This is a genomic window from Dictyobacter formicarum, from assembly GCF_016587435.1.
This window is the reverse complement of the sequence record NZ_BNJJ01000009.1, coordinates 115,344-230,686: the sequence shown is the minus strand read 5'-3', so window position 1 is coordinate 230,686 and position 115,343 is coordinate 115,344. Positions and strand designations below refer to the sequence as shown.

The following is a 115,343-nucleotide window of genomic DNA, read 5'->3' as shown; positions in this document are numbered from 1 at the left end:
TCATTCATCGGCTCTGACAGAGAGGAAGGAAAGCCATTCATGCCTGTTCTTGTGTTGAATTCCTCATTACAACCTCTCTCGGTTATTCCGGAGCGCCGTCTCATCGTATTACTGTCAAAACATAAAGTGACATTCGTAGATGAGAATGTTCGTGAATTGATCGAAGAGAGCATTCAACTGCGTCGCCTCGAGCTAGAGCGCCCTGTTATTGTACAGTTACTGGCAAATGTGCGTGTGCCGCGGGTAGTCCTGCAGCCCACACGTACCAATATCCTGTTGCGCGATGATGAAACCTGCCAGTACTGTGGCAAACGAAGTCGCGACCTGACGCTCGACCATATTATTCCACGCTCCCGTGGTGGGCAGAGCACGTGGGAGAACCTGGTTGCTTGCTGCAAACATTGCAACGGCAAAAAAGGGAATCGTCTCTTAAAGGAGGCCAATATGCATCTTCTGCGGCAGCCGCGTGCGTTGACGCAAGAGTATGCTGGCTTCTTCTTGCTGCGCTATCCAAAGTTGCGCGAAGCGTACGAGCAATTCTTGCTTAGTGCAATGGGCGTCCCAATGCAAAAAGTACATAGTAGTCATGGTTTAAGTGCGTAGCACTTAAGCGTCACTGTTATTATTCTTCTTAATTCATTCGTCGAGGGGAAAAATCGGAGGCAAGCTCCGAACCGATGGGTGTCATCATCTGTTGTGTGTTTCGATGGTCCACGCGATGGAACCTTCAAGAACCATGATTCCAATAGGTTCGGGCCTTGCGCCCGATTTCTTCCCTCGGCAAACGATCTCCTTCCCTATGGAGAGAATGTTCGGCCCAGGAGACATAACCACAAGGGGCATCGCCCCAAAAAACCTCTACCAGTAAGGCGTGGGCCCCTCACGCCGAACGAGATTGTAAGCTAAAGGCTGCCGTTAGTGGAGGAGTCGGCTCCGCTGCCGCCGGTTATTGTGCCACTGACCTGACCACTATTGCTTACTTGTAGCTTCAGTTGTACCTGGAGCTGGCTACTGTTATCAGTTGTGCTAGTCAGGGCAGCGGTCATATTCCACTGGTCAGAGGCATCAAATTGCGTCAAGGAGCCTGTATAGAGAGGCTGCCCGGCATTATTTAACAGAACGACAGACGAAGAGGTAATCGACAGCGTGTTATCATTAGCCACTTGTCCTCGCAACCACACCTGTACGTTGCCGGCAGGCCCATTAGAGATGGCCATATTCAAACGTATAGAGACGTCTCCATTAAAGCGAGAGCTACTCTGCGTCATCTGTCCCTGAAGGTTGCCGGTAAAGGACTGCGGGAAGACGGTCTGCGTCGCGGCCGTTGTTGTACTGCTCTGAGTGGCAGCTGAGGCCGCCCAGCCCGGCTGCAGGGGTCCCAGCACAGCCCAGAAGGTGCCAGCGGCAACCAGAATCACTGTTGCCAGGGCCAGAACGGGATGTGAGCGGCTCTGAGGTGCTCCGGTAGGGCGTACCAGGCGAGTCAGCAACAAGCCACCAATTAGCAACACGCTAAAGGCATAAATAGCACTACCCCACCAGGTCCGGGTATCGGTGCCTGAGGCAATCCCATGTACAACGACAGCGGCATAAAGTAACAATGTCAGGACATGCAAACGTCTCCACCAGACATAGCCGATAAGAGGGCGTAGCAGGGTGCTTAAACCGATGGCCAGGCCGATATAGAGTCCAACAATCCCCAGCGCCATCCAGACGGGACGGTAATGGCTGGCCAGGGGAATCAACATCTCGTTCCACCCGAACTTGGTAAATGGATCGAGCCAGACGGCCAGCACATGTACACCGGTAAAGATGAGCGCCAGCAACGTGACAAAGTTGTGCAATTCGTTATTGATCAGGCGTAGCCAACGATTGGACTGCAGGTGTGAAGACAGAGCCAGGCCCAGCGCCACCGCTAGCGTTAATAGAAAAAACGCGGTAAAGCCACCCGCACGCGCAACATTCCAGGTAACCGTCTCCCATATACTTAACATTGCTGCACCTCACTCTTATTCACTTCCTGCGGCCAGGGACCAACGGTTAGCACAGAGCCATCTTGCATAATCAAGAGGGCCGCCAGGCCATGCTGACGTAGAAATGCGCTACCCTGCTTAATTCCCAGCAGAAAAGCCACCTTAGCGGCGACCTCTGCCTGCTTACATTGGGCTGCTGCAACAGTCACCGACCAGAGTTGCGTCCTGGCGGGCAAGCCAGTGCCCGGATCCAGCAAATGGTGTCGCAACTCAGTCCCCTGGCGCCAATGGCGACGACCTATACCAGAGGTAGCCAGGGCACCATGATGGAAAGGCACCACCCAGGTACGCGTTTTGCCCTGGATCTCAATAGGCCACTGCTGCAGTCCGGGAGGCATACCCGACACGGCCAAGTCGCCGCCTGCATTCACCAGGGCGGTCTCGATTTTCTCGCTCCTCAGGGCTTCCAGGGCGGCATCTACCGCCATACCCTTGGCGATACCACCAAACTCTACCCTGGTGCCAGCAGGCATATGCACCAGGCGCAAAGATGGCTGCAGTTGAATGGCACGCCAGCGTCCACCTGGCTCAATCGCAGCTGTCGACGCAGCTGACTGTGGGGGTACCTCCTCAAAGGTACGATCATAACCTAGCTGCATGAGCTGGTTGAGCAAGGTAGGATCATAGATGCCATTGGTGGAACGGGCCGCCTCCAGCGCGCTGCTCAGCACCGTAAAAAGCAATTTACTTACCAGAACCGGCTTGCCCGCTAACCGATTCAGTTGTGATAACTCGCTGTCTGGCAAAAAACGACTCAGCGTCTGCTCCCAATGCTCAAACAGAGTACGAATAATTTCTGCTCCCAGCGTAAATTGAGCCTCTGGCAAGAGAAAAGAAACCTGCGTGCCCATCGCATGAAACTGTGAGCGCCTCATGCCCGATGGCAAAACATAATCAGGCTCAGGAAGCATGTGAACCGGAAATGGCAGGTTGTTGTGTCGAATTATCGTTTCCAAAGCCATAACCTCCTTGACCTTGATTATTATTGTTATTAAAGAAGCCACCATTATCGGATGGCGTGGTAATATTGGTATTGTTACTATTGCTAGCGGGGGTCTGCTGCTTGGTATTCGCACTCACAGCATTGGTCACTACCAGTCCGCTCAGGACACCAAAGGCCACCAGCGAGCCAGCCACCAATCCGCGTTTCCATTTTCGTATCAGCGCCAGCGCCTCAGCCTTTGGCATACGCGGGGATCGTCCGGGCATCTTCTCAGAAGGAGCAGTCCTCGCAGGTGGCGGTAATGCCTGTGGCGGATTCTGCTGATATAAGGTATTATATTCGGTAGCAGGTACAGCATCTACGTATGGTCCGTACTGCTCATACGGCTGATAAGGCAGAGCAGACTGTCCCTCAAGCGTATTTTCATCAAAGAATGACATATTTTTATCTCCAGGCATTAAAACCACTAGAACCACTCACTTCTTCGTCGATAGTAATAACTATAAAGTGATATTCTGAAATAGCCATGAAATATTTTTAAGAAGGTTGTAAAGTTTTTCTGAAGATTGTGAAGGAGATAGATGATGTTTATTGCAACCAATCGCCTGGAACTACCAGTCGAACAACAGGCGAAAATGATCGAGGCGTTCCGTCGATCGGCACCTGCCTTACGGCAATTTGAAGGATTTCAAAGCTTTGAAATCCTGGTGAGCGAGGATCAGAGCCATATGCTGGCTATTTCACATTGGGCAAATAGAGCCGCCTACGAAGCTTATATCAATAGTGACACCTTCCGTAAGCACCATGGCGGGGCCAGCAGCGAGCAGATGCAGCCCCATGCCAACATAACCTACTACACCGGCGAGGTGCTAAGCTAACAATAGAGAGAGAATTTCAAAACTGATCGTCAAAAGTGTTGACAAAAGCGCAAAGACATTGTAATATAGCAAGTGTCAAGAACACCTGTATGTGCAGGTGAGCTGGTGACTGTAGAGAAGAGGGCACACCCGTTCCCATCCCGAACACGGAAGTTAAGCTCTTCATCCCCGATGATACTGCGTGGGCAACTGCGTGGGAAAATAGGAAGTCGCCGTCTCACCCGCCCACACGGGTGTTTTTTGTTATGGTATGATATCATATTATGATAAAGAACAGGGATGGATAGGTAGAGATGGCCAAAAAAACACAACATCACAAGAAAAACTATTCCTCTCAAGCACCAACCGAATCGTTACGGGTGCTTAAATTACTCAATCAACTTCAATTTGATCTGGTTGAGGGACAGTTTGATAGAGCCCTCGAAATCAGTGAAATGTTAATTAACTATCTCCCCAAAACATCACCCCATCTTCCAGAGGTCCTTCTAAATCGGGGCACCGCCATGATGGCGCTGGAAGAGTACGAACGAGCATATGAAACGCTCAGTCAGGCAGCCAGACTGGCACCTAAAGATGGTTTCCTGGTTCTTATGTACGCTCGATCCTGCATGTATGCAATGCAATCGGGCGAGGCCTTAGTAGCGCTTGAACAAGCAATTAAGGCAGATGAAAGTTTACTGCAAAACAAGGCGGTAAAGGACACTACAAAGCTGATCAGGAGAGGCGCGGAAGATAGTTTGAGAAGAAGAGGAAAAGGTTTTACTCTTGAACAACTTATTGCGCAAGAAAAACTTGAATATGCCGGTTTACGATTGATGGATGAGCAGAAATGGGAAGAGGCGGAAGCAGTATTCCGCCAGGTAATAGCCATCAGCGATTGCCTTCCACAACCACATAATAATCTGGCTTCCTGCTTGATTATACAAAAAAGATTTGTAGAGGCAGAAAAAGAGTTGGTCACCTCATTAAAAATGGAGCCACGCAATCCGGTGGCAGTCCACAATATGCCTTTGGTGAGAGATGCAATCAAGACTGGCAAGATACCTGAATTAGGTGGAGGCTATCACCCACTTAAAACAAAATTACCAAAATCATTTAATCCTTGAGATAAGTAATAGATCTCCTCAACAAAATTCAGCATGTGAACAAAAAAAGACCTTACTCAGCATGAGTAAAGCCTATCTGTGTGCATTGGTCGCACAGTACAACTGGAAATAGTATTCCCTCAATTTTGCCGAGCGCACTGCCATCCAAAGCGTGAAGCAGAGGGCTCGCATTCTTGAGCCACGATGAAGATACAATGGATGAAACAAGCCGTACGATCATTAGGGCGACTTCGCTCCGCCTGTTACCAGGTGTCCACGTGTCGTCTATCCACCAGGTCGTCTTCCTGGGATCTTGATCACACGCATGTGATGGGAGAACTCGTCTTGGGTGCGGCTTCGCGCTTAGATGCTTTCAGCGCTTATCCCTTCTCGACATAGCTATCCAGCTCTGGCCCGGGCAGGCCAACTGGCACACCAGCGGTCGAGCCATCTCGGTCCTCTCGTACTGGAGATGACGCCCCTCAATTCTCCTTCGCCCACGACGGATAGAGACCGAACTGTCTCGCGACGTTCTGAACCCAGCTCGCGTGCCGCTTTCATGGGCGAACAGCCCAACCCTTGGGACCTACTCCAGCCCCAGGATGCGACGAGCCGACATCGAGGTGCCAAACCTTGCCGTCGATGTGAACTCTTGGGCAAGATAAGCCTGTTATCCCCGGGGTAGCTTTTATCCGTTGAGCCACACTCCTTCCACTCGGGAATGTGGGATCACTAAGCCCGACTTTCGTCCCTGCTCGACCTGTCCGTCTTGCAGTCAAGCTCCCTTGTGCCTTTACACTCTCATGGGTGATGTCCATCCACCCTGAGGGAACCTTTGGGCGCCTCCGTTACTCTTTGGGAGGCGACCGCCCCAGTCAAACTACCCGCCTGATCCTGTCCACGTCCCGGCTCACGGTGACGTGTGAGAAACAAAACACACCGAGAGTGGTATTTCACTGCTGTCTCCCCTACCCCCACAAGGATAGGTTCTCCGACTCCCACCTATGCTACGCACGCTCTGCCTCGTTTCCGGGTCAAGGTGTAGTAAAGCTCCACGGGGTCTTTTTGTCCTGTCGTGGGTAACCCGTATCTTCACGGGTACTTCAATTTCGCCGAGTCCTCTGTCGAGACAGTGCTCAACTCGTTACTCCTTTCGTGCGGGTCGGAACTTACCCGACAAGGAATTTCGCTACCTTAGGACCGTTATAGTTACGGCCGCCGTTCACCGGGGCTTAGATTCGCGGCTACGTGCACCGCTCCTCGTAACCTTCCGGCACTGGGCAGGAGTCAGCCCCTATACTTCCGCTTGCGCGTTCGCAGAGACCTGTGTTTTTGGTAAACAGTCGGTTGAGCCAATTTCTTGCAACCCCCTCACCCCCAGGTAAACCTGAAAGCTACTAGGGCACCCCTTCTTCCGAAGGTACGGGGTCAATTTGCCGAGTTCCTTAACAGAGGGTCGCTCGATCACCTGGGGAGTGTTCCCCCTGCCTACCTGTGTCGGTGTGCGGTACGGGCGGAGACAACTCTGGCGAGAGGCTTTTCTTGGCGGCCTAGGGGCCGATGACTTCCGCGGACTTGTCGTCCGCTCGCTGCACGTGTCATGCACAGGAAACCGGGATTTGCCTCGGCTTCGCACTTCAGCGCACAGACCCATCCTGTCCAATCGATGGGCTCACCTTCCTTACCGCGTCCCCCCATTGCTCGTAACGAGCATCTCCGGTGCAGGAATCTCTGACCTGCTTTCCATCGCCTACGACGATGACGTCCTCGGCTTAGGACCCGACTCACCCTGGGACGATTGACGGTGCCCAGGAACCCTCAGGCATTCGGTGTGTCTGGTTATCACAGACATGACGCTACTCATTCCGGCATTCTCACTTCTGTTCGCTCCACCAGTCCTCACGGTCTGGCTTCTCTGCCCAACAGAACGCTCCCCTACCAATCCACCTTGCGATGGATTCCATGGCTTCGGTACCATACTTGAGCCTCGATACGTTGTCGGTGCCACGACACTCGACCAGTGAGCTATTACGCACTCTTTAAATGGTGGCTGCTTCTAAGCCAACATCCTGGCTGTTTGGGCGTTGTGACCCCCTTTGACACTAAGCATGGATTTGGAGACCTTAGCCGATGGTCTGGGCTGTTTCCCTTTTGACGACGAAGCTTAGCCCCCGCCGTCTCACTTGCATGCATGCTGTCCTGGCATTCGCAGTTTGCTTGGGTTTGGTAACCTGCACGAGGCCCCTAGCCCATTCAGAGCTCTACCTCCAGGATAGTACAACATACAGCTGTACCTCAATACATTTCGGGGAGAACCAGCTATCTCCGTGTTCGATTGGAATTTCTCCCCTATCCACAAGTCATCCCCCAGTTTTGCAACACTGGTGGGTGCGAGCCTCGACGGACTGTCACATCCGCTTCACTCTGCTCATGGATAGCTCACACGGTTTCGGGTCGCATCGCCGCAACATCCGCCCTCTTCAGACTCGGTTGCCCTGGGGCTCCCCAGCTTTAGCGCTGGTTAACCAGGCTACGACGATGCACTCGCCGGATCATTCTACAAAAGGCACGCCATCAGCCCTTAGTAGCTCGTGCTACAGTGGCCTCTGACTGCTGGTGAGTACGTGGTTTCAGGGTCTCTTTCATCCCCCTCTCGGGGTGCTTTTCACCTTTCCCTCACGGTACTTGTTCGCTATCGGTCGCTAAAGATGTGTAGCCTTGGAGGGTGGTCCCCCCAGCTTCCCACAAGATTGCACGTGTCTCGTGGTACTCAGGATCCTGACCCACACCAATAAACCGTCCTCTACGAGACTCTCACTCGCTCTGGTCACGCTTTCCAACGTGTTCAAGTAGTTCATCGGTGTTTGCTGTCAGTCCTACAACCCCAATCGTCCCGAAGGATGATTGGTTTGGGCTCTTCCCGGTTCGCTCGCCACTACTACGGGAATCTCGGTTGATTTCTGTTCGTCGAGTTACTGAGATGTTTCAGTTCACCCACTGCCCCCCGTCACTGCCTATGTGTTCAGCAGGCGGTCTCCAGACATCACTCTGGAGGAGTTGCCTCATTCGGATTCTCGGGGTTCATCGCTTGTATGCAGCTCCCCCCGAACGTTTCGCCGGTCTCCGCGTCCTTCTTCGGTCTTTAGCGCCAAGGCATCCACCTCGTACTCTGTGTAGCTTGTTCTCTTCGTTCAGATCTACATCATGTCTCTGAATGCTTTGACTTGTTCTAAATCGAACAAATCGATCCTCTGCTTCAACTCTGGCTGGCATATCAATCGCTCAGCAAAATTGAAGGAATACTATCTTCAGTTGTTCAGGTGCACTGTTGTGGCTGCCGCCACACGCGTCGCCGCCTGCGGCGGCTCGCAGAAGAGGGAGAGAAGATCGTGGGGGCCACCCCCACACCCCCGGCAGGGGGACAACCGTCCCCTTGCACCCCCTGGTGCGCCATACGTGTTGCGGGTACTGTACCCCAACAGCTCAAGAGTGGAAACCAGCTTCGCTTCTGGCAACACAGCGACCGTGTCCTGTTCGACCTGGAAGTGGAACAACCTCGTGTGTTTATGGCTTCCATAAACGGTTGTTCAAGCTCCCTAGAAAGGAGGTGATCCAGCCGCACCTTCCGGTACGGCTACCTTGTTACGACTTCACCCCAATCACTGACCCCACCCTCGACGCTTGCCTCCCCGAAGGGTTAGCCCAGCGGCTTCAGGTGTTGCCAACTTTCGTGGTGTGACGGGCGGTGTGTACAAGACCCGGGAACGTATTCACCGTAGTGTGCTGACCTACGGTTACTAGCAACTCCAACTTCATGGAGGCGGGTTGCAGCCTCCAATCTGAACTGAGGCCAGGTTTGACGAGATTAGCTCCCCCTCGCGGGTTGGCCACTCTTTGTCCTGACCATTGTAGCGTGTGTGTCGCCCAAGGCGTAAGGGCCGTGCTGACTTGACGTCATCCCCGCCTTCCTCCATTTTGAAATGGCAGTTTCGTTAGAGAAGTTCAACTAACGACAGGGGTTGCGCTCGTTGCGGGACTTAACCCAACATCTCACGACACGAGCTGACGACAGCCATGCAGCACCTGTGAACCCGCTCCGAAGAGACAGCCCGTTACGGCTGGTGCAGGTCCATGTCAAGCCTTGGTAAGGTTCTTCGCGTTGCATCGAATTAAACCACACGCTCCGCTGCTTGTGCGGGTCCCCGTCAATTCCTTTGAGTTTTAATCTTGCGACCGTACTCCCCAGGCGGACCACTTACTGTGTTAACTACGACACTGAAGGGGTCGATACCCCCAACGTCTAGTGGTCATCGTTTACGGCTAGGACTACCAGGGTATCTAATCCTGTTCGCTCCCCTAGCTTTCGCACCTGAGCGTCAGGTGCTTCCCAGGACACTGCCTTCGCCATTGGTGTTCCTCCGGATATCTACGCATTTCACCACTCCACCCGGAATTCCGTGTCCCTCTGAAGCCCTCAAGTCAAACAGTTTCCATCGTCCTTCGTCAGTTGAGCCGACGACTGTCACCACAGACTTATCTGACCGCCTGCGTGCGCTTTACGCCCAGTAACTCCGGACAACGCTCGCCTCCTACGTATTACCGCGGCTGCTGGCACGTAGTTAGCCGAGGCTGATTCCTCTGGTACCGTCCGTTCTCGTCCCAGAGAAAAGCAGTTTACAACCCGAAGGCCGTCATCCTGCACGCGGCGTTGCTCGTTCAGGGTTGCCCCCATTGACGAAAATTCCTCACTGCTGCCCCCCGTAGGAGTCTGGGCCGTTCTCAATCCCAGTGTGGCTGATCGTCCTCTCAGACCAGCTATCGATCGTCGCCTTGGTAGGCCATTACCCCACCAACCAACTAATCGAGCGCAGGCTCATCTCCGGGCGCCGTTTCCGGCTTTGCTCTTCGTGTGGAAGAGCCTATGCGGTATTGTCGGCGATTTCTCGCCGGTATTCCTCACCCAGAGGCAGATAACCCACGTGTTGCTCACCCGTCCGCCACTCCCTTATTGCTAAGGGCGTTCGACTTGCATGTGTTAGGCACGCCGCCAGCGTTTATCCTGAGCCAGGATCAAACTCGCCATCCAATTGTATAGATGAATCGTCACTCAACAAGCGACGCTCAATTGCATGTGCGTTGCGATCATGGCCAAGTTACATTAACATTGGCTTGTTTCGCAGATTATATGGTCACCATCGCAGGAGAACTGCGCTGGGACCGAATTGACAGGAACTGGTTACTTGTATTGTTTGTTCCAGTTGCTGTTCTGCTTTCCACTCTTCAGTTGTCAAGGTACCTGGCTGATAAAACCGTTGTTTCACCAGTGGACAAGCGTTTGTTCTTTTTTCGTTCGCTTGTCTCGTGTGCTGTAGTATCGCATATCCATTGTGCTTTGTCAAGCGGTTTTCCGACCACTTTTTGCTCAGCTCCGAAAATTCGTTTTTCTCGTCTGTATGCCTGGCAAGCCAGCGTAAACGCCTCAAAAAGGGCAGACGTTCCCACTGATACAACAATTGTTGAGACAGTGATTGAGATATATGCTATCTCGGAGGAGCCACCTTATCGTGGCACAATCGGAGCGAAAGGGACAGGAGCACTCACTCTAATAAAGATGCGGGTGATTGTCTTGTTTCGACAGCTCAACGATTATGCCATAGCTCCATTCGCTTTGTCAAGCACTTTTCATACTTATTTTAACTCGACCACAAAATTCGTATACCATTTTCTCCATAAAAAAAACAACGCTCCGGATCAATCCTTCTTTTATGGGAAAGTAAAGGATAAATTTGTTTGTCAAACACTTGACTGAGAAACAAAAAAGAGGCTTTGAACATTTGAAAAATAGAACAGAATATTAACATTTGAGCGTATCTCAGGTATACTTGCTCATGAAAAATAAGGAAATATGCATGCTTGATATCGATGATGTTGCCAGAGACTTGCCGAAAAAGGACAGATTTAGATGCCTGAGCCAGATTTGTTGGTGACCAAGTTCACCATTCCACCCGTTCGTCCTATACTGCTGCACCGCATGCACCTGTTCACCGTCCTTGATCAGAATCGCTTGTTTCCTTTGATGTTGCTCTCGGCGCCCGCGGGCTTTGGCAAAACGACGCTGCTCTCGGCCTGGGCCAGCCAGAATAGCGGCCAGGTCGCCTGGCTCACGCTTGGTGAACAGGATAACGACCCGACGCGATTCTGGGCTTATGTAATTGCTGCGTTCAGGCACAGTGGATCTCTCATTGGAGAGGCAACCCTGGCAATGCTCTACTCGCCACAGCCTTCCCTGCTAACTGGCGCTTTAACTGCCCTTATCAACGAACTGGCAACATTGGCACAGGACACCACTCTGATCCTCGATGATTATCATCTGATTCGAGAGCATGCGATTCATGAGTCGTTGCAGTTCTTGCTTGAGAATCTTCCTCCCCACCTGCATCTACTGCTGGCCAGTCGCAGCGACCCCCAGTTGCCCCTGCCACGTCTGCGGGCGCGAGGTCAGGTAGTCGAGATCCGTGAGGCTGATCTACGCTTGAGCGACGAAGAGGCAACGCAGTTTATGATCCAGGTCATGGGCCTGGCACTCTCGGAGGAGCAGGTTGGTCAATTGAAAACGCGCACAGAAGGATGGATCGCCGGTCTCCAACTGGCGGCCCTCTCTCTACGCAGGCACAGTGATGTCTCAAACTTCCTCCAAACATTTACCGGCAGCCACCGCTTTATTCTGGATTATGTACAGGAGGAGATTCTGGCAACTTTGCCAGAGTCACAACAACGCTTTCTGCTGTATACGTCGGTGCTTGACCAGATGAATGCGGAGGTGTGCCAGGTTCTGACCGGAGATCCAGCCAGTCAGCAGATGCTGGAGTCGTTGGAGCGAGCCAACCTTTTTCTGATTCCTCTCGACGAGGAGCGGCGCTGGTATCGATTCCAGACGCTCTTCCGCGAGGTGCTGCAAGCCCGCTTGCAGATAACGGAGCCCGAGCAAATAGGACGCCTGCATCGGGAGGCGGCGCTCTGGTATCAGCGCCAGGAATGGCCTCACGAAGCCATCCCTCACGCGCTGGCAACACAGGACTTCTTGTTCGTAGCGGAATTGCTAGAGGATTGCATCGAGCGCTTGTATCTACAAGGAGAGCTAAAAACGCTGCTAACCTGGATCAAGCTGCTTCCGCGAGAGGTTTTGCGCATGCATCCTCGCCTTACCACTAGCTACATCCTGGCCTTCAATATGCTGTTCCCTTTCTCTCATCAGCAGCAAGAAGAAAAGGCGTATCTTCAACAACTCCAGAAGGACGTTGAGCTGTTGTTGCAAAGCGAAGATCAGGCAGTCTTTCCTTCCATCGAGCGGGACCGCTTACACGATCGCATCATGGTTCTCAAGGCATGGAACCTGGTAGCCGGGGCTCTCTCTGATGGTGATGCCGCGCAATTGAACAGCGTCGCGGAGCTACTGCAACGCTTGCCTCTGGATGACGACATCATGTGGCAGCAGCATAGGTTGGCACCGTTCGCCATAGCCTGGCGCATGGCGGGAGATTTCCCTCGCATGGTGGCTACCATTCAGAAAATCAGGAGGATGGACTGGCTAACGCAGAACCGCTATCTAGAGGTCCAGTACCTCTGGGGCCTGATCGCCGCGCTGATTGCCCTTGGGCAGTTGAGGCAGGCTAATGAATACTGCCAGGAGCTCCAACAGTTAGTCACCAGCCTGAGAGTTCCGGCTCCGCTGGCGGCGTATCCCGATCTCTTCCAGGCTCAGTTTGCCTATGCATGGAACCAGCTTGATATCGCCAAAGCTGCTGCGCAAAAAGCGATCGATAGGACGGCTGCTTTACAATATATGGATATTCTCATGGGCGCTTATGAGGTACTCGCGCGTTGCTATATAGCTCAGGGAGATTTGACTGGAGCTAAACAAACCATACGCAAGATGGAGCAAGTTAACCAATCTGCTGGTATCCCACTTTTTCGTCCGTGGATTGAAAGTCTCTGGGCCCAACTCTGGCTGGCCCAGGGCCATCTGGGGTGGGTGGTAGACTGGGCAGAGCACACCACCTATCATCAGGAGGCTCTCTCTTACAGTCGCGAAAGCGCCTACCTGGCGCTGGCGCGCGTCTATCTGGCGCAGCAACAGTATCCATTGGCCCTGCAGTGGCTTGCCTCGCTGCTGCACGGCGCCGAACAGGTTGCGCGAGAAGGAAGCGTGATCGCCATCCTGGCGCTGCAGGTAGCCACGTTGCAGTCCGCGGATGATACACCAGCAGCGCTTCACGTTCTCCATAGGCTACTCACCTTAACGCAACCCGAAGGATGCATACGCGTCTTCCTCGATGCTGGAACACCAATGAGACAGGCACTCCAGGCATTACTCACAGCTTCAGACGTCCAGCCAAATGGCTCTCTCGTTCCCCCAGCGCTTGCCGCTCATGCCCACAGCGTGCTCACGGCCTTTGCAAGCGATCAACAGCAGCAAAAGACGCCAGTCACCACCCCTTCAATATCCAAAACGTCATCAATCCCTGCTTCCCGAACTGCGCAACAGCTCCCCGAGCCACTCACCGCACGTGAGATGGAGGTCCTGCATCTACTTGCCGAAGGAGCATCCAACCAGGAGATCGCTCGACAGCTGGTGATCTCGCTCGCCACTGCCAAGAAACACGTCGCCAGTATTCGCAGCAAATTAGATGCTGAGAATAGGACACAGGCCATCGCACATGCACGTGCACTCTCGTTACTCTAGCTCACGCTAGCTCATCTCTCGCCCACTATGTCTGAGATGGTATCCTTTTTGCTACCATCTCTTCTTATCGCGCTCTCCTCTCGAAAGTATCCTCATGGTATCCCTTTGGTGACTGTGCTCAGGCTGTCCGAAGTGTAACATTCTTCATAACAGATACAGATGACATAAAACAAAAAAATACCATGAGGAGCAATAATGAATACATCATCTCATCATCTTGATAACGCTGAAGTTACGCCGGTGCTGATTGTGGGAGGTGGCCTGGTCGGCCTGTCTACATCTCTCTTCCTTTCCAGGCACGGTATTTCCTCGCTGCTGGTTGAGCGCCATCCAGGCACTGCCATTCATCCGCGCGCCATTGGCTTCACGCCGCCCACAATGGAGATGTTCCGTTTTGCCGGGATCGAGGAAGCCATACAGGAGATCGAACCTCCTATCCCTGAGGGTAACAATGTCCCATTGTTGGAAAGCCTGGTGGGCCAGGAGTTTGATTGCCTACAGGAAGATATCGACTCCTTGTTCAACGACCCTAGCAGTCCTGCGCGTGGTAGTGCCATTGCGCAGGATATGCTGGAACCTGTGCTGCGGGCGCAGGCAGAGCGGCTCGGTGGAGATCTGCGCTTTGGGACCGAGCTGGTAGCATTCAAACAAGACGTGGAGGGCATCACCGCCACCATTCGTGAGCACAAAAGCCAGAACACATGTATGGTTCGCGCTCGATTTCTAGTGGTGGCTGATGGCAGTCAGAGCGAGACCCGCAAGCAACTTGGTATTGGTCAACATGGAATAGGAAGCATGGGAACGTTCATCAGCATGATCTTTGAGGCTGACCTGATGGAGCTGTTCCGTAAGCGGCACGCCATCATGTGCTTCCTTAGTAACGACACCATCACAGTTGGGTCGTTCGTCCCGTATCCAGGCTCTTCGTTGCGACCAGATCTCTTTCGACTGGATGTGGGCTATGATGCTGACGAAGAGACGCTTGCTGACTATACAGAGGAGCGCTGTATCCAATTGATCCGAGCAGCAGCAGGCATACCTGATCTGCCGGTGCGGATCAAAACCACGCTCAGTTGGGAAATGAACGCGCTGGTGGCCGATCGCTTCCAGCAGGAACGAGCCTTCCTGGTTGGGGATGCCGCGCGCACACAGCCTCCCAGCGGTGGCCTGGGAGGCAATACCGGCATCGCCGAGGCGTACAACCTGGCCTGGAAGCTGGCCGCGGTCCTGCGTGGAGAGGCGGGGGAGGCTCTGCTCACCACATACGACATAGAGCGGCGCCCGGTAGCTGACTATACATCCGAGCAAGTGGCATTACTTTCTCAGCAGCGCCAGAACGAAGGCTCAGATGGGATCACCGTAGATATCAGGGTAATCAATCGGGGCTATCGCTACCGCGTGGGGGCATTTGTGCATGAAACAGGTGATGAGCAGCTTCCCCTTGCCCAGTATCCGCATCTATGGCAGGGACAACCAGGCACCCACGCTGCCCATCTCATGCTCAAACACAGAGGCAAACCTGTTTCCACGCTGGACCTGATCGCTTCCCATTTTGTCCTGTTCGCTGGTCCAAATGGACAGCACTGGAAAGAAGCGGCTCAAAACGCTAAAGACGTCCTGCATATTCCCCTGGACAGCTATCAGATCGGCACCGAGGCAGGGGATCTTATCGATACTGAGAACTGGTTCTGTGATGCGTATGGCATCACGCCGACTGGCGCGGTGCTCGTTCGCCCCGATGGCTTCATCGGCTGGAGGAGCAAGGGCGCAGAGGAGAGCAAGCAAGAAGCTCAGCGGGCCTTAATCGGGGCCCTCTCCAGCCTCCTTTTTCGCTAAACAAAAACATTAATGAACTAGATAAAAGAAATAAAGGAACATAAAAATGGCAACTTTCGAATATAGCGACACTTTTGACTATCCACAGACTTCCGTTTTTGCGCTTCTCACCAATCTGGAAGCCCGGCCCGACTGGATAAAAGGCATCCTTGAGGTTCGTGTCAGCCCTCCTGGGCCAGCTCATCCAGGAACCAGCTACTTCGAAGCGGGCAAGTTCTCCGGATTCAAGAGCGAGAAAACAATGAGCGTCACCGAGTTTGAACCAGATCATCTGCTGACCATAGCCACCGCAGACTCTGCCAGTAGTCCGTTCCGCGAGAGCTACCGGATCGAGCCGCTCTCCGCAGGAACCTGCCGCGTCCACTTCACGGTTGAGGTAGAAAACGTTCCCAAAGTGGCGGAGTTCTTCATGAGGCAAGAAATGAAGAAAACACAGCCACAGAACGCCGAACGCCTCAAATCCTTGCTGGCAAGCCGGACACAACAGACCAGCTGATCATCCGCTAATCAGCAATGGCGACTGGGGGAATAGTTTCATTCTCTGGTCGCCAAAATGCATGACACAAAACACACTATACTTGAACGAAGATTCAGAGAGAAACGTATGGAAACGATGTCTTCATCAATTTCAACACCGTCACCAGTGCAAGAAAGCAGTCGTCGCCTGCATGGACCTGCACTGGTGCTCATTATGGTGGCCCTGCTACTCACAGCTTTTCTGGAAGCACTGGATAACCTGATCGTGACTCCCGCCATGCCACGCATTGCCAGCAGCCTGCATGGCTTCGGCAGCTATACCTGGGTTGTGGCCGCCTACTTGCTGGCGGCAACGGCTGTGGTGCCACTAGCGGGAAAACTCTCGGATCAGTTTGGTCGCAAAGGTTTCCTGCTCAGCGGGATCGTCATATTCCTGCTGGGGTCTGGACTGGCCGGTGTTTCTCAGACGATGGATCAGCTCATTTTCTTTCGCGCCATCCAGGGACTTGGCAGCGGCATTGGCATCGGGCTGGTGATTACGGTCGTTGGGGATCTTTTTCCACCAGAGCAGCGGGCCAGCAAGCAGGGACTGCTTGGGATCGTCTTTGGCATCTCCCAGTTGTGTGGTCCAACGCTGGGCGGCTGGATCACTGATCATGGTCCGCTGCTCGCTGGCTTCGTCAGCGATGATACACGCTGGCGCTGGCTATTCTACCTCAATCTGCCTGTCGGCCTGCTCGCCCTGCTTATGCTGTGGATCTACCTGCCCACCCATTCGTCCACACAACCGAGGGAGCAGGCAAATGGGCGTTTCGCTCTCAATAGCATCGACTGGCTCGGAGGGTTACTGCTCGTGGGGGCAACCTGTAGCCTGTTACTCGGCTTGAGTCTTGGAAGTACACAGATCACAGCCTGGACATCGCTGCCTGTGGTGGCGCTGCTGATCGCCTCGCTGATCCTCGCAGTACTCTTTCTGTTAGTCGAGCGCAAGGCTGCTGAACCCATTATTCCACTCGCTCTGTTCAGACAGCAGGTCTTTGCAGCTGATGCATTGTTGACGCTCATCCAGAGCATGATCCTCATCGGTGCCTTCATTCCGCTCTCATTGTTTTTGCAAGGCGTGCTGACTCTTTCGCCAACCGGCGCTGGCGCCCTGATCACCGCGCTCTCGGTCAGTCTATCGCTGGGAGCCGCTATCGCGGGAGGGATCATTGCGGCACGCAAACGCTACCAGATGACGGCAATTATAGCCGCTGGCATAATGACGCTTGGGATCTTCTTGCTCATGCTCATGACGCAGCAGAGCAGCATCCTTATCATCGGCCTCGATCTGGTACTGATCGGACTGGGTACGGGCTCCTTCTTCACTATCCAGATGATTGCCGCCCAAAATTCCATCCCACAAACACAGCTCGGAGTGGGAACCAGCGTAATCCGCTACCTGGGCCAGCTTGGCCTGACGTTGGGTGCGGCCCTGATGGGGATCGTCGTGAACGGAGCCCTGGCCGGAAATAGCAGTGCTGGCCTTCCAGCTACCATCAACGCCCAACTTGGGCTCGCCAGCGTGCTCCAAAACGGATTCCTGATGGTACTGGTGCTCAGTATAATGGTACTCTTTACCACTTTCTTCCTGAAGGACACCCCTGTCACGCACCAGGCCTGACATAAAAACGTGTCTGATTTCCATCATGGCTGCCTTCTTATGGCATGAGCTTAAACCTTATGGAAGCTCAAAACATAAGAGAGTGTCTGAAAAAGCCATGCGATTCGCTCCTGCGTTCCCCAGGCCCAGGGGCATTTTGCTTCCCAGGTACTAAACTTGAATAAAAACCTGGAAATAGGGGTTGACAAAGGCTTTTAGCTGTAGTATTATTCTTCAAGTCAAGAACACCTGTATGTGCAGGTGAGCTGGTGACTGTAGAGAAGAGGGCACACCCGTTCCCATCCCGAACACGGAAGTTAAGCTCTTCATCCCCGATGATACTGCGTGGGCAACTGCGTGGGAAAATAGGAAGTCGCCATCTCACCTGCCCACATAGGTGTTTTTTTGTTGCTGCGTGATGAGGCTTAAAGCGTTCGCAAGGGACGCACCTACAGCAGCTCAAAAGAGCACCGGATGTGCCAGCCAGCTGGCTATATCTGGTCTTCCCTGAATCTCTAGCAGGCGATAAAAGTAGCGATAGACAGGCCGCACCGCCGTCAGCTCCGGCAATGCCAGAACACTGCGATATCCACGCGCCAGCGCCTTAGCCTCTCGGCGAGAAAGTATATATTCCAGAGCAATAAAGTCTAAAGCGCGTGGTCCGAGCGCATATGCCTCTGTATCAACCAGCGACTCCACATAACCATCATTGACCAGGAATTGAGTAGGGTCCATATCAATCATAATTAACGACGACTCAGCAGGTACGGGCAGTTGGAGGGCGCTGGCAGAAATAGATTTCAGCGTCTCTTTGATGGAGAAGTCATCCGCATGATATTGTTCTACCAGCATCCTCATAGTCTGTACCAGGTGCTGATGAAATATAGGGAGCGGCCCCTGCTGGCGTCCTGTCGGATGGCCATAATAGGGGAAGCGCAAGGTGTGGATGTGCGCCAACTGCTGTCCCAATCTTTCCAGGGCAACCTCTAGCAATGTTCCGAAGTGCTTCAATGGTGAGCCAGCCATACACTCTACCATCACATAAGCCCTGCCATCTAGTATACCTTTAGAGATAATCTGAGGAATAGAGAGAGAGCTAAGAGGATTGAGCATGGCATTGATATGTTCAAGGTCAAAGATGTTGGTAGGATCGATACCAAACAAAGCAGAACAACCAGCCCAGAAAGGTCCGCTGAGCTTTTCTGGCCGCAGAACGCGCAGTACGCACGTTGTATCACGGGTGGTGATACGCCAGACGTCATTCATATGCCCTGAATAACCAGGATCCAGCCGTGTCTGTTCTATAATGGGACACTCAAAGAGAGATTGAAAATCCATATCGCTCTCCTTTTCGCACCACTAAATAAAAAGAGGAGGCACGTTCATCATCCTTCTGGTGATAGGAAGCAAAGCTCCTCCTTGCGGGCGTCCGCATACGCGGCCGCAGATTTTTATATACCGAGTTGCATGCAGTGCGCTCAGCGCACTGCATGCAACTCGGTATATAAAAAATTTTGAGCGCCGCAGGTGCGCAGCGTCAGGGGCCGCAGGCGCGAACCACATGATTTTCAGGTGCCTTTTAAGTAATATATATAATCGGGAAAAACAAAAAAGACCTTACTTCTGCCAAGTAAGATCTCTCTGGTTCTGCACAACTGCATACGATCTATCCTCAATTTTGCCGAGCCAGCAGTCAGCCGAGCTGAAGCCGAGGGCACTCACGCGCTCCACGATGAAGATACAATGGTGAAACAAGCCGTACGATCATTAGGGCGACTTCGCTCCGCCTGTTACCAGGTGTCCACGTGTCGTCTATCCACCAGGTCGTCTTCCTGGGATCTTGATTCTCCGCAGAGAATGGGAGAACTCGTCTTGGGTGCGGCTTCGCGCTTAGATGCTTTCAGCGCTTATCCCTTCTCGACATAGCTATCCAGCTCTGGCCCGGGCAGGCCAACTGGCACACCAGCGGTCGAGCCATCTCGGTCCTCTCGTACTGGAGATGACGCCCCTCAATTCTCCTGCGCCCACGACGGATAGAGACCGAACTGTCTCGCGACGTTCTGAACCCAGCTCGCGTGCCGCTTTCATGGGCGAACAGCCCAACCCTTGGGACCTACTCCAGCCCCAGGATGCGACGAGCCGACATCGAGGTGCCAAACCTTGCCGTCGATGTGAACTCTTGGGCAAGATAAGCCTGTTATCCCCGGGGTAGCTTTTATCCGTTGAGCCACACTCCTTCCACTCGGGAATGTGGGATCACTAAGCCCGACTTTCGTCCCTGCTCGACCTGTCCGTCTTGCAGTCAAGCTCCCTTGTGCCTTTACACTCTCATGGGTGATGTCCATCCACCCTGAGGGAACCTTTGGGCGCCTCCGTTACTCTTTGGGAGGCGACCGCCCCAGTCAAACTACCCGCCTGATCCTGTCCACGTCCCGGCTCACGGTGACGTGTGAGAAACAAAACACACCGAGAGTGGTATTTCACTGCTGTCTCCCCTACCCCCACAAGGATAGGTTCTCCGACTCCCACCTATGCTACGCACGCTCTGCCTCGTTTCCGGGTCAAGGTGTAGTAAAGCTCCACGGGGTCTTTTTGTCCTGTCGTGGGTAACCCGTATCTTCACGGGTACTTCAATTTCGCCGAGTCCTCTGTCGAGACAGTGCTCAACTCGTTACTCCTTTCGTGCGGGTCGGAACTTACCCGACAAGGAATTTCGCTACCTTAGGACCGTTATAGTTACGGCCGCCGTTCACCGGGGCTTAGATTCGCGGCTACGCACACCGCTCCTCGTAACCTTCCGGCACTGGGCAGGAGTCAGCCCCTATACTTCCGCTTGCGCGTTCGCAGAGACCTGTGTTTTTGGTAAACAGTCGGTTGAGCCAATTTCTTGCAACCCCCTCACCCCCAGGTAAACCTGAAAGCTACTAGGGCACCCCTTCTTCCGAAGGTACGGGGTCAATTTGCCGAGTTCCTTAACAGAGGGTCGCTCGATCACCTGGGGAGTGTTCCCCCTGCCTACCTGTGTCGGTGTGCGGTACGGGCGGAGACAACTCTGGCGAGAGGCTTTTCTTGGCGGCCTAGGGGCCGATGACTTCCGCGGACTTGTCGTCCGCTCGCTGCACGTGTCATGCACAGGAAACCGGGATTTGCCTCGGCTTCGCACTTCAGCGCACAGACCCATCCTGTCCAATCGATGGGCTCACCTTCCTTACCGCGTCCCCCCATTGCTCGTAACGAGCATCTCCGGTGCAGGAATCTCTGACCTGCTTTCCATCGCCTACGACGATGACGTCCTCGGCTTAGGACCCGACTCACCCTGGGACGATTGACGGTGCCCAGGAACCCTCAGGCATTCGGTGTGTCTGGTTATCACAGACATGACGCTACTCATTCCGGCATTCTCACTTCTGTTCGCTCCACCAGTCCTCACGGTCTGGCTTCTCTGCCCAACAGAACGCTCCCCTACCAATCTCTCGTGACGAGAGATTCCATGGCTTCGGTACCATACTTGAGCCTCGATACGTTGTCGGTGCCACGACACTCGACCAGTGAGCTATTACGCACTCTTTAAATGGTGGCTGCTTCTAAGCCAACATCCTGGCTGTTTGGGCGTTGTGACCCCCTTTAACACTAAGCATGGATTTGGAGACCTTAGCCGATGGTCTGGGCTGTTTCCCTTTTGACGACGAAGCTTAGCCCCCGCCGTCTCACTTGCATGCATGCTGTCCTGGCATTCGCAGTTTGCTTGGGTTTGGTAACCTGCACGAGGCCCCTAGCCCATCCAGAGCTCTACCTCCAGGATAGTACAACATACAGCTGTACCTCAATACATTTCGGGGAGAACCAGCTATCTCCGTGTTCGATTGGAATTTCTCCCCTATCCACAAGTCATCCCCCAGTTTTGCAACACTGGTGGGTGCGAGCCTCGACGGACTGTCACATCCGCTTCACTCTGCTCATGGATAGCTCACACGGTTTCGGGTCGCATCGCCGCAACATCCGCCCTCTTCAGACTCGGTTGCCCTGGGGCTCCCCAGCTTTAGCGCTGGTTAACCAGGCTACGACGATGCACTCGCCGGATCATTCTACAAAAGGCACGCCATCAGCCCTTAGTAGCTCGTGCTACAGTGGCCTCTGACTGCTGGTGAGTACGTGGTTTCAGGGTCTCTTTCATCCCCCTCTCGGGGTGCTTTTCACCTTTCCCTCACGGTACTTGTTCGCTATCGGTCGCTAAAGATGTGTAGCCTTGGAGGGTGGTCCCCCCAGCTTCCCACAAGATTGCACGTGTCTCGTGGTACTCAGGATCCCGACCCAGTCCCCTCGCTCGTCCTCTACGAGACTCTCACTCGCTCTGGTCACGCTTTCCAACGTGTTCAAGTAAGCCAGGGTCCTTTGTTGTCGGTCCTACAACCCCACTGGTTCCGAAGAACCACTGGTTTGGGCTCCTCCCGGTTCGCTCGCCACTACTACGGGAATCTCGGTTGATTTCTGTTCGTCGAGTTACTGAGATGTTTCAGTTCACCCACTGCCCCCCGTCACTGCCTATGTGTTCAGCAGGCGGTCTCCAGACATCACTCTGGAGGAGTTGCCTCATTCGGATTCTCGGGGTTCATCGCTTGTATGCAGCTCCCCCCGAACGTTTCGCCGGTCTCCGCGTCCTTCTTCGGTCTTTAGCGCCAAGGCATCCACCTCGTACTCTGTGTAGCTTGTTCTCTTCGTTTCTTCATCATGTATGTGAATGCTTGTTCGTGTCGTTGGTTGGATGACTCCAACCAGACGACCCTCTGCTTCAACTCTGGCTGACCTTCTTGGCTCAGCAAAATTGAAGATAGATCGTATTCAATTGTTCAGGGTGCACTGTTGGCCATCATGCTCCCATGAGAGCAGAAGCTGTACCCCAACAGCTCAAGAGTGGAAACCAGCTTCGCTTCTGGCAACACAGCGACCGTGTCCTGTTCGACCTGGAAGTGGAACAACCTCGTGTGTTTATGGCTTCCATAAACGGTTGTTCAAGCTCCCTAGAAAGGAGGTGATCCAGCCGCACCTTCCGGTACGGCTACCTTGTTACGACTTCACCCCAATCACTGACCCCACCCTCGACGCTTGCCTCCCCGAAGGGTTAGCCCAGCGGCTTCAGGTGTTGCCAACTTTCGTGGTGTGACGGGCGGTGTGTACAAGACCCGGGAACGTATTCACCGTAGTGTGCTGACCTACGGTTACTAGCAACTCCAACTTCATGGAGGCGGGTTGCAGCCTCCAATCTGAACTGAGGCCAGGTTTGACGAGATTAGCTCCCCCTCGCGGGTTGGCCACTCTTTGTCCTGACCATTGTAGCGTGTGTGTCGCCCAAGGCGTAAGGGCCGTGCTGACTTGACGTCATCCCCGCCTTCCTCCATTTTGAAATGGCAGTTTCGTTAGAGAAGTTCAACTAACGACAGGGGTTGCGCTCGTTGCGGGACTTAACCCAACATCTCACGACACGAGCTGACGACAGCCATGCAGCACCTGTGAACCCGCTCCGAAGAGACAGCCCGTTACGGCTGGTGCAGGTCCATGTCAAGCCTTGGTAAGGTTCTTCGCGTTGCATCGAATTAAACCACACGCTCCGCTGCTTGTGCGGGTCCCCGTCAATTCCTTTGAGTTTTAATCTTGCGACCGTACTCCCCAGGCGGACCACTTACTGTGTTAACTACGACACTGAAGGGGTCGATACCCCCAACGTCTAGTGGTCATCGTTTACGGCTAGGACTACCAGGGTATCTAATCCTGTTCGCTCCCCTAGCTTTCGCACCTGAGCGTCAGGTGCTTCCCAGGACACTGCCTTCGCCATTGGTGTTCCTCCGGATATCTACGCATTTCACCACTCCACCCGGAATTCCGTGTCCCTCTGAAGCCCTCAAGTCAAACAGTTTCCATCGTCCTTCGTCAGTTGAGCCGACGACTGTCACCACAGACTTATCTGACCGCCTGCGTGCGCTTTACGCCCAGTAACTCCGGACAACGCTCGCCTCCTACGTATTACCGCGGCTGCTGGCACGTAGTTAGCCGAGGCTGATTCCTCTGGTACCGTCCGTTCTCGTCCCAGAGAAAAGCAGTTTACAACCCGAAGGCCGTCATCCTGCACGCGGCGTTGCTCGTTCAGGGTTGCCCCCATTGACGAAAATTCCTCACTGCTGCCCCCCGTAGGAGTCTGGGCCGTTCTCAATCCCAGTGTGGCTGATCGTCCTCTCAGACCAGCTATCGATCGTCGCCTTGGTAGGCCATTACCCCACCAACCAACTAATCGAGCGCAGGCTCATCTCCCGGCGCCGTTTCCGGCTTTGCTCTTCGTGTGGAAGAGCGTATGCGGTATTGTCGGCGATTTCTCGCCGGTATTCCTCACCCGGAGGCAGATAACCCACGTGTTACTCACCCGTCCGCCACTCCCTTATTGCTAAGGGCGTTCGACTTGCATGTGTTAGGCACGCCGCCAGCGTTTATCCTGAGCCAGGATCAAACTCGCCATCCAATTGTAGTATAGACACATCACGCTCAACGAGCGAATGTCAATTGCATGTGAAGTTGCGATCATGGCCAAGTTACATTAACATTGGCTTGTTTCGCAGATTATGATGGATGCTCAATGGTGGAACCATCAAGCGTCCGAATTGACAGGAACTGGTGCATTGTATTGTTGTTCCAGTTGCTGTTCTGCTTTCCACTCTTCAGTTGTCAAGGTACGCAATCGACGAAACCAGTGTTTCGTCATCAGACAAGCGTTTGTTCTTTTTTCGTTCGCTTGTCTCGTGTGCTGTAGTATCGCATATCCATTGTGCTTTGTCAAGCGGTTTTCCGACCACTTTTTGCTCGGCTCCGAAAATTCGTTGTTTCTCCCGGTCGCCGTGGCAACCACTGGTCGAAAAGGCCTGAAACGTCCGCGGACGCAGATCTGCGTTGGGCCGTTCATGGGGGAAACATCTGATCCCAGAGGAGCTACCTTACCGTAGCACAACTGATGCAAACGGACAGGAGCACCCACGCTCGCTGAGGCGGGTGATTGTCGCTTTTTTGACAGCTCGATGATTATGCCATAACTACCACGACCTGTCAAGCCTTTTTGACCTAAAATAATAAAATGTTTAAAAATTCCTGGTGAACCAGGAAATCGACATCAATTTGAATGATAAAGGTACAGTCAAAAGGCTCGCTGGCCGATTTGAGCCAGCGAGCCTTTTGACTGTACTATATGTCTGACTATCTATAAGCTGATGTTAGCGTTGTGGATATGCCTGAGGTTGGCGTCTACTAACAACGTAATTTGCCAGTGACATCAGCAGGTTGAAATTAGGCACCTCGGATGCTTTCTACGAGAATAGCTACGTTCAATTAATAACCTGGATATACAGGAGGAATAGGTGGTTGCTGCTGGCGTGCACGCTCAACCAGGGCCAGGAAGATATGCATATTAGGCATACGCGCAACCCGTACAGTAGACCAGTTCAGCATTTGACCCGATTTTCTTATGCTGATGATGCCACGGTTAACTTGCACATCTTTTAGTTCTTGCCAGGGCAACCAGTGCTGTGGGGATTTGGCCAAACCCTGTCTGCTAACCTGCAATGTACCAAAAGTTAGCGCTTGACCGGCATCGAAGGCCGCGATCGCCATTGGCAATTGCACACGTGTCAGTTCATAATCAATGGCGTTGCCGATTTCTTCGGCATCCGCAAACATGTCAGTAAAGACAGCTTTGCGACCATCGTTATACTGCACTCTATATTTATGCCTTGTTCCTGTACGGACGCCGTAATAGTACGTATTTACAACCTGGATGAAAAATGCCGTAATCCGATCCCAGCGAAAAGCATCGACCTTGCTTCCACGCACATAAAGCAGGCCATACGCACAGATGCCAACTCGCCAGGAGCGAAAAAGAACGGGCTGCAGGCCATAAAAAATAGCCATGCCTGAAAACACAAGTGCGATCAATAGAAAAATACTCGAGCCGATTGCGCTATCTCCACCATCTGAGGCCATCCCAACGCCAGTGAGGCCCAAAACAAGAGCAACAATTGCAAATACAATGATGTATTTTATCTGCGTTTTACCCATGCGAACTTTGTATTCAACCTGGACGTTTCCAAGCTGATGAGCGTTAGCGTGCTGGATAGTTTCGGGAGAAATCTCTTGATGACGCAATACTTGCATCGGTTGTGCCATAGTTGTCACACCTCCATTAATGCTTTCCAATAATATAATTCCTGAATAGCTAGGATAAAACGGCAATGGCGCTCTAAATAGCTTTCAGCGATAAAAATATATCTGCGTCTCCACTAATTGTAGAAATCTATAACTCAAATTAAATTTTATGTATTATAACAATCCCCTTATTGAAAAACAAGGTAAAATTACCATTACACAAAAAGGCGCGATACTCAGAGAAAGTATCGCGCCTTTTTATATAGAGGTTATCGGGTATTACTATAGATTCACTACTATCTGGCACCCTCCAGACTTATTCGATTAGTAAAGTGACGACTATTGGGACAGCCCAAAGACTGTAGCAGGATTGCTGGTTGGTGTTGCGTTGGTAGGAACTTTAATGGTGACCGGCTGGTCAAACTTGCTCAAATCAACAACTGTTTTCACGGAACTTTTGGCAGCTGAAGGAGCATCTTTTGAGACCGCGCTGGTGTCTGCCAGAATATCCAGTTTTAACTGTGTGCGATGCACATAGAACTTACTTTCGTCGATCCAGACGTCAACAACCGCATTAAACTGTTTGGCTGACTTTAAGATGGTGTCAATGTTTTGTTGGCCCAACGCGCCCTTCAATTGAGGATTCTGAGTGAGCACCTGTTGGAGAGCCGCCTTATCTAAGGAAGCGGTCAGGTGACGCAGGCTCGGTCCAGCCTGGGTGTCAGCTCCATGATCGGTCAGTTTGACGTTTTGTACAAGGCCCAGCAGGCTATTCTGGTCGACAGTTACGCCAGAGAACATGTTGCTGTTCGAACCTACAAGCTGCTGCTTATCCATCACATACCATTTTCCAAGGTTATTCTCAATATATACTTTGTTGCCGCTTACAACCTCAGCCAGTTTACTGGTCTGCTGGGCAGAATTGACAGTCAGAGCAAGTTGCTGCTGGTCAGGACCCTGCTGGTCGCCGGAACCAGTCATCGAAACGTTCAGATTGGTGGCTGAAGGAGTTTTGCCATTAGTACTGGATTTGGCTTCAACGGCCTGGACGCTGGTATCAGATTTTACCTCGATATGCGATGATTTCAATTTTTTCATGGCGTCCGCACTCTTCTGCAATACTTGCTGAGGAGTGAGGTCGCTGGGCTTATTGGTGCTTCCAGTTCCTGTGGTTGTCTGACTACATGCGCTAATCAATAAAGTAAAGGCAACCATACAGAGAAACATGAAAGAAAAGGTCTTTCCAGCTTTCATGATTAAGCTCCCTTTTGTATATTTTTAGATAAATTTCAAAATTAGATTCGAGTCCTACTATTGAATACGCGTCTCCACTATAGTAAAGTTTCTAAAAAATGTAACTCTGTCAAAAACTCAGGAAAAACTAATATTAACTGTCCACTACAGCCTTTGCGTGATAACATAATGAGAAATAATCACTGCTATTTTTGTATACTTCAAATTGCCCAAATACACATTAAAGGACACCTGCTGTGATGGAAAAAAAACTTTTTTACAAGAAGATAGACCATACGACAGAGCTAAAATCGATTGCAGAAAGCGATGCCCAGGAGATCTTTCGCTTGATTAATACTAATCGCCCATATTTGCGGCAATGGCTACCATGGATCGACTACACACAGTCTGTAGCCGATGAGCTGGCTTATATTCGTACTGTCATGGGCCAGTATCAAGAGAACCAGAGTGTAGCATGCGCTATCTGGTATAAAGGCAATATTACTGGTACTATTAGCTATCATCCCGTGGATTGGCCCAATCGCAAGGTTGAAATTGGCTATTGGCTTGGCGAGCAGTTCCAGGGCAATGGTCTGATGACAAAGGCCTGCGGCGCTTTTATCGATTATGCATTTAATGATTTGAAACTCAATAAGGTAGAGATTCGTTGTGCTACTGGTAACGCTCGCAGCCGCGCTATACCTCAACGTCTTGGTTTCACTCATGAGGGCATCAGTCGCCAGGCTGAATGGCTCTATGATCATTATGTGGATCTGCATCTTTATGGTTTGTTAGCCAGCGAGTGGAGAAAAAACAGATAGTACAGCACCAGGCAGCCTGAAGGCGGTCAAATATTATCGCCATCAGCGCTTGAATGTAATCAGATCAGCAGTTATAACACTGAGATGCTTGAGAGGTCCGTCTTTAGCTCAGACAACCACATTTAAAGTATCAAATTGATTGCCTGGCTATGCAACCCTGTTACACTCAAAACGTATTTTTGCTGTAGAGAGATAGTGTGCCACAAAACCAATGCGATCTCTACATATAGGGATGGAATACAAATATATGCATCAGACAAATGTTTCGTTGACCAATAGTCGTCCCATATACTATCTGCTGCTGGTAGTGGGGATGCTCTGTGCTCTTTGCGCTGGTAGTCAACATGCATACGCAGACAGTATGCCGGGCGGAACAGTCTCCGATCCGGCTGTCCGGGCGGTGGATATTGTGCAGCCAGCCGTTGTGCGCATCATTACAGCCGTCCCTGGGCAACTCTCGGTTCATTTTCCACCTTCAAAAGATGTGACTTTTCCTCAACAGAGTAATGGTACCTATGAGATAGATTTGTCGGGCTCGGGTACATTTATAACCTCGCAAGGTGATATCCTGACCGCCGACCATGTTGTCAGTCCTCCTAAAAATCAAGAAATGAACTCGGCTCTATATACGCGAGCCGCCCAGGATATCGCTAATTATATAAATACCAATCAGAAAGGTTCAACCCAGGTTACCAGCGATCAAGTTGTCCAGCAATTGAGCAGCGGACAATTAAAGTCTACGCCAACTTTTCAGTCTCCGAGTATTTCTGTGTTTTTGAGTACGGCTTATACGGGTCTAACTAATGCGACCGATTTTAAAAGCCTACCTTCTGGTGTTGGTGTAAATGTAGATAAAATTGAGAAGGAGAGTCCATCCGATCAACAGGATACGGCAATTATCCATGTGCCGATTACCGATACTCTGAGCGTTCCACTGGGAGATTCAACCAATGTGCATCCACAGGATAAGCTGACGATCATTGGTTTTCCAGGCAATGCCGATGTCAGTAAGGCACCAGATAGCTTGTTGACATCTTCGCTGAACCAGATCTATGTCAGTTCGCTAAAGACCAGTAATAGTGGGGCTCCGTTGATTCAAGTTGGTGGCAACGTAGAGCAAGGAGATAGTGGTGGGCCTGCACTGGATAACAATGGCAATATTGTTGGCATTGTTAGCTTTGGCACGCTTAATACCAGCGGCGGCCAGAATGGAACCAGCTTTCTACAGGCTAGCAGCAGCGCCCAGAGTATGATCAAAGCGCTTAATCTGGACACAAAAGCTGGCAAGCAACAAACACAATGGAGCCAGGCCTTCAATACCTACGCTACCAACAACGCTGGACATTGGGGCCAGTCCCAGCAGGAATTTGCTAACCTGCAAAAGAACTATCCAGTCTTTAAAGCTATTCAGTCGTTTCAAAATTATGCGCAGCAGCAGGCTAAAAATGAACATGTAGTCCCTACCAGGAAGCCAACGAGTACACCGATCCAGCCAACATCTAAGAAGACACCCGTGGCCTGGCAGGCAATCGCTCTGACGATTGGTGCTGTTCTCGTGCTGCTATTGCTAGTGGGAGTCCTCTTTATGGCGGCGCTGCGTCAACGTCCAAAGTCAAAACCGAAAAAGGGTTCTGCTGCGTCCGAACAACAGGCACTGGCGGCGGCCGCTCCTGCTGCCGATAAAGGTCAGCCAGATCCAGCCAGCGGTACGACGCCGGCTCCCCCGGTAACCCCTTCCACCAGCGGGTCGCCAACTTCGCAGTCAGGCCAGGGTTCGCTGCCTGTCGGGCAAAATACCTTATCGCTTAAAGCATGGCCCTGTGGTCATATGAATCGTCCAAATGCGCGCTTCTGTAGTATTTGTGGCGAGCCCGCGCCCGATGACATGTAGCAGCGTTTAAATCCAAAAAGATAAAAGAAGAAGCAGGCCTGGTAGACATTCCTACTGGACCTGCATTTTCTTTATTTATTCTCTGCAAGGGCTGATTGCTATGCCAGCTTAACCAGCTGCTTACCCAGGTTCTCGCCCTTCAGCATCCCAATGAAAGCCTTGGGAGCATTATCCAGACCTTCTGCCACGGTTTCGCGGTATTTCAATTTGCCACTGGCAACCAGTTGTCCTAGTTCCTGGAATGCCTGCGGGAAAAGGTCAGCATGCTCACCAACGATAAAACCTTGTAGCTTTACGCGATTGATCAGAAAGGCGCCAAAGTTGCGCACTGGATGCGGGTTGGTCTCGTTATACTGAGAAACCAAACCACACAATGGAATGCGTGCATGGGCATTCAGTCTATCAAGTACGGCCTCCAGAATTTCGCCGCCAACGTTCTCGAAATACACATCAATACCATTCGGTGTCGCAGCCGTCAGATCCTCAACCAGATGTCCGGCTTTATAATCAACGCAGGCATCAAAACCTAGCTCGTTGACTACATAGTCACATTTTGTTTTGCCACCAGCAATGCCGACCACATAACAACCATGGGCCTTAGCTAGCTGACCAACCACACTGCCTACCGCACCTGAAGCCGCCGACACTACTACTGTTTCACCAGCTTTTGGCTGACCAATGCTTATCAGACCTACCCAGGCGGTCAGTCCTGGCATACCCAGCACACCCAGATAGGCTGAGGCGGGAATCTGCTCGGTGACGTTAATTTTACCCAAACCTTTGCTATCAGAAATGCCATACGTCTGCCAGCCAAAGTAACCCAGCACCATATCATCAACCTGAAAATCAGGATTTTTCGACTCGACTACAACTCCCACGGTTCCGCCAACCATTACCTCATTGAGATTCGTGCTCGCTGCGTAAGATTTACCTTCATTCATGCGTCCGCGCATATAAGGATCGAGCGACAGGTATAAATTCTTTACCAGCACCTCACCATCCTTTAAGGCAGGCACATCTGTCTCCACAATACTAAAATCGCTCTCCTGTACCCACCCATGGGGACGGTTAGCGAGTAAAACTTGCTTATTCTTAATTGCCATTCTAAGTAATTTCCTTTCCAGGTTCACTATTGTTAGCGACATATGGGTACATACTATTAATACGTTTCTTATTTCATGTCTGTACTCGCAGTTGGAACAAAGCCTCTTATTTATCTGGCGCAGTTCTCTGCCTACAGTCTTAAAGACGCCAAAAAGCCTGCTCCCAGATATAGCTGCGTGCAACGTTTCACGTGAAACATAAAGCGTTATATTCCAGACAGAAGAGCACCCTGGTGGAGAACCGATTTCTCCACCAGGGTGCTCTTCTAGTAAAAGGTTTATGCTCTGGTGCGCAATATCATGGACTGAAAATGCCAGTACTGGCCCTGCATTGGAATGGCTTTAAAAGATACCAGGTCAAAATATGGAGCGGTCGCCTGGCGCATAAAATCGTCGGTATGATGAGAGAAGAAACGTGGAGGTTGATGCTGGTCATCCTTATGTATGCCTTCTTCCTCAAAGCCACCATAGACTCCCAGGAAAAAAAGCCCACCAGGACGTAGCAGGTCGCGCAACTTTTGCAGGACCGCTGGCAGTTCTGCGGTTGGAACATGGAGCAAACAATTCAGAGCATAGATAGCATCAAAAGGCTTCTCTGGAAAATTCAGCCCCAGGAAGTCCATCACGTGGGCATCCAGATCTTTCTCGTGACAAAGGTCAACCATATCTGGGGAAAGATCTGTGCAGACGACCTGCAGACCCTGCTCTTGAAAAAAGAGGCTGTCAACACCAGTACCTGCCCCAATTTCTAACAATGTGTTCTTACCTTCTTGATGTAGAAGATCAAGGAAGTGCTGGCGCTCTGTGACTTTCCATGGTTCTTTCACCATTTGATTGCGCTGTTCTGCCTTCTCGCGATTGTATGACTGGCGCAGGGTTTCAATGACTTGCTGGTAAGTATCCATAACTGTGACGCTCAACTTTCTCTTTTACCTAGTGCTGTGTTCCTTAAATCCTGTAACAAAAGAGACAGCGACGATGTCGAGGCGACTTGGGTGGCCGCCCCCAGACCCAGGGCTTGGCACGAGCATTCAGTTGTGCCGTAGCCACGCTCCTGGCCTGGTCGATCTCGGTCGGATTGGCAAAACTCTGTCCAGCCAGCGCATCACGGCGAAAGAGCCTCCACCAGCCCTCTTGCAGATTGAGCCAGCAAGCTCTTTTGGGAATGAAGATCTGGTGGATGCGGGGATGTTCTGCGAGCCAAGCATTGGTTTCGGCGCTCAGGTGACTGGTCAGGTTATCCGTGATCACGAACAGATCTCCTTTCGGATTGTCAACCTCGATATCGTTCAGCAGAGCAATGTAGCCTTTGGAATTGCGCGAAGCGGCACACCGGGTCAGTTCCTTGCCATCGCGCACGCGTAAGGCTCCATAGATCCAGGTCTTCTCAAGCCCTCGACTGTACTCCAGAGGTGCTTTTATCCGGTGCCCATCCGCTGACCATCCTGGCGCTGGGGGAAAGCTCCGGGGCAGAACGGGCCCTAATTCATCGGTACAGATGGTCGTCGAGCCGTCGGGGGGCGCCATGTAGTGGCTGACGACTGCTATCCTTTTGGGACAAAGTTTTTGTCATCACTGCTCCCCCAACTATGGGTACGGCGCCAGCGTACCCCTTCACGCCGGCAAATACGGCGGATCTGGCTGCGTTTGACCTGGATTCCTGCCTCTTTGGCTGCTTGCGCCAGGGCATCCAGACTCCACTGAGCCGCCCCCTGCTCATCGCGCACGTCTAGGCTGCCATCAGAAAGTCGCTCCAATTTACCAGGTGGGGTAGACCGAGCCAGGGCAAGGATCCGACTGTCGTCTTCCGTCGTCAAGCGGCGGGGGCGGCCAGCTTTGGGGCGATCCCCCAACCCTTCAATTCCTTCTGCATCGAAGCGGTGCAGTCTCCGGCGAACGGTCTGTGGGCTACAGTCCAACTCCTTGGCGATTGTCTCTACCCGCGCACTATCCCAACTGCGGGCCACGATCTTCGCATGAAAAATCCAGTCGGCTGGACCATGCCGACTCGCGGCCATTTTGCGGACCCATCGCTCTTCCTTCTCATCATGAGCCGCTCGCGCTCGCAAGATTTTTGCCATCTCTTTGTTCCTTTCCTTGATCGCCCCCTTTCTGATTCTATCACGACTTGAGGAACAGAGCACTAGCGGTACTTTGTTGACAAGGGTCAGGAAGAGTTGTAGAGAGCGATAGCCTGACCCTGTTCAAGTTGACGAAGAAGGCTCTGGAGAGCAGGAGGAGGGGGCAGTGACGACCAGCCGTTCCAGTAACGCCGCAACATGATCCAGGGTTCCAACCATGCCCGTACCGCTCGCAGTGCCATAGGCCAGGACACCTGCGGCCTCATGCTTGTGCGCTTGCTGATTTTTTTTCCCCATTTGCCCTCGCTCTGGAGGAACATCCCTCTCAGAGGAGAGATCCGGCTCCGCTGGCGTGAGCAGCTGGTCTGCCGGGCTGGGAACGCAGGGGTGGCTGGCGTGATACCAGCAGAACGAGAAGGCACAGCACACCAGTTGCCAATGTCGTTGGATGGCTTGATCGCTGCGCACCTGGTACTGAGACCAGCCGAGGGCGTGTTTGACGTGTTTGTAGCTTTGCTCGACCCACATGCGCAGCCCATACAGGCGGAGCACCTCTTCCAGGCTGGCGGGCGAGAACGGCATCTCCCTTCCCGGGCGTTCAGTTGGGGCGGGCAGATTGGTGACCAGGTACCAGGTGGAGAGGTCGGGGAGCGTCTTGGGATCGGTGCTCGCCACAATGGCACGCTCTTTCTTGTCAGGGCCATAAGGTCCAGAGACAATCTCCACAGCCCACCACTCCTGCGTACTCCCATCGCGAAAGCGTCTGACGATGCGCACCCACTTCCCCGGTTGCTCAGGGCTTACCCAACCGGCCTCCTGCGCCACGTCCTGCAGCGTCCCTGCCACCTCCTCAGGATGGTACCACGCATGGGAGGGTTTAAGCGCCATGACATACGGCACATTCAACTCGCGCAGCCCGCGTTTCAAGCCGCGATCCTCCCCGTAGAAGTTGTCCGCCACCACCGCACGAAAAAGAATGCCCTCCTGCGTGGCTTGCTTTACCTGTTCGAAGGCGATCTTCAGCTTGGTGCGAAACACCGGATCGTTCTTGCCTTTGGCAAAGCAACCCTCCGGCGTGTATGGCTCCACCTCCAACGGGTAATAGACTCGTTCGTCGGCCCACAGGCTGGTCACGGAAACGACCCCATTCTCGATCTTGCCTCTATTTCCCAGATACTGACGCGCCACATGTGCCGTTTTGTCACCGTCCTTCCGATCACCAGTCTCATCGATGACCAACACTCCCTGCGCATTGGGCGCTGTTGCGGGATCTTCGCGCAGCAGCTTGAGCCGCACCCCCTGCACCTGGCGCGCATCCCAATCCGCTTCGGAGAGAAACCATTGCAACTTTTGGGCACGCGGCAACTGCGCTCCGACCAGTGGCTCGGTGTTCACCAACCCGGTCAGCGTCTTGTTGCGCTCCGAGGGCAACAGCAAGCCTTCCAGATACTGCCGAAACCCTTCCCGCTGGTTGCTCTTTCCAAACAGCTCATCAAAGTGTCTGGCGTAGGTTTCCAGTGGCTCGGGCGCCGTCGGGATAGCTCGTCGTTTTGTCATCTCACATGCCTCCTCTCCCCGCATTTTATCACTCTTGGCCCACTGTCAACAAACTACCGCTAGAGCACTGTTCATAAGGGTTGATCTATGATAAACTGGAAGCATGAAAGCGTACTCCCAAGATTTGCGGCAACGTGTGCTGCGAGCGATCGAGCAAGGGAAGAGCCAAGCCGAAGTCGCCGAAACGTTTGCCATTTCCACAGCTACCATCAAGCGATATCTCAGACAACAACGAGAGAGCGGCCATGTCTTGCCCAAATCGATCCCTGGGCGTCCGAGCGTCAAAGGAGCTGCATTGCAGGCTGGTCTGCTCGAGCAGTTGAGAGCCCATCCCGATGCGACCCGAGAACAGCATTGCCAGATGTGGGAAGCTTCCCACGGCACCAAAGTCAGCCCAGCCAGCATCAGTCGAGCCAGAATGGCGTTGGGATGGACGCGAAAAAAAAAGACACTGAGAGCAAGCGAGCAGAAGGAAGCTGAACGCGCCGCTTGGCGCAAGCAATCCGCTCACCTGCCGAGCCAGGACCTGGTCTTTGTCGACGAGACCGGCGCCCACATCGCCATGACTCCTTTGTATGCCTACGCTCCAAGAGGAGCGCGGGCGGTCGGCAAGGTGCCTCGCAATTATGGGGCCATCATAACCACGATCGCCTCGCTGTCGCCCAGCGGCATGGGGCCAGCACTGGTACTGGATGGAGCTGCTGATAGCGCCGCGTTTACGGTCTACGTCGAGCAGCTTCTTGCCCCCAGCTTGCGTCCCGGGCAAATCGTGATCCTGGATAATCTCTCGATTCATCTGGGACCGCGTGTCAAGCAAGCCATTGAAGCTCGCGGCTGTCGTCTCCTGTTTCTGCCTGCCTACTCGCCGGACTTTTCGCCCATCGAAGAGGCCTTCTCCAAGCTCAAGACGTTGTTGCGGCGGGCAGGTGCGCGCAGTAGGGAAGCACTCCAAGAGGCCATTGCAACTGCACTGGACTGCATTACTTCCGCGGATGCGCTCGGTTGGTTCACTCATTGTGGCTATCCGCTTGCTCGCTCGACAGATAAGGTTCAATCGTTATGAACAACGCTCTAGACAACGTTGGGTTAGTGGATATCTTTTATAATCTGTCATCTATCTAAAGCATAAAAAAGTGGGTATCCATAATGGATACCCACCAGCATTTTTTGCGCTTATGCGCCCATGATGTTGTAGCCGGCATCAACAAACATGATCTCGCCGGTGATGGCACGAGCCAGGTCGCTGCTCAAGAAGAGGGCCGTGTCGCCAACTTCGCTCTGCTCGATGTTGCGGCGCAGAGGTGCGACATGAGCCACCTGCTCACGGAAACCGGTGAGGCCAGAAACGCCACGGGCGGCCAGTGTGTTTAATGGGCCAGCCGAGATGGCGTTCACGCGAATGTTGTGCTCACCCATTTCATAAGCCAGGTAGCGGACACTGCATTCCAGCGCAGCTTTGGCGACGGCCATGACGTTGTACTTTGGCATCACGCGCTCACTGGCCATATAGGTCAGAGCCAGCACGCTCCCGCCGTGTTCTTTCATCAAAGGCTCGGCACGCCTGGCCATCGCTACCAGCGAATAGGCGCTGATATCTAACGCGGTATGGAAACCTTCGCGAGTGGTCTGCAAGAAAGGATTCTCTAATTCATTGGCTGGGGCAAAAGCCACGCAATGGACCAGAATATCAAGGCGACCATTTAGTAATTCTCCAGCTTTGGCAAAAGCGCTGTCCAGGTCGGTATCGCTCTGCACATCACAGGGGATAACCTCGGTGCCCGGAATCTTGGCGGCCAGGTCACGAACATACTTTTCCATGCGCTCTTGATATGTTAATACGAGTTGAGCACCTTCACGTGCCAGGGCCTGTGCGATCGCCCAGGCAATAGAACGATGATTGGCAACACCAAAAATAAGAGCCTTTTTACCTTCTAATAAGGGCATATTTGTTTCTCCTCTCAAAATACACTGGTTGCTTAAATGTAACTATGCACCATTACGGCCATATTTTCAAGAAACAAGAAAACGGCCTCCTCCAGTGAGGAGACCAGCAATGCAGTAACCATTTCTCCTTGATATAACCGATGTGATTTAGCACTACGTCAAATCCTGTATCGGTGCGCTTAGCGCTCCATTGGATAGCCGCGATTGGCCCAGCCATTCATGCCACGCGCCAGATTATAGACTTTTTTGAAGCCTAATAATGAGGCGATTTCTGAAGCCATCGCACTGCGCTGACCTGCAGCACACACAAAAATGACTTCTTGATCCAGTGGCAAATTCTGTTCCTGCAGCGCTTTCCCAAAAGAATAAATGCCCTGAATTGGAACTAGCGTCGCCTCGGCGATGTGTCCATAGTTCCATTCATCGGGCATGCGCACATCTACGATACGCACCCCTGAGTCAATCAGGCTTTTCGCCTCGTCCGTGCCTATGGTTGTGTAAGGTACTACTTCATCATCATGATCATATGCCATTGCTCGATTCTCCCGTTTCATATTGCTCTAGCCAGAGACGGCCTAGCAAGGTGGGAACAATCAAATATTCATCACCACTAAAAGCCATGGTAATATATCCTTGATCTTCCATCTCGCGAAAATCGTCAGTTGTGAGGAAATAATTATGTAGCATACGTGAAACGTCGCTCTCTGGCAGTTGCTTCCAACTCATTAATACGCGCATAATGGCAGCATATTTGGGCCTGCTATCATCAACGGCTCGCATATACATACCTCTTTCCATCCTACATATGCTATTCATCTTAACGCCTCACCACAGTGTAACAAATTCGCTAACATACAGCAAGTGGAAACATCGCTATAAAAATTTATAGGAACAGTACATATCTTCTGCTAAACAGAGCTAACCTGCAATCAGCTTCAATCAAAACGTTTCACGTGAAACATCAAACCTCTCATAGGTTCGGGCCTCGCGCCCGATTTCTCCTCGTCCCACGAAAACGTCCCTCTCATAGGTTCGGGCTTCGCGCCCGATGGGTGGCTCTATCATAATGATGCCCCGTCATGCTCATCATCGCAATCAGGATCAGGATTGGCAAAAGAATGTTTTCAGGTCTTGAGCTATGCGTTCCGGCCCTGCCTGGCCGGGCCGACCTTGATTTGGTGCGCTATGGTCGAATTCTGAATACTCGATCCACCTGGCATGTGGCAATGTATGAGTGAGAGAATCAAGGATATCACGCAAAAACGTCGGACTTTTCGCCCCACCTAATAAAAGAACATCTTTATTCAGATGAGCGAAGGTTTCTAGCCTTCCATCCATCTCTTTCACCAGCAGCCCATCAAAACGCTGCGTAGGAATGAGTGCTTCCAAAGAAACGTCATCAGGTAAAAGCGTCTTTTTTTCTTTCTTAAGATACCAGTTCAAAAGTGGAAGTAGCAGCCAGCGCGGCAAATGGGTAAGGTGATCCGCTTTAAGAAAAGTAATCATTGCGGCAGCCGGTTTTCCTTCAGCGATCTCGCGATCAAACCGGGGTATCCATGCAGTAGAGATCGAGCCGTTCGTAGAGAGCGGCGGCTCATATATGGCTATCTTATGCACGGCTGGCAGGGTCAATGCTGCCTGCAAAGCGACCAGCGCGCTGGAGCTATGACCAAACACAAAGTGCGCGCCCGTTTTGGCCAGAAGAGTATCGACATCCTCACATTCTCTCGCCATACTATAGCGGTCGCCATGAGGTCCACTGAGTCCACGCCCTCGCCGATCTATCACATACACAGTAAAGTCGTTCGCGAGCGCCGCCGCCAACCGCATACAGTGTTGTGAAGCCTGCGTCCCAGCAGGCAAAATAAGAACACCAGGACCGCCACCGACCTGCCGATACCCGATCGTCGTGCCATCCACCGATGTGGTAGAACCAGTCGTGTATGGTATGTGTATACTGCTCAATGCTACATCCCTTTCATCTCTATTGCTGCCATGCTCCCCCATATTCTAGCAGATTTCCTCCTTTATTGAACAAAAACTTTCCTGAATTTGCATGGGCAAGCGCTAATAGCTGGATCGAATGTTTCACGTGAAACGTTATGTATCTGAAATACCGTAACCTCTCCTCAAAGGAGTGTGAAAACGTTGGGCCTATGCGCTTACCTTTGTCCAACGTGCTTTCTGTAATTTGGGGTCAACGATCCACTGCTGCATGAGTTCATCGACGCGATTGGCAATGTCGGGCTCGGGTGTTGCGGTCATCTGAAGAGGAGCCAATAATGCTGGATAAACCCCGCCATGATACAGGGTGTGCAGCGCACCATAATCGGGATCATTTGCAGCCCAGACCACGCGGGCAATATTCGCCAAAAGAAGAGCGCCAGTGCACATTAAACATGGCTCCAACGTTGTGTACAACGTACATTGCCCTCGAAAGGACGGTCCCATAAGCGTTCCTCCCGCATGCCGAAGCGCATCTACTTCCGCGTGAGCGGTATAATCACCAGCGCTATAGACTCGGTTATGTCCTCTACTGAGGATGGTCCCATCTGGACCGACAATCAGCGCACCAATAGGATAGGTTCCTTCCCGAGCGGCTTGCTCTGCCTCTTCCAGAGCGATTTCCAGGTAGAATCGGTCAATTTTCATGAAGCTCTCCTTGCTATAATTATTGTCTATAAACGCTTAACATGCCATCATTATACGAACGGAGGCGAGTGGCCTACAAAAAATGGTACATTCCCACTTCCATTTGGCTCAAACATTGGCCTTGGACGTTTCACGTGAAACGTTTTGCTAAGGATGCTATGCGAAAATCGGCCGCGGAAGGCTGAATCTACAAATCGCTTCTTTTGTGCTTATACTGATAGAACGGCGGCACTGCACGCCGTTTCAAGCCTACTTCACGGCCTCACTAAAAATATTGAGCCAGAACTTCTAACAATAGAGCCAAATGTTTCACGTGAAACGTTATGTCTCAAAATTCTATATTGATCATCAACCAGAGAATTTGAGGCATGACGTCCCTGATTACGTCGTTCTCCTGATAACCGCAATATGTGTCTGGCACATCGGCTCCTGCTCAAAATGGCTCGATCTGACCATCTCTATTGGCAGGTCCCATTGCCCAATCTTCTCATCGATTCTTTTCTCAGGGACACCTGTGTGCCCGCCGCGATATTCCGCAACCAGCAGGCGTCCTCCAGGCTGCACATAACGCTCCAACAGTCGATGGACAAAAGCTTCCTGCAATTCATCGGGTACATAGTCAAGGAGGGTGTTAACAAAATCAAATTTTCTGGGAGGAGACCATTCCCAGGCATTGCCCAGAAAGATATGGTCAGCATACTGTGGTAGCCGCGCTTGCGCCAGCGCGACCAGTTTCTCAGAAAAATCAAGTCCATAGGGATCAATCAGCAAGCCGCGTTCGTGTGTCCAGCGTAGGATACACTCCAGTAAATAGCCGTTGGCGCATCCAACATCCAGAAAGATGCTAGAACTGGTAATACAGTCGGCAATGGGTCTGCGCAACGTTTCCCAATAATCAACGCTGCGCGGAGTACGCAGCCCGACACCAGATTGCTGCCAGGGATGCGTTCCAGCGAGATAAGCCGTTTCAAGGAGCACTTTGTTGGCTTCAAACCAACTCTCCAGCTCTTTGTCGTCCATGTTTTCTTTCCAATCAAATAAGATAAATTCTCTCAATGCCTCTATTCATGTGAGCAAAATGGAAATAGAAACCACCCTTATACCAATCGGAAATAAGTAAGTCGGACGTTTCACGTGAAACATTGCATCTCAATATCCTATGGCCAATCGCCCACAATAGAATGAGACGTTTCACGTGAAACGTTATGTATCGGCATAATCGTTGAAAGAAATGTTAATATAGTTACCAGCGATAACTTATAAAGGATAGAGCTAAGAAACATAATGAATACAAATTATCTCCAGTTAGCGGTAAACAACAATGCCATCTGGTGTGATATTGTCTGCCGCTCACACAATGTTCCGGGAGATTTTTACGAGGACTTCTGGATAACTAAACAGCAAGCACCCACCTACTATCCCAACCTGGTAACACTTTCGCCAGCCACAAATCTCAATCTTGACCTGGATCCTCTAGCAGCATTTCTCACCGAGAAGAAGGATTACGCCATCTCCGTGAAGGATAGCTTTGCGGACCTGGATCTCGTACCTTTCGGATTTCGTTTGCTCTTTGAAGCGCAGTGGATTTTGCGGCCTGCATCAGCAGCCATTCCTCGCCAGGGGCCTGCTACACTCCAGTGGAAAAAAATCGTTGAGGAGAATGATCTTCTCTGCTGGGAGGAGACATGGTCTCAAACGGAGCTATCTCATAATCATATTTTTCTGGCTCCTCTTTTGCATGACACGGACGTTTGCATTGTGGCGGCTTACAACGATGATCAGATTGTGGCCGGTGCGATTGGTAATAGGACGACGGGCGTCGTTGGCATCTCCAATATTTTTACACCAGAACAGGGTGCAGAAAAATATTGGGAAGGCTTGCTCAATATGATCGCTATCTGCTATCCTGGACTGCCTATTGTTGGATATGAACAGGGTGATAGTCTTGCGCTGGCAACACGCGTTGGTTTTACGACGCTCGGGCCATTGCGTATCTGGCTAAAAGAAGAATGAGGGTATTAAGAATAATGCACATTCCTGATTTTAAATTAGAGCGCTATTTCGCTCAGTGGGAATTTGTCGCTCCTTATATGCTGTCCAGTTCTGATGTCGATGGCTATCAGATGGATGAGTTGCTGGCGCTGGCAGATCCCGAGTGTCGCGAGCTGTGGCAAAATTTGTCGTTAGGATATACTGAAAGCGCTGGTCATCCATTGTTGCGACAGCAAATTGCTCGTCTCTATCAACAGGTACCAGCTGAAAATGTTTTGACTTTTTCTGGTGGCGAGGAAGCAATTTTTGCGCTGACCAATGTGCTGCTGCAGAGAAATGATCATGCGATTGTGACCTGGCCTGGTTATCAATCCCTCTATAGTATAGCCCAGGCTGTTGGGGCCAATGTCACGCTGCTGGAACTACAAGAAGAGCAGGGATGGAAACTGGATCCGGATGCTCTACACAAAGCGCTGCGTCCCAACACTCGTCTCATTGTAATCAATTTTCCTCATAATCCTACCGGCGCGCATCTGGATCGGCAGACGCTTGATGAGGTGATGGCTATTGCGCACGAGGCTAATGCCTATCTGTTTTCGGATGAATCGTATCGTTTCCTTGAATACCAACTCGAACAAAGCTTGCCCGGCGCTGCCGATCTCTCAGACAAAGCCATCTCTCTGGGCGTAATGTCGAAATCTTTTGCACTGGCCGGATTGCGCATTGGCTGGCTGGCAACGCGAGATACGGCTCTCCTGCAACGTGTGGCAGCCTTTAAAGATTATCTATCGATCTGCAATAGTGCTCCCAGCGAGATCCTGGCCCTGATCGCTTTGCGCGCTCACTCCCAGATCATTGCTCGCAGCCTGGATATCATCCAGTCGAACCAGCTCCTGCTGGATCGTTTCTTTAGCCAGTGGTCGGGTATCTTTTCCTGGCAACCTCCACAGGCTGGTAGTATCGCCTTTCCTCGTCTTCGTACCAGCCAGCCCATCGCCGAGTTTGCCCAGCAGTTAGTACAACAGGAAGGCGTCATGCTCCTACCCGGAACAGTCTATGATCATCCCGGCAATAATTTTCGCATTGGCCTTGGACGCAAAAATATGCCAGAGGCCCTGCTCAAACTGGAGCATTTCCTTAAACAGCACTAGCTTCAATTTTATGAAACCGCGCTAGAAAACGGTGAAGCTACGTCACCTTGCACAGGCTATTTTCCTTCATCAGGAATCACGATCAAGGTAGAACCGAAACCTTCTGGCGGTTGGATATCCATGCGTGCTGTGTCCAACGCGAGATCTAATTGCCAGAGGGTCGTGCCATCGTGGGCATTGAATACGTAGAGGTGATTCGCATCCGCTCGATTCACATATATGTTGCCGCGTTTCACGTGAAACATCGATGGAGCGATGGCCAAATTACGATACCAGGCTAAAGAACCATGCGCACAGTTTAAAGATAACAGGGCACCCCTTGCTCGACCCAACCGCTGCTCGGTCCATATATCTTGCTGGTAACCACTGCCTGAGCAGAGATAGAGTTGGCCGTTTTCGATACATGGACGAAGCCCGCTGGTATGGCCAACAAAATGCTCCCAGCGTATCTTTCCATCGCAAGCATTCAGCGCGTAAATAGTGGTTCCCCCATAGCAAATGATCAGATCTCCCGCATGCATTGGCGCTTCAAAGATAGCATCCGGCAGCAATTCCGACTGCCAGAGCCGCTTACCGGTCTCAGTTGCGAAAGCATAGATATAGCTACCCTCAGGATCCAGATCAGCTGTAGCAAATAGCATCGTGTTGGATAGTGTGTGGGCAAAAAAGATTTGTGGCGCGGGAATAGTAGTCATCCAGTGTTGCTGGCAACGCTGGATGTCGACGGCAAAAAGTTGATTCTGGTTAGTATAGTACAGGATATCGCGTGCAATCGTGAGGTCGATAGTACCCAGGTGGTTTTCGTTTAAAGGCAGTGTATCGCATCTCCATAAAATAGCACCGCTGGTTTTATCCAGAGCATAGATGTCGCCCATACTGGATAGCACATACAAGATACCATCCACCAGCGTCATCGCTACCAATTCGTTGATTTGCATGCCCGCATGAAACATATATGGCGCGACGTGTGTAGACCAGAGCAGATTGCCAGTGCTGGTTTGAAAGGCGTAAACGATACTTTCAGCTTGCACCGAATACGTATAGACTATGCCAACATCTACGATCAGAGAGGAACCTAAACCGGCGATCTCCCGTCTCCAGTGAACTCTTCTCTTTGCTAAGCCTACTTTATAAATGAAGGATTTCCAGGCTACATATATCCCTTCATCCGATAAGCTGGTGCTTCTGGTTCGTAGGTTTTTTATCAAGTCCGGCTACCTGCATCAGAATTTTACCACCCACGCTACATAAAACGTTTCTTATTTTCCAGCCTGTTACAAGTGAAGGTATCGGTGAACAACACTCTAAGCGTCTCTTAGGGCAGCCCTGGCTACACTATCATCGGAACCTCTATCGCGCTAGCGCATAATTTCTCCTCCGTTAACCAACAGAACCTGGCCGGTTATAAATGAGGAGGCCGGCGAGGCCAGAAAGAGTGCCGTTTGTAGGATATCGTCGGGCGTTCCCCAACGCTTCATTGGAATGTCCTGCACCGCCTGCTGGCGCGTTGCCTCGGGCAGCGTCTGCGACCATTCGTTCTCAATACGTCCAGGTGCGATACAATTGACCCGTACATGGGGAGCGAATTCAGCAGCCAGGCAGCGCGTCAAAGACATGATAGCGCCTTTGCTAATCGCGTACATTTGATTGGGCAAACCGGGGGCCCCATCCAGCGCGCGATCCCAGCCCGTTGTAATAATGGAGCCGCCTTCGCGCATATATGGCTGTGCTTCCCGACAACAGCGCCAGGTTCCCATGATGTCGACCCCAACCATGCGCTCAAATATTTCTATCTCGCTCATGCCTCTGGTTTCTGAACTGTTGGCGCTGGCGCCGGCATTATTGATCCAGACATCAATGGGGCCCAGTAATTGCTGGGCGTTTTGTACTAGCTGGGCGACCTCCGCTGGCTGGCGTAAATCCGCCTGGCACAGAAAAGCTTTTCCGCCCATTTCTTCAATCTGCCGGACTACTTCTTCGGCACCTTGCTTCGAATGAGAGTAATGCACCAGTATAGTGCCCCCCTGCTCTGCGAATCCTAGCGCCAGGCGCTTTCCGATGCTGCGACCCGCTCCCGTAATGACCACGGTTTTATTCTGAAATAACATCTGCACTCCTTACAATATTTTTTTGTTTCCAGCTCCTGAGTTAGTTACTCTATACATATCGTCTACAGTTATACCACTTGCCTGGTGTCATCGGTAGCTCGTCTGCAAAATAGATCTTTTCGCGGCCCGGTATAGGTGTTACACTAGTAGCGTCAAGCCGGTCAGTGTCGATTGGCAACCTTCACGTGAGATGTTTGCACTATGTGGAGTGCAAGGCTGCACATATGAAAGGAGTACCACCGTCCGTGAGCCAATATACCTCTTTTTTAGATTCTTCGGATTCTTCAACACCATCCAATTTGTCGGACGATGAGCAGCGTACGCTTCTACGCCAGTTACGGAGCGAGATTATAGAGCGCCACCGTCCGCATATTCAAGAAGGTGCGGGACCTATTCGCGTTATGGCTCGTATTGTTGCTGAGCTAGAACAGGCTTGCCACCAGCATAATATAGCAGATCACATCATTCGTGCCGAGGTGGTTAATCGCACGATTGGGGATATCGATTTACGCCAGGCTGTAGAATGCGAGGGAGAAGCTGGCGGTCCATACGATTATCGCATCCTTGCCGATGAGTTAGGAATTGCTTTGCCCGGGGAGCAATTGTATCATTATACGGCCACCGGTGAGACTTATTATTGGCTGCGGGAGCAGATGCTTGAGTGCGAACGTCTCTTGCTCAGTCAGGGATTTGATCCTCGCGTCTACGATATCTATGGTATCGGTAATCCGGTCTTGCGTGATTGGCTGGCTCAAGAGATGGGACGCTGGGGCATCCAGGTTACTCATCAGAATGTTCACCTTAGCCTGGGCGCAATGGATGGTATCGATAATGTTTTGCGTGGCGTGGCCCATATCTATCGTACCCAGCAGGTAGAACAGGTGGGCATCTTGTTTCCTGAACCTGGCTTTGGTGTACCTGAATGGCAGGCCCTTAGTTATGGCTATCATATTCATCGCTTTAAAACTTCCGCTGAACATCGCTTTAAACTGACTGGCCCTCAGCTGGACCAGATTCTTGCCGATAATCCTGATATCCGTGTGCTTTATCTGACAATTACAAATAATCCTACTGCGTTCGCGTATTCACCAACCGAGTTAGAAGAGTTACACGCGGTACTAAGCAATTATCGTGCCAAGGGTAGAGAGGTCCTGATGCTGGCTGATCTAGCGTATATTGGTACAGGTAAGCCTGAAGAGGATCAGGCGCGCATGGCCACTTTTATCAAGCCAGAGGTACTGCAGCATACGATCTTTGTTAGTAGTTTTTCTAAAACCCATACGCTGACCGGCGAACGTTTTGGCTGGGTTACCTGCGGCGATCCTAATGTCGCGGCCGGTATCGCTGTCAGTTGGAGCAATGGACTGGCCGCTTTGCCAGGTGAATGGCAGTTGCGCTTTATGGCCTATTATCGCCTCTTGCAAACTCGCCCATGGCTGGGCGAAAAGCTGCGCCGCTTCTATCGTTTGCGACGTACACAATTAATCGCACAGCTAGAAGAGATTAACGAAAAGTTTCAGCTTTTCCAGCAGATTTACATAGATGATGATGCGACGGTCTATAATTGGAGCAAGCTCAATGAAGGAATAGATGCCTTCGCACTCTTTGAAAAGACTGGTATTGCTGGAGTTCCTGGATCAGGTTTTGGCTATGATGACGAGTATATTCGCTTCTCGATCGGTGTCATCCCTATCATTCCTGGTAATCTTTAATACATAACCCTGTAAACGCCGCTCGTAAAATTACTGTAACGGCTTTCGCAAAGTCTCTTGTCTGTACACACAATCAGGAAAATCCCTTATCTTTAGCTAGCCATAGATAAGGGGTTTTCCCGTTGCAATTAGCAGCATCAGGTCTATTTCTATACAGAAATATGACTTTAATGATAATCAGCCTGGTGTCCGCTCGCTTTATATGTTGTCAAACAAAGATCTCCCGGTTCCTTACCATCAACACAATTTTGAGAGCTTGTGTCCGCTGATGTACACATATTAAAGGTTTAAAAATGTTTTTTATAACTATACGAGCGTAAGCCTGTCTCTCATTATTCCTCTATAGTTACTTTACACACAACGACGGAAACACTACTATTCTTCTTGCCTATTAAACTCTCCACTTAGACATATTGCCAGTTTCGTTTGCAAGTGATAACCTTACACATAAGGAAATGAAGGTAACGACATCCAATTTGGGTGGATCCCCCAGGTGAAATGGAAATGTGTCGATAAACCATCATTACAGTATTTCAATGCCGAAATGCAAAAACCTTTATCTCTACATAGTTTGGCAGGTAGATAGTTTCTACATAAACGAAGCGTGACCTTTTCGTGATACGTGAGCGTGTTTCAGAGATGCAACCGTAGCGCGTTGACGGCAAACTATGGGTAAGACAATAGCATGAGATGAAGAAGATCACTCAGGGGCAAGTTACAAACCTGCTCGTGGGCAAATTGCACAACAAGGATACAACACATAATTAAGGAGAAAAAGCTATGCCAACCCGTATAGGTATCAATGGCTTCGGACGCATTGGACGTCAGTCCCTCAAAGCAATCCTTGAAAACCACTCTAGCGAAATAGAGGTTGTCGCAGTTAACGATCTCACCGATACACATACTAATGCCCATCTGTTAAAATATGATTCCACTTACGGTCATTTCCCTGGCGAAGTTGAAGCAACTGATGATACTCTGATTGTGAACGGGTATTCCATTAAAGTCATTGCTCAAAGAGACCCTTCACAGATTCCCTGGGGCGACCTGGGTGTTGAGCTTGTGATTGAGTCTACCGGCCTCTTTACTGATGCGTCTAAGGCTTCTGCTCACTTAGAGGGTGGCGCGAAAAAGGTCATTATCTCTGCCCCTGCTAAAGGCGAGGATCTTACAGTCGTTCTTGGTGTGAATGAGAATGTGTATGATCCTGCTAAGCACAATGTTATTTCAAATGCTTCCTGCACGACGAACTGTCTGGCTCCAGCTGCCAAGGTTCTCAATGATAAGTTTGGTATTGAGCGTGGTATGATGAATACCATTCACTCTTATACCAATGATCAGCGTATCCTTGATCAGGTGCATAAAGATCTGCGCCGCGCCCGTGCCGCCGGTAGCAACATTATCCCTACTACGACTGGTGCCGCTCGTGCCCTGGCTCTGGTTATTCCTGAGCTGAAAGGTCGCTTCGATGGCATGTCTCTCCGTGTGCCAACCGTAACGGTGTCGGTGGTCGATTTTGTTGCCACTCTCCGTGAGGAAACTTCGGTGGAAGCTGTCAATAATGCTTTCAAAGAGGCTGCCGCTGGTTCGTTGAAGGGTATTCTCGGCTATACCGAGGAGCCACTGGTCTCAACTGATTTCCGTGGCGATGCTCGTTCGTCTATTGTCGATGGTCTTTCTACAATGATCCTGGGTGGCAATATGATTAAAGTTCTGGCCTGGTACGACAATGAGTGGGGTTATTCTAACCGCGTTGCTGACCTGGCTGCTTTTATTGCCTCAAAGGGATTCTAGTTCCGCAGTTTCTGATGGCGTATGTTATATCGTTATGGTGTAACTGCGCCATTTTATATGCCAGGCTCATCAGTGTGAGCCTGGACCAGTCATAGGACAAAGCGATGAACAAAAAGACTGTTCGAGATATCGATGTGGCCGGAAAGCGCGTTCTGGTTCGTGTCGATTTCAATGTTCCCCTTGATGCTTCTCAACATATTACCGATGATACGCGCATCGTTGCCGCTCTGCCTACCATCAAATATCTGCTCGATAATGGCGCCTCCGTCATTTTGATGTCACATCTGGGCCGCCCTAAGGGTCAGGTGGTCGATACTATGCGCCTGACGCCTGTGGCCGCCCGTCTGTCAACTTTGCTGCAACAACCGGTTGCCACGAGCAGCGATGCCATTGGTTTGGAGGCCGAAGAAAAAGCCCAGGCTTTGAAGCCCGGGCAGGTGCTGTTACTGGAAAATTTGCGCTTCCACAAGGAAGAGGAGAAGAACGATCCTGAATTTGCTCGCCAGCTAGCTTCGCTTGGCGATATCTACGTCAATGATGCTTTCGGTACTGCCCATCGCGCGCATGCCTCGACGGAGGGCGTGACCCACTACCTTCCGGGGGTCTCTGGCTTCCTGGTTGAAAAGGAGATCAATTTCCTGGGTAGCGCGCTGGAAAATCCGCGCCGTCCGTTTGCTGCCATTGTTGGTGGCGCCAAAGTTTCTGATAAGATCGCAGTGCTGGAGCGCCTGATTACTATGGCGGACAGTATCCTGATCGGTGGTGGTATGGCGAATACCTTTTTGAAGGCTCAGGGCTTTGAGGTCGGGGATTCGCTGTTTGAGGAGGCTAAAGTAGATGAGGCTAAGTCGTTGATCGCTCAGGCCCAGCAGCTTGGAAAGAAATTTATTCTGCCTCCAGATGTGGTGATCGCCGATCGTTTTGCCGCCGATGCTGAACATAAGGTTGTGCCGGCACAGCAGGTGCCACAGGGATGGCGCATTCTGGATATCGGACCGGCTACTATTGAAACATTCCGCCAGGCTCTGGCTGAGTCTCAAACCATTGTATGGAATGGTACCCTGGGAGTAGCTGAAATGCCTGCCTTTGCGAAGGGTACGAATGCGGTGATCGAGATCCTGGTTGAACGCTCCCAGCAGGGTGCGACGACCATTATTGGAGGCGGCGATTCGGCGGCTGCAGTGGAGCAGGCCGGGGCGGCCAGCAAAATGACGCATGTCTCGACTGGTGGCGGTGCTTCGCTTGAATTCATGGAGGGCCGTGTGCTTCCTGGTGTGGCCGCTCTGCAAGATGCTTGAGCGCAAAAATGATACAATTGTAGATATCCATGCTGATTATTCGCGTAAACTAAGTGGGGCGACCAGCCGGTCGCCCCTTCGACGCATATGGCATGCTATAAAAAGCAATCGGAAACGCCGCTCACTCGCGGCTAGCTTTGCTGTCACTCACTCTGCCATGGTCATTGATCACATAATAGAAAATGGATTCACCTGTCAGGCAGCTTCGCTCGTCCGATTGAATGGCATATAAAAAATGGATCTCTGACGATCTATGCTGATAAAGGAGCATTATATGGCAACTTCTCGCACTGCGATTATCGCGGGTAACTGGAAAATGAATATGGGGCCTCAGCAGGCCTCTAGCTTTGCCAGGGAGATTATTCCCGCACTGGGGAGAGTTATCCAGCACAACCCATCTATTATGAGTATTCTCTGTCCTCCTTCGATCTCGCTGGCTTCTGTCCATGAGGTGCTAGAAGCTATGCCAACTTCGGGCGTCGAACTGGGCGCGCAAAATATGTATTATGAGGATAAGGGTGCTTTTACTGGTGAGATTGCACCGGGCATGGTCAAAGAGCTGTGTACAACGGTCATCCTGGGCCATTCGGAGCGCCGTATGTATTTCTGTGAGAGCGACGAACTTGTTAATAAAAAAACGCTGGCTGCCCTTGCCTATGGTCTGCGCCCGATTGTCTGCCTGGGCGAAAACTCGGAACAATATGACTCGGGCGAAACGCAGTCCGTTATTAAAGCTCAAATTCAACAGAGTCTGGCTGGCTTAAGCGATGAACAGGCTTCCCAGATTGTCATCGCCTATGAGCCGATCTGGGCTATTGGCACTGGCAAGGCCGCGACAGCTGTAGGCGCTGGCCATGTCATCCACTTTATTCGCCATACCTATGCCAGCATCTATGGGGAGAGTGCAGCCCAGGCGATTCGTATTCTGTACGGTGGTAGTGTGACCTCCGCTAATATCGGTGAATTCATGGTCCATCCCGATATCGACGGGGGACTGATCGGCGGAGCCAGCATCAAAGATGATTTCGTAGAAATTGTACGCATCTCCGCCGAAACCCGACACCCATAGGTTCGGAGCTCGCCTCCGATTGTCGCCCGCCGCTACGGGGCGGGCGACGAATTGGGAGCACGATGTTTAACAAATAAAGCAGTTAGAAAGCGGAAAGTTCAGAATAAACATTTCGAGCTCCTTCCGCATTGCGGGCGAACATGATCAGCCCCTTTGTTTTCAAGCATTTAGTCCATGAATGCAATTACATTAATTTAAAATAATACTATATTTTATTTACGATATAGAGGCCATTACACAAGCATTAAATTGCATATCACGATAATGGCATATTTTTAAGCAATTAGAAATGCCTCTGAGAGCCACGAGAAAACCTCTTCACTAATTTTTGCCTCTACTATACTATCCAATAAAAGACCACCTCCTATTGAGGCTATAAATGCGTTTCTGGGCATTTTAACATTTAGATTACATGAAAGGTGGAAAAAAAACCATTACTCTCTGGCTTTTTTCCACGCATGTGGATAACATGGGGATATGTGGATAACTTTTCCACAACATGCCATTCATTTGGATGAGCGAAGCCGCCTGAACAGCCACCACTGTTTCTGAGAAAAGATTCGCTCCCAGTGATGAACTCTGGCGGCGGAGCTAGCCGCGAGTGAGCGGCGTTTCCAAATGCTTTTTACAGCATGCTCTTAAGAAGATGCTGACTTATCTGACTATTAAGTGTGTGAGTAACTTTTCCACCTATCTCTACGCATAATATTCTAGCAACAAATGTGGATAACTTTTCCACATTTGCCAGGGTTATCCACATTCTTTCCCAGGTTATCCACACTCTGTCGGTGTGGATAACTTTTCCGTAAACTCTAGATTTGTACTTCTTGTACGTTTAAAGCATTTAATGCTGTGTGTTTATGAGGGTTAAATATAAGAAAAGTGAGCCGTTAGTTAACGGCTCACTTTAAAATGTTGATAAGTTATCCACATTTTTGCAGAGTTATGCACATTGTTAGCGGATACTAATCCAGATAATCTTTTAATTTGCGGCTGCGGCTGGGATGACGCAGTTTACGCAGTGCTTTGGCTTCAATCTGGCGAATACGTTCGCGCGTGACATGGAATTCTTTGCCAACTTCTTCCAGTGTACGACTACGGCCATCGTCTAGACCAAAACGTAGCTGTAAGACTTTGCGCTCACGCTCTGTCAGGCTGTCCAGTACATCTTCAACTTGCTCTTTGAGCAGTTGATGGCTGGCAGCTTCTGCCGGAGCCAGAGCGGTCTGGTCTTCCAGAAAATCACCCAGGTGGCTGTCGTCTTCTTCACCAATCGGTGTTTCCAGGCTAACAGGTTCCTGGCTGACTTTGATGATTTCGCGTACCTTCTCTGCACTGATCTCCATCTGCTCGGCAATCTCTTCCGAGGTTGGTTCGCGTCCGAGATCTTGCAACAGACGACGGCTAATACGGATCAGGCGGTTAATGGTTTCTACCATGTGTACCGGAATACGAATTGTACGAGCCTGGTCGGCAATAGCGCGCGTGATCGCCTGCCGAATCCACCAGGTGGCATAAGTGCTGAACTTATAGCCTTTGGTGTAATCGAATTTTTCGACCGCGCGAATCAGGCCGATGTTGCCTTCCTGAATCAAATCCAGCAAGTTCATGCCACGGCCAATGTATTTTTTGGCTACGCTAACAACCAGGCGTAGGTTGGCCTCGGTCAAACGACGCTGGGCCTCTTCTCCGTCTTCGATATACTTACGATTGGGCTTTACTTTGAGGCGCTCAGCGCGAATGCGTTCCTGCTTGCCTCTTTCCATCAGTTGTGCCAGGCGCACTTCTTCTTCAGCATTCAACAGGGGAACACGGCCGATCTCACGCAAATACATGCGCACAGGATCGTCCAGGCTGCTCTCGAGGTCGGCCACCACAATTCCCAGGCCATCTCCAAGCTCATCCCATTTCGGGTCTGCCAGGATCTCAGCGTCCACTTCTGCTACGTCTTCGGGGCCGGGCTCCCAGTCTGCTGGTGGCTCTTTAGTTGGATCCAGGGCTTCCATAGGCTCTTCGTCCTGTAATTTAAACAGGTCAAATTCCTCGCTTTTCTCAGCGGGTACCGTTACGCTTGCCGCTGGAACGTGAGCATGATGACCGACGGAGTCAATATTAAAGACATCTGCCGTATCATTTAACATGGATTCATCCATATCAAAATGTTCAAGATCAAAAACATTATTCAATGGCCCTGTACTGATGGTGCTGATATTTCCACGGTCATTGTGTACTCGATCCATAACTTCTTGGTCCCGATTCACCATTCTGGCATCCCCCTTCAGAAAACAGGCCTAATATGATAAACAATAAATGATAACAATTCCTGCTCTCTGGTCCGATTTGGTAAAAAATGATTTTTTCATTGCCGCCCCCTTAAAATAGATCGCGGCTATGGTAAGTTGCTTTGTTGCGTTTTACGACGGTTGCTCTACTTACCCCTGTAGCCGTGTGGCGGTATTGAGTGTCAGTAGCTGCCGTTGTATTGTGACAGATTGCTGCTGAAACTGCCTGACAGCGACTTTATCTCCAGCTGCGGCGGCTTCCTGCAAAAGAAATTTTAGTTCTGTATTTAATTGTAACAATCGCATTTTTTTGAGACGAGTAGCACACTGGACTGCTTCTTTTACCAGCGCATCTGCGTCTCTTGGAGACATCGCCTTAACGCTTTCAAGGACCCTGGCGACCGCAGGCATCAGTGCCGAGGGCACAAATTGTTCTAAGGATTGGTATGAAGGGGAAGATTCACGTTGATACACAGAGTTGAGTAAGTGGTACAACTCCCGCGTGTCTGTCCCAGCGAAGTCACCTTCGTTAATTATAACACAAACATGCGGACATAAGCCTGGATTTTGCACGAGTAGCCCAATAAGGTAGTCCTCCCATTTTAACGTACTCCGCTCAGTTCTGTCAAGCCCAATCCTTTCTTTGCTGGCGTTGCTTTTTACGCTATTTTTTTCAGGTTCTGTGCGCTCAGACGAAAATTCTTCGCTTCCCTCAGTACTGGCTTTTGCTGGCTCTTTTTGCTGTGCTTGCTCGACTCCTGCTACTTTCCCACTAAAATTGGCGGTTATACCCGTGGGTTTCTGACCTCGTATGATACGCTGCAATTCATCGTAGAGACTGCGCTCGTCAATGCTGATCATTCCTGCTAGCTTGCGTATATATGCGTCCCTTTTGATGCGGTCGCTGATCATAGCGATGATTGGCAGTAGTCTTTTGGCTGCTTCGGTCTTTCCTCCCGGTTCCCGTAAGTTTAGATCCCCTGTCTTGACAACGAAATAGTAGTCAATAAGTGACAATGGATGGTTGACGGCGTAAAACCAGGTTGAGAAATCTCGCCTGATTACTTCGTCAGGATCTTCTCCTGGTGGGAGCTGGAGTACATTGATTTCTGCGTCGACCTGTTCTTCTAGTCGAATAATACCTCGGGCCTGCTGCTTTGGCGCTTTCTGGCCTTTTTGTCCGTATTGGCGTGCTCCTCTGGCTGCGCTCCCTCCAGCAAGTGGTACCGGGACAAATGTGCGGTCAAATCCTTTGAGCGCTTCTTTGATACCTTGCTCCGTTGCGGCGCTACCCGCTGCGTCAGGGTCAAGGGCCAGTGTGACTTGCCTGGTTAGCTTTTTGAGTTTTTGAATGTGCTTTTCGGTAATTGCGCTACCAATACATGCGACTGTTTGCCTGGTTCCATACTGATGGGCAATAACAGCATCTACGTACCCTTCTACTATAACAACCTGCCCAATTTGCTTTATTGCATCTTTCGCCATATCTATAGCGTATAAAACTGTATTTTTCTCAAATAACATTGTTTGTGGCGAGTTGAGATATTTGGGCTTGCTATCCCCGAGTGCACGACCACCAAAACCAATCACGCGTCCGCGATCGTCACGAATTGGAAAGATTAGCCGGTTGCGAAAGTAATCGTATATGCCATTGCGCTCTCCACCAAAGTTGTCGTTTTCCCGCCAACGGGCCAGCCCACCCATGACTAGCTCTTGTTCAGTGTAACCTCGGCTCAAAAGATAACGCGATAGACCGTCCCACTGCTCGCTCGCATACCCCAGGCTGAAAGAGAGCACAGTATCCGCTGAGATACCTCGACTTTCAACATAGGCCCTGGCATCGGCGGCTTCTTTTGACCTTAGCAGCATCTGGTGAAACCAGAGTAGAGCTTCCTCGTTAAGCTTGCGCAGTCGGTCTCTGGCGGCGCTGGCTTCTCGCTCTTCTTCTGGATTTCCCCCACTGCGGTCTTCGATTTCTACTCCCGTTTTCTCAGCCAGGTAGACCAGCGCTTCGTGAAAATCTAGCCCTTGCTGCTTTTGCACGAAAGAGAAGACGTCTCCACCTTCGTTACAGCCAAAACAATGCCATGTCTGGCTCTCCTGGAATACATAGAACGAGGGTGTACGTTCGTTGTGAAATGGACATAATCCTTTGTAGGATTTTCCCGATTTCTGCAAGGTGACGACTGTACTAATCTCATCTACGACATCTACCTTCGCCTTAATAGTTTCAATTACTGATGTCATACTTTAATCCCTTAGACAAAATGGTCCTTTGTGATGTTTGCTATCGCGATGAGTGGGGGTTATTCCACAAATATAACGAGCCATCTTTCTAAAAGTCGCGTGTATAGTTATTCCGATCCATAACATCGTTATATGTTGTTCCGTTCACTCTGTGGTCGAATTAAAAGTATATGCACAAATATACGAAACTTTTGAAGGTGATATACCTATTGTACTACTTGTAACGATAGATCTGAGGCGACAATCGCGTTGATATAGGACCTCTGGGCTTACTTCGGCCACTGTCCTCTGTCCAGGCCATCTTCATTTTTCGGACCTGTCTTTTTCAGGTTTGTATTGTGCAGTAATTTAGTATTCAACTATCTTTTTTTCTTCGCTAGATATAGACGTCACGATAGCTGCTTTTTTATTTTTTTGTGGACTGCAATCAGGCAACGTTGCTTTTTTTGTATTGCTGTTCGGTGGCTACCGTTTTCTCTTTTTTTCGTCCGATGCTAAAGTTATCCACAGCCCTATACTACTAAGATATATATTTTTTTAAAAAGATATATAAAACAGTAGTAGTAGGGGATGTGGATAAGTGGATAACTTTTTTTTGGAGCGTTTTTTTCTCTTTTTTGACTATGGTCTGCATCAGCCTGCAGAGAGGATCCACAGCTCCAAAAAAAAGTTATCCACACAAGCGTGCAGGCAATCGAATCTATGTGGATAGCCTGTGGATAACATGGGGATAACTTATCCACATAGGGGTAAATGATGAATGAACGTTCATAACTTATCCACAGGTTTTTGCAACTTATCCACAGGTTATCCACAGGTTATCCACATACGTTTTTGGCGGTGGATAAGTTTTCCACATTGATTGTGGAAAAGTCAAAATTATGTGGATAAACCTCCTTTTTATGACTGATTGTACATTTTTGGTCCCTATTATCGAAGTGCGTCTATCGTTTGTTGACAGAATATTTAGCCCCTACTCTGTCAGCTAGCTTATCCAGGAGTCTCTTTTACTACTCGCTTGTTTTGTTTTTATTGATGAGACACAAAAGTTATCCACATTAGCTGTGGATAACTTTTGTAACTGTTGGCAAACTTGTCCGTATATGTAGCCCAATGTGGATAAAATGTGGATAAGTTTTCCACAACCAATGTGGAAAACCCGCCAGTTATATCACGGATTTATCTTTATGAGTCTAATGTGGAAAACTTATCCACATTGATTGTGGATAACTCACATCGTTGTGAGGAAGTTGTGAGGTTTCTGTGAGATTTATTACTAGTTATATAACCAGCTATGAAAAATGTGGATAATGTGGAAAACTTATCAACATTGACTGTGGATAACTCATGTCGTTGTGAGGAAGTTGTGAGATTTCTGTGAACAGTTATATAACCGGCTATATAATTAATAACTGGCTATATAACCAGCTATGAAAAATGTGGATAATGTGGAAAACTTATCCACATTGATTGTGGATAACTCACGTCGTTGTGAGGAAGTTGTGAGGTTTCTGTGAATGGCTATATAGCTGGTTATATGGATTGATAGTAGTGCTATCAACTAGACATAAAGAATGTGGATAATGTGGATAACTTTTCCACATTTTCTGTGGAAAACTTTTTACGTGTGAAAATGGTGTGAAATTATATAACCGGTTATATAACCAGCTATGAAAAATTGTGAGGAAGTTGTGAGGTTTCTGTGAGGTTTGTGGAAAAACTATGTTTATAGGAAAAAAGCTTGGAAAATTCGGCCAGACTGAACTTTATTTCATGCCTGTACCTTTCATATGAGCAGTTTTTCATGCCATTATGTCTACCAAATCCTGGCTGTAGGAACAGGTTTTCCACAAAAGTTATCCACATTCAATGTGGATAACCTGGAAAAAGTGTGGAGAACTCCTCTTTTGGAAAGGACTTTAGTCAGGTGCGCTTGTGTGCGACCAGGAGAATTCGTGTGAATGAAGTTGCGCTGCGCGTCCTGATGCTTTTTACAATATGGTCATTCATTTGGATGAGCGCAGCCGCCTGGGTGGCCATTCCTGGAAATTGAGTCGCTCCAAACCGATGAGTTGTGGCGGCGGAGCTAGCCGCACCCAAGCGGCATTTCCAAGTGCTTTTTATAGCTGGCTGTGTTGCTTGCTGTTGTTTTCTCTTCCTTATTAATAGTATGGTTATGATCTCTAAAACATGACTTGCCCATGCTGCGCAGCTAGCTGATTTCTAGCTCGCCACACAGCATGGGCAGTGCTTCCAGATGAGGCGTCAGGACAATCGTTCCTTATATGGTATCAATTGATTAACGCGGTAAGAGACTTGCAGGATGGTCTATGCGCATTTTGACCAGCTGCTTATAGGTCCGTAATAGCTCCGCTGTACTGAGCAGGGATGCGCTTTGTGGTCCTGCCTGCTGTGGATGGTTGCCGTCGAAGATGTTTTCACACATTCCAAGCAGGCCCTGGCTGAATCTTGCTTGCAGTGGCTCTAGCAATTTCATGCCTTTACGCCATAGATATTCCTGGAATAAATGACTATCTGACTCGGTCAGTGTGTTTTTGCGCTGGTTTAACATGGCGTCAACGTAGGGACCCAGTAGCCAGACCCAGCAGCTGCCTTGATGAAGCGCTTGCTGGTAAGCATGGGGATGCCTGGCGTCGATTTCGATGTGAGGACGGTAACCTGGTTCGTGTGCTGCCATGGTGCGTAGTCCATATGGCGTGAGCAGGTGTTGGGTGATGACCTCGAAGACTTGTTGCTGATAGACCGTGTCCAGTATAGGATGCGATAGGGATAGCGCGAATAGCTGGTTGATGCGAAAGGTGGCGTCATCCCCTTCTGGTCCATCGATGACATCATATAGGTAACCCCGTTCTGGTTGCCAGAAACGTTGCTGGAAGCTGTGTTTGCAGCGGTTGGCATGCTGCTGGTAGTAGGCGGCGCTGTTCTCTATATGGCCTATATACTCCAGGCGTTCTGACCAGCCCTGCATAAGCATCAGGGTGTGATACCAGAGGGCATTGAGTTCGACGGGCTTGCCGGCTCGGGGCGTGATCGGCCGGTCTTCATAATATTCATTCATCCATGTCAGTGCTTTGCCGGCTTTTTCCGCTATCAGTAACCCATCTCTGGGATCGATGTGTATGCCGTTGTGTGTTCCTTGTTTGTAGCGATTGATGCTTTCTGCGAGGCGGGGAAAGATCTCTTCAAGAAACTCATAATGCCCGGTTGCTCGCAGATAGTGATCAAGCGCATAAAAATACCATAGAGTGATGTCGGCATTGCTGTAGTTGTGGTCGGTCAAGGCCTGCTGCGCTGTGGGGAACCGGTCGGGTAGAATCCCTCCTATAAAGTGATCCGCCAGGTCGCGTAAGAATTGATATGCTTCTGCGTAGCGTTCTGTGACGAGCAGGATTCCAGGTAAGGCGATCAGTGCGTCCCGCGTTTTATATTCCTGGGCAAAATAATTTGCTACCAGGGCTACTTTGGGTTGTATTTCTCGCTTGAGGTTGCCCGGTCGGCTGCTCTGCGCTGGCTCTTTGCCAGTTGTTGGATAGTATTGGGTAATAAAGTGTTCGCTGGCATAGAGCAATTGTTGCAGGTAGTGTTGGCCGCCTGCGTAGGGATCTGATGCTGTGGTAACTGGTAGGAGGTGTAGCGGGTTGGATGGTTGAGCGACGTTGTGTGTTGCTGGCTGTGGATGTAGCGCTCTCTCCAGGGCGCGCTGGCGCTGTTCTATGTTTTTCTTGTATAGAGATGCGATGGCGTCACACTGGTAGAGCTGTGGCTCTAGCTTTTCTGTACTGACAATGAGGGTGAGTGTGGCCTGACTGTCTGGCCAGAGCATGGCGCGAATGACCCCCGGAAGATAGAGATCGTCTGTATCGGGTTGGCCGGCTATGGAGTTGCAGCGCCGTATAAAGTTCCAGTACCATACTCCTGTTGGAATGAACGTGGGCTGATTTTCTGCCTGGCCGGTGGCCAGTAGATGATATGGTTGCTTTATGTTGTCAGCCGTGATAGTGCATCCCGTTACTCCTTGAGGCAACTGGTGACTGTATTGGTTTTCTTCGCCTGCTGGTTGGGTGCCTTCTGCTCTGTGGGTTTGTACGTGAATATGCGCTGCCTGTTGGCTACGTTGCGACTGGTTATAAGGACGATTGGCTGTGAATGGTAAGAGGGTCAGGACAAGTGGTTCCTGCCTACCCTGTTCGTTCTCTTGCGTGAGACGACTGGTATTGGCGTTCAGTGGTTCTGTTGTGCCATTACGGGTATAGACTGGTTTGTTCGGATTGGTTGGTCGGAGTACACGGTACTGGATATAGGTTGTGTTGAAGCCGTGGGCCATCCAGATGCGCTTCTCCAGTATCAGCCCGTCTATACCGCCTAGCCGATATGTGAAGATCGGAAAGCCTTCTTCCAGGCGAAATGCTTCCAGGTGCACAAAACCTGATGGATTAAATGTGCCGTCCCTATATTCGTTGGTGCCCAGATAGTAGGTGCGCTGATCAAAGGTGATTTCTTCATCGATTTTCGCGAGCAAAAGCTGTGGTTGTAGTGCATTAGGTAACGATGCTACCAGCAATCCATGTTGCATTCGTGTAAGCACACCGGCGACTGTCCCTGCTGCATATCCTCCCAGACCATTTGTCACGAGCCATTCACGAGAGATAGTTTTATTGAGATCGCAACAGATGTTGCGGTCAAAACTGATGGCCATGCTAGACCCTCCAAGCCCCTCAAGCTGAGTTTCGCGACTACAAGTGCACAGTAGAGTGGTATTGTTGTGTTCTTCGGTTGTTGTTTGTATCTAGCTATTTGATAGTGTATCATAACAGCTTCTGAGAAACAGCATTTGACACGGCGTTTTTCCGGCATCTTTTTTTATAAATGTAAAATTCTTGTTGCACACAGTACATAAAATTCCCTGGTCCGTGATGCCGGGTGTTAATCTAACGTAATTACTTAATAGACGTGGGCATCGTTTGGTGCGCATCTGGTTTAGAAAGTGTCTGAAGTCCATTACGATGGGAAGTCAATCACCCCATGGCTCGGGCACTTGCGCGCCCGAGCCATTTTTTATGCGTTGGTGCAGCTACCCGCGCAAAGCGCGGATAGCTGCACCAACGCATAAAAGACCTTTTGAGCGCTGTAAGCGCGTGGCGTCAGGAGCTGAAGGCGCGAACCCTCTGGCTTTCAGACACACTCTTAAGTGGTTGTAAAGGATGAATGAGTTAAGCCTTTGCTGCATCTGTCTATGCTGTATGTTGAGAGGAGCTTTCATTTTTCATGGTTTATCCTTTTTTGGGGGGCGGGCGGCGCTATCGGTGTCTGAATGTCTTCCTGTCTGTATGTTTGTGCCTGTTCTTTTTGACTGCTTGTGAGGGTGGGTCGGCTTCACCATCTTTACTCTCTACACCTTCACCCACTGTTGATCCTGCTCTGTACGTGATTACTGCTAATGAGCTGACGGTTGGTAGCTATCTCAATTATCCTCCACAGGAGTTCCTTGAGTCTACTTCCAAACAACCCGCTGGTTTTGATATTGATTTAATTAGTGATATTGCTGCAAAGATGCATTTGAAAAATCATGTGGTGTCGAATGATTTTTCGTCCCTGATCGATGGCCTGGTGGCCAGGCGCTTTGATGTGGTTATTTCAGCGGTGAGCATTACTCCTGAAGTGCAAAAGCGGGTCAATTTTATTCCTTATTTTCGCGGCGGTAAGTCTTTTTTGGTGCTTAAGGGAAACCCTCTGGCTGTACATTCTTTAGTGGATTTGTGTGGTAAGTCTGTGGCTGTGCAAGAACAGACTTCTGAGCCTCGTGAGTTGTTGAGTATGGGGGAGATGTGTCGTCAGAATAGTCAGCCTGCGATAAATGTGGTGACAGTGAAGCAGTATGATGCTGCTCTTCAGTTGTTGCAGAGCCAGCGTGTGGCTGCTGCTTATGAAGATGCTTCGGTAGCCGATTATTCGTTGTTGCTTCATCCAAATGTCTTGCAGCGGGTCGGTGGAACGGTTGGGGTGACGACAGAGGGTATTCTGGTGCGTAATGATGATGTGGCGCTGTCCTCTACTATCAGGTTGGCCCTGGAGTCTTTACAACAAAATGGTACCTACCACTCTTTAATTCAAAAGTGGGGACTCTATAGCGGCGATATTACGGTCCCGGCTAATTATAATATCCAGTCACAGACCGCTACTGGGAGCTATTGGAAGAGGTAAGTTTGGCACTACAATGACAAAGGCTGGTCCTGCGGTTGAGACCAGTCTTTGTTGCTGTTTTGGTTGCTTTTCTGGTGCTAGGAACCAGCTATAAACATGTTATAAAAGCCTGGTTGGCGTAGGCTCTTTAAGGAAATACCACAGATATGCTGCGAGAGGGTGAAATCTGGCGTGATGTCTAGTAAATGCACAAATGCCTGCAAGATGACGGGATCAAAGTTGGTACCTGAGCTAGCCAGGAGTCGCTCTCGTGCTTCGTCCATGGTGAGTGGGGCTTTATATGGACGCTGTGAGGTGAGGACGTCGTAGACGTCGGCTACGGTCAGTATCCTTGAACTGAGTGGTATTTCTTCGCCTTTTAGCTTGGCAGGATAGCCTTGCCCGTTCCAGGATTCATGATGATATAGCACCGCTTCCACATAGAAAGGGTGAACCTCATACCCGATTAATATTCTCGCTCCTGTAATTGGATGGCGTTCCATCTTCTGCCTTTCCTCTGTTGAGAGGGCTGCCGATTTGTTTAAGATGTCGTTGCCTATCCAGGTTTTGCCTAGATCATGGACTAGCGCAGCCAGTGCTAGATCCCTTGCTTCTCGCCGACTCCAGCCAAGGTAGCGTGCCAGCCTTTGAGCATAAACCGCTACTCGGCGTGAGTGTTCGTAGGTGACGATGTCACGCTCTTGAATGCTCTGAGCCAATGAGAGGAGCACTTTTTTTGTTTCTTTGTCTCTCTCTAAATGTGATAAATACTTTACAGCCACCACTCTGCTCTCCCACATATCTAACGGAACTTGGTAACTTTCTGGCTACCAATAACGAATACGAATGAATTGCTCTAATATAAAGCGAATAATACCAATTGGCTATCATCGACCAACTTTTTGCCTGGTATTTAAATCTTGGTTGATGCTTGCCTTTATGTTATGTTTTTTCTTGCTGTATTTTGGTGGATCGTTATCATATTAATATTTCATTTTTCATACTGTCTACGACAAAGGAGGAATAAGTACTTTTGTATTACTTTGTACTACTCCTCTTATCCCCCAAATAGTCCCTCTTACCATCATGATTCGTTTTTAATCGTCTGCTTTTGTGATAGACTCACCTTGAGAAAAGAGTACTAACATCCAGCAGTGTTCACTTGTAAAGACAGAATGCATAAATGTGAATGCTGACCGATTATTTCTGGTCGACCGGGCTGGATCTAACCTGATCAGGTTAGATGTGTGAATGGAGCCTGGCTGCGTTTGTCAGCGTTGGAGTAGCTTGCTTCTCTAGTTAGCTAACAAGGAAGTGGTCCCGATGGGAGATGATATTTTGAAACAAGATTTGAAACCAGATGCCATCCCTGAGAATCAGCAGCGTGAGGGTGTGATTACGGTGGTGCTGACGGCGGATAACCATCTGGGTTACACGGGGTTTGGACAACATCCTCGTAAGCGTGAGGAGCGCCAGCAGCGTTTGCGCCATGCGTTTCAGCAGGCAACAGATTTCGCGATTGTTCAGGGGGTCGATTTATTTGTTCAGGCGGGCGACCTTTTTGATACGACGACTCCGGATGAGCGGGACCGCAGTTTTGTGGCGGAGCGCTTGGCTCAGCTAAAGCAGGCTGGTGTGCAGACTTTCGCTCTCGGTGGAGTGCATGATACGCCAACTGCCGCTCAGTCTTTGTTGGGCGATACGACGCCGGCCCCTCAGATGAGCTATGCTCGCCTGGGCGCTCTTCAGTATTTGTCTCCGACACAGAAAAGCCCATCATCACAGCTTGAGCCTGTCATTGTCGATGTGCGGGGTACGACGGTCGGTATCTGTGGCCTGGGTGTACTGGCTGGTCAGGTGGGCGATCCTATGGCCAATTTGCAGGTTGATTTGGAGATTGAGCGAGCCAATATTCCTTTGCTGGTCTTGCATGCCCCTATTGAGGGGCTGACGGTCGGTTCTTCTCTCCTTGATACACGGGCTGTGGTAGCACAGCAGAGCATTCGCGAACAGACCGTTTTTTCTTATATTCTTGAAGGCTATCATCACAATCATAGTCGTTTGCAGATCGGCCAGACCGATGTCATTGTGGCGGGGGCAACCCAGTATATCGATTTTAGTACGCCCGATCAGGCTCCAGGATTTGTTTTTCTGGGGCTGGCGGCTGATGGCGTGCGCTGGTGCAATCACATTAGCGTCGATGCTCTTTCTATGCATAGCCTGGCTATTTCGACTGAAGAACTCTGGCCTGCTGATTCGACAAGTTCTCCGACCGGGATTATGTTGGAGCGCCTGCGTCCTCTCTGTAATGATGATGCGATGATTCTTTTGCGTCTAAATGGAGAGTTGACCCGTAGCGCGTATCATCAACTTGACCTTAATCAAATTCGTCGCTATGGAGAAGAGCATTGTTTTGCTCTGGCCATCGATGATAGCGCCCTTTCCGTTTTAAATGAGGAGGTTCCGGTCTCCGTTGAGGCGGGTGAGCGTCTCTCTTTGCGCGAGGAGCTATCTTCACTGGCCGATGAGTGGATCTCTTCCGCTGCTGCTGATGAACAGAAAGCTTTGCGCTTCACGAAAGAGGAATTATTGTTGGCGATAGATGAGATGAAAAGTAGGTAGTAGCTGCGATGGTTGGTATCCAGTCGAGCCTTTCAGTCTGGCACTGGCGAACGGAGTAGACCCATGATAATTCTAAAGCATGTAACAATTGAGCGGTTCAGGCTTTTGCGTTCTATGAACCTGCATTTCCCTCAACGTGGTAGTATCTTGATTCAGGGCCCCAATGAGGCTGGGAAGTCTGCTCTCATTGAAAGTCTTTATTTTGCATTGTATGGCGAACCTCTGACTTCTCGGCGCGATCATAGATCTCTAGATGATTTGATTTCTTATGGCTCAGCGAGTGCGGTGGTGACTCTTACCCTTTCGGTTGGTGCGACTGAACTAACGATCGCTCGTACGATTGAGCGTGGCCATGGGCAGTCGGCCTCTTTGCAGATTCGGCAACTGGGCATGCCCGATGAGCCGCCGATTACTGATCTGGCGACTGTAAATGCACGCATTATTTCTGAACTGGGTAACTTGAATGGGGAGACTCTGCGTGAGTCTGGACTGGTTGAGCAGAAGGGGCTGACGCTGCTGGAGTCTATTTCTGGCTCGGCTCGCGAGAAGACGATTCGTAATTTGCTGGGATTGGATGCGGCGACGGCCCTGTCTGAGCAGTTTCAGGTGAAGCCTGAGGATGAAGAGCAGTTGCATGTTTGCTCTGAACGACTTTCGCTGGCTGAGATTCAGGCACACATTCCAGAGCTTCGTGAGCAACTGGAACAGTTTGAGATGGCCCTCGATGCTGTTCAGGTGAATGAGTACCTGGCCGATATCGATCAACAAGAGGCGGATATCAGTGAACTTGAGCAGAGCCTGGAGCAGATTCATGATCAGCGCCTGGAGCTGAAAAGTCAGCAGGGACGTATTCAGCAGTTGAAGAAGGCTGATGTAACCCTCTCTGAGATTATTGCATCTTATGATGATATCGCTGAGGCGCGCCGTGAATTGCCTTCGCTTGAGCACCGTATCGCTGAGTTGGAGCGCCGTGAGCGCGAAGAATTACCTCAGGTTGAGAAGCGCGTGAGCGATCTGGCTGAGCTGACGCGTTCCTTTGGTACGTTGCAGCGGATGTCGAATGATTTGTTGACGGCTGTGGACTCTATTAAAGATTTAGAGCAGGAAGTTCGGGAATATCAAGAGACAAATCAGCATCTGCAGATGCTGGATGAGCAGATTAATCAGGCTCGCTTACGCCTGGAGGATACTCAAAAGAATCTGCAGGAGATGGAGGAGCAGCGGCGCGCTCGGCGTCCTCAATTAGAGGAGCGTTTGCAGCGCTTGCAGTTTCTGGCCGAGCGCTTGCAGCATCTACGCCAGCTTGAAGAGAGTTATACGCGCCGTGTTTCTGGCCGGGGATTGGCTGAAGATAATGCGGCTCATTTGCAAAAGGTTATTCAGAATATCAATGATGCTGAGCAAGAGCTGGAATTGGCGGAATATGAGGTTCAGCAGATCCAACAGCAGAGTGATACCCTGGAGAAGTTGTGGCGCCAGCTACATATTCGTCACCAGGTGGAGGAGTGGCATCGGTTGAAGGGCCTGGCCCAGGGTTTGACGCAGGCTGAACAACATGTTCATCAGGCTCGCCAGCAACAGGAAAGTGTGACTGCACAGAAACTTGCTACGCGCGATACCGCCCATAAGTATATGCTTGCGATGGGTGGCTGTGTCCTGGGTGTTATTATTTGTTTGTTGTTGGCCCTCTTTATGCTGGCAAGCAATTTTGTTGTGTCGATCATTGCTGGAATTGTGTTGTTGCTGTTGCTCGCTCCCGTCTACCTGAGCTATCAGCGCTACCAGAAGAGCCGCCAGGAGGAAAACGCCTTTAAGCTCCAGGAGCAGGAGGCCATTAGCCGGGTGGGGAAGATGGTGGCTGCCCGCGAGACGGCTGTGCGTATGGTTGGCGATGATAGTGTTCTGCACGAGGTTGAGCAGGAAATCACATCTCTCGGTGGCTCGATTCCTCCAACCCTGGAGGAGGCCCAGTTGTTCCTGGATGGTACACGCGATCAGGGGGATCTGGCTGAGGCCCAGCGGAAGAAGAACGCGAAGCTCGAAGAGGTTAATGCTGCGCGTAGCCGCGTTAATGTGAAGAAGGAGGCTGTGGAGGCCCTGAGTAAAGAGCGCTCGCGCCTGGAAGAAATGCGTAAGCGTGAGCAGTGGGATAATATTGAGGAAAACCTGCAGAAAGATCAGGTGGCCGTTGAGCTGATGCATCAGGAGATTACTTTGCTAGCAGGTCAGGAGAATCTGCCAATGCCGAGTATCAATGCTCGTGTTCAGGCTAGTCCGGTTCCCCTTTCTCAATCTTCTTTTGCTTCTGGTGCACTGGCTCCCGTGCGTCCTGAGGAAGATATTATTGGTGTTCCTGATCTTGAGAGTATAGTTGATAGTACGATTAAGGCTACAGAACATGAAATTGCCTCTCTGGATGGCAAGCTAGATGTTGTGGCCGAACTGGCCAGGCAGACGAAGGCCAATCAAGAGAGTCTGGATTCCTTACTTGAAAGGAAGCGTACCCTCGAAGAGCGCAATGCTCGCTATAAGGATCATACCCCTGAGGCGCAGATTGAGCGTGCCCGTGAGCAGCAGCTGGCTTTGAGCAGCGCTTTGCAGTCGCTAAAAGATTCTTTGCGTCAGCGAGTAAAACCTTTGGGGGTGCGGTTTGGTCAGGCTGAGGTTGGCAATGCTGAGACAACGGCCCGGCGCCAGCTTGAAGAATTGCATATCACGCTGGGCAATAAGATTATGCTCCAGGAGAGCCATGCGCGCTATACGGTTTTACTGCGGGATCGTCAGGAATCTTTATCCGAGCATTATAAGCAACTGGCGAAGTTTAGCAATTCTCTGGGTAGCTGGATCGTTCCTTTAAATCCTTTTGCCGAGGCTCTGGTGGCTCTCCGTAACCGTTGCCAGAAGGAGCTACAGGAGGCGAATGAAGAGAATATCTTGCATGAGTTGACGTCCTTGCAGCATCAGGAACAGGCTTCTCTTGCCCGTATAGAGCTTTGCCAGCAAGAAATTCGTGGCGCTCAGGCTTCTATTGCTAATCTGCTGGCTGCCCACGATTGTGAGCAGTTTGACAGTTATGCGCGCCGCGATCTGGTAGCTGCCTGGTCTCTGTTGGATGAGTACCCGGCTGAGGAGCGCCAGCGCCTTGAGGATGAGTATGCAGCCCATCAACAGGAGTTACAAGATCTGCTGCAGCGCGCTGATGCTCTGGCGCAGAAGTTGCAGACCGGCGATGAGCCGCTGGATCTTGAACAGATACGCGCACAGATGGAACAGGAGGAGCGTTCTTACCAGATTAAGAAGCATGGCCATCGCTTATTGCAAGAGGCTGAGCAGCGACTTCTGCGCAAGGTTCAGCCGCGTACTGAGTATTATATGCAGCAGATTTTGCCTTTGTTGACTGGCGGCCGCTATCACGATGTGCATTTGACGACTGAGCCAGAAGTGGGCACTATTAGCGGCGGCCCGTTTCAGATCGAGGTTTGGGATAGCGGTGCGGGTGAATATATATCTACTTCAGCGCTTTCCAGTGGCGCGGCCGATCTACTTTCTTTGTCCTTGCGTCTGGCCTTTGCTATTGCTACCTTGCCGGGTGATTTGAATGTCGCGCCGGGTTTTGTGTTGCTTGATGAGCCATTGAGTTCCTTTGATCGTGGCCGTGCCCAGGCATTGGTCGATGTCGTTACAGGCGATATTATGAGCCAGCATTTTGAGCAGATTATCCTGCTTTCACATAGTAGCGCTTTTGATCCGGCTATGTTCCCTTATCATATTTATATGGATAGTGGGTTCGTGTTTGAGAGTAACTTGCCGATAGTTGCTCTGGATGCTGCCCCTCAGACCCTTACCAGTTCCGATAACCTGCCTTTTACTCCGGTTCCTGAGGATTTCGATGAGGAGGAGGATGGCGACGAAACGGCCGTTGTTGCCGCCATCAAATTGCCCTCAAATAAGCAATCATCGTCTCACTAGCATGCGTACAGGCGCACGCTGGCCTGGGGGCGCGACGCCCCTCTCTCTTTTTATAATGTTTTGCGACACATGCGCTGCAGCGCATGTGTCGCAAAACATCTGGAATTCCTTGGGAGCACCGCAGGTGCGAAATCTCATAGAGATCCGACGCTTTATTGAGAGTGAGGTGCGTAGTGTCAGAGGCCGCAGGCACAAAAAGCTTGCTTTTCATCTCCCTCTTACAGCGCAAGCTTTGCACCACTGCATAAAAAAGAGATTGGGAGTATGCCCGCATCCGCCCTGGGTGGACGCTTCACAGTATCCAGGATAATTTAAAGCGATCCAGCAGGCGCCGGATCGGCCCCATCTCTTCGATTCCGAAGAAGCGTGCCAGGCGTAGATATACGATGGTGCCGATCATGAGCTCGATCCCTAATTTCAGGATTGCTATGCCTATTTCGGTGACACCGGTGAACATGAAATGGTTGATGTCGGTCGTGTTTAATGCTGTATCCAGCAGCACCCGGCTGACAAAGACGGCAATGCTCATGCCAGCGGTGGCGGCTAGCACACGTACTGCAAAGATTCCCAGCGAACGCTCGGTTAGTCCTCTAACTCTATGGTGCAATAACACAAAGAGGGCGATGGCTTCCAGAATGCTGGCAATGGTCGTGGAGAGAGCCAGTGAACTCATGCCCCAGAAAACCCCTCCAATAAATGTGAATGGAGTGATCAGGATCAGGCTTAAGGCGATTTTGAGAATAAATTGTCCGACACTGATGATGACTGGCGTCTTGCTGTCCCTCATGGCATAAAATGAGCGGGTGAGAATCTCGATGGTGGCGAATGCCGGGAGGCCAAGTGCGAACATGTTTAGGGCTAGCACTGTGGCGTTGGCTTTCTCCAACGTAAAATTGCCTGCTTTATCTACAATGTAGCTTCCGTGGGCTAGCAGGGTCTGCACGATTGGAAGACCCAGCAGGATTAATCCAAGGCAGGATGGAATGGATAGGAAGAGGATGCCGCGCAGGGTTTCCAGGATTAAGCCTCGCACTTTGTCCATGTTTCCACGCGTGACGTATTCTGCTAGCGTTGGGAAGGTGGCGGTAGCCAGGGCCATACCAAAGACGCCCAGCGGCAATTGCATTAACTGCATCGCCTGGATAGATTCTGTTTTGAGGCCGTTGATGATGTCACTATCTACGTTAATCAGACCCAGGCGACCGATGAGAAAACTATCTACAAAGACTGATGAAGAAAGCATGGCTGCGTTAAAGATGCGAGGTAGCATCTGGCGTCCAATCTGGATGACCGCTGGATTCCGCCAGTCGATGGATGGTCTGAAGTGCATTCCGACTTTGGGTAAGCCAGGTAGTTGTATGCCTACCTGGATCATGGCTCCTAGAATGATGCCAACGCTGGCTGAATAAACGGCGAATTGGGGATTACCATGCCCGGTAATTTTGAGGATAAGGCCGGGCGTGAGCCCGATAATCGATCCTGCATTGTATAGGACGGTCCCGATAGCTGGTAAAAAGAAGTTATGGCGCGCATTGAGGACGGCGTTGGTAATTGAGCCTGCGCCCAGGATGATTGATTGCAGTAGCATGATGCGTACCAGGTTGACGATGATCGGTATGGTGGCGGCCCGGTCTGGAGTGGTCGGTGGATTATATAACGGGACGATTTTGTCGGCGAAAATGGCGGCGATTACGGCCAGAATGACCATTACCAGGGTGGCTAGCGTCAGTGAGGCGTTGGCGATATGCCAGGCTGTCTTTTCGTCTTTGTCTTTGCTGATATAACGGGTGAATACTGGGATGAATGCTGAACTCAGCGCCCCGCCCGCTACGATATTGAAGATGGTATCTGGTATCGTGAAGGCCTGGTAGAAAGCATCCGAGAAAATTGTTGCACCCAGCACGTAGGCAGTGATGCTGGTTTTGGCCAGTCCCAGGACGCGACTGGCGATGAATGAGCCACTCAAAATAAAGGTGGCCTGGCTGACCCTTACCTTTTTCATTGCCCCTGTATCTTGCTTTGTTTCTGCTGCTTCCTGAATTTCGTGTGCCTGTGCGTCTGCGGTTGCTATGTCTTGTAGGGGCATCAATGAGTAGAGTGGTTTCGTGTGGGTAATCTGGGGCTTTTTGAATGTATGAGTGATGTCCTGTTTGCTTTGGCGCTGCTGACGCGATCTCTGATAGAGCCGTTGTTGCAGGTTGGCCATGCGTAGCTGTGATACTGGCTGCGACGGTTGCGGTGCGTCAAAATACTGATATTCCATGCCCTGGCCATATCCAAGTGAGGTCCCCATATCCTCAATTGCTTCCTGATAATTGGGGGGCATAGTGGTTTGGATCCAGGGCATCTGTACATCAGCAATCGGAGACGCCGACGGTGTTGGCTTGTGTTCGTGCAGTGAATAGGGGATCTCTTTGACTTCTAGTAACGGTTGGGAATCCTGCAACTTGTCAGTGGTGCTGTCCTGACTAGCTGATTTGTGGGGAGGTAACGAAGGCGGTTGTCGTTCGTTTTCCATTTATTCTTCTGCTTCTATGTCTTTAGCAATACATGTAAAGCCTTTGCTGATTTGACATGAATCTCTTGTAGCTCGTTGTTCTAACCTGAAGAATGCTTTATGGCGAAGCATAACACATCGTTGTGCTTTCTGCTACCATACTCTACTGCAATAGCACTATTTGGCCCGGGCAGCCATTGAGCATTTATTGGAAGATCGAACGGATGGAGCGCCAGGCGCTGGGGGGGCCATTTATAACCGCTGGACACCAACCGGGCTCTCCAAAGAGCAGGTTTGGGTCCCATTTGGGATTCTTGCTATAGAAGCAGTAACGAATTTGCCAGTGCTGACCTACTTTCTTTTTTTCATAACAGGCCGTCTCGACTCCAAGGTGGAACGCTAATAATTGGGCATAATAGGATTGGAGATTATATTCCATTGTATCTGTGTCAAGCTCGTGTTCTGTAAATGACATTTGAATGTCGAAGCTATATGGATAGTCTTTGACTTCTGGATCTCGATCTTCTTCGGTTGTTTTATGGATGAGTACTAGCATACCCAGCATGTCAAATTGGCAGTAGGGCTCTTCGGCAGAAGAATCAAGTGTGAATGGGGGTAGCGATAAGAGGTCGCGTATCTCCGTGGCAAGTTGCTGTAACGATTTGTCTGTCTTGATGCAGATTTGAGATGACATATGGACCCCTCCTTGCGGGTACGGGAGGTTTGTGTAAATATCTGATCTTCATCTTACCCCTGATGAGTAGAGGTGTCAAGCTATATGATTGCAATCAAGAGGAATGTTTAAAAGTTTCACTATATTTTCTCTCTACTTGCATTCACGTTTATTGCTTGATATACTGTTCGTACAACTTGTCTCTATTGCAGAGATACTAATTTTATATCTGGTTAGGAGTAAATACGTCCTCCATGGCTACTACGCGTCGTTCTTCTCGTTCCTGTGCCCTTTCGCCTGCCCCTCCCCCAGTTCAGACGGAACCTGTCATTCATGGTGATCTGGATGTGTTAAAGCATTGGTTGATGCATTATTGGGATAAATTAGACCTTGCCCGGTCTGAATTACAGGTTCTGGCCCTTACCCAGGATCGTCAGGAATATATGCGTTGGACTGGAAAGCGGCTAAATACGATGGCGCTTGGATGCTATTGTTATATTCCTGCTTCTGCACTTTCGTCACGTGCGCGTACTTCTATGCCAGCTGATGCGTTGTTGCATCGCCACCTGATTTTTATTGAACCTTCTATGCAGGCTCAATCGATAGAGGTGACGGTTGCGCATGAGTTGATCCATCTATCAGATCGTGTTCGGGGCACTCCTCGCCGTCATCGCCATCATGGTTATGATTCGATTGCGACCGATGAGGCAGCGATTACCGGTTATGCCGTTGAAGATTTGCGCGCCCTGTTGCATGAGGAAAGCGTTCGCCGTGAGCGTGTCCGCCGTGAGCGTCGCCCAATTCGCTATATCTATCAATGTCCTGGTTGTGGTAAGCAATATCCCCGCACCCGCCGTTATTCCCAGGCCGTTTCATGCAGCAGCTGCGATAAGGTCTATAATCCCCGTTTTTGCCTGCTGCTGATGTCAGCGCCTGGTGATAATACCTCTCAACTTTCCTCATAAACAAAATATTATGGTGAGTTGTGGGAAATGTGCTGCCAGTATGTTTTCAAACATGCGTTTCGTGCCTCCGGCCCCTGACACTATGCGCCTTCGGCGCTCAAAAGGTCTTTTATACGGTCTTTTATACGTTGGCGCGGGCGCGCATGCGCCCGCCCGCACGGGGGTGCTGACGGACAATACGATGCGCATTCAATGCGCATCAAACACTATTTTTCAGCTCATTGAGCCACTCTAATAATGCTTGAGTTTGATAGATACGGCTGCTTAGCACGACCTGGTCCAGAAATGCGGCGTCTGCAGGCTGCAGCGTTGTCGTTTGTTGTTTAGATTTCAAATGCTGCAGGAAGTTTTGACAGGCTTTAATTTGTTGTTGTATCAGTGTGGTCAACTGCGCAGGCTGTAGTCGCTGCACAAAATAAAGTTTGATCAGAAAAAGGATGCGTATATCGCGTGGTTTTTCGACTGGTTGATTAACCCACTGTAGAAATATATCATGTCCCATGGTTGTCAACTGAAAAATTTTACGCGGGGGTCGCGCACCTTGCGACTCAATTTCAGCTTCAATATAATGGAGCCGTTCCAATTTCTTTAGAAAAGCATACATCTGGCTCATTTCAAGATGAATAATTTGTCCCAGTGTTCCACCTTCAATAAGTTGAAACATTTCATACCCATGCATTGAGCGCGTATTGAGCAGTCCCAGTATCACATATTCGGCAGGTTCACTGATTTGCATCTTCACATTCCTCTGATTGAGCATCTAGAACATCATCATTATAGTGCACCTTCCCAGGTGAAACAATCTTTCAGCTCTAACATTTGTAGAGAACTACAATTAGAAACCAGAAACGTGCTGACTGGAAATATATTTACCTTTTGTACAGTTTATGTTTATGTAACGATATGACAACTACAGAATACTTCTCTCACCCCGAAGTACGTGTGGATGCAAAGGAGAAGTTTTGTTGCAAAGCGGATGGTGACTGCAAAGAGAGGTTTTCACCATGAGTACCTATCCTCATGATCAATTATTACATACGTTAAGCGCGCTATTGATCGAACTGCATGCTCTACAGTTGCTGGTGCGAGCTGACGATTCTCGGGAGGCTTCTCTTGACCTGGAAGCTGTGCGTGCAGGTATTGCTGAGCTGGAATCTTTGGCGTGCGAAGCCCTGACAATTGTGCGTTCTTCGTTTGAAGATGTACCAATCCCTGAATTAGATGGCGTGGTATTGACCGAAGCTCTCTCGCGTGCGGTTGAAGAGACGGCAGAAAGGCTACACCTGGCGAGCCGTATTTCGTTTTCTGGTGGAGATGAGCAGAATCGTCCTGTGGACCAGACGCTTTCCGTTGAGGCTGAGCGTTTACTTTTCCTTGTTGTGCGTGAGGCCCTGTACCAGGTGGCTCAGCACAGCGATGCTCGACGTTTGCGTTTTGCATTCAACTATCGGCAAGAAGATGTGCAGGTGAGTTTAGAGGATGATGGTATTCTTGCTGGCAGTGCTATTTCAAACGAGAGGCATGTGGATCGTGCGGCTGTGGCGCTCCCTTTTGATCAATCTCCATTGGGAAACCAGGCTCTCTGGACGCCGGTTTTGCAGGATTTGCGTTCTCGCGTGGAACAGAGGGGTGGCACATTTGATCTGACTCAGCTAGAGGAGCGTGGAGTACGTTTGCGCGTTAGTCTTCCCTATCAGTCGCAGTCGACGCATCTGGCGATCCCGGAAGGCTCTGCTCGACTTCCTGGCTCCCCTGCGAAGGTTTCTGAGCAGATATTGGTCAGTGAGACTGCTGCTGTGCCTGAGCACGTTACAGTGTTAATTGTAGATGGATTGGCGGTGACCCGGGCCGGGTTACATCGTTTGCTGGAGTCCTATCCTGGTTTGTCTGTTGTGGGTGAGGCGGTAGATGGCGTGCAGGCTGTGAGTGAGACCCTGGAACTGGGTCCTCAGGTTGTGTTGATGGATACTCAGTTGCCTGATGGACAGAGCCTGGAGGCTTTGCGGCAGATTAAGCAGCTGAACCTTGATACCCGTGTCCTTCTACTGGCAACCCAGGATCGCGAGGAGTATCTGTACGAGACGTTGCGGGCCGGGGCGGATGGTTATGTGTTGAAGGATATTGCTCCCGATGAATTGGTTCAGGCTGTACGGACGGTGGCGCGGGGCGAGATGCTGGTTCAATCTCAGCTAGCTGGCCGTTTACTCTCCCGCTTTGGACGCCAGGGACGCGGTAGTGCGCCTTATGAAACGTTGACTGCCCGTGAATTGGAGGTTTTGCGCCTGCTTGTCCGTGGATTGCGCAATAAAGAAATCGCGGCCCGCCTGTTTGTCAGTGAGCGTACTATCAACTTTCACCTGGCCAATATCTACCAAAAGTTAGGCGTCTCTGGCCGCACCGAAGCTCTCAGCAAAGCCATCGAACAAGGATTAGTAACAACGTAAAAATACGGTATGCAGAAGATACTCTGCATACCGTATTTTTACGTTGCTCTTTTCTTTAGGAAACCATGATTACGCCTGAACGCCAGGTATCAATTGCGTGTTTCAGGAAGCTAATATAAGCCTGCTCGTCGTTATTATCGGCGGTGGGCGCATACATAGGGATGATTTTATCTACCGTGTCGCGACCATTCTGTACGATGTAGAGGTTGTGAATCAGTGAGTACCAGGCTTTAAAGCCGTCTTCCCAACTGGCCATCTGGGCGTAGCCGCCACGGTCCTGGTCAACGCAGGCGTGATCTGGAATACAACGCAGGTTGCCCAGCGATAAGGTCGTACGTGCCTCTCCCCGTGTCCCAAAGGTGCTTTCGTGCATGAAAAAGGCGAGGGCAAACGCTGGATCGATATCATATTGCACACCAAGATCGTAGAGGGCCTGGCCTTTGCCCGCGGCCGGTGAGCCATATGCTGCCAGTACCTTATTGATGAAGTCAGGGGTGATGGTGGGCTTGCCCATTACTGCATAGGGGCCGGTGGAATGTTTGATGGTCGGTTTAATCGGGGCCGGCGTCGCCTTTTGCCAGTCCTGGGCCTGTGAACCACCGACCTGGATATTATAGGTTTGCCCGCCGCCGAAGAAGTTTACTGTGTTGACGCGCTGAAACATGCCGGCTGAAATCAATACAAACAGGGAGATAATCGCAAAGATAAAACAGATCAGCCATGGATGCAACCAGGGTTTGTGTTTTTCCAGATGTTTGATGGGTGGCTTGATATCGTGCGTAATGGCGCGCTCAATGTCGACGGTGCGGTTGATTTTGGTGGCAGGTAGTATTCTGGTGTTATTGGCCGTCTTCATACCTTCTAGGACGCGTGTGGCACTCGCGCCCTGCGGATCAGTGGCCAGTATCTGTGTAGCGTTTGGGGTTCTGGCGATCGTCAGATTTTTTGTATTGATTGTGTCGGTGGCATTGCGAGCGATATTGCTGGTTGTTCTAGCTTTGCCGCCTGTCGTTTTAGCGCTATTGATTTTTCCAGTTCTTTGAGTCGGGCGATCGGTTTGTATTGCGGTTCGTGCAGGTGCACTTTCGCGACTGAAGGTGAATGTTTCGGTAAGTGGCATACTGTCAACGTCGGCGTTTTCCCCTGCCGCTGATAAATCCCTGGTTGCGCGTGCTGGAATTGCCGAGCGAACTTCGGTAGGCGCCTGAACTTTGGGCTTTTTGGCGTAGCTCCCACTCGCCATGAACATGACCTCCTTCAATAGATACGAACGTTTGTTCTAATTATAACACATCCGCACAATTCCCCCGCTAAACAGCTTTTATGCAACTTGACGCATAGAAATACAGCTAGCTACAAACTATCATATCACTCTAAAAACGACTAAAGAATAAGAAATTAGTCCTGTTCGCAAGAACTAGATTAGAATTTGCTTTACCATATAAAACGAAAACTTTGTACTTACTATAAAAAAAAGACATTACCTTTTTAATAATAGACAATCTTTGATAGCAGTTGTATATATTGGTTTATCCCTCTGTTTATTCCAATTGATAACCGATAATAAATGATGAAGGTATCCTTCCTACTATGTGTGTGACCTGTCTCTTTTTTCCAGGCTCGTATGTATTATGTATAGTAGAGTAGAGTAGAGTAAAGGTGTCACAACTTCGGTGGGTCTAAGCGTTATTAGTTATTGTGATACCTGTCATCGCTGTAGTGTTTGTGTGCATACTTGCTATCGGCACTGCAACATTTGCCGCCAAACCGAGGTACTCCGTTGGGGTATGTGTCCTGTCGTAAGTGCAGAAAACATGACAAATATCCCTGTAGGGTTGCGGGTACCGGCAAATCATGGCACACTTGCTGAGGAATATTTCAGCACTTCGTATCGCATAGTCCTAGGTTGTCATCATGGGACATTGTAGAACGTTGTAAATTGCAGTGTATGGAATCTAAAAACAAAGTGAGCGCATTAGCTTGTGCTTAAAAAGTTTATTGAAATTTCTATTCTGAAAGGGGCGTTTGTCCTGTGAACTTTTCATTGGTGCTACTGGCGACTAGCCCTAAGGCATCGTCGTCGCCGGATATAGGGGGAACAATCCAAGGTCTGCTTGGCCCTATTATTGGCTGCCTGGTCATGTTCCTGGTGATTTTTTCTCTCAGTTTGATTATCTGGACTTTCCGCGATATTCGTGCTCGTACGCAAGATTTCGTGTCCCAGATCCTGGCTACTGTGCTTGTTGCTCTCTTTAATGTGGGTGGCTTATTTATCTACCTTATCTTGCGTCCTCGCCAGACTTTGGCGGAAATCTATGAGCGCCAATTAGAAGAAGAGTCTCTGTTGGCGGAGATGACTGAGCGCCAGACGTGTACTAATTGTCATGCTCGCGTTGAGTCCGATTTCCAGGTCTGCCCTTCTTGCGGTCAGAAGTTGAAACGTTCTTGCCCCAAATGTGAGCGCTTGCTTGAGTTGCGCTGGACTTATTGTCCTTATTGCGCCAGTAACGTTGGTGGCGCACCAGTGCCAGGAAATATGCCGGGCATTTCGATGCAGGGGGTTCCTCCCAGTTCTTCTGTACAGGGCAATCCCGGTATGCCCGTTAGTGGTAATCGCTATTGATGCGTGGCTGATAATGCTGCTTCAGCCTGGTAAGGTCCTCTCTCCTTTTCTTTCTAGATTTTGAAAGTGGATGAGGACCTGCTGGCTGAAGTTTTCTTTCTGTATTTCCGCTTTTCCCCTCTATATTTGGAACCTCTATATAGTGGCTTGAAATGGCTTGCATCGCCTTTTTATTTGAGCTTGTACGTTCATCCTATCTGCTTTGTTTGTAGGGCAAAATGTGATATAATGGGTTGACGAAATGTGGCATTCGTTACCGCATTTTGGCTAATCTGTCAGAATGATTTTCATATAAGTAGGCAAAGTCTCCGCAAAAAAATTGCTTCTTAGCACGTCTGTATATGCTATTAGTGTGTGCAGTATTTACCGTGTAACCCCATTTGGAGCCAGTTTTGTGTGAGGCAGTTTGTATCCCTGTGAGAGGAAACTTGTCCAGAGCGATGCGATCTTTTGCCCATGCGTTCAGCAATACTGGTGCTTTTTTTCTGCATGCTGAATTGCCGCGAGATCGTGTGGGCTCTCTACCATAGTAGTCCCCCGTTATGAAACGGTTATGTCTGGCACAAATGCTTGTTCTTAATGTATACCATTCAATCGTATGAGCTCAGCCGCGAGTGGGCGGCGTTCACGATTGCTTTTTGATAGTGTGTGGCCCACGCCTCTTTGGCAGGGTTTCTTATTGGAGTGTTTTTGATGGCGAAGACGAGAGAATCGATAATGTCAGAGCAACTCCCTGATGATTATGATAGTGCTCTACTCACTGAACAAAAAAATGCGAGTGGGAATGGTGAGGGGAAAGTGAACGACAACGGCAATGGTAATAATTATAGCGGACAGAATATTCAGATTCTCGAAGGCTTAGAAGCCGTCCGGGTACGTCCTGGTATGTACATCGGCGCTACTGATCAGCGTGGACTGCATCATCTCATTACTGAAGTTGTTGATAATAGTGTTGATGAGGTGATGGCCGGCTATGCCGATACGGTGAGGGTGGTGATCCACGCCGATGAATCTGTGACCATCGAAGACAATGGACGTGGTATCCCTGTTGATGAGCATCATCAGCGTCCCGGTATGTCTACCCTTGAGGTTGTGATGACTGTGTTGCATGCTGGTGGTAAGTTTGGTGGTGGCGGCTATCAGATTAGTAGTGGTTTGCATGGTGTGGGTGTGTCGGTGGTGAATGCGCTCTCTGAGTGGTGTCAGGTCGATGTTAAACACGATGGTTATGTGTATCGCCAGCGCTATGAGAAGGGCGCACCGGTTACGTCTCTGGAAAAGGTTGGGACGACTGATGGCACGGGGACGATTACGACTTTCTTGCCAGATCTTTCTGTGATGGAGACTCGTGATTATAGCTTTGATACTCTGGCCCAGCGTTTCCGTGAGATGGCCTATTTGAACCGTGGGTTGACGATTGCTCTGATTGATGAGCGGACTGATCGTGAGGCGACGTTCTATTTTGAGGGCGGCCTGACCTCTTTTGTGCGCTACCTGAATAAGAACCGCAATACGTTGCAGTCTCGCCCTGTGAGCATTCGGCGTGAGATCGATAATATTAAGGTTGAGGTTGCTCTTCAGTATAACGATAGCTGGTCTCCAACGGAATATTCGTTCGCCAATGGTATCAATACCGTTGATGGCGGTATGCATATTACTGGTTTCCGCAGTGCTTTGACGCGTACCCTCAATGATTATGCGCGTAAGGCTAACCTTCTCAAGGAAAAAGATGGTAATCTGACCGGCGACGATGTGCGCCAGGGTCTGACGGCCGTCGTCAGCGTGAAAATCCCAAATCCTCAGTTCGAAGCCCAGACGAAGTCGAAGCTGAATAACGCCGAGGTTCGTCCTGTGGTTGAGATGGTGACCGCTGAGGTCTTGAATCAATATCTGGAGACAAGCCCCAGTGAGGCCAAGTCGATCATCGATAAGTGTTTGATGTCCGCCAGGGCCCGTGAGGCGGCTCGTGCGGCCCGCGATCTGATCCAGCGTAAGAATGCGCTGGATAACACGTTGCCGGGCAAACTGGCCGACTGTAGCGAGCGGCGCGCTGATCGTTGTGAACTGTATCTGGTTGAGGGTGATTCGGCTGGTGGTTCAGCCAAGCAAGGACGTGACCGCCACTTCCAGGCGATCCTGCCTCTGCGCGGTAAGATCCTGAATGTGGAGCGTGTTGGCCTGGATACGGTGCTGAAGAGCGATGAGATTAAGAACATCATTACCGCCATTGGCGTGGGGATCGATGAGCATTTTAATATGGCTCGCCTGCGCTATGGTCGCATCGTAATTATGTGTGACGCTGACGTTGATGGCGCCCACATTCGTACTCTGCTATTGACCTTCTTCTATCGTCATATGCAGCAATTGATTACCGATGGCCACCTCTATATCGCGCAGCCTCCTCTCTTCCATGTCAAGATGGGCAAGAATGTGCGCTATGTCTATACTCCTGAAGAGCGCGACGAGCTAATCAGCGAGTATAGGGCCGCCCACAATGGCAGAGAGCCCGAGGTTGGACGCTTTAAAGGTCTTGGTGAGATGAACCCTGAAACGCTCTGGGACACCACTATGGACCCTGGGAAGCGTACTATCCTGAAGGTGAATATCGACGAAGCCGTTGAGGCCGATAAGGTCTTTAGCATGCTGATGGGCAGTGAAGTTATGCCCCGCAAACGCTTTATCGAGAGCCACGCTAAGAGCGCCAATCTCGACGTCTAAGCGCACGGATTAGTTAACATATCATATGCAACTTTTTCATTATTCAGTTATGTGGTGATATGATGGGCGGCTGCGGCTGCCCATCATATCACCACATAAAAATCAGCGAGCGCCGCAGGAGCGAAGCTTCAGCGTCCATAACCAAACCTGTTTTGTTATGGACGCTTCTTCTTTTGCCTGGCTCTGTGTTTTTTGTGCGGTATCTGGTAGAGGTATTGCTGATATCCTTCGTCGTCTTCGTCCTCTATGTTGGGGTCATTCCAGCGGTTGTATTGCTGGATCGGTTCTTTTTTGCGCTCCAGATTGCGTGGACAGACCTTGCTTATATTTACTCCGAGGGTCTGTAAAATTTCTTCAATGGGATGGTTGTTGCTTTCTTCGGCAGTGATGGTGCGGCCATAGGCTGTGCCGTATTCTTTGCGTTCTGTGCTGACATGGCCGCGTAGCTGTGCGACTATATTCTCGGGCAGAAATTCCTGGGCGGTACGAAATGGGAGATGGAAGATGTATTTGGCGCTGGTGCTTTCGTAATGGAAGCTGATCAGGCTGAGCCCTTCGGGGTCCAGTTTGCGTAGCTCGTTTTTATCCAGGTCGTCCCAGGTGCTGATGTAACGATAGCGGGTGATGGCGATATCCAGTATGTCGCCAGGGAAGATGAGCAGTTCCTCTAGCTGCTGATAAGCGATGGGCTGACGCGTTTGTTGAGCCTGGGCGATCAGGTTTTGCAGATAGCCCTGTATGGCTGTTTCCGCCTGCTCTTGTTTTAATATGATTGGCAGGTTTTTGTCCTGTTGGGTGAAGTCCTGGCCGGTGATGCGCTGAAAGAGTTGCATGGCTATGTTGCTATACAGGACACTGGGATTGCCGCGTTTTTGCTCCTCCAGGATTTCTAGCAGGAAGTCCGCTGCCATCGTGGCTGCGCTTTCAAGGGCAAAGCTTTTAGGAAAAACGACGCTTCCATCTACATAGCCAGCTGGTAGCATTGTACCGTTCTGATATGCTTGCTTGAGAAACATGGCTTTGATTGTGTAGAGTCCTTGCCGGTCATCATAGTAGAGGCGGTGGGCGGCTTTGGCCCAGTGGTTGAGATGACTGAGTTGGAGTAGAGTGCGCTCGATCTGTTCTGGTAGACAGAGCCATGCCAGGCGCCCGGGTAAGATGTCGATGCTGTCGTAAGACTGGGGTGGATAAACGGGATTGCTGGCTGTTTCCCAGCCTGTTATTAGCTGGCCTGGCGCGTTGTTTGTATTTGCCCCTGACCCTTCTGCCGATATGCTGTAGATCTGCCGGGCTAGTTGGTAGATCTCTTCTCGGAAACAGAGATTGTCGCCGGTGGAACGTAGAAAGAGTCCTGTGTTGAAATTGCAGGGGATGCGCTCGGTGGTGATGCTGGGAAATTCATTGATCCGGGCAATGATGGCGTCATGCACCAGGTAGCTCATGGTGTTGAAGGCAATGTAGGCGTATTCTTCATGGGGGGTGATGGTGAGCAGCGAGTATGTTCCCATGTCGATTTTTGCGGTGACTCCCTGACAGGAGTGGCGGATGGCTGTTCCTGGCAGACTCTTGAAGAGTTCGATGGCGGGCCGAATGCTGGCGTCGCTGTCGTGGGTGGGGGGCGTGCCTTTGTTGGGCTGGTCCAGGGCGTTGATGCGCTGGTATTCGGGATTGGTCAGAATCTCTTCGAGATGCAGGTCGATCCAGCGGAAGAGCTCTCGCGCTATGCGCATGTAACCGCCATCATTGCTGAGCAGGGCTTTTTCTCCTACCACCGATAAAAGGTTGCGTGTGAAGAGGGCGTTGCGTTTCGCCCAGCGTCCTTCGTGCGCGATCGCTTCTATGCGGACGGCTTCATCCAGGGCGAATTCGTGGCAGAAGCGGCGTATGTTTTCATACGTTGCCTCTTCGAAGAAGAAGTCCCGTAGAAAATGCCATTCTCCATAGATATGGCAGTCTTTTTCGATGCTGCTGAGATCAAAATAGTCCCGCTCCAATGTCAGTATCTCTTTTTGTATAAAGCTGGCTTCTAGTTTTTGGAGTGTGCTGTGGATTTTTTTTCGTAACTGCCTGATGCGTTGTTTGACTTTTTCTGGAACTTTTTTTGTGCTAAATGGTTGTAACAGTTGGGCGATCTCTTTTTCGATGCTCTGCTGCTGCGTGTGCTTGACCTCGTCCAGATAAGGGAGTAGCAGGGATTTATGCGGCTCTTTGAGAGCTTTTAAGAGCAATTTTGCGTCTAGCTGGGCCAATGAGAGCGTCTCCAGTGCTAGCTTTTCGCTATACCATAGGGTTAGCTGATTGTCTCCTACTTCAGCCCCGGTGTCGATTTCTGCATAGAACTTATAGTTTCCATAGGCAAGTTTATACATTTCTACGCGCATAATAATACCATCCCACCTTTCACTGCTTCATTATGGAAAATTGTGTTGTTTTGTCAGGCTACTAAGATGATTGTGTGTATATATTGAGGCTGTAGCGTGTGATAAGTCGCGTTGTTTTCGCGTAACCGCATACCCTGTTGTAGCTGCCTGGCGAGCTCCTGGGTGTAGATTCCTGGTTCTTTACCCGTTTCTTGCATGAGCTCTGCTGAGTAGCGGTAGACGTTGAGGGCCTCCTGGCGGCGCCCTTGATGTGCCAGGAGTTGCATCAAGCGACACAGGGCGTCTTCATCTTCGGGGTAGGTTTGTAGAAATGTGTAGAGCAACTCTTCGGCTTTGCCTACTTGCTGATCCTTGCAGTAGATCTCTACAAGATGATAGAGCACGCGCCTCTTGGCGCCCTCAATGGTTTGTCGGCGGCTCTGCGTCCAGAGGCTGTTTGTGTCTTCTTCCAGAAATTCACCTTTGTCCAGCGCGTGGGCCGCTTCTAAATAGTGCAGTGGATCATTTCCTTGTTGCTCTTGACGTAGAGCTGTCTGCGCCAGCTTGATTAATGCATCTGCGTCAATCCATATCCACGCCTGGGCTGCTAAGATCAGGTGCGTCTCTCCGTTCAAGCGCCGGGTGTTTAAGAGGCTGTCTGTGCCTGGTAGATGGAGAATCTGCCGACGTAAGGTTGAAGCTGCCGTGTCAAAGGTGTGGTTGGCGTTGTCGGAGTCACGTGCAGGCCACAACATTCTGGTGATTTCTGCTTTGGTCGCACGACGCCTGGGACTGCAGAGCAGAAATTTGAGTATCGCCAGGGCCGCTTTGCGGTTGCCTAGCTCCTCACTGGAAAGCGCTCGATAGCGCGGTCGCCCTGCCGATGGTGCCACGACACGGGACAGCGTAAAATCGCCCATCGTGGTGACACGCAGAAAAGGATAATCAGGTTTCCCTGATGGTTCAGCCATTTCGATCATTGCTACCATGTGCCCTCTACCTCAACATCACATACACTGCATTTCGCGCCCGCTATTTGCGATCTCATAAGCTATTTGCATCTAAAGCATACCATAAATCTCAGATTACATTGTGAGAAAGTTGTGAGAAAGTTGTGAGGATTTTACAGGAAGGTAGCGCTACTACCTTCCTGTTTATGTTAATTGTTTCCCGAAAGGAAGGAAAATACGGAAAAGTCCTTAAAGTCTATGGCAGCGGCGGCTCGTCGCCGGGGCGCGGCAGCTCCAATGTGTCGGCGTATTCGGCCGCTAGCAATTGTTCTGCATTATCGGGATTGTACCACCATAGCTTCTGTGTGACTTCTTTTTTTTCGTTGTTCCAGTGGAAGCTGATTTCGCTGATGTTGTTATAACCCACAATCAGGTTGCCTGCCTTCCAGCGGCTGAGCCACTGGTTATAGTTGAGGACGGCGTTCATCAATCCGCTGCGTGGCCGTTCCAATTTGCGCTCGATTTTTTCGCTTTGCTCGATGACTTCTTCTAACAGGTTTTCTTTGGCTGAGTTTGCGTTTGGCTCTATTTGAGGTGCTGTGCGGGCTCGTAGTTTGCCCTGGATGCGGCGGTTGAGTATTTGCAGAATGTTGATGCCTCCGAGCGCGGCACGTAGCGGTCGCAATGTGAAACGCGTCAGATTGATGTGTGGGCGGTGTTCGTCCTTGCTCTCCCGTTTCAGGTCGTTGGTCAGGTAGCGTATACGATAGCTGCGACTGGGTGGAATATTGTCAAATGCGCCTTTGACCCATCCCCAGGCGGGCATGACGATTTCGCTGGGAGAGCGCTGGGCTGCTATCAGGCGCGGTACGGACCACCAGAAGCGGAAGAGTTGCTTTCTGATCGTGGCGAGCAGGTAGTTGAGGGTATGGTGGTCGTGTCCGAGAATATCCCAGACGAAGAAGTCTAGCCGGGGCTCTTTTCCTCCGCGTAGTAGTGAGCGTAGACGAGGATAGCCAACGGCCAGCACGGAGATTTGTGCGCCCGAACCTTCGTTGCAGTAAGGGCTGGAGGTGAAGTTAATGAATTTGGCGCTTTGTCTGGTCTGAATATCCCAGTATTCCAGGCTGGACCCAAAGGCGTAGTGTACATCCCCGGATAGGAAGACGACACGCTTGAGGTTGCTCAGGGTGCGTAAAAAGCTCTGGAAGGTCCCCCATTCGAGGGCCCAGGCTTCGCGGTCGAAGGCGTAGTTGTCGGTGACGCGCCAGCGGCTCCAGAATTGCACGGTTTCTACGAAGTCGACACCTATGACGGGCGTGGCTGAGATGATCAGGGTGACTTCAGCATCTTCGCATTCGATCTGTTCTATCTGAGTCCGCATGGCCTCCTCTGAGAGTAGCCCCGGAAAGTCTTTGGGGGTGCAATAGTGGCGCTGGGTGCGCGTATCCATCACGATTAGCTGGTAGTTGGGCCCCTCGTAACTGTAGTGCCAGCGTAAGGCTTGCTCTGAGCGTTGTAGTGAGCCTTTCCCACTGAAGTGGCGGTTGGGCATGCCGATTGTTGTGGCGATGATCTCTGCCTGTTTTGTGTTTTCGTCTCCTCTCCAACTGTCGACGGCTGCCAGTAAGGCAGCACCATTCGGCTCGGCAAATTGTTCTGGCGTGTTTCCCCAGGCCTGGCAGAGGGCATAGGCGAGTAGGCCGTTGCGGATGATGCGCCGTCCCAGCGGCTTTTGTAACACATGCTGACACCAGTTTTCGTCCAAAAACCAGTCGTCGGTGACGTCGTGGTCGTCGCAGATCATGTAGGTGGCGATGTTGGCCAGGGCCCTTCTGACTTTGGGTAGTGTGCTATGGAAGCTTGCTAGTTGTTGCAGTTCTTCTCGATAGTGCGTTTGTTCTTTTTCCTGGCTGACGCTTTCGGCATGTACACCCGGATAGAGCCAGGCCCAGAATGCTTCGACGCTGAGCATTTCTTTGGGCCAGAGTACGTCGGACCAGCTAAATAGATACATAGCGATGTATTCGGCAAAGGAGATTAAGTGGTTATCTGCATGACCCGTAGTAAATCTGGCTTGATTGAGAATAACGTTTTTGCGCATCCTGGGCAAAAATTTATCTGCGGGTAGCTGTGATCCTGGTAGGATCTCTTTCTGGTTTCCTGCCAGCAGGATATGTCCGGCATCTGTCAGTGTGTGTAGCAGGGGCGTGGCGACATCGTCGGCGTAGATCTGATCTCCAGTCATGTAGAGTTGTTGTGGTCGTGCCGTACCGTTCTGCTGGCAGGCATTGGCGATCAGACTATCGACTGCTGATAATGTTTCTTTGCCTGTTCCATGCGGCTTCCGGCAGGAGCCATGGATGATGCGCAGGTCGTGTACATCCTCGGCCGGTACCAGAAAACCTGGCAATGGCTGTCCTGGATAAACAATGCTCTGTAGCGGCTCTGCCTCATTGATATCTGCCGTAAGGATGCCAGGCGTGCCCAGGTGCGCCATTTCCGCTGTTGACTGTTCTTCGTCGCCAAAGTAGAGGTTGTAATAATATAGTTCTCCCCAGGCCAATTTGGTGGCTTCCCTGGATACTCTGGCGGTTACTGCTACCAAGTGTAGATTATCCCCTATACGGATGGTCCTGTGTGTTCCTCGCGCCTGTTCTTGCAGTTGAGCGTGCTCATCTCTAGCATAGATGCATAGGGTTACATTGCGTGCCTCTTTTAGCGCTAACCAGACCGTTACCTGCGTGGATTCTACCCTTCTAACAATAGGCCCGGCTAAAATAAGTGGTAATTGCTCTATGCGTTCTGCTAATGATGCCCAGGACATAAAAATAACTCCCCATGGCTCCTCTTGGAGCCTCTCGTCGCTCGCGAATCTGGGGGCGCGACGCCCCCATCCTCTTTTTTCTAGTGTTTTGCAATACATGCGCATAGCGCATGTATTGCAAAACACTAGAAATTTCTTCGATACATCGCAGATGCTCAAAAAGTTTTCTGCATCACATCATAAAAAACAGTGCGGGCGCGCATGCGCCCGTTCGCCCCTGGCGGAACCGCTTTTAAGCTCAATTATTCACTAGTAGTACGGATCAGCTCCAGATTCGGTCGCAGACCACACCCATTTTTCCTGCTTTTGGAGTTTGCCTGGAAGTGGTAACATGGCTCTCGTTAGATTTGTCAGTTGGAATGTGCGAAGCTATTTCTTTCGCAAGGGGAGCCTATGACACAAGTGCATAAGAAGAGTGAAGATACTGAATTGGTGCCAGAGAACGAGTATATTTCCGGGTCCTATCGTTGGTTTACTTATGCTCCGGACGTGACCGGGTTGCGCTTGATCTGCCTGGAAGATCTGGAGACAGGGACTGTGGTGACGACTACGGTTGCTAATCCCGAGCTGCGTACGGCTGCCCATCGGGCCTGGGCAGGTGCCCGGCAGTCGCGGGCTGCTGGCTTGCCCTGGGAGATCTTGCGTGAAATGGGTCAGAAAGGGGTGGATCCCGATCAGAAGATTGAGGAGATGTTCCGTGGCTATGGCCATGCTTCGGTTGGGGATATGGCTCGCCTGGCTGTGGATATGGGTAAGATTCCGATGCATCTGTGCCTGGCGTTATTTAATGAGGGATCGCTCAATTCTGGTCAGGAGAAGTCAACGCGCTATCAACCTCGCTTTGGAAAGGCTGTTTTGCATCAGCTTCGTAACTATTTGCCCGCCGATTTTCCCGCCGCGGAGATCGCCACTCTTGAGGAAGAATATCAGGCGTTTGGTTCCCTATCTTTATCTTTGTTTTCTCGCCATCGGGAGCGTCTGGTGGCGGCCTTTACTCAGTATTATCAGGCCGATACCAGCAGGCCTGACCAGAAGGGGGCTCTTACTTCTCGGGTGCTGGATTGTGTGCGCTATTTCTTGTTATTTGGGCAGTGGAGCGGCATGTCTTTTGAGACGTCGGCCCGCGATTGGTCGCGTATCATTGCTGAGTTGAAAGCTGCTCCGATTACTTATTATCATCGCGTGGCGGATCAGATTGAGCGGCTGCTGGCTCCGAGCGCTGAGGAAGAGGCTGCCTTGCATTATAAGGCTGAGGCTCCCGGCCTGATTCGCCATACCTATCCGCTTTCTACGGTCAATACAAATTTGCAGGCTTTGCGGCGCTTTCTGGCGGAGCAGACGGATCTGCTCCAGGTGGTGCCGATCCAACGGACTCCTCCTCAATGTGTTGAGCAGCATGTACGTTTGTTCGGCTCGGAGTGGACTCCTGGTGAGCGGTTGCTGGCCGAGTATGCTTTGTTGCTCTGGCCTGGCCTGGAGCGTTCGGCTTTGCTTTCCTGGGTTCATAATCAGACACCAGAAGTCAAGCAGGCGTTGAGCCAGCTTATGTTTGCCGAACATAATAATTATCGCGAGCTGCCTGGCTTTGCGCGTACGACGACGATGACGCTGGCTATTGAGAGTTTCCTGGGCGAGCTGCGCGATTTTAATCGTCACCGGGCCTGGGGACGTTTCTTTCCTTTGCCGCTGGTCTTTGGTGAGCGTGTTAGTCGGGATACTGTGGTGCAGATTCTTTCGCGTGGCTTTGGTTTGCCGCTCTATCTTTCAGAGGTTCCTGAGTTTGCCGAACATAAACTTGCTTTTGAACAGGATCTGGCGGCGTATTATCAGCAGTTACAGACCTTTCTTGATAGAGTGGCGGCCACTTATGGGGAACGCATTGATTATGCTTTTATGCTGAATCTGTTGCCGCTGGCCCACCAGGTGGATCTCTGGATGCATGGCGATCCCAAGCAGGCTCTGTATCTGACGACGCAGCGTGTGCGTCCGGGCGGCCATATCAATTATCGGGCTCTGGCCTATGAGGCTAATCAATTGTTGGCTGCTTCTGATCCTTATCTGGCTGCGATCCAGCAGACACATCAACCCGATTCCGCCAGCCGCGAGGAATTCTTTGATCGTAGCTAGCTTTGTTGTTATGTATAATTGTCTGAACGCCGTCTGAACTCTGTTCTGGCTTCCACTAACTGTTCCGCCCTATCGGCCATGACACGGCGGTACAGTTGGCAGCTTAGTGGTACAAAAAGTACGCACTTTTTGTACCACTAAATAAAAAAGGTGAGGACGCGCATGCGCGCGTCCGCAAAGGGTCTACAATTCCCATGATTATGGGAATTGTAGACTCGCTAATAGCGACGATCGCGATATCCACTACCGCCGCCACCACGTGTATCACGTCGTTGGAAGCCGCCGCCACCGCGCGTATCGCGCTTTTCTTGTGCCTCGTTTACAACAATTGTACGACCTTCCAGACTGGAATTATTGAGTTGGCTCATCGCGTTTTGAGCTTCTTCATCGCTACTCATTTCTACAAAGCCAAATCCTTTGCTGCGTCCAGTCTCGCGATCCATGATGATCGTGGCTGAGACTACCTGGCCATATTGGCCAAAGAGATCGTTTAAATCCTGGTTAGTTGTCCGATAGGGCAGCTTCCCGACGTAGAGTTTCACTTTCTGTACTCCAATCGACGCCATTTAGCTTGTCACGGTCCGTGAACTAGCTTTTTCACAAACATGGAGCCGCAACATGTGTCGTCGCTTTCTATTATATTAATATACACCATATTGTAGATAGATGTATATTTCTTTGTAGTTGTGCTTTTTCTGTATAAACTGAACATTAAGCTGCATGTTGCTTGACATTTAGCACTAATGTGCCGTTAACACTATCAATGTCTATTTCTGAGCCTTCGTGAACGCTGCCGTCCAGGATGGCTCTGGCGATGCGGTTTTCTATCTCCTTCTGGATGATGCGTTTGAGTGGGCGGGCTCCAAAGTTTGCATCATAGCCTTCTTCTGCCAGATAGTCTTTGGCAGCTTCGCTCAAGCGCAGGCTGATGTGCCGATCCTCTAGCCGTGGCCGGATGCGGTTGAGCTGGATGTCGACGATTTCTTTGACCATCTCTTTGCTTACTGGATGGAAGACAATGATTTCGTCTATGCGGTTGATGAACTCTGGCCTGAACCCTTCTTCACGCAGTCTCTGACGGATATCTTGTTGCATTTTTTCTTCGTTCTGGTCAGTATAATGGTGTAGCCAACGGTCTCCAATGTTGCTGGTCATGATAATTACGGTATTTTTGAAATCGACGATCCTTCCCTGTCCATCTGTGAGCCTGCCGTCGTCTAGCAGTTGCAGTAAGACGTTGAAGACTTCGGGAGCCGCTTTCTCGATTTCGTCGAGCAGGATGACGCTGTAGGGATGCCGGCGTACGGCTTCTGTGAGCTGACCGCCTTCGTCGTAGCCGACATATCCAGGAGGCGCTCCGATCAGGCGCGAGACGTTGTGCTTTTCCATATACTCTGACATGTCGATGCGTACTATGGCTTGCTCGCTGTCAAAGAGAAATTCGGCCAGGGCTCGGGCCAGTTCCGTTTTGCCGACTCCGGTGGGTCCCAGGAAGAGGAAACTGGCTAAGGGTCGGTTGGGATCTTGTAGCCCGGCTCGTGAGCGGCGAATGGCGTCTGCGACGGTGTTCAGGGCGTTGTCTTGCCCGACGACGCGCTCGCGCAGGCGCTCTTCTATGTGTAGCAGCTTCTGGATCTCGGCTTCCATCATTCTGGACACCGGTATGTGGGTCCATTTGGAGATGATTTCGGCGATGTCTTCGGCGTCTACTTCTTCTTTGAGCATGCGATCACTTTGCGGGTTGGCAAGCCTGGCTTCTTGCTCGGCGATCTGTTGCTCCAGTACCTGGATGCGGCTGTAGCGCAGGCGGGCCATTTCTTCATAGTCGTAGGCACGCTCGGCTTTTTCATACTGGATTTGCGCCTCTTCTAGTTGTTGCTTGAGCTTGCGTAGCTCTTCAACTGGTGCGCGTTCGTTATCCAGGGCGAGGCGCATGGCGTCCAGTTGCTCTTGCAGGTTGACAATCTCGCGCCCTACTTTTTCGTACCGTTCTTTGCTGGCGACGTCGCTCTCTTTTTTGAGCGCCTCGTGCTCGACCTGTAGCTGGCGCAGGCGCCGATCGAGGGTGTCCATTTCGCTGGGTGTGCTGTCTAGCTCGACGCGACGCAAGCTGGCGGCTTCGTCTACCAGGTCGATGGCTTTGTCGGGTAGAAATCGGTCGCTGATATAGCGGTTAGAGAGTACGGCGGCCGCGACCAGGGCGCTGTCCTGAATTCTGACGCCGTGATGGACCTCGTAACGTGGCTTGATACCGCGTAGAATACTGATAGTGTCTTCTACGTTGGGCTGGTCGACGATCACTGGCTGAAAGCGCCGTTCCAGGGCGGCGTCTTTCTCGATGTATTTGCGATATTCGTTCAGGGTGGTGGCGCCGATACAGTGGAGTTCACCACGGGCTAGCATGGGCTTAAGCATGTTGGAGGCGTCCATTGCGCCTTCCGCTGCGCCTGCTCCAACCAGGGTGTGTAGTTCGTCGATGAAGAGGACGATTCCTCCGGCGGCGCTGGTGACCTCTTTGAGGACCGCTGTGAGGCGTTCTTCGAATTCGCCGCGAAATTTGGCTCCGGCGACCAGGGCTCCTAAATCTAGCGTGACGACCTGTTTTTCGGCCAGCGATTTGGGGATGTCTCCGCGCACGATGCGTTGGGCCAGGCCTTCGACGATGGCGGTTTTACCTACCCCTGGTTCACCAATAAGTACTGGATTGTTTTTTGTGCGTCGGCTGAGTACCTGGATGACGCGTCGAATCTCTTCGTCTCGACCAATGACGGGATCGAGCTTGCCTTGCCGGGCCAGTTCGGTCAGGTTGCGGCCGTATTTTTCGAGGGTCTGGTATTTGCCCTCTGGATTTTGATCGGTGACGCGCTGCGATCCTCGAATGGAGGTCAGGGCGCTGAGCACGATTTCGCGCGTGAGTCCAGCAGTTTTCAGGGCCTTCTGGACGGCTCCGTCGCTGCCGAAAAGAGCCAGTAAGAGATGTTCCACGCTGAGATATTCGTCTTTAAAGGTACCCATCTCTTGCCAGGCATTCTCCAGTACTTTTCGTAGTTGAGACGCTATGCCCGGTTCACTGCCACCATATACTTTGGGCAGGCTGGCAATGTCGTTTTCGATGCTCTTCTGGGCGGCTATAATGTTTCCGCCAGCTTTTTGGATAATTCGCTGGACTACGCCATCTTCTTGCCGGAGTAGCGCGTCGAGCAGATGCTCTGGTTCAACCTGACTATTGTTGTGTTCCCTTGCGTTTCTTGCCGCCTCCTGGACGGCTTCGCGGGCTTTATCTGTAAAGCGTTCTATCTTCATAGGATACCTCCAGGCTTCTTTTCGTGGTCTATGTGCCTTTTTCTGCCATTAATATAGCATATTTGAGTTCGACTTAGCAAGAAGTTTGAGTGTGCTTGTATCAACTTTGCTGATATGATTTGTGTTAAAATAAAAGAAAGCTGGCTATCTATGCAGGAACTAAGCGTAATACGATTGAGCATCTGATTTCATCCAACAACACAAAGTGATATAATGGGTGCCAAATTGGCACGTTCGCTTGGCGGAAAGAGGAAAAGAGCACCAATATGGCAATGTTTGAGAACTTATCTAAACGTCTTGAAGGCATATTTAATAATCTCGGTGGACAGGGTAAGTTGACCGAGGAGGATGTAAACGCAGCACTGCGTGAGGTCAGACTGGCGCTCATCGAAGCTGACGTTAACCTGAAAGTGGCACGTCAATTCGTCGATCGTGTCAAAGAGAAGGCTATTGGCGCGGATGTGATGGGTAGCCTCTCGCCTGCTCAGCAGGTGCTTTCGATTGTCAATGAAGAGCTGGTTGAGGTTCTGGGTGGCGAGGATGGCAATAATAAATTGGATCTAGGAGGAGCTCCTCCGCAGATTATTATGCTGGTTGGTTTGCAGGGTTCTGGTAAAACGACTTCGGCTGCCAAACTGGCTAATTACTTGCGTAAGCAGGGTCAGCGTCCTTTGATGGTTGCTGCTGATATGTATCGTCCGGCGGCTGTTAATCAGCTGAAGTCTCTGGGTCGCCAGTTGTCGATCCCGGTCTATTCAGAGCCGATGGGGGCCGATCCGGTGAATATCTGTGTGAATTCGCTGGATTTTGCCCGTGAGCAGGCTTGCTCAGTGGTGATTCTGGATACCGCTGGTCGCTTGAATATCGATGAGCGCATGATGTCTGAGGTTATGAGTATTCGTCAGCGTGTGCGCCCTCGTGAGGTCTTGTTGGTCGCCGATGCTATGACGGGTCAAGAAGCGGTGCGAGTGGCCGATGATTTTAATAAGGCCGTTTCTTTGACGGGTATGATCCTGACCAAAATGGATGGTGATGCTCGTGGTGGTGCGGCCCTCTCGATTCGTACCGTTACTGGCGTCCCGGTGAAGTTTATGGGCGTTGGTGAGAAAACCGACGCATTAGAGCCTTTCTATCCAGATCGCTTGGCCTCGCGTATACTAGGAATGGGTGACGTTATTTCTTTGATCGAGCGTGCTCAGGAGAGCATCGATCAGGAAGAGGCGCTTAAGGCACAGCAGAAGTTGCAGCAGGGCAAATTTGACCTGGAGGATTTCTTGAATTCGATGCGCCAGTTGAAGCGCATGGGACCATTGCGCAGTGTGATGGAGATGCTCCCGGGTTTTAATAAGCTGGCTTCGATGCCGGAGATGGAAGAGGCCCTTGAGGGGGATCAGCTGAAGTATGTTGAGGCTATGATCCTTTCGATGACTAAAGAGGAGCGGCGCAATCCCGATATTATGAATGGTAGTCGCCGTAAACGTGTGGCTCGCGGTAGCGGTACGACGGTTCAGGAAGTCAATCAGCTGTTGGACCAGTTTAATGAGATGCGTACGATGATCCGACAGATGAGCTCCGGTAAGGGTCCCTGGGCGCAACTGGCTCGCCAGTATAGCGGCGGCGGCGGTATCCCTGGTATGCCATCTATGCCAGCTTTGCCTGGCGGTGGTAAGTCTGTTGGTGGTAAGAAGACTGGAAAGGCAATGCGCAAGGAGAAGCGCAAGCAGAAAGCGAAGTCTCGCGGCGGAAAGAGGTAGCATTGATGGGGGAGTCGTATCCTGTGTTTGGACACTCTCGGTGGGGGCGGTTGGTAGTTGTTCTTGTGTTATCGGTGTCACTTCTTACGACAAGCTCTTGCGCGGGTGATGCACAGGTACGGCAACAGGCTATGGAGAATGAGCAGCGTTTTAGCCAGCTTCTCCATAGCGCCCGTCAATTTGGTTTTACGGCTGATGTATTACAGCCGATTCTGACGCAGTATACCTCGTTGCGTTCTTCTCAGCCTCCTTTTAGCTTCTTCAGCAATCGGCCGGTGGATGATTATTATCTTGCCCTGGCCCGGCGCTACCTTCTCTTGCATACACAGTTACGTGGACTGATCGCGGTTAATACCCAGCGGTTCCATGCTCAGGTGCAGCAAGAGTTGCAATCTGTCCGAGATTTGTCGGTCAAGGATCAAAAAGCTGGTTTGCCGGGGTGGACTTTTTCCTCCCGCTTGAGCCAGCTTCAAGACTCGTTGATGCATGCTCAGAACTTTGGTGATTATGTACAGGTACATAAAGGCCTGCAGCAGGTTGCTTACGATCTCCATGCTCTGGAAGCTACCTCCAGTCGCCTGTCGGCTTTGCATAATTTGCTGGCCCTGGCGCAGCAGGCACAGCTAAACACATTTTCTCTCTCTCTCCAGTCGGCTTATCAAAATGATCAGCAACTTTTTCAGAAATCTAGCAGTGTGGCTAGTTTACATCTATTGGATGGCCTGCTGCACGCTCAGTCTCAACAGGCGACCGTTGTTTTAATACAGGCTATGCCCACTGTGATCTCTATACATCTGCAAGAGTTGACCCAGGGCATTCAGCAACTGCCGGACGCCCATTTAGATCCAACCCCCTATCAAGAGCGGTTGACCATCTATCAGAAGCAGGCGGCTTCTCCTATGAATGTGTTAAGCTTCCAGCACTTTTTGCAGCGGGTTGATCACGATACTTTTGCTGTTAAGGCCGATGCTCTGCGGGAAGAGGCCCACGAGGCGGTGCGTCAGTTTCATCAAGATGTGGATTCCTGGAGCTTCAGCCATCTCTACTACGATGGCTATGATGGCAATAGCTATGCCGTTGATGTCAGTTATCTGAACAATAATTTCGGTCTGGATGCGGAGAACTTGCTCAGCCAGGCTACTACCTTGGATGATCTGCAAGCGGCCCTCGACACCGCTAGAACCTTGCTTTTTAACCATCAACTGATGGAGATGGATTATGATGATCCAACCCCTTACAATCAGGTCCATAATGCCGATATGCAGGCCTTGCACCATTATCAGTTGATGCAAGGACAGGTGATCGTGATTTCTTTGTGCAAGCAGAGTCTGCGCCTCTATCAGAATGGTCAGCTGGTGCGTTCATTCCTGGTTACTACGGGCCGCCCTGAGCGCCCATCTCCTCCTGGCGTCTGGACGGTGTTGAACCGTCTGTCGCCAACAATTTTCAAATCCAGTGATCCACCCACCTCACCTTTATGGTATCCCAATACCGTCATTCAACATGCCATCCTCTTCCACGATGGCGGCTACTTTATCCATGACAGTTGGTGGCGCGTCAACTATGGACCAGACACCGAGTTCCCTCACCACGACGATAGTGGTGACGAACACTCATCCGGTAGCGGTAGCCATGGCTGTGTTAATCTGACGCCCGCCGAAGCCACCTGGCTCTACTACAACACAAACTGGAACACCAGCATCGTGGTCTACTAACACCTGTCATTACCCCAACCTATTGATTCCCCCCTGCCGAACGATATAAATAAATAAACACATATGAATTGTATGCCCAAAAGGTTTCCCATTCACGGAAAATGATGCTCATAGGTTCGGACGAGCATGCCGGGGGCATGACGAGCATGTCGGGGACATGATCTCCTCCTTGCCTCCGATTACCACATTTTGATATATAATAACTGTTAAATATATTAGAGAGCCGTTATGATCACGTATTAATTCTTAATACTGCTGCTCGTTCAAATTAGTAACGTTGTTGGCACGTATGGAAGCGCCGCTAGTACGAAGGAAGATAACGGAGCCTACTTATGCGCCTGACATCTGAAAAGCAAATACCTCAAAAGATCCAGGCATGCGCACATGCATATCAGCTTGGAGTTCCTCGTATTGTCTACGATCCCCAAAGCTCGTCGCGCCTATCGCTTTTTTTGAGCCCTCTGGCCTTTGTTGTCAGCGCGCTAATCGTTGGTGCCTATGTTACTTTCTATGATCAGATCTTTAGCTGGTGGCCCCTCTGGCAGTCATGGATGGTTCTGGGGATTGGCCTGGCCTGGTTTTTAATCGGTTTCTGGATGCTGGTTCCCGCCCTGTTGACCCCTTCCCTGTGTGTCTTCCTGTGCCCTAAGGGACTGATCTATCAGCGCTATCGCTGCGATGTGATTCGCTGGGAAGATATTGTGCAGTTGGATAAGACTTTGAAGTTAGAACAGGGATCGACAATGCTGACTTGCTATAGGCTGCAGCGCTCAGATGGGGCCGTGTTTGTGCTGGATAATGATCTCCCCCACCTGGATCGTCTGGGCGGTTTTATGGAGCGTGAGGTGAGTCGCCATTTGTTGCCACAGGCGCTGGCGAAATATGAGGCTGAGGCTTCCCTCTCCTTTGGTTTTCTTGAGGTGTCGCCTGCGGGCCTTTCGATGCAGCAGGGCCAATATGTGCTGCCCTGGTCCGAATATGAGTGTCTGAGCCTGGATGAAACCTCCATTAGTCTGTATCGGCAAGGCGATAATCAGCCCTGGGCTACGCTTAGCCTGTCCGGCCTTCCGAATGTCTGGGTTTTGAAGGGCGTAATCGAGCATGCCACTAAACGGGCACGTGTGCCGCTGGTGGAGTCCGCGCCCGCCTTTGCTCAGCCTCCGCAGCTTGCTCTCTATGCCGCTGGTGAAACCATCTCGTTTGGCGCTCTTTCTCTCAATCGTGCAGGCGTTTTCCTTAAAGATGGGGCCAGATTTTTGCCCTGGGATGAGATTGCCAGCTTCGGCATTGGTGAACACGAGGTTATTATTAAGTGCGGCGAAACCAGCCATGAGCTTTACACTCTCCCCTCTGGACAATCAGCGATCCCCCCTTCTCGCCCAACTCACCGACTACGTCCTCTTCCAACAATATTTATAACCCCTTTTTGAAGATATATGGGCGAACATTCTGTGTAATGAGGGAACGTTTGCGAGAGCGGAGGAAAAATCGGCCGCAAGGGCCGAACCTACGGAATCGCTTTTATTGTCGCATTTGCGTGCGGAACGCACCAAAAGCGGGAGGTGCAGGAGGGCCGACGAGGCCCTCCTGCCGGGGTTCGGGCGAGCATGCCGGGGGCATGATCAAGTCCCCGAAAATTCTCTTTCCTCTCCCAGTGCCCCCTTCGGCACCAAAAGCGGGAGGTGCAGGAGGGCCGGCGAGGCCCTCCTGCCGGGGTTCGGGGTCACCCCGAAAATTCGCTTCCTTCTCAGGTGCCGCCTGACGGCGGCACCTGAGAAGGAAGCATTCCATACGCAAAAATATAACCATATTTATATGGTGGAGTTCCACACATATTTTATATAGAGCACCTTTGAATGCCCTTAGTGTTTGACTTTATCACCTCCTCTATGCTACGATACCAAATGAGGAAGTGTACTTTGGACACCTCGTAATGTGTGTCTATACGTGTATATTTTTTAGAAATGAAGGGTCCCGCGTCTATGGGAACAGCACTCCCCGTTTTCATTTATGTAGCGATAGCTGTCCTCTTCGGCCTCCTTGTTATGGCGGTCACCGCTATTCTTGGGCCCAAAAAGCCCACGCCGGAGAAGTTGGCCCCCTATGAATGCGGTATTCAAGAGATAGCTGCACCGAAACGACGTTTTCCGGTGAAGTATCTGCTTACTGGAATGCTCTTTATCGCATTCGATATCGAGATTGTTTCTTTTTATCCTCTCGCCATCTTGCTTAATCAATTGCAATTATTCGGATTGATCGAATTACTTGTCTTTTTAGTGGTTTTGATGGTGGGTTATGTCTACGTTTGGCGGAAGGGAGCATTTACATGGGAGTAAAAAATCCCTGGGAGCCTGTACAAACATATTCGAATACTCAAACGCCCCGTTTGCGTCATGATTTGCCGATGCATGAAAAGGATGGGGGATTCGGTATTCTGACCACTCAGGTGAGTAAGGTACTGGGCTGGGGCCGCAGCTCTTCTCTCTGGCCAGTGACCTTTGGCCTGGCCTGTTGCGCTATTGAGATGATGTCTGCTCAAGGCAGTCGTTTTGATATGTCGCGCTTTGGGGCTGAAGTCTTTCGTGCTTCTCCTCGCCAGGCTGATTTGATGATTGTGGCTGGTCGTTGTTCCATTAAGATGGCCCCCGTTTTGCGCCAGATCTATGATCAGATGCCTGAGCCGAAATGGGTCATTTCTATGGGCGCTTGCGCTTCCTGTGGCGGCGTGTTTAATAATTACGCGATCGTTCAGGGAGTAGATAAGGTTGTGCCAGTTGATGTGTTCGTTCCTGGTTGTCCTCCGACACCTGATATGCTGCTCTTTGGCTTTAATGAGTTGCAGCGCAAGATTCGTGAGGGCATTCCTAATCCACCCGATCCATTGAAGGATAGTGGGTTGAAGCTAGCTGGCCCTGTACAGGATGAAGCTTAGTTACATGTTTTTGTCGTTTCTATTGGGGTTGTCTTCCTTTTCATTGGATTGAATTGAATTGATGCCCCGGGTTGCCTTTTTATAATGGATACATCTGAGCGAACGATGATGTTTGGGTTAGGGTTGTAAGGGATGCGGTGTAGGCGCTTGGTCATTTCCCTTGAAGGCTAATCTGTCATTTTGCTGTTCGCTCTTTTTTGAGGACTTATTACAATTTACGACAGTGGTGTCGGCATACTGGTGTTCAAACACGTTGAAGGAATGCTTAATAGTATGGTCATAACAGCAGCATCGACGGTCGAGACGGTGCAGAGTAAGTTCCCTCAGGCAATCGTGGAAGTTGTCGAGTTTCGGGATGAGCAGACAATTGTGCTGAAACCAGAGTTTCTGGTTGAGGTGTGCGCCCATCTTAAAAAGGAGTTAGAGTATAATCTCCTGGAAACTGTGACGGCAGTCGATTGGCCGGAACGCGTCCCTCGTTTCGATGTCGTTTATCATCTTCTTTCTTTACCTCATCGGTGCTTTTTGCGCCTGAAGGTGCGGGTTGGCCTGCGCCGCGAAGATCATCCTGCGGTCCCCTCGGTGACTGGCATCTGGCCGGGCGCTAATTGGTACGAGCGCGAGGTCTTCGATCTGTTTGGCATCATTTTTACTGATCATCCCGATTTGCGTCGCTTACTGATGCCGCCTGATTGGACAACTCATCCGCTGCGAAAGGATTATCCTCTTTCCGGCTTTGATTTGCCCGAACCTTATTGGGGCGGCCAGGTTCCCTATGATACCGATCCTGGGGTGGGCGAGTATTATCAGCAAACTTTGCGTACCCCTGAGGGCCGCGAACTCAATGAGAGTCGCGTTCAGGTGAATCCTTCTCAGGAGCCTGGTACTTTATCTCCCGATGCTAGCCGCAGGGTTTCTGATGCTTCTCTTTCCTCCAATGGACAAGCGCGCCAGAATGGAAAGCGTAAAGGATGACCTATGAAGCAGCAAGAGATTGAAAATACCTATACCATTGAGGATAGCCAACCGCTAGAGAATGGTCAGCGTTCCGATACGATGACTATTAATATGGGGCCTCAACATCCCAGTACCCATGGTGTGTTGCGTTTGCTCCTGACGATCGAGGGTGAAACGGTTATTAAGGCGGTCCCTGATATTGGTTTTTTACATACTGGTATTGAGAAGACGGCTGAGTCAAAGAGCTATCACCAGGCTCTGGTTTTGACCGATCGCATGGATTACCTGACTCCCCTGAATAATAATCTGGCCTATTCGCTGTCGGTTGAACGCTTGCTGGGTATTGAGGATCAGATTAACGATAAGATTAAGTATACGCGGGTGATTCTGGCTGAGTTGCAGCGTATTGCGAGCCACCTGGTCTGGCTGGGCACTCATGCGCTCGATCTGGGCGCGATGAGTATGTTCCTCTATTGTTTCCGCGAGCGCGAGATGATCCTGGATGTGTTCGAGTTGATCTCGGGTGTGCGTATGATGACCAGCTTTATCTGCCCCGGTGGACTTCAGGCAGATCTTCCTCCGCAGTTTGAGAAGACGGTGCGCGCTTTTACGTCGATCTTCCCGGCTCGCTTGCAGGAATACCACGATCTGTTGTCCAATAACCAGCTCTGGCTTGAGCGCACGAAAAATATTTGTGTTCTCAATCAGGAAGATGCGCTGGCCTATGGGGCTACTGGCCCGGTCTTGCGTGGTAGCGGTGTGCTCTGGGATACGCGTAAGGTTTTCCCGTATTCGGGCTATGAGCAGTTTGATTTTGATATCCCGGTCGGCTCCAATGGCGATGTGTACGATCGCTATATGGTACGTATGCTTGAGATGGAGCAGAGCCTGAAGATTGTCAATCAAGCCCTTGAAGGTTTGCCCGCCGGTCCTTATCGGGTGAATGATCCCAAGATTACGCCACCGCCTAAGTGGCAGATTACCGGTAGTATGGAGGCGTTGATCCACCACTTTAAGCTCTTTACCGAGGGCTATCGTCCGCCTAAAGGTGAAGTATTTGTGCGTACCGAGTCTCCCAAGGGAGAACTGGCTTTCTATATTGTCAGTGATGGCGGCCCGAAACCCTATCGTATGCATGTGCGCGGTGGATCTTTTGCGAATCTGCAGGTCCTACCACGGATGCTTGAGGGGAGTTTCCTGGCGGATGTGGTGGCCGGCATTGGCAGTATCGATATCGTGCTAGGAGAAGTGGATCGATGATTTCTGAGCAAGCCAAACAACGTATGCGGGACCTGGCTTCCCGCTATCCTGTGGCTCGTTCGGCGGTGATGCCTTCCTTACATATTGCTCAGCAAGAAGAAGGCTATATCACCAGCGAAGGACTCCAGGCGGTCGCTGAGGCGATCAACCTGACCGTCGATGATGTAGAGAGTATCGCTACTTTCTATACCATGTATTATCAGAGGCCGCAGGGCAAAAAGATTATTAACGTCTGTACAAGTATTTCTTGCTATCTGCGCAACTGTGATGCGCTGGTCGAGCATCTGGAGCAACGTCTGGGCATTAAGCGTGGCGAGACCACGCCGGATGGCAACTATACCTTGAATACGGTCGAGTGTATTGCATCCTGTAGCTCTGCTCCAGCCTTACAGGTCAATGGCGAATTCTATGAGAATGTCACCCGAGAAAGTGCCGACGCACTCATCGATGCATTAGATCAAGAACTTGGTATTGCAAAAACTGTATAAATGCTCTATTGAGCAAAATGCAATGTCTCGCGGTTATCGACATTGGACTGTCTACCTGATCTTGCACTCATAGACAACAAAATACGATCATCAATGAGGGACGGAACGGCTTGCCGCATCTGTTCCCTGTTTGTATATAACACGAAAAAGAGAAGTGGGGTCCGTAAGTGTAGTGGGGCTTCTTGATGATTAGACAGGAGGTGCAGGAGGACGGTTAGTCCTCCTGCCGGGGTGTGGGGTGTCCCCACCAAGTTTTTCTCTTATAAAACCGCCGCTGCAGGCGGCGCGAAAAAGAAAAAAGATGATCAAAAACCAAACCGACAATCGCCAGGTGGGCGCTTTCATAAGCCCACACAAAGGATGTAATACTATATGCCAGAACTGATCATTACTAAAAATCTCGATGTCCCTGGTATAGATAAACTCGACGTCTATCGACAGCATGGCGGCTACGAGGCTCTGGCGAAAGCGCTCCGCGACTATCAACCAGATGTCTTGATCGAGGCTATCAAAACCTCGGGCCTGCGTGGACGCGGAGGTGCCGGCTTTCCAACTGGCATGAAGTGGAGCTTTCTAGCCAAAAATGATAAGCCCCGCTACCTGTGCTGCAACTGCGACGAAAGCGAACCGGGTACCTGCAAAGACCGTGTGATCATGGAACAGATCCCACATCGCCTGGTCGAAGGGGTCATTATTACCAGCTATGCTTGTAAGGTCCATACCGCCTTTATCTATGTACGCGGCGAGCTGGTCAAGGCTGGTCGCCAGGTTGAGAAGGCCGTCGAGGAGGCCTATGCGGCTGGCCTGCTGGGCAAAAACATTCTGGGCAGCGACTTTAGCCTGGATGTGATTGTCCATCGTGGCGCGGGCGCTTATATTTGTGGTGAAGAGAGTGCTTTGATGGAGTCGCTGGAGGGTCGCCGTGGCTATCCTCGTTTGAAGCCTCCTTTTCCAGCTGTGGTGGGCCTGTATGGTGGTCCGACCGTCATCAATAACTGCGAGACACTGGCGACAGTTCCAGCGATCGTGGAGGGTGGCGCCGAATATTACGCCTCCTTTGGTACGGAGAAGAGTAAAGGGACACGTATCTTCTGCTTGAGCGGACAGGTGAAGAAGCCGGGCAATTATGAGTTGCCGCTGGGTATTCCGCTGAGTACTTTGATCTATGATGAGTGCTATGGCGGCGGCATTCTGGATGATCGTCAGTTGAAGGCGATTATTCCGGGTGGTTCTTCGACCTTTATTCTGTCGCCCGATAAAGTGGATACGCCTCTGGATTATGAGTCGATCGCGGCGGCTGGCTCGATGCTGGGTTCGGGCGGTGTGATCGTGATTTCAGATGCGACCTGCATTGTGGGCGCTATCCTGCGCATGACCGAGTTCTATCGCGATGAGTCCTGTGGCAAGTGTACTCCCTGTCGTGAGGGTACCTTCTGGTTGACTGAGATTCTTGAGCGACTGGAACATGGTCATGGCGAGATGAGGGATGTGGACCTGTTGCTGGATATTTGCGATAACCTGGCCGGCAAATCATTTTGTCCGCTGGGGGATGCCGCCACCAGCTCGATTACCAGTGGTATTCGCCAGTTCCGTGAGGAGTTTGAATATCACGTTACACATGGCTGCTGCATGACTGGCCCCGGTAGTAAGAAGAGTCACGCCACCGAGGTGGCTCAGCCTGCTGGAACACACTAGAATAGAGGAAATTCTGACATGCCAGAAGAAGAGAAAAAAGAAGAGCTTGTACATCTCACCATTGATGGCATCCCTGTAGAAGTTCCTCCGGGAACTCTGGTGTGGGCGGCTGCTCAAAAGGCGGGTATTGAAATTCCTATCTATTGCTACCACGAGAAGATGCCGCCTCTGGGCGCCTGTCGCATGTGTTTTGTGGAGATTGAGAAGATGCCAAAGCCTCCACAAACCTCCTGTACGACTCCGGTGGCTGAAGGTATGGTGGTGCATACAAAGACCGAGAAGGTGCTGAAGGCGCGTCGGGGAACTCTTGAGTTCTTGCTGTTGAACCATCCTTTGGATTGCCCGATCTGCGATAAGGCCGGTGAGTGCGATCTGCAGGATTTTACGCTGCGCCATGGACCCGGCAATACGCGTTTCGATCTGCATAAGCGTCACTATGAGAAGCCGATCCCGGTGAGCGATGATGTGATGCTGGATCGTGAACGCTGCATTCTCTGCCAGCGTTGTACGCGTTTTAGCTCCGAAATTTCGATGGATAATGGCCTGGTGATGATCTCTCGTGGCTACCGGATGGAGGTCGGAACGGCTCCTGGCCATGCTTTCGATTCGATATTTTCGGGCAATACAACCGAGATCTGCCCTGTTGGTGCGTTGACGGCTTCGTCTTACCGTTTTAAGGCACGTCCCTGGGAACTCAAACGTACGGCTAGCGTCTGCAACAATTGTAGCGTTGGTTGTAATGCACGGGTTGATAGTCGCGTGGACCGTGTGATGCGTTTGATGTCGCGTAATAATGATGCTATCGATGATGGTTGGCTGTGTAATCGTGGTCGCTGGGAGTTTGATTATGTCAATAGTCCACAGCGTTTGCGCACACCTCTCATTCGCCGCAATGGTCAGTTGACGCGGGCTAGCTGGGATGAGGCGCTGTCGTTTATTGCTTCGCGCCTGAAAGAGATTGTGGCTCAGCATGGTAAGCAGGCGGTGGCTGGTATCGGCTCGACGCGTACTACCAATGAAGAGGCGTATCTCTTCCAGAAGTTGTTGCGCCAGGTGATCGGTACGGGGAATGTGGACCACCATCATGGAGCCTTCCCGGGTGCTCGTGATCAGTTGACTGGCAAGCCGTGGGCGATGACCAACAGTATTGTCGATATCGAGAAAGCTTCGCATGTTGTGCTGGTGGCTTCTGATCCCTACCAGCGCCAGCCGATCTTAAATCTGCGCATCAAGAAAGCTCTGCGCAATGGTGCTAAGATCTTTATTATCAATTCTGCGGAGACCGAACTGGACCGCCTGGCGGCGTTGACGCTGCGTGTCCCAGAGGGCTCTGAGGGCGTGGCCGTTAAGGTTATGCTGAAGCAGTTGCTGAACAATGCGTCTGTCGATCTGAGTGGTCATGAAGATGTGCGCTCTATTATTAAGCGTGAAGATCAGGTGATTCGAGCGGGCGAGGATGCATTCGGGGCGAAGATGACGACTCAGCTGCAGAGTCTGGCTGATGAGCTATTGACTGCTAAAGGTGCCGTTATTCTGTATGATGAGATGGCTACTCTGGCGGCGGGTAATGAAGATCTGGCGGCCGATGTGCAGCTCCTGGCGGTCCTGACGAAGCAATTGGATCGTCCTGGTGCTGGTGTTGGCCCCTTGTTCGAGGATGCCAATTCTCTGGGCGCACGCGATATGGGTCTGTTACCCAATGCTTTGCCAGGCTACCAGCCTGTGGATGAGCCGAGCCTGGCTTACGGTGAGATCCTGAGCAGTTCGCAGGTGAAGGCTTTGCTGGTGATGGGAGCCAATCCGGCCCGGCACTTGCCTGATGGCAAATTGCCATCTTCTCTGGAACTGCTGGTTGTACAGGATCTATTGTTGAATGAAACGGCTCAACAGGCGGATGTAGTGCTGCCCGCTGTCTCTTTTGCTGAAAAAGAGGGTAGCATGACCAATGTGGACCATCATGTGCAGGCAATTCGGCGTGCGTTGCGTCCTCTGCCGGGCGCTAAAGCCGACTGGGAGATCCTGGTGGCGCTGGCTGCTGCTCTGGGTGAAACCTGGACCTATGCCAGTCCGCGCGATGTGCTGTTGGAAATTGCTGATCAAAATCCTTTTTATGCCGGTCTGACCTGGGAGGATCTGGGAGCTCAGGGCGTCCGCATTGTGCTGGAGCAGGAGGTTGCTCATGTTTAATTTCATGAATGATCCGACTGTGGCCCTGATTGTGGCGACGATCGTGAAGGGTGCTATTCTGATTTTTATCCTTCTGACCGCCTTTGCCTACATGACGCTGATTGAGCGGCGTGTGGTGGCTAAAATTCAGGGCCGCCTGGGTCCAAATCGTGCTGGCCCACTGGGATTGCTACAGCCAGTGGCCGATGCGATGAAGATGATTTTTAAAGAACAGATTGTGCCAACCCAGGCTAAGAAAGCTATCTACATGGTGGCTCCGGTGATCTCGGTGGTGGTGGCGCTCTGTGCCTTTGCGGTGGTGCCGATCGGTAATAACTGGAGCGGTAAACCAAATGTGCATAGTATCTGGGACCCCTTCATCGGCGATATCAATGTCGGTATCCTGTGGATCCTGGCTATTTCTTCGCTGGCGGTCTATGGTATCGTGCTTGGTGGCTGGTCCTCTGGCAATCGCTATTCGTTGCTGGGTGCCCTGCGTAGTGCCGCTCAAATGGTTTCATATGAAACGAGTCTGGGTCTGGCACTGAGTGGTGTGTTGATGTGGGCGGGCTCCCTGAGCATGGTCGATATCGTCAATCGCCAGGTCGATATGGGCATCTGGTTCTTGTTTGCCCAGCCGCTTGGCGTTGTGATCTATCTCATCGCCGGTGTGGCGGAAGTGAACCGCGCCCCCTTTGACCTGCCAGAAGCCGAGCAGGAATTGACGGCTGGCTACCTGACTGAATATAGCGGTCTGCGCTGGAGTCTCTATCAGATGGCCGAGTACATCAATATGATTACTGTTAGTTCGATCGCCTCCACCCTCTTCCTGGGCGGCTGGAGCTTCTTTGGACTGACCGATCGTATTCCGGTGCTCTCGATCGTCATCTTTGCTATCAAAGTTGCCTTTTTCCTGTTTCTGTTCATCTGGCTACGTGCGACCCTGCCGCGCATTCGCTATGATCGCTTGATGCGCTTTGGCTGGCAGGCGCTCTTGCCTTTGTCTGTTCTCAACATTATTATCACTGCCTTCGCGGTCGCCCTTCACTGGAGCTGGGTGGTCAGTGGTGTTGGCGGACTGATTGTCATCGCTATTATGCTATTTGTCATTCGTCGCCAGAGTATTAAAGAAGGCACACGCTTTGAAGAGGAGTCGAGTAAAGGGGTACTGGTTCTGCCTACCTCGGTTCGACTGGCTAGCTTTGATAAGCCTGCCCTTCCTGCTGAGACTGCTGAGTCTGTGCAGGAGGAGGCATCCGACTCAACTGCTATACAGGTATAAGGAGTGAATGTAATGTCTTTTGATATCGTCAAAGGCATGGCCACAACCCTGAAGAATATTGGTCGTAAGCCTACCACCGTTTCTTATCCAGAGGAGGAGCGCAAGCTGCCCGCTCGTTTCCGTGGCCGTCATGTGCTGCACCGCTACGACAATGGCCTGGAACGCTGCGTCGGCTGCTATCTCTGTGCCGGTGCCTGTCCCGCCGACGCTATCTATATTGAGGCGGACGAGAACACGGATGAGCAGCGCGTCTCCCCCGGCGAGCGCTACGCCAGGGTCTTTGATGTTAACATGTTGCGCTGCATCTTCTGTGGCTATTGCCAGGCAGCCTGCCCCACCGGCGCGATTACGCTGGAGCAGGAATATGAGCTTGCCTCTTTTTATCCAGAGGACCTGGTTTATCATAAAGAGCAACTGCTAGAACCAAAGGGTGAATCAACCATCGGCTCTAACGCTGTCTGGGCCGAACCTGCACCTGAGGGCGCGGCCCAGCCTGTACCGCAAGAATCGCATGTCTTTGATGGCTCGCGCGCCAGTTCTGCCGCCGTAGGACTGGGCAATATTGAGGTCGAACGTCCCAATCTTCTTGTCAATGAAGAGCAAGATGAGGATAGAAGAAAGCTGTGAAATGAGCCCCCCGGTCGGTCGTAGGTGCGGGGCTTGCCCCCGCTTCCGGGCTTGTCCCCTTCATCCGGAGGTCATAGGTGCGGGGCTTGCCCCCGCTTCCCGCTTCCGGGGGGTCGTAGAGGAAGATGATATGACATTCGAAATCGTATCGTTTATTGTGCTGGCGGTCGCCACGGTTGCCACGGCAATCGGCGTCATCGCCTTCAAAAACGCCGTCCACAGCGCCTTGAGCTTAATCCTCACGCTGCTGTTCCTGGCACTATTTTACTTACAACTGCAGGCAATGTTCATCGCAGTCGTCCAGATACTCATTTATGCCGGCGCTATTATGGTTCTTTTCCTATTCGTCGTCACTATGCTGGCCCCTGATCAGAGCGAATCCGACCTGCAGGATCACATACCCTGGCAACGTATCGTTGGTGGCTTACTCGGCCTTGTGCTCGTCGCCTCCTTAAGCTATCTGCTCTTTACCGGAGCCCAGACAGCCGGAGCTAAAGCAGACACTGCCGACAGTCTCTCGCAAGCCGTAATAAAGTTCCATGGAGACACCCAGGCCTTCGGCATGGCCCTCTTTCATGGCTTCCTATTCCCCTTCGAGATCACCAGCCTGCTCATTGTTGTCGCAATCCTCGGCGCCCTCGTCTTCGGACGCCGTACCAATTAACAAACAAGAAAAAGGAATCGCGTAGGTGCGCCCCTTGCGGGCGCTTTAACCCTCGCCGCACGTCAACATCGAATACATTTGTCGGTGCGCCCTTTGTGGACGTTTCGAACGGGGAGGGGATGAAGCGGGCAAGCCCCGCACCTACGGTTACGATAAGGAGAGAACAATGCCATTATCTGCTTATTTGATAATGAGCGCCGTATTGTTCACGATTGGAGTGACCGGCGTCCTCATCAGACGCAACCCACTCATTATCTTCATGTCTATTGAACTAATGCTGAACGCCGTCAATCTATCGTTTGTGGCCCTATCACATTTTCTAGACTCTGCCGACGGGCAGATGTTTGTCTTCTTAGTGCTGACGGTCGCCGCCGCTGAAGTCGTGGTTGGTCTGGCCCTGATCGTCTCCATCTACCGCAAGCGCCGCAACATCGATGTTGACGAGATGAATATAATGCGAGGCTAACTATGGCAAATCTAAGTCTATGGGTGCTCGTGCTCCCCTTGCTCGGATTTATAGTCCTGGGCCTGGCGGGCAGGTTTATGCCACGGACGGCAATCCTGACGGTCGGCTGGGGGGCCTGTGGTCTGGCCTTCCTGGTGTCCGCTATCAACTTCTTTATTATGCTGGGCACTCCCGCCACTCAGCGCATCAGCGACCAGGTCGTCTATCACTGGATCGGTGCCGGCTCCTTTTCTCTGGACTTTGGGACGCGGCTGGACCCTCTGTCGATGACGATGTTGCTGGTGGTGACGGGCGTTGGCCTGCTGATCCATATCTATTCAGCGGGCTATATGGCTGACGATCCCGGCTTCTGGCGCTTCTTTGCCTACCTGAACTTTTTCATCTTTGCTATGGTGACTCTGGTGATCGCGGACAATTTCCTGTTCCTGCTGGTAGGCTGGGGACTGGTAGGCCTGGCGTCTTATTTGCTGATCGGTTTCTGGTATCAGAGGCGCTCGGCGATTGCGGCCGCCCAGAAGGCGTTTGTGGTCAATGTGATCGGTGACTTTGGCCTGATGCTGGCCATTTTCCTGATCTTCCTTGGCGCTGGTCGCCTGGATTATACCGGTGTACTAGGCCATAACTTTGGCTCCAGTAGCACGGCGATCGCTCTGCTGCTCTTTGTAGCCTGTGCGGCCAAGTCGGCTCAGCTTCCACTCTATATGTGGTTGCCGGATGCTATGGAGGGCCCGACCCCGGTCAGTGCGCTGATCCATGCCGCTACTATGGTCACGGCTGGCGTCTACCTGGTGGCGCGCGCCCATCCTATTTTCGATCAGTCTACGGTTGCTCTGAATGTGGTGGCTGGCATTGGTGGCGCCACCGCCCTCTATGCGGCGACCATTGCTCTGTTTCAACTGGACATCAAGCGTGTGCTGGCCTATTCGACGATTAGCCAGCTGGGCTATATGTTTATGGCCGAGGGCGTGCAGAACTATACCGGTGGCATCTTCCACCTCGTGACCCATGCTTTCTTTAAAGCTTTGCTCTTCCTCGGTGCCGGTGCGGTAATTCATGCCCTGGCCGGCGAGCAGGATATGCGCAAGATGGGTGGCCTCTGGGGTCGCTTGCGCGCGACCGCTATTACCTTCCTGATTGCGGCTCTGGCTATCAGCGGTATCTTCCCACTGGCAGGTTTCTGGAGTAAGGACGATATTCTGGCGTCGGTACTGGCTGCGGCCACCTCGTCTGGCAATGTCTGGTACTATGTGCTGTGGATCGTTGGTATCGTTACCGCCGGTCTGACGGCTTTCTATATGTTCCGTCTCTTCTTCGGTATCTTCGCCGGTGACTATCGCGGTGTGGTGACCACCCATAGCGAGTTCGATGATGTTGAGGAAGAAGAGGCCGCGGCCGCCGGCCATCACCATGGTGGCCCGGTGCGCTACAACGCCATCCACGATGTGCAGCCCGTGATGTCGATTCCGCTGATCATCCTGGCCGTCCTTTCGGTTATTGGTGGCTTTATCGGTTCGATGGCCCTCTTTGGGGCTCCTGGCTGGTCGCCGTTGACTAGTTTCTTGCAGCCTGCGGTTGCCAACCACGTTAATGAACCCTCAGTGGGATTGGCGTGGACCTCGACCATCATTAGCCTGGTGGTGGCTCTACTGGGGATCGCTGGAGCCTGGCGTCTCTATGGAAAGGGTTTTGCCTTCAAGGAGAATACAAATCCTCTCTATCAACTGGTTTTCCACAAATATTATGTGGATGAGGCTTTGAATGCTGTGCTGGTCAAGCCTGTGCAGACCGTAGGCCGTGGCTTCTCCCGCTATCTGGAGGGCGATGTCCTCGATGGTGGTAGTCGTGGTATCTCTAAGGCTTTCAGTGGTACCAGCGCGGTCCTGCGGCGTGTGCAGACCGGCTATATGCGCAATTATGCGCTGGGTATTCTTCTGGGTGTTGTCGTAATTATTGTGTACTATGCGGTGAGGGGGTAGCGGCTATGTTCTTTCTCTCAGCGGTCATTTTCTTTCCCCTCCTGGGTGGACTGGCTCTGCTCTTCTTCCCACGTGAGCGGATCAAAGCGATTCGCATTACGGCGCTGGGCCTGGCGCTGGTTGAGTTGCTGCTGGTACTGGCTCTGGTGCTGACCTATCTGCAGAATCAGGTCAGTCTCTTTAGCTCTTCGTTCTTGCATGAGAGCTGGCCGTGGTTTCCGGCGCTGGGCATTAACTACAGCCTGGGCATGGATGGAATTAGCCTGGTGCTGGTGTGCCTGACGGCTCTGTTGACGACGGTTTGTATCGGTGCTTCGTTCCGCATTGAGCAGAAGGTCAAGAATTATATGGCCTTTATGCTCCTGTTTGAGAGCGGTATGCTGGGTGTCTTCCTGGCCTCGAATCTGTTCCTGTTCTACATTTTCTGGGAAGTAATGCTCATTCCCGCTTATTTCCTGGTGGGTAGCTGGGGTGGCGAGCGCCGTGTCTATGCAGCCTTTAAGTTCGTGATCTTTACTTCGGTTGGTAGCTTTTTGATGCTGGTTGGCATTATCGCTGTTGGCTATTATCATCAGCTGGCGGCCGGTGGTAGCTGTGGCTATACCCTTGAGCTTTCCCAGCTCCTTAACACCAGCACTACCTGCCGTGGCGTGCTGGATGGCAATATCCAGCTCTGGTTGTTGCTGGCCTTTGCGGCTGCCTTTGCGGTTAAGGTACCTCTGGTACCTTTCCATAACTGGTTGCCCGATGCTTATAGCGAGGCACCAGCTCCCGTTTCTGCTTTGCTGGCGGGCGCTATGTCTAAAACTGGTGTCTATGGTTTTCTGCGCCTGTGCATTCCGCTCTTCCCGCAGGCTATTCAAACGCTGGCTCCCTATGTTAATGTGCTGGCTGTGGTCGGTATCCTTTACTGCGCTGTGCTGGCGCTGGTCCAGACCGATGTCAAGCGCTTGCTTGGTTATTCGAGTATCAGTCACCTCGGGGTGATTATGCTGGGCCTGTTCGCTTTCAATGCTCAGGGCGTGACCGGCTCGGTCTTGCAGATGGTCAACCATGGTATTACGACCACTAGCCTCTTCTTGATCGCTGGTTTCCTGGAGTTTCGTACGGGAACGCGTCGACTGCGCGATTACGGTGGTCTGGCCGGACGTATTCCCTGGCTGGCGGCGGTGATGTTTATTGCCGCGCTTTCTTCGCTGGGTCTGCCCGGCCTGAATAGCTTTACTGGCGAGTTCTTATCCTTGCTGGGTGCTTTCCGTTCGAATATGACCCTGGGTGTCTTAGGAACTCTGGTGGTGGTGCCAGCCGCCTGGTATATGCTGCGTTTCTTCATCAGTGTAATGTGGGGGACGCCAGTTACCGAGGGACACGTCGGTACCGCTCTGCGCAAGGGTACGTTGCGTGACCTCAGCCTGGGTGAGTTCTGGGTACTTATTCCACTTCTCGTCTTGATCTTTTATATTGGCGTGCAGCCTGCTTTCTTAACCGGGATCATTGATCCTTCGGTTGCCAATGCCATGCAGGCGCTGAGCAGCGCTTTTGCCAGATAGAGGGACCTTGCTATGACATTTAACTATGTTGCCAGTTCCAAAGACTGGTTGGGAATTGCGCCTATGGTGGTCCTGGTGGTGATGGCCCTGGTGCTGATGCTGGTGGATCTGGTGTTGCCACACGAGGGAGAGCGATCGAAGCATAGCGGTCCCGCTAATTTTACGGTGCTGCCCGCTGTGGCTTTGCTGGGTGTGCTGGGATCTATGGCCGCCGCTATCACTCTGTTCTTTGTGACACCTCCAGCCTCTGTTTTTAATAATATGCTGGGGGCTGATGCTGGAACACTATATGCGGACTTGATTATATTGATTGCCGGTGGATTGGGTATCCTGCTTTCTCCGGCTTACTTGAAGCGTTTGCAATTGGTGCACCAGGGTGAGTATTATGCTTTGCTCTTGCTGGCGATGACTGGTATGCTCCTGATGGCTGGCGCGCTTAGCTTCTTGATCGTTTTTGTGGGCCTGGAGATGTTCTCTCTGGCCCTCTATATCCTGTGTGGCTTTATCGATCAGCGCCAGACCTCGCAAGAGTCGGGTATGAAATATTTCCTGCTCAGCTCGTTTGCGTCGGCTTTCCTGCTGTATGGTATCGCCTTGATCTATGCTGCCACTGGCCATACCAGCTTTGTGGATGTGCAAAAATTTGTCCTGACTCAGGCTCACGGTCAGGCTCCACTCCTCTTGCTTGTTGGCCTTGGACTGCTGACGGTCGGCTTTGCCTTTAAGGTTTCGGCGGTACCATTCCAGACCTGGACCCCCGATGTCTACCAGGGTGCGCCTGCTCCGGTGACGGCTTTTATGTCGGTTGGCACCAAGGTCGCTGCTCTGCTGGCGTTTATACGCGTCTTTGGTTTTGCGCTTTCATCGGTGCAGAGTAGCTGGCTGCCGGTTGTCTGGGCCATCGCTGTTCTGACGGTGGTGTTAGGCAATGTGATGGCTCTGGGACAAGGCAACATCAAGCGCCTGCTGGCTTACTCTAGCATTGCTCATGGCGGCTACCTCTTAATTGGCGTAGTAGTGAGTGGGGCCGCTCAGCAAAATCATATTGGCGCCTCGGCTGCCCTGTTCTACCTGAGTTGCTACCTGTTCATGAACATTGGTGCGTTCGGCGTCGTTTCCTTGCTGGAGCGGATCGACAACACCGGCTATGAGGTGGCCGATCTGCGTGGCCTATGGTATCGTCGGCCCTGGCTGGCTGGCCTGCTGGCCTTCTTCCTACTGGCCCTGGCCGGCTTTCCGCCGATGGCCGGTTTTGCCGCCAAATACTACCTGTTCTACGCCGCCCTGATTGGAGGACATCCAGAACTGCTCATTATCGGTGTCGTTGCCAGTGTACTGGGTATCTACTACTACCTGCGCTTCATTGCGACTATGTTCATGGAGGAACGCGAAGAGAGCCATGCGGCTGCTACTCACGCTGCCCCAGGACGTATACCCGCTACGCCTCGACCCACAACCAGGACTACATCGGATGGTCATGCGCGTGCCGCTTCGACTCGTGGCGCTACCGCAGTGGCCGAGAAGCCTGTCAGCACTACAATTGCTGCCACGCCACGCCCGACCACTGCAACGGCTGAAGAGCCCACTCACGAGTTAGAAGGCTGGTCCTGGGTCGCCATCGGCATCGCCGCTCTCGGCACCCTGGTTACCGGAGTCATCCTCCCCTTCTGGCTCCCCCAGCTCCAACAGGCTGCCCAATCCCTCCTCAAATAACCCGGAAATGGGTGTTGTGCTAACCTGGCACAACACCCATTTCCTCTCTCCGCCCACCACCGCTCCCCATAGGCTCGGGCCTTGCGCCCGATTTCCCCATCATAGATAGAGTCCGAAGCTGATGATATAATGAAAAACATGCTGATGCTCAGGTGCCAGCATCCCAACATAGTTATGCATCAAAAAATACATAACACCTTAATTGTCTTCTATTGTGTCTTAAATCATCAAACTATATTGCTTAACTGGAATACATTCGCTTGTATATCCAGTTCTTGATAACATTGGGGAAAGGAATACTATGGCAAATACGAAGATAGCACCTTATGGGTCCTGGAAGTCGCCGGTGACGACGGATCTTATCGTTGGCGAGACAATCCGCTTTGGCCTTACTGATTTGGATGGCGATGATATCTATTGGATTGAGGGACGCCCGTCTGAAAATGGCCGCAATGTGGTGGTGCGCCGTTCTCCCGATGGGACATTGACGGACCTGGTTCCGCAGACGTTTAATGCTCGTACCCGTGTGCATGAATATGGTGGCGGTGATTATGTGGTGAGCGATGGTACGCTCTATTTTTCTAATTTCGCGGATCAGCGTCTCTATCGCGTGACTCCTGGTTCGGAGCCGGTGGCTATGACTCCTGCTATCAACCGTCGCTATGCCGATATGGTGGTGGATCGGCGGCGCCAGCGTCTGATTTGTGTTTGTGAAGACCATACCAACGTTGAGCGTGAAGCGGTCAATATGCTGGTCAGTGTTCCTCTTAATGGGGATGCCAATGATGGTTTGCAAATCTTACAGGCTGGCAATGATTTCTATGCGGCACCTCGTTTGAGTCCTGATGGCTCGCAGTTGTCCTGGCTGACCTGGAATCATCCTAATATGCCATGGGATGGCTGTGAGTTGTGGATGGCCGATCTGGGCGAGCATGGCTTTGTGGATAGCGCCCGGCGTGTGGCGGGTGGCGTTGAGGAGTCTATTTTCCAGCCGTCGTGGTCTCCTGATGGTGTGCTGTACTTTGTGTCTGATCGCACCAATTGGTGGAACCTTTACCGGGTGGTGGATATGCAGGTTGAAGCGGTCTGCCCCATGCAGGCTGAGTTTGGCACTCCTCATTGGGTCTTTGGGCAGTCTACCTATAGCTTTGTGTCTGCCGATCAGATTATCTGCTGGTATGGCGGTCCCGCTGGCTCTTCGCTGGCCTATCTGGATACCCGGTCCGGCACGTTAACTCCCATTTCTCTGCCATTCACTTCGGTAGCTGGCCTGCGAGCGAATGCTCAATATGCCTTCTTTCTGGCTGCTTCCGCTACCTCCACGGGCGCGATTGTGCGTCTGAATATTGCTACTGGCCAGCTTGATGTGTTGCGTCGCGCCCAATCTGCTGTGGTTGATACCAGCTATATCTCTGATGCCCAGCTGATCGAGTTTCCCACTGAACATGGCTTGACGGCTTATGCTAATTATTATCCGCCGAAGAATGCTGACTTTACGGCTCCCGAGGGGGAGCTGCCGCCACTGCTGGTTATTAGCCATGGCGGCCCCACCAGTTCAGCATCGTCTACTTTGAAGCTGAACACGCAGTTCTGGACGAGCCGGGGTTTTGCGGTGGTGGATGTTAACTATGGTGGTAGCAGTGGCTATGGGCGTGCCTATCGGGATCGTTTGAAGGGACAGTGGGGTGTTGTGGATGTTGATGATTGCGTCAATGCTGCGAAGTATCTCGTGGAGCGTGGTCTGGTTGATGGCAATCGTTTGACCATCCAGGGCGGTAGCGCTGGTGGCTATACTACCTTATGCGCTTTGACTTTCCGCGATACCTTTAAAGCGGGCGCCAGCCATTTTGGTGTCAGCGACCTTAACGTTTTTGTCCATGATACCCATAAGTTTGAGTCGCATTATCTCTATGGCTTGATTGGCCCCTATCCTGAAAAGAAAGATCTCTACTTTGAGCGGTCCGCTATCAATTATACGGATCAGCTTTCTTGTCCGGTGATCTTTTTCCAGGGCCTTGAGGATAAGATTGTGCCTCCCAGCCAGGCTGAGATGATGGTTGATGCGTTGCGAGCCAAGAAGGTGCCGGTTGCTTACCTGCCTTTTGAGGGTGAGCAACATGGTTTCCGCCGTGCAGAGAATATTAAGCGTTCCCTGGAGGCGGAGCTTTACTTCTATTCGAAGGTCTTTCACTTTGATCTTGCTGAGCCAATTGAGCCGGTGGAGATCGAAAATCTTTAACTGCAACGGCTGGCAGTAAGAGGTGTTTTCTTGAAGAGCTTTATAAATATGCTTGCCGGGTCTCGTTCGTCAGAAAGATTCTGACGAGCGAGGCCACTTAGCGTATTGCACTCCAGATCGTCCAGCGATCCTGTTCTACAATAGCTTGACTGTCTCCATCAATTTGTCGGTGGATGTATTCACAGAGATCGTTTAGTTCGGAGTCATTCAATTCATGAAGGATTGAGCGGCCCGTGCGTGCCTTGAGATCATATTCTAGCGTGGCAAAGTTGTTGTGAACCTGCCGTGTTTCCCAGAGCTGGCGCTTCTCAATGACACGGAAACCAGTCTGGTGGAGCGCACTCATGACGGTCGCGTTATCATGGCGGCGCGCGATCTCTTGCTGCGCCAGTTTTGGATAGCGGGTGAAGAAGTAGCCGCGAATATTGGTCTGACTTCCCGCTAACAGGCAATCTTCCGGAGTTCGGTCCTGTACAATCAAGATGCCGCCTGGCTTAAGGATACGTAACGCTTCCGCGAAATTCACACTCAGCTCTTCACGTTTCAAATGATGAATTAAGGCGCGTTCTAGTACGATATCAAACTGTTGTGCCTCTATCGGAATTTGTAGGGCATCGCTTTTGACATAACTGATGTTGTTGTGCGCCTTCAGTGTGCTCTGGGCATCGCTCAGCATAACTTCAGATGAGTCGATGCAGGTAATATGGGCGGCCCCCATATCGGCCAGTGCTTTGGCGTAGATGCCACCACCACAACCGATATCAGCAACCGTGCGACCTTGTACTTCCACTGTGTGATTGATCAGTGTTTTCCAGGTTCCAGTAGCCTGG

The 115,343-nt window shown here is 51.1% G+C and carries 75 protein-coding genes, 6 rRNA genes and 1 pseudogene (1 of these 82 only partly in view); 45 read left to right on the top strand and 37 right to left on the bottom strand.

What is annotated here, in order from left to right; translation table 11 throughout:
* Positions 1-39: 39 nt before the first annotated feature.
* Positions 40-603 carry an HNH endonuclease gene (locus JMI88_RS17375; RefSeq protein WP_201363192.1) on the top strand — a complete coding sequence of 188 codons (564 nt, stop codon included), beginning with the start codon at positions 40-42 and terminating at the stop codon, positions 601-603.
* 299 nt (positions 604-902) lie between these two features.
* Here the strand turns inward: JMI88_RS17375 and JMI88_RS17370 are convergent, their stop codons facing one another.
* The 3 genes from JMI88_RS17370 to JMI88_RS17360 are packed head-to-tail and all read right to left on the bottom strand — an operon-like array spanning position 903 to position 3,416.
* Entirely contained in the window at positions 903-1,994 is a 1,092-nt protein-coding gene (locus tag JMI88_RS17370; protein ID WP_201363191.1) for a ferric reductase-like transmembrane domain-containing protein, read from the bottom strand.
* Positions 1,988-2,989, bottom strand: coding sequence for an FAD:protein FMN transferase (locus JMI88_RS17365; protein WP_201363190.1), 1,002 nt, complete (start codon positions 2,987-2,989; stop codon positions 1,988-1,990). Before JMI88_RS17365 ends, JMI88_RS17370 begins: the two co-directional genes overlap by 7 nt.
* Positions 2,934-3,416, bottom strand: a complete 483-nt coding sequence (locus JMI88_RS17360; protein WP_201363189.1) for a hypothetical protein — start codon at positions 3,414-3,416, stop codon at positions 2,934-2,936. Before JMI88_RS17360 ends, JMI88_RS17365 begins: the two co-directional genes overlap by 56 nt.
* A gap of 141 nt (positions 3,417-3,557) precedes the next feature.
* On the opposite strand from JMI88_RS17360, the gene JMI88_RS17355 reads away from it, so the two are divergent.
* The 3 genes from JMI88_RS17355 (at position 3,558) to JMI88_RS17345 (ending at position 4,960) form a co-directional block, all read left to right on the top strand.
* The gene (locus JMI88_RS17355) at positions 3,558-3,854 is read left to right on the top strand and encodes an antibiotic biosynthesis monooxygenase family protein (protein WP_201363188.1); all 297 of its coding nucleotides are present in this window, start codon (positions 3,558-3,560) and stop codon (positions 3,852-3,854) included.
* A 101-nt stretch (positions 3,855-3,955) separates the two neighbouring features.
* A 5S ribosomal RNA gene (gene rrf / locus JMI88_RS17350) occupies positions 3,956-4,072 on the top strand.
* Positions 4,073-4,147: 75 nt separating this feature from the next.
* Complete coding sequence (locus tag JMI88_RS17345; RefSeq protein WP_201363187.1) at positions 4,148-4,960, top strand: tetratricopeptide repeat protein; 813 nt, start codon at positions 4,148-4,150, stop codon at positions 4,958-4,960.
* A gap of 199 nt (positions 4,961-5,159) precedes the next feature.
* Here JMI88_RS17345 and JMI88_RS17340 read toward each other — a convergent pair.
* Both JMI88_RS17340 and JMI88_RS17335 read right to left on the bottom strand, forming a co-directional pair.
* Positions 5,160-8,123 (bottom strand): 23S ribosomal RNA (locus JMI88_RS17340).
* Between the two features lie 416 nt (positions 8,124-8,539).
* Positions 8,540-10,025 (bottom strand): 16S ribosomal RNA (locus JMI88_RS17335).
* Between the two features lie 99 nt (positions 10,026-10,124).
* Here JMI88_RS17335 and JMI88_RS17330 point away from each other — a divergent pair.
* The 6 genes from JMI88_RS17330 (at position 10,125) to rrf (JMI88_RS17305) (ending at position 18,019) form a co-directional block, all read left to right on the top strand.
* Complete coding sequence (locus JMI88_RS17330) at positions 10,125-10,748, top strand: hypothetical protein (protein WP_201363186.1); 624 nt, start codon at positions 10,125-10,127, stop codon at positions 10,746-10,748.
* A gap of 153 nt (positions 10,749-10,901) precedes the next feature.
* Complete coding sequence (locus tag JMI88_RS17325; protein WP_201363185.1) at positions 10,902-13,682, top strand: winged helix-turn-helix domain-containing protein; 2,781 nt, start codon at positions 10,902-10,904, stop codon at positions 13,680-13,682.
* A gap of 195 nt (positions 13,683-13,877) precedes the next feature.
* On the top strand, positions 13,878-15,518 hold the full coding sequence (locus tag JMI88_RS17320; RefSeq protein WP_201363184.1) for an FAD-dependent monooxygenase: 1,641 nt from the start codon (positions 13,878-13,880) through the stop codon (positions 15,516-15,518).
* A 46-nt stretch (positions 15,519-15,564) separates the two neighbouring features.
* Entirely contained in the window at positions 15,565-16,014 is a 450-nt protein-coding gene (locus JMI88_RS17315; RefSeq protein WP_201363183.1) for an SRPBCC family protein, read from the top strand.
* A 108-nt stretch (positions 16,015-16,122) separates the two neighbouring features.
* Positions 16,123-17,658: an MFS transporter gene (locus JMI88_RS17310; RefSeq protein ID WP_201363182.1), complete on the top strand. Its 1,536-nt coding sequence runs from the start codon at positions 16,123-16,125 to the stop codon at positions 17,656-17,658.
* A gap of 244 nt (positions 17,659-17,902) precedes the next feature.
* Positions 17,903-18,019 (top strand): 5S ribosomal RNA (gene rrf / locus JMI88_RS17305).
* Positions 18,020-18,096: 77 nt separating this feature from the next.
* Here the strand turns inward: rrf (JMI88_RS17305) and JMI88_RS17300 are convergent.
* The 5 genes from JMI88_RS17300 to JMI88_RS17280 form a co-directional block, all read right to left on the bottom strand.
* On the bottom strand, positions 18,097-18,975 hold the full coding sequence (locus JMI88_RS17300) for a phosphotransferase (RefSeq protein ID WP_201363181.1): 879 nt from the start codon (positions 18,973-18,975) through the stop codon (positions 18,097-18,099).
* Between the two features lie 409 nt (positions 18,976-19,384).
* A 23S ribosomal RNA gene (locus tag JMI88_RS17295) occupies positions 19,385-22,349 on the bottom strand.
* A 310-nt stretch (positions 22,350-22,659) separates the two neighbouring features.
* Positions 22,660-24,145: ribosomal RNA gene (locus JMI88_RS17290) — 16S ribosomal RNA — on the bottom strand.
* An 857-nt stretch (positions 24,146-25,002) separates the two neighbouring features.
* A complete protein-coding gene (locus tag JMI88_RS17285; protein ID WP_201363180.1) occupies positions 25,003-25,836 on the bottom strand; it encodes a DUF6585 family protein in 834 nt (277 codons plus the stop codon).
* Between the two features lie 318 nt (positions 25,837-26,154).
* The gene (locus JMI88_RS17280) at positions 26,155-27,069 is read right to left on the bottom strand and encodes a LolA-like protein (RefSeq protein WP_201363179.1); all 915 of its coding nucleotides are present in this window, start codon (positions 27,067-27,069) and stop codon (positions 26,155-26,157) included.
* A 239-nt stretch (positions 27,070-27,308) separates the two neighbouring features.
* Here JMI88_RS17280 and JMI88_RS17275 point away from each other — a divergent pair, with 239 nt between their 5' ends.
* Positions 27,309-27,869 (top strand): GNAT family N-acetyltransferase, encoded by a 561-nt coding sequence (locus JMI88_RS17275; RefSeq protein ID WP_201363178.1) that lies wholly within the window; start codon positions 27,309-27,311, stop codon positions 27,867-27,869.
* 247 nt (positions 27,870-28,116) lie between these two features.
* Positions 28,117-29,760, top strand: coding sequence for a trypsin-like peptidase domain-containing protein (locus JMI88_RS17270; protein ID WP_201363177.1), 1,644 nt, complete (start codon positions 28,117-28,119; stop codon positions 29,758-29,760).
* Between the two features lie 98 nt (positions 29,761-29,858).
* Here the strand turns inward: JMI88_RS17270 and curA are convergent, their stop codons facing one another.
* From curA to JMI88_RS17245, 5 genes are all read right to left on the bottom strand, one after another.
* On the bottom strand, positions 29,859-30,863 hold the full coding sequence (curA, locus tag JMI88_RS17265) for an NADPH-dependent curcumin/dihydrocurcumin reductase (RefSeq protein ID WP_201363176.1): 1,005 nt from the start codon (positions 30,861-30,863) through the stop codon (positions 29,859-29,861).
* Between the two features lie 278 nt (positions 30,864-31,141).
* Positions 31,142-31,768 carry a class I SAM-dependent methyltransferase gene (locus JMI88_RS17260; protein ID WP_201363311.1) on the bottom strand — a complete coding sequence of 209 codons (627 nt, stop codon included), beginning with the start codon at positions 31,766-31,768 and terminating at the stop codon, positions 31,142-31,144.
* 43 nt (positions 31,769-31,811) lie between these two features.
* Positions 31,812-32,390 carry a transposase gene (locus JMI88_RS17255; RefSeq protein ID WP_201363175.1) on the bottom strand — a complete coding sequence of 193 codons (579 nt, stop codon included), beginning with the start codon at positions 32,388-32,390 and terminating at the stop codon, positions 31,812-31,814.
* 17 nt (positions 32,391-32,407) lie between these two features.
* Positions 32,408-32,944 carry a helix-turn-helix domain-containing protein gene (locus JMI88_RS17250; RefSeq protein ID WP_236022944.1) on the bottom strand — a complete coding sequence of 179 codons (537 nt, stop codon included), beginning with the start codon at positions 32,942-32,944 and terminating at the stop codon, positions 32,408-32,410.
* Positions 32,945-33,067: 123 nt separating this feature from the next.
* Positions 33,068-34,501, bottom strand: a complete 1,434-nt coding sequence (locus JMI88_RS17245) for an IS701 family transposase (protein WP_201362887.1) — start codon at positions 34,499-34,501, stop codon at positions 33,068-33,070.
* Positions 34,502-34,604: 103 nt separating this feature from the next.
* Here JMI88_RS17245 and JMI88_RS17240 point away from each other — a divergent pair, with 103 nt between their 5' ends.
* Entirely contained in the window at positions 34,605-35,564 is a 960-nt protein-coding gene (locus JMI88_RS17240; protein WP_201363174.1) for an IS630 family transposase, read from the top strand.
* Positions 35,565-35,674: 110 nt separating this feature from the next.
* Here the strand turns inward: JMI88_RS17240 and JMI88_RS17235 are convergent, their stop codons facing one another.
* From JMI88_RS17235 to JMI88_RS17210, 6 genes are all read right to left on the bottom strand, one after another.
* Positions 35,675-36,445, bottom strand: coding sequence for an enoyl-ACP reductase FabI (locus JMI88_RS17235; RefSeq protein WP_201363173.1), 771 nt, complete (start codon positions 36,443-36,445; stop codon positions 35,675-35,677).
* Between the two features lie 179 nt (positions 36,446-36,624).
* Positions 36,625-36,978, bottom strand: coding sequence for a rhodanese-like domain-containing protein (locus tag JMI88_RS17230; RefSeq protein ID WP_201363172.1), 354 nt, complete (start codon positions 36,976-36,978; stop codon positions 36,625-36,627).
* On the bottom strand, positions 36,968-37,225 hold the full coding sequence (locus JMI88_RS17225) for a hypothetical protein (protein ID WP_201363171.1): 258 nt from the start codon (positions 37,223-37,225) through the stop codon (positions 36,968-36,970). Before JMI88_RS17225 ends, JMI88_RS17230 begins: the two co-directional genes overlap by 11 nt.
* A 321-nt stretch (positions 37,226-37,546) precedes the next feature.
* Complete coding sequence (locus tag JMI88_RS17220; RefSeq protein ID WP_201363170.1) at positions 37,547-38,410, bottom strand: alpha/beta fold hydrolase; 864 nt, start codon at positions 38,408-38,410, stop codon at positions 37,547-37,549.
* 189 nt (positions 38,411-38,599) lie between these two features.
* The gene (locus JMI88_RS17215) at positions 38,600-39,097 is read right to left on the bottom strand and encodes a nucleoside deaminase (protein ID WP_201363169.1); all 498 of its coding nucleotides are present in this window, start codon (positions 39,095-39,097) and stop codon (positions 38,600-38,602) included.
* Positions 39,098-39,478: 381 nt separating this feature from the next.
* Positions 39,479-40,117 carry a class I SAM-dependent methyltransferase gene (locus JMI88_RS17210; RefSeq protein WP_201363168.1) on the bottom strand — a complete coding sequence of 213 codons (639 nt, stop codon included), beginning with the start codon at positions 40,115-40,117 and terminating at the stop codon, positions 39,479-39,481.
* Between the two features lie 264 nt (positions 40,118-40,381).
* Here JMI88_RS17210 and JMI88_RS17205 point away from each other — a divergent pair, with 264 nt between their 5' ends.
* Both JMI88_RS17205 and JMI88_RS17200 read left to right on the top strand, forming a co-directional pair.
* A complete protein-coding gene (locus tag JMI88_RS17205; RefSeq protein WP_201363167.1) occupies positions 40,382-41,110 on the top strand; it encodes a hypothetical protein in 729 nt (242 codons plus the stop codon).
* 14 nt (positions 41,111-41,124) lie between these two features.
* Positions 41,125-42,240 carry an aminotransferase class I/II-fold pyridoxal phosphate-dependent enzyme gene (locus JMI88_RS17200; protein ID WP_201363166.1) on the top strand — a complete coding sequence of 372 codons (1,116 nt, stop codon included), beginning with the start codon at positions 41,125-41,127 and terminating at the stop codon, positions 42,238-42,240.
* Positions 42,241-42,296: 56 nt separating this feature from the next.
* Here JMI88_RS17200 and JMI88_RS17195 read toward each other — a convergent pair whose 3' ends face one another.
* Entirely contained in the window at positions 42,297-43,448 is a 1,152-nt protein-coding gene (locus tag JMI88_RS17195; protein ID WP_201363165.1) for an outer membrane protein assembly factor BamB family protein, read from the bottom strand.
* 150 nt (positions 43,449-43,598) lie between these two features.
* Positions 43,599-44,348 carry an SDR family NAD(P)-dependent oxidoreductase gene (locus JMI88_RS17190; protein ID WP_201363164.1) on the bottom strand — a complete coding sequence of 250 codons (750 nt, stop codon included), beginning with the start codon at positions 44,346-44,348 and terminating at the stop codon, positions 43,599-43,601.
* 245 nt (positions 44,349-44,593) lie between these two features.
* Here JMI88_RS17190 and JMI88_RS17185 point away from each other — a divergent pair, with 245 nt between their 5' ends.
* The 4 genes from JMI88_RS17185 (at position 44,594) to tpiA (ending at position 50,221) form a co-directional block, all read left to right on the top strand.
* Positions 44,594-46,060 carry a pyridoxal phosphate-dependent aminotransferase gene (locus JMI88_RS17185; protein ID WP_201363163.1) on the top strand — a complete coding sequence of 489 codons (1,467 nt, stop codon included), beginning with the start codon at positions 44,594-44,596 and terminating at the stop codon, positions 46,058-46,060.
* Positions 46,061-46,840: 780 nt separating this feature from the next.
* Positions 46,841-47,854, top strand: a complete 1,014-nt coding sequence (gene gap, locus JMI88_RS17180) for a type I glyceraldehyde-3-phosphate dehydrogenase (RefSeq protein ID WP_201363162.1) — start codon at positions 46,841-46,843, stop codon at positions 47,852-47,854.
* 104 nt (positions 47,855-47,958) lie between these two features.
* On the top strand, positions 47,959-49,152 hold the full coding sequence (locus tag JMI88_RS17175) for a phosphoglycerate kinase (protein WP_201363161.1): 1,194 nt from the start codon (positions 47,959-47,961) through the stop codon (positions 49,150-49,152).
* A gap of 274 nt (positions 49,153-49,426) precedes the next feature.
* Positions 49,427-50,221 carry a triose-phosphate isomerase gene (tpiA, locus tag JMI88_RS17170; protein WP_201363160.1) on the top strand — a complete coding sequence of 265 codons (795 nt, stop codon included), beginning with the start codon at positions 49,427-49,429 and terminating at the stop codon, positions 50,219-50,221.
* 965 nt (positions 50,222-51,186) lie between these two features.
* On the opposite strand, the gene rpoD is transcribed toward tpiA, so the two are convergent.
* From rpoD to JMI88_RS17155, 3 genes are all read right to left on the bottom strand, one after another.
* Complete coding sequence (gene rpoD, locus JMI88_RS17165) at positions 51,187-52,485, bottom strand: RNA polymerase sigma factor RpoD (protein WP_201363159.1); 1,299 nt, start codon at positions 52,483-52,485, stop codon at positions 51,187-51,189.
* A 168-nt stretch (positions 52,486-52,653) separates the two neighbouring features.
* Positions 52,654-54,750, bottom strand: coding sequence for a DNA primase (gene dnaG / locus JMI88_RS17160; protein WP_201363158.1), 2,097 nt, complete (start codon positions 54,748-54,750; stop codon positions 52,654-52,656).
* Positions 54,751-57,049: 2,299 nt separating this feature from the next.
* Positions 57,050-59,467: an amylo-alpha-1,6-glucosidase gene (locus JMI88_RS17155; protein WP_201363157.1), complete on the bottom strand. Its 2,418-nt coding sequence runs from the start codon at positions 59,465-59,467 to the stop codon at positions 57,050-57,052.
* A gap of 569 nt (positions 59,468-60,036) precedes the next feature.
* Here JMI88_RS17155 and JMI88_RS17150 point away from each other — a divergent pair.
* Complete coding sequence (locus tag JMI88_RS17150; protein WP_201363156.1) at positions 60,037-60,972, top strand: ABC transporter substrate-binding protein; 936 nt, start codon at positions 60,037-60,039, stop codon at positions 60,970-60,972.
* Positions 60,973-61,049: 77 nt separating this feature from the next.
* Here JMI88_RS17150 and JMI88_RS17145 read toward each other — a convergent pair whose 3' ends face one another.
* Entirely contained in the window at positions 61,050-61,670 is a 621-nt protein-coding gene (locus JMI88_RS17145) for an HD-GYP domain-containing protein (RefSeq protein ID WP_201363155.1), read from the bottom strand.
* Positions 61,671-62,274: 604 nt separating this feature from the next.
* Between JMI88_RS17145 and JMI88_RS17140 the strand changes: the two genes are divergently transcribed.
* Positions 62,275-63,573, top strand: coding sequence for a metallophosphoesterase family protein (locus JMI88_RS17140; RefSeq protein ID WP_201363154.1), 1,299 nt, complete (start codon positions 62,275-62,277; stop codon positions 63,571-63,573).
* Between the two features lie 63 nt (positions 63,574-63,636).
* Positions 63,637-67,542: an AAA family ATPase gene (locus JMI88_RS17135; protein WP_201363153.1), complete on the top strand. Its 3,906-nt coding sequence runs from the start codon at positions 63,637-63,639 to the stop codon at positions 67,540-67,542.
* Positions 67,543-67,834: 292 nt separating this feature from the next.
* On the opposite strand, the gene murJ is transcribed toward JMI88_RS17135, so the two are convergent.
* Together murJ and JMI88_RS17125 are read right to left on the bottom strand one after the other, a co-directional pair.
* The gene (murJ, locus tag JMI88_RS17130; RefSeq protein ID WP_201363152.1) at positions 67,835-70,060 is read right to left on the bottom strand and encodes a murein biosynthesis integral membrane protein MurJ; all 2,226 of its coding nucleotides are present in this window, start codon (positions 70,058-70,060) and stop codon (positions 67,835-67,837) included.
* Positions 70,061-70,244: 184 nt separating this feature from the next.
* Positions 70,245-70,733, bottom strand: coding sequence for a hypothetical protein (locus JMI88_RS17125; protein ID WP_201363151.1), 489 nt, complete (start codon positions 70,731-70,733; stop codon positions 70,245-70,247).
* Between the two features lie 233 nt (positions 70,734-70,966).
* On the opposite strand from JMI88_RS17125, the gene JMI88_RS17120 reads away from it, so the two are divergent.
* Positions 70,967-71,677, top strand: a complete 711-nt coding sequence (locus tag JMI88_RS17120; protein ID WP_201363150.1) for a hypothetical protein — start codon at positions 70,967-70,969, stop codon at positions 71,675-71,677.
* A gap of 199 nt (positions 71,678-71,876) precedes the next feature.
* Here JMI88_RS17120 and JMI88_RS17115 read toward each other — a convergent pair whose 3' ends face one another.
* Entirely contained in the window at positions 71,877-72,413 is a 537-nt protein-coding gene (locus JMI88_RS17115; protein ID WP_201363149.1) for a PadR family transcriptional regulator, read from the bottom strand.
* A 268-nt stretch (positions 72,414-72,681) separates the two neighbouring features.
* Between JMI88_RS17115 and JMI88_RS17110 the strand changes: the two genes are divergently transcribed.
* Positions 72,682-74,121: a helix-turn-helix transcriptional regulator gene (locus tag JMI88_RS17110; protein WP_201363148.1), complete on the top strand. Its 1,440-nt coding sequence runs from the start codon at positions 72,682-72,684 to the stop codon at positions 74,119-74,121.
* Between the two features lie 55 nt (positions 74,122-74,176).
* Here JMI88_RS17110 and JMI88_RS17105 read toward each other — a convergent pair whose 3' ends face one another.
* Complete coding sequence (locus JMI88_RS17105) at positions 74,177-75,364, bottom strand: glucosaminidase domain-containing protein (protein ID WP_201363147.1); 1,188 nt, start codon at positions 75,362-75,364, stop codon at positions 74,177-74,179.
* A gap of 789 nt (positions 75,365-76,153) precedes the next feature.
* On the opposite strand from JMI88_RS17105, the gene JMI88_RS17100 reads away from it, so the two are divergent.
* Entirely contained in the window at positions 76,154-76,744 is a 591-nt protein-coding gene (locus tag JMI88_RS17100; protein WP_201363146.1) for a zinc ribbon domain-containing protein, read from the top strand.
* A gap of 717 nt (positions 76,745-77,461) precedes the next feature.
* On the top strand, positions 77,462-79,462 hold the full coding sequence (gene gyrB / locus JMI88_RS17095; protein ID WP_201363145.1) for a DNA topoisomerase (ATP-hydrolyzing) subunit B: 2,001 nt from the start codon (positions 77,462-77,464) through the stop codon (positions 79,460-79,462).
* A 155-nt stretch (positions 79,463-79,617) separates the two neighbouring features.
* On the opposite strand, the gene JMI88_RS17090 is transcribed toward gyrB, so the two are convergent.
* The 3 genes from JMI88_RS17090 to JMI88_RS17080 all read right to left on the bottom strand — a co-directional run bounded on the left by JMI88_RS17090 (position 79,618) and on the right by JMI88_RS17080 (position 85,599).
* Positions 79,618-81,843, bottom strand: a complete 2,226-nt coding sequence (locus JMI88_RS17090; RefSeq protein WP_201363144.1) for a hypothetical protein — start codon at positions 81,841-81,843, stop codon at positions 79,618-79,620.
* A 53-nt stretch (positions 81,844-81,896) separates the two neighbouring features.
* The gene (locus JMI88_RS17085; protein WP_201363143.1) at positions 81,897-82,811 is read right to left on the bottom strand and encodes an AfsR/SARP family transcriptional regulator; all 915 of its coding nucleotides are present in this window, start codon (positions 82,809-82,811) and stop codon (positions 81,897-81,899) included.
* A 217-nt stretch (positions 82,812-83,028) separates the two neighbouring features.
* Entirely contained in the window at positions 83,029-85,599 is a 2,571-nt protein-coding gene (locus JMI88_RS17080) for a metallophosphoesterase family protein (protein ID WP_201363142.1), read from the bottom strand.
* Between the two features lie 393 nt (positions 85,600-85,992).
* Here JMI88_RS17080 and JMI88_RS17075 point away from each other — a divergent pair, with 393 nt between their 5' ends.
* The gene (locus JMI88_RS17075) at positions 85,993-87,726 is read left to right on the top strand and encodes a hypothetical protein (RefSeq protein ID WP_201363141.1); all 1,734 of its coding nucleotides are present in this window, start codon (positions 85,993-85,995) and stop codon (positions 87,724-87,726) included.
* A gap of 218 nt (positions 87,727-87,944) precedes the next feature.
* Here the strand turns inward: JMI88_RS17075 and rbp are convergent, their stop codons facing one another.
* Positions 87,945-88,268 carry an RNA-binding regulator gene (gene rbp, locus JMI88_RS17070; RefSeq protein WP_201363140.1) on the bottom strand — a complete coding sequence of 108 codons (324 nt, stop codon included), beginning with the start codon at positions 88,266-88,268 and terminating at the stop codon, positions 87,945-87,947.
* 169 nt (positions 88,269-88,437) lie between these two features.
* Entirely contained in the window at positions 88,438-91,029 is a 2,592-nt protein-coding gene (gene clpB / locus JMI88_RS17065; RefSeq protein ID WP_201363139.1) for an ATP-dependent chaperone ClpB, read from the bottom strand.
* A gap of 272 nt (positions 91,030-91,301) precedes the next feature.
* Here clpB and ffh point away from each other — a divergent pair, with 272 nt between their 5' ends.
* From ffh to JMI88_RS16975, 18 genes and pseudogenes are all read left to right on the top strand, one after another.
* Entirely contained in the window at positions 91,302-92,783 is a 1,482-nt protein-coding gene (gene ffh / locus JMI88_RS17060; protein ID WP_373323882.1) for a signal recognition particle protein, read from the top strand.
* Positions 92,784-92,806: 23 nt separating this feature from the next.
* Entirely contained in the window at positions 92,807-94,498 is a 1,692-nt protein-coding gene (locus JMI88_RS17055) for a L,D-transpeptidase (RefSeq protein ID WP_201363137.1), read from the top strand.
* A 332-nt stretch (positions 94,499-94,830) separates the two neighbouring features.
* A complete protein-coding gene (locus JMI88_RS17050) occupies positions 94,831-95,928 on the top strand; it encodes a DUF6585 family protein (protein ID WP_201363136.1) in 1,098 nt (365 codons plus the stop codon).
* A 552-nt stretch (positions 95,929-96,480) separates the two neighbouring features.
* Positions 96,481-96,834, top strand: a complete 354-nt coding sequence (locus JMI88_RS17045; RefSeq protein WP_201363135.1) for an NADH-quinone oxidoreductase subunit A — start codon at positions 96,481-96,483, stop codon at positions 96,832-96,834.
* A 68-nt stretch (positions 96,835-96,902) separates the two neighbouring features.
* Complete coding sequence (locus JMI88_RS17040; protein WP_201363310.1) at positions 96,903-97,430, top strand: NADH-quinone oxidoreductase subunit B; 528 nt, start codon at positions 96,903-96,905, stop codon at positions 97,428-97,430.
* A 273-nt stretch (positions 97,431-97,703) separates the two neighbouring features.
* Positions 97,704-98,192 (top strand): annotated as a pseudogene (locus JMI88_RS17035) (NADH-quinone oxidoreductase subunit C); the annotation flags it as partial.
* Positions 98,193-98,486: 294 nt separating this feature from the next.
* Positions 98,487-99,647: an NADH dehydrogenase (quinone) subunit D gene (gene nuoD / locus JMI88_RS17030; RefSeq protein ID WP_373323881.1), complete on the top strand. Its 1,161-nt coding sequence runs from the start codon at positions 98,487-98,489 to the stop codon at positions 99,645-99,647.
* A complete protein-coding gene (gene nuoE, locus JMI88_RS17025) occupies positions 99,644-100,135 on the top strand; it encodes an NADH-quinone oxidoreductase subunit NuoE (protein ID WP_201363132.1) in 492 nt (163 codons plus the stop codon). The genes nuoD and nuoE overlap by 4 nt, the downstream gene beginning before the upstream one ends.
* 372 nt (positions 100,136-100,507) lie before the next feature.
* Positions 100,508-101,830, top strand: a complete 1,323-nt coding sequence (gene nuoF / locus JMI88_RS17020) for an NADH-quinone oxidoreductase subunit NuoF (protein WP_201363131.1) — start codon at positions 100,508-100,510, stop codon at positions 101,828-101,830.
* 18 nt (positions 101,831-101,848) lie between these two features.
* Positions 101,849-104,017, top strand: a complete 2,169-nt coding sequence (gene nuoG, locus JMI88_RS17015; RefSeq protein ID WP_201363130.1) for an NADH-quinone oxidoreductase subunit NuoG — start codon at positions 101,849-101,851, stop codon at positions 104,015-104,017.
* On the top strand, positions 104,010-105,278 hold the full coding sequence (gene nuoH / locus JMI88_RS17010; protein ID WP_201363129.1) for an NADH-quinone oxidoreductase subunit NuoH: 1,269 nt from the start codon (positions 104,010-104,012) through the stop codon (positions 105,276-105,278). Before nuoG ends, nuoH begins: the two co-directional genes overlap by 8 nt.
* A gap of 12 nt (positions 105,279-105,290) precedes the next feature.
* Positions 105,291-105,905, top strand: coding sequence for an NADH-quinone oxidoreductase subunit NuoI (nuoI, locus tag JMI88_RS17005; protein ID WP_201363128.1), 615 nt, complete (start codon positions 105,291-105,293; stop codon positions 105,903-105,905).
* Positions 105,906-106,035: 130 nt separating this feature from the next.
* Positions 106,036-106,569, top strand: a complete 534-nt coding sequence (locus JMI88_RS17000; protein ID WP_201363127.1) for an NADH-quinone oxidoreductase subunit J family protein — start codon at positions 106,036-106,038, stop codon at positions 106,567-106,569.
* 166 nt (positions 106,570-106,735) lie between these two features.
* Positions 106,736-107,035 (top strand): NADH-quinone oxidoreductase subunit NuoK, encoded by a 300-nt coding sequence (gene nuoK, locus JMI88_RS16995; RefSeq protein ID WP_201363126.1) that lies wholly within the window; start codon positions 106,736-106,738, stop codon positions 107,033-107,035.
* Between the two features lie 2 nt (positions 107,036-107,037).
* Positions 107,038-109,011 carry an NADH-quinone oxidoreductase subunit L gene (gene nuoL, locus JMI88_RS16990; RefSeq protein ID WP_201363125.1) on the top strand — a complete coding sequence of 658 codons (1,974 nt, stop codon included), beginning with the start codon at positions 107,038-107,040 and terminating at the stop codon, positions 109,009-109,011.
* Between the two features lie 5 nt (positions 109,012-109,016).
* The gene (locus JMI88_RS16985; RefSeq protein WP_201363124.1) at positions 109,017-110,561 is read left to right on the top strand and encodes a complex I subunit 4 family protein; all 1,545 of its coding nucleotides are present in this window, start codon (positions 109,017-109,019) and stop codon (positions 110,559-110,561) included.
* 12 nt (positions 110,562-110,573) lie between these two features.
* Positions 110,574-112,274, top strand: coding sequence for an NADH-quinone oxidoreductase subunit N (locus JMI88_RS16980; protein WP_201363123.1), 1,701 nt, complete (start codon positions 110,574-110,576; stop codon positions 112,272-112,274).
* Positions 112,275-112,575: 301 nt separating this feature from the next.
* Entirely contained in the window at positions 112,576-114,513 is a 1,938-nt protein-coding gene (locus JMI88_RS16975; RefSeq protein ID WP_201363122.1) for an alpha/beta hydrolase family protein, read from the top strand.
* A 97-nt stretch (positions 114,514-114,610) separates the two neighbouring features.
* Here the strand turns inward: JMI88_RS16975 and JMI88_RS16970 are convergent, their stop codons facing one another.
* Positions 114,611-115,343, bottom strand: partial view of a class I SAM-dependent methyltransferase gene (locus tag JMI88_RS16970; RefSeq protein WP_201363121.1) — the 3' portion only. The gene runs 68 nt beyond the window's last position; 733 of the gene's 801 nt are visible here — the last part of the coding sequence; its start codon lies off the right edge, out of view; its stop codon occupies positions 114,611-114,613.

Bases quoted from the DNA above. Each gene is read 5' to 3' on its own strand.
- JMI88_RS16980 (WP_201363123.1), top strand. From the start codon at position 110,574: ATGACATTTAACTATGTTGCCAGTTCCAAAGACTGGTTGGGAATTGCG.
- JMI88_RS17115 (WP_201363149.1), bottom strand. From the start codon at position 72,413: ATGCAAATCAGTGAACCTGCCGAATATGTGATACTGGGACTGCTCAAT.
- nuoE (WP_201363132.1), top strand. From the start codon at position 99,644: ATGATTTCTGAGCAAGCCAAACAACGTATGCGGGACCTGGCTTCCCGC.
- JMI88_RS16975 (WP_201363122.1), top strand. From the start codon at position 112,576: ATGGCAAATACGAAGATAGCACCTTATGGGTCCTGGAAGTCGCCGGTG.
- JMI88_RS17300 (WP_201363181.1), bottom strand. From the start codon at position 18,975: ATGGATTTTCAATCTCTCTTTGAGTGTCCCATTATAGAACAGACACGG.
- JMI88_RS17175 (WP_201363161.1), top strand. From the start codon at position 47,959: ATGAACAAAAAGACTGTTCGAGATATCGATGTGGCCGGAAAGCGCGTT.
- gyrB (WP_201363145.1), top strand. From the start codon at position 77,462: ATGTCAGAGCAACTCCCTGATGATTATGATAGTGCTCTACTCACTGAA.
- nuoH (WP_201363129.1), top strand. From the start codon at position 104,010: ATGTTTAATTTCATGAATGATCCGACTGTGGCCCTGATTGTGGCGACG.
- JMI88_RS17310 (WP_201363182.1), top strand. From the start codon at position 16,123: ATGGAAACGATGTCTTCATCAATTTCAACACCGTCACCAGTGCAAGAA.
- curA (WP_201363176.1), bottom strand. From the start codon at position 30,863: ATGGCAATTAAGAATAAGCAAGTTTTACTCGCTAACCGTCCCCATGGG.
- JMI88_RS17285 (WP_201363180.1), bottom strand. From the start codon at position 25,836: ATGGCACAACCGATGCAAGTATTGCGTCATCAAGAGATTTCTCCCGAA.
- JMI88_RS17075 (WP_201363141.1), top strand. From the start codon at position 85,993: ATGACACAAGTGCATAAGAAGAGTGAAGATACTGAATTGGTGCCAGAG.
- JMI88_RS17205 (WP_201363167.1), top strand. From the start codon at position 40,382: ATGAATACAAATTATCTCCAGTTAGCGGTAAACAACAATGCCATCTGG.
- JMI88_RS17000 (WP_201363127.1), top strand. From the start codon at position 106,036: ATGACATTCGAAATCGTATCGTTTATTGTGCTGGCGGTCGCCACGGTT.
- JMI88_RS17375 (WP_201363192.1), top strand. From the start codon at position 40: ATGCCTGTTCTTGTGTTGAATTCCTCATTACAACCTCTCTCGGTTATT.
- nuoD (WP_373323881.1), top strand. From the start codon at position 98,487: ATGACTATTAATATGGGGCCTCAACATCCCAGTACCCATGGTGTGTTG.
- nuoL (WP_201363125.1), top strand. From the start codon at position 107,038: ATGGCAAATCTAAGTCTATGGGTGCTCGTGCTCCCCTTGCTCGGATTT.
- JMI88_RS17245 (WP_201362887.1), bottom strand. From the start codon at position 34,501: ATGACAAAACGACGAGCTATCCCGACGGCGCCCGAGCCACTGGAAACC.
- JMI88_RS17080 (WP_201363142.1), bottom strand. From the start codon at position 85,599: ATGTCCTGGGCATCATTAGCAGAACGCATAGAGCAATTACCACTTATT.
- JMI88_RS17345 (WP_201363187.1), top strand. From the start codon at position 4,148: ATGGCCAAAAAAACACAACATCACAAGAAAAACTATTCCTCTCAAGCA.
- JMI88_RS17150 (WP_201363156.1), top strand. From the start codon at position 60,037: ATGGTTTATCCTTTTTTGGGGGGCGGGCGGCGCTATCGGTGTCTGAAT.
- JMI88_RS17190 (WP_201363164.1), bottom strand. From the start codon at position 44,348: ATGTTATTTCAGAATAAAACCGTGGTCATTACGGGAGCGGGTCGCAGC.
- dnaG (WP_201363158.1), bottom strand. From the start codon at position 54,750: ATGACATCAGTAATTGAAACTATTAAGGCGAAGGTAGATGTCGTAGAT.
- JMI88_RS17235 (WP_201363173.1), bottom strand. From the start codon at position 36,445: ATGCCCTTATTAGAAGGTAAAAAGGCTCTTATTTTTGGTGTTGCCAAT.
- JMI88_RS17110 (WP_201363148.1), top strand. From the start codon at position 72,682: ATGAGTACCTATCCTCATGATCAATTATTACATACGTTAAGCGCGCTA.
- nuoF (WP_201363131.1), top strand. From the start codon at position 100,508: ATGCCAGAACTGATCATTACTAAAAATCTCGATGTCCCTGGTATAGAT.
- JMI88_RS17330 (WP_201363186.1), top strand. From the start codon at position 10,125: ATGGTCACCATCGCAGGAGAACTGCGCTGGGACCGAATTGACAGGAAC.
- nuoI (WP_201363128.1), top strand. From the start codon at position 105,291: ATGTCTTTTGATATCGTCAAAGGCATGGCCACAACCCTGAAGAATATT.
- JMI88_RS17250 (WP_236022944.1), bottom strand. From the start codon at position 32,944: ATGGCAAAAATCTTGCGAGCGCGAGCGGCTCATGATGAGAAGGAAGAG.
- JMI88_RS17125 (WP_201363151.1), bottom strand. From the start codon at position 70,733: ATGTCATCTCAAATCTGCATCAAGACAGACAAATCGTTACAGCAACTT.
- JMI88_RS17215 (WP_201363169.1), bottom strand. From the start codon at position 39,097: ATGAAAATTGACCGATTCTACCTGGAAATCGCTCTGGAAGAGGCAGAG.
- JMI88_RS17225 (WP_201363171.1), bottom strand. From the start codon at position 37,225: ATGCGAGCCGTTGATGATAGCAGGCCCAAATATGCTGCCATTATGCGC.
- JMI88_RS17040 (WP_201363310.1), top strand. From the start codon at position 96,903: ATGCATGAAAAGGATGGGGGATTCGGTATTCTGACCACTCAGGTGAGT.
- JMI88_RS17370 (WP_201363191.1), bottom strand. From the start codon at position 1,994: ATGTTAAGTATATGGGAGACGGTTACCTGGAATGTTGCGCGTGCGGGT.
- JMI88_RS17240 (WP_201363174.1), top strand. From the start codon at position 34,605: ATGAAAGCGTACTCCCAAGATTTGCGGCAACGTGTGCTGCGAGCGATC.
- gap (WP_201363162.1), top strand. From the start codon at position 46,841: ATGCCAACCCGTATAGGTATCAATGGCTTCGGACGCATTGGACGTCAG.
- JMI88_RS17210 (WP_201363168.1), bottom strand. From the start codon at position 40,117: ATGGACGACAAAGAGCTGGAGAGTTGGTTTGAAGCCAACAAAGTGCTC.
- JMI88_RS17120 (WP_201363150.1), top strand. From the start codon at position 70,967: ATGGCTACTACGCGTCGTTCTTCTCGTTCCTGTGCCCTTTCGCCTGCC.
- murJ (WP_201363152.1), bottom strand. From the start codon at position 70,060: ATGGAAAACGAACGACAACCGCCTTCGTTACCTCCCCACAAATCAGCT.
- JMI88_RS17320 (WP_201363184.1), top strand. From the start codon at position 13,878: ATGAATACATCATCTCATCATCTTGATAACGCTGAAGTTACGCCGGTG.
- JMI88_RS17325 (WP_201363185.1), top strand. From the start codon at position 10,902: ATGCCTGAGCCAGATTTGTTGGTGACCAAGTTCACCATTCCACCCGTT.
- JMI88_RS17135 (WP_201363153.1), top strand. From the start codon at position 63,637: ATGATAATTCTAAAGCATGTAACAATTGAGCGGTTCAGGCTTTTGCGT.
- nuoK (WP_201363126.1), top strand. From the start codon at position 106,736: ATGCCATTATCTGCTTATTTGATAATGAGCGCCGTATTGTTCACGATT.
- JMI88_RS17280 (WP_201363179.1), bottom strand. From the start codon at position 27,069: ATGAAAGCTGGAAAGACCTTTTCTTTCATGTTTCTCTGTATGGTTGCC.
- JMI88_RS17090 (WP_201363144.1), bottom strand. From the start codon at position 81,843: ATGCGCGTAGAAATGTATAAACTTGCCTATGGAAACTATAAGTTCTAT.
- JMI88_RS17085 (WP_201363143.1), bottom strand. From the start codon at position 82,811: ATGGTAGCAATGATCGAAATGGCTGAACCATCAGGGAAACCTGATTAT.
- rpoD (WP_201363159.1), bottom strand. From the start codon at position 52,485: ATGGTGAATCGGGACCAAGAAGTTATGGATCGAGTACACAATGACCGT.
- JMI88_RS16985 (WP_201363124.1), top strand. From the start codon at position 109,017: ATGTTCTTTCTCTCAGCGGTCATTTTCTTTCCCCTCCTGGGTGGACTG.
- JMI88_RS17200 (WP_201363166.1), top strand. From the start codon at position 41,125: ATGCACATTCCTGATTTTAAATTAGAGCGCTATTTCGCTCAGTGGGAA.
- JMI88_RS17275 (WP_201363178.1), top strand. From the start codon at position 27,309: ATGGAAAAAAAACTTTTTTACAAGAAGATAGACCATACGACAGAGCTA.
- JMI88_RS17105 (WP_201363147.1), bottom strand. From the start codon at position 75,364: ATGGCGAGTGGGAGCTACGCCAAAAAGCCCAAAGTTCAGGCGCCTACC.
- JMI88_RS17050 (WP_201363136.1), top strand. From the start codon at position 94,831: ATGCGCCTGACATCTGAAAAGCAAATACCTCAAAAGATCCAGGCATGC.
- JMI88_RS17255 (WP_201363175.1), bottom strand. From the start codon at position 32,390: ATGGCGCCCCCCGACGGCTCGACGACCATCTGTACCGATGAATTAGGG.
- JMI88_RS17155 (WP_201363157.1), bottom strand. From the start codon at position 59,467: ATGGCCATCAGTTTTGACCGCAACATCTGTTGCGATCTCAATAAAACT.
- JMI88_RS17045 (WP_201363135.1), top strand. From the start codon at position 96,481: ATGGGAACAGCACTCCCCGTTTTCATTTATGTAGCGATAGCTGTCCTC.
- clpB (WP_201363139.1), bottom strand. From the start codon at position 91,029: ATGAAGATAGAACGCTTTACAGATAAAGCCCGCGAAGCCGTCCAGGAG.
- JMI88_RS17230 (WP_201363172.1), bottom strand. From the start codon at position 36,978: ATGGCATATGATCATGATGATGAAGTAGTACCTTACACAACCATAGGC.
- JMI88_RS17260 (WP_201363311.1), bottom strand. From the start codon at position 31,768: ATGGATACTTACCAGCAAGTCATTGAAACCCTGCGCCAGTCATACAAT.
- JMI88_RS17270 (WP_201363177.1), top strand. From the start codon at position 28,117: ATGCATCAGACAAATGTTTCGTTGACCAATAGTCGTCCCATATACTAT.
- tpiA (WP_201363160.1), top strand. From the start codon at position 49,427: ATGGCAACTTCTCGCACTGCGATTATCGCGGGTAACTGGAAAATGAAT.
- JMI88_RS17140 (WP_201363154.1), top strand. From the start codon at position 62,275: ATGGGAGATGATATTTTGAAACAAGATTTGAAACCAGATGCCATCCCT.
- JMI88_RS17315 (WP_201363183.1), top strand. From the start codon at position 15,565: ATGGCAACTTTCGAATATAGCGACACTTTTGACTATCCACAGACTTCC.
- JMI88_RS17360 (WP_201363189.1), bottom strand. From the start codon at position 3,416: ATGTCATTCTTTGATGAAAATACGCTTGAGGGACAGTCTGCTCTGCCT.
- JMI88_RS17355 (WP_201363188.1), top strand. From the start codon at position 3,558: ATGATGTTTATTGCAACCAATCGCCTGGAACTACCAGTCGAACAACAG.
- nuoG (WP_201363130.1), top strand. From the start codon at position 101,849: ATGCCAGAAGAAGAGAAAAAAGAAGAGCTTGTACATCTCACCATTGAT.
- ffh (WP_373323882.1), top strand. From the start codon at position 91,302: ATGTTTGAGAACTTATCTAAACGTCTTGAAGGCATATTTAATAATCTC.